This is a genomic window from Yoonia ponticola, assembly GCF_014199395.1.
In the GTDB taxonomy this organism is placed as follows: Bacteria; Pseudomonadota; Alphaproteobacteria; order Rhodobacterales; family Rhodobacteraceae; genus Yoonia; species Yoonia ponticola.
This window is the reverse complement of sequence record NZ_JACIJM010000002.1, coordinates 113,800-229,142: the sequence shown is the minus strand read 5'-3', so window position 1 is coordinate 229,142 and position 115,343 is coordinate 113,800. Positions and strand designations below refer to the sequence as shown.

Here is a 115,343-nt window from a genome sequence, read left to right as displayed (position 1 = left end):
GCCGTCGTTCAAGCCGCTTTCGACGTTGATTGTTTCGCGCAGGTGTTCGGGGACGTTGCTGCTTGTGACCACGGTCTGCCCCAGCGCCGCGTCGGTTGGCGTCAGGACCGCGGCGGTCAGGAGGGCCATCGCGATCCCGCTTTGCGGGTTCAAAAGATAGGCCACGATCATGCCAAGCCCGATGGTTAACGGCATCCCGATCAGTAACATGCGCAGCGGCACGCTAAAGTTCATCTTGAGCGTTTTGAACCGCACGTGGCTTGCGTCGGAAAACAGCACGAGGATCAGCGTGATCTCGGCAAGCAGGCGTTTACCTTCGTCAAGCACGGCGGGCTCTGCGATTGTTTCAATCGCGTCCGCGCTGAAATATCCGACGATCATGAAAATGATGGGTAAGGTTAAGACCGATTTCAGAATGACGTTTGTGAACAGCGAATAGAAGAACACGCAACCCAGAATGCCCAGAAGCAGTAGTTCTAAATATGCGCTGGGCTGGTCCATCAACGGCCTTTCTGAGCCAATTTTTATAGACCAGCTAGAGCGGGGTTCAGCGGGCTATGTCAATGACATTGGGTTTTAAGTGCCGCAGAATGTTTGGTAAATAGGTGCGTCTTTGGGGGCTGGGCCTTCGTAGTCATCGAGCCCTGCGCGTTTGGTGAATGGCGTCTGTAGCACGCCGAGCAGTTTGCTGAACGGGGCGAGATCACCAGCTTCAGCGGCTTGCAGTGCTTCTTCGACGCGGTGATTGCGCGGGATGTAGATTGGGTTGATTTTGTTCATCGCGGCGGCGCGTTCGGTTGGGTTTTGTAGCTCGCTTTGTAGGCGGTGCTGCCATGTGGCGAGCCAAGGCGCGATTTTCGCCGGATCAGTGAGTAGGGTCAGCAGTTTAGTATCATCGCCCGTTGCCGCATCGGCTAGCGCACGGAAGAATTGAGTGTAATCCACGCGCTGTTCCGTCATGATTTCCAGCAGATCGCTGAGCAACTCAGTGTCGCCTTCTTGGTTTGTCGAGAGGCCGATTTTCGCACGCATACCTGTGGTCCAAGCGTCGTTGTAGCGGTCGTTAAATCCGTTCAAGGCGTCGGTCGCCAAGCTGATGGCGTTATCGTCGTCCTTTGCGTCGATCAGTTGCAACAGTGTCTCGGCAAGCCGTGTGAGGTTCCAGAGCGCAATGTTGGGCTGGTTCCCAAATGCGTAGCGGCCGTTGCGGTCGATAGAGCTGAAAACCGTTGCAGGATCGTAGCTGTCCAAGAACGCGCAGGGGCCGTAGTCGATGGTTTCGCCCGATATTGTCATGTTGTCGGTATTCATCACGCCATGAATGAATCCGACGTGCATCCATTTTGCGATCAGGTCGGCTTGGCGGTTCACGACAGCGCCGAGAAAGCGCAGGTATCTGTCATCTGCGGATACCAAGTCGGGGTAGTGACGTGCGATGGCGTAATCGGCTAATTGACGGACTTTGTCCCAATCTTGGCGGGCGGCGAAGAACTGGAATGTGCCAACCCGCAGGTGGCTGGAAGCGATCCGTGCCAATACCGCGCCGGGTTTCAGGCCGTCGCGCATGACCTCTTCGCCAGTTGTCAGGGCGGCTAGCGCGCGTGTCGTCGGTACACGCAATGCGTGCATTGCTTCGCCCATCAAGTATTCACGTAAGACGGGGCCTAGCACCGCTTTTCCGTCGCCACCACGTGAAAATGGCGTGCGACCTGACCCTTTGAGTTGAAGGTCAAAACGGTTGCCGTCCTTGTCTAACAGCTCGCCCAAGAGCAGCGCCCGCCCATCGCCGAGTTGTTGTGAAAAGCCGCCAAATTGATGACCTGCGTAGGCTTGGGCCAGTGGATCGGCGCCTTCTGGCGCGACGCTGCCAGAGAAAATCGCGGCACCTTCTGGGGTATTCAATGCCTCGGGGTCAAGTCCAAGATCGCGGGTAAGAGATTGATTGAATTGTATGATCTTTGGGTCGGGGGCAACCGCGCCTTGCCAAGGGGTATAGAACCCCTCAAGCGTTTTGGCGTAGGTGTTGTCGAAGTCGAACTTGATCATGGTTGCCCCTGACTTGTTTTATTCTGCGGCTTCGCGGCGCGGCAAAACCCAATCTGGGCGTACAAAGTGACAGGTATATCCGTTCGGACGGGTCACAAGGTAGTCCTGATGTTCTGGCTCTGCTTCCCAGAAATCACCAACGGGTTCGACCTCTGTCACAACCTTGCCCGGCCACAACCTAGAGGCGTCTACGTCGGCGATTGTATTCAACGCCTCGTCGCGCTGGGCATCGTCCGTGTAGTAAATCGCGGACCGGTATGACGGGCCTCGGTCATTGCCTTGGCGCATCGGGGTTGATGGATCGTGGATTTGGAAAAAGAATTCCAACAAGGCGCGATAGCTGGTTTGGGCAGGATCAAATATGATTTCGATACCTTCCGCATGGTCGCCGTGGTCGCGATAGGTCGCGTTTTGAATGTCGCCGCCAGTATAACCGACACGCGTATCAACCACGCCGGGCAGTTTGCGGATCAAGTCCTGCATACCCCAAAAACAACCACCGGCGAGAACTGCACGTTCCGTCATTTAGATATCCTCCACTTGATCAATGTAGTCGCCATAGCCTGCGTCGGTCATTTCGTCACGGTGGATAAACCGCAAGCTGGCAGAGTTAATGCAGTAACGCAGGCCGCCGCGATCACGTGGACCGTCGTTAAAAACATGACCCAAATGGCTGTCGCCGTGCTTGGATCTGACTTCGGTGCGGATCATGCCGAAGCCTTCGTCGCTATGTTCGGTCACAAATTCGGTCACGATGGGTTTGGTAAAACTTGGCCAGCCGCAACCGGATTCGAATTTATCGGACGACGCGAACAGTGGCTCGCCCGATACGATATCAACGTAAATTCCCGGCTCTTTGTTGCCCGTCAGTTCACCAGTTCCGGCGCGTTCTGTGCCGTTTTGCTGTGTAACACGGAACTGTTCAGGCGTCAGTTTGTCGATCGCGTCTTGGTTTTTTACATATTTCATGTCGCAGTTCCTTTGATCAGGTCTTCGCGAGTACAGATAATGACGATGCTGCGCAATTTCCAACATAGAGTCACTCAAGTGTGATTGCAGCGACCAATTTAGATCGCGCAAAGTGGGGTAAAAACACCTCGGAAATGCCCTTGTTTGCTTGCTGATTGACTACTTTTCAGGGTACTCTGACAAGGAAATCCCTCTTTATTTGGAGTACCTTATGTCCGAGCAACGCCTTATCCGTTACGACACCGCTGATACACAAGCTGGCGGTCAAAAACGCCCCTTTGCAAAAGCCGTTCGTGCCGGTGATTATGTTCACATTTCCGGCCAAGTGCCGACTGTAAATGGTGAAGTCGTCGTTGGCGGCATCGCCGAGCAAACCGAACAAGTGATCGCGAACATCAAAGAAGTGCTGGCACTCGCAAGTTGCGGCATGGAAGACATCGTGAAGCTGAATTGTTGGCTGGATGATGCCCGCGACTTTTCTTCGTTCAACGCGGTTTTTGCGAAACATTTTGGTGCAAACCCACCTGCGCGTTCGACCGTTGAGTCCCGCTTGATGGTTGATGCGAAAGTGGAAATCGACGTGCTGGCGTGGAAGCCATTGTAACCCAAAAGGCGGGATGATCCGATGAAGGTTTTGATTTATCAAACGCAGGCAGCGGCGGCAGATTGTGTCGCTGGATTGCTCGCGGATCGTTTAGCCCATCAACCGGATGCGGTTCTGGGACTTGCGACCGGCGGCACGATGGAATCCGTTTATGATCGTCTGATCACCCGCTATAATGCCGGTGAAATGTCGATGGGCAAGGCGCAGTCGTTCAATCTGGATGAATATGTCGGGTTGAAACCGGATCATGCCTGTTCGTATTGGCATTATATGCGCGAAAAGCTGTTCAATCATGTGGATATGCGTCCCGATTTTGCATTTCTGCCGCACGGTGACGTCGCCGATGCAACGCAAGAGGCGGACCGTTACGAAGCCGCAATCGCGGCGGCGGGCGATATTGATTTGCAATTGTTGGGCTTGGGTGCAAATGGGCACATCGGATTTAATGAACCAACATCTAGTCTAACATCGCACACGCGGATCAAGACATTGACCCGCTCAACGCGCGAAGCGAATGCGCGGTATTTTGATGCTTTTGACGATGTGCCACGGCTTGCGATCACGATGGGAATTGGCACGATCATGCGGTCCGATGAAATCGTGTTGCTGGCCTATGGGGAAGGCAAAGCAGAGGTCGCAGCCAAAATGATCGAAGGTCCGATTTCCGCCGCGTGTCCCGCGTCGATCCTACAGATGCACCGAAAAGTCACGGTTGTTTTGGACGAAGCGGCGGCAAGCAGTCTGGCGTTACGCGCCTATTACGAAGAAGTTCACCCCGAAGTGCGCGACGCCGTGATTTGATCCAGCGCGACGCGTAGGGCGGCGACGCTGGCAGCGTCAGTCGCCCGCGCCCCTGCAGGAAGAAAACCGAATTCTGAAATCATCGGGTTTTCGGGGGCGGGTCGTGCGACAGAGCAAGACGCGTGGACTTCGGTTAGTGGAAAGCGGGCCGCCAATTCGGCGACGTTTTGCGCGTTGACCCCGCCGCCCGGCATGACGGTAACGTGGTGCGTCGCCATTTTCGCCAATCGATCTATTCCCGCAAGCGCAGTTTTTGCCCCGCCTGATGACAACACCCGTTTGATTCCAAGGTCACGACAAATTCGCAGTGCCCCATCAACATCGGGCGTCAGGTCGATTGCGCGGTGCAATGTGATGTCCAAACCATTGGCCGCTTTGACCATTTGCTCCAGTGCGTCGCGATCCAATTCGCCGTTTGGCAGTGACGCGCCGATGACGACACCAGCAAGTCCCGCGTAACGCATCGCCCGAATATCGCTGACCAATGCGATGCGTTCTTCACGGGTCCAAACGAAGTCGCCTGCGCGGGGGCGGATCATCGCCATTGTGGGTAGTGGGCAGGTGGACGCGAACTTCATCAAGCCCGCAGATGGCGTCAATCCACCGACACCAAGGGCAGAGCAAAGTTCGATCCGGTCGGCCCCACCTTTGGTCGCGGCAATGATCCCGGACGTGTCGTCAACGCAGACTTCGAGGGTAATCATACGCGGTCCCTTTCGAGGTAAGACAGAATCCCTGCACCGACGATGCCACCAATTCCTCCTAAAATCGATGCTGTTCCGTATCCGCCTAAAGTTGTGCCGAGCGCAAAGAACATCGCGCCGAGTGCTGCGCCCAAGAACATATTGACCGCGATCAGTGATGCGGACAGTCCTGGGCGGCCTTTGATGAGGTCCAGAAGGTAACTAATCGGCAGTGAAATCACGCCTGCCGCGGCGAAACCTGCGATGATGCTGACCGCGTAAACTTGCCACGGTGCCGTGGTCCACGAAAGCAGCACCAAGTACACGCAATACATTGCTGCCGTGATCATCAGTGCCGTCGTCATTTTGATTTTGCGAACGACCCACGCCCAGAAAAAGATAAATACAACTTCAAGCAGTGCCACCAATCCGACGATTAGTCCGATATCAGCTGACACGCCGTTGGCCCGACCTGTGACAATCAACGGCAAGACAGCACCGTTGACGGATAGGACTTGGGTGATCAATGCGATGCCCATAATCCTCATGATGGTGCCAGGTGCTAAAATCTTGGCGAGTTCCAGCATTGCGGGTGGACGGGTCACAACCACGCCCGCTTGCAGGGGTGGTTTGTCGGGTTGGATGCCAAACAGGATCATCAAAAAACAGCCCCCCGCAGCGATTGCCGCAAAGAGATAGGACAGGATCATGCTCTCTTGGGTTGCCAAAATCAGGCCGACAATACCAGGGACGATTACCCACGCCAGCGAAACCATCATGCGCATCAGTGAATTGGCGATGTTGGCTTCTTCTGGATCAAAGGTTTCAGTGTGTGCCCGCACATTGCCAAAGAGCATCGAGTTGGTGGCGTGAAACAAGGCCAACGGCGCAACCGTAGCCACGATAAACGTCAGCGGTGTCGGGTTTAGCCAAACGGCCCCATACCCGACGACGCCAAAAACCGACACGACGAGCAGTGGGGTGCGGTAGCTTTGGAAGCGGTCCGACAAAAAACCGCTCAGGATCGCGAGCATCACATTGGCAAGCGACGATACCAAAGCCACGGCCGCGTAGGTGTTGTCCGACAGGCCCAATTCGCGGATACCGATGACGGCCTGATAGGGTGCCGATGCCCCGCCTGCGAAACCGTAGAGAAAAATCGCGGCAGCCGAGGCGCGCACGACTTTATGGTCGCGTAATATGGAAAACCATGGGTTCATTGACTAGCTTTCGAACCGGATTGAGGGGCAGGGCGTTGGCGTGAAATCTGTGATGGTGTCAAAAGGAACGGTGCCTTTTGGGCGGTGCTTGTTGGCAAGGCGCGGAATGTCTTGGTTCACGACGCCTTGGGTCAGCGCCATCAGGTTCGGGTTCGCGATGGGTGCGAGTTCGGGCGAAAGATAGCCTGACTTGACGACCAAAAGTGCGACGGATTTCGGGTCCAGCCCGAGCAGCGTAAAGTCCGCGATGTCGTGGTACGGTCTGCGCCTTGCCGCAAGCACCACGGTTACGCCGCCGATTTTCACAACGGCTTGGCGCTCTGCTGGGGTGTTGCCCGCGTGAAGCGTGATGATTTGCGCGTCGGCTGTGACACTGCCGCCAGCAGGGTCGAGGGACGCGCCGATTTTTAGCGAGACGGTTGCGCCAACCTTCGCCGCAAAGCATGCATCAACCGCAGGTCTATCAGTGATGCCTGCGATCAGCGCGTCCTGCCAGTCACGCGCAATCAACGCGGCCAGCACATCGCCGCGATCCCCGACGCCGCCGCCTGTTGGATTATCACCACTATCGGCCAAAATCAGGGGGCGTGTCGTGGTGGTCGCTGCGATATCTAACATCTCGTCCAGCGGACCAGTGGTGGGACCAAAGCGGAATTGGTCGCGCACGTTCCAGAACGCGGTTGCAGTTGCGCGGCCAGCTATCTCGGCAGCGGCGAGGCTGGTGCCTGTGACAACGGCGCAGGCTGTCGCGCGTGGTTCATCCGCCCAGACGTAACCGATCATCAGATCGGTGCGCCAGACATCGGCGTTTTCATGGTTTGGTAGGGCGTCGTATAGCGACTTTCCAGGCTCGTCTTCGGTCGACGACCGTTCACCCGCTAAAAGAAGCGGCACCGGCACGCGCACCACGCCGGGGCGTTCGCCCGTTTTCATCGCGCGGATCAGCATGTCGTAAGATGCAGCCATTGTTTCCGTCACGTCGATATGTGGTGCGGTGCGGTAAGCTGCGAAAATATCGACCTGATCGACGATCTTTTGCGAGACATTGCCGTGCAAATCGTAGCTGACCGCAATCAACATGTCGGGGCCAACGGCTGCGCGCACGGCGGAAATCCAATCGCCTTCGGCATCGAACATCCCGTCCACGTGCATCGCGCCATGCATCGCGAGATAGACCGCATCAAATGGTTTCGCAGCCTCAAGCCGGTCCAGAAACTCGGCCTTAAAGGTTTGGTAAGTTTCAGCAGACAGCGGACCACCCGGAACGGCACGGGCGTGCAATAATGGGGCTACTGTCGCGTCGAAATCGTGCAGGAACCCAAAATAAGGATCGGCGGTCAATTCATCGTCGCGCATGACGCGGAAGTCGTCGATGTTCATCAAAACGGGGGAATAGGTCGAGCATTCGGTATGGATGCCGCCAACAGCGATGCGCATGGATTTTGGTCCTTTGGGGAGGTGTCAGAGTAGGGTGGGGCCGCGAACGGCCCCTCGTTTGATCAAAGTTCGGGATGCAGACGCACCTGACGGGCAAAGCGTTGCCAGTCTTTGTTTTCGGTCTGGGTCCATGCGGCTTCTGCCACGGCGCTGAGACGCGGGAAGACCAGATCGTTGAACCATTGCCGTGTGGTGAAGTGTTCGCACCAAATACAGGCCTGCACACCGCGCATTTGACCGCGCAATTCGGGCGGAAAGTCGCCTTCGGCCTCGTAGGTGTAGGATTGTTCTGGCGTCACCGGACCCGCCCAGCCTGCGCCATTTTCCAGCCAATCGTCGCTTTGCACCATGTCGAGGTAGTAGGCTTGACCCGGTGTCATCACGACGTCGTAGCCTTGTGACGCCAATTCGATCCCGACCTGCGGGTTTTCCCATGCCATCAGCAACGTGCCTTCGGGTGGGACACCGCCGCCATGTGCGATCTCGTTCCAGCCGACCATGATTTTACCGCGTGCGGTCAGGGTTTCTTTGATTTTACGCAAGAACCAGCTTTGTAGCTCGAACGTGCCTTTCAGCCCTTCTTTTTCCATCAAAGCGAGCGCCAAAGGTGACGTCATCCACGCGTTACTGGCCACTTCGTCGCCGCCGATGTGGATGTATTTCGATGGGAAAATTGTGGCGAGTTCGTCGAACACGGTTTCCAGCACGGTAAAGGTTTCGGGCACCGCTGGGTTCAGTGCGTTGTTGAAATAGCCCTGCACCGGATAGTAGCTGTTTGCGGGTTCATCAGGGTCCACAAGCTGCGGAAGTGCGGCTAGAACGCAGGCCGAATGACCGGGCATTTCGATTTCGGGCATGACTTCGATGCCAAGGTCGCCTGCGTGGGCAACAACGGCCCGCATCTGGTCTTGGGTGTAGAACCCGTGTTTTGTCTCTGATCCGTCGCCCAGTTGCGGCAACATTGCAGGCACATCCGCACCGCGTGTCGCCCCGGCTTGGGTAAGTTCTGGATAGGCGAGGATTTCAGCACGCCACCCTTCGTCATCGGTCAGGTGCCAGTGGAATTTGTTCAGTTTCTGCCACGCGAGCATATCGACCACGCGCAGAACCTCGTCGTGGGACCAGAAATGGCGCGACACATCGAGGTGGCAGCCGCGCCAATCATAGCGCGGGGCGTCGTCGATTGTGCCAGTGGCGGGGAATTTGTAATCCGGATCGGCGTAGGCGCCATGCAGGATTTGCGCCAAAGCGATCAGGCCGTAGCGGCGGCCTTCGGTAGCGCTGGACGTGACCGTGATCTGGTCTTCGAATGTGATGCGGTAGCCTTCGGTTGGCAGGCTCCCATCCTCTGCAAAGTTGACAGCGCGACCACCAAGGGCCGGTGTCAGCTGGAACACGGTCTGTGCAGTCGGGAAAAGCCGCGTGTGCAATGCGTCAATCGCCAACATTAACCGCTTGTCAGCAACGCTGACGTCGTCGGCTGCATACAGAATGACGGGTGCTGCACCTGCGGTCGCGTCGATCTGGTTTGGCCAAGGCAGTAATGCAAAAGGAAGCGTCAGCTTGCCTTCTGGCAGGCGTTCGCGGGGCCGCACAGGTGCTTCGCCCGCGTGCATCAGGTCGCCGACTTGGACTATGGTGTGCGTGCCATCGGCTAGCGTGATCCACGCGGTTTTGGCTGCGTCATTGCGGTGGAATGGCGACCGGTTGATGCCTGTCACCTCGAACGACCAGCTTTCACCAGGTGCGATTGGCGTGGCGTCGGCAGGTTCAAATTCGTGGAAGTTCGCGTAGCGGCGCAGAAAGGTCGCCCCGGTTAGGTCATAGGTCGGCATGATCCGCGTGATCGACGTCAGGGACAGTTTGAAGTCGGCCAGCGGTGCGTCGGACAGGTTGGTCAGCGTAAAGCTCCAAGTGCCTTCTGGCGCAGGCGTCGGTAGCCACGTGTTTTCGAGAAAGTAGGTCATCGGGAGGTCCTGTTGGGTGCGATCTTAGTAATCGTCGGATTGGCTAAAGGTACGGGCAAGGGCGGGGATGCCAGCGGTCAAACCGCAATCGACGGGCAAGCACACGCCTGTAATCGCAGCGGCCAAGGGCGAGGCGAGAAAACCCACGGCTTCAGCCACGTCATCGGGATTGACGATCCGGCCTAGGGCGTAATGCTCTGCCGCTTCTTCGAACACGTTGGGGTTGGCGACTGCGCGGTCTTCCCATGCTTGGGTGCGGACGGTGCCGGGGGCGACTGTGTTGGCGCGGATGCCGTATTTGCCATATTCTACCGCAATCAGTTTGGTCAGGTGGGTCATGCCGGCCTTGGCTGCGGAATAGGCAGGGTGCCCGAAAACACCCATACCGTTGACCGAGGCGATATTCACGATAGCGCCTTTGGACGCGATCAGTTGATCGGCAAGCGCCTGAAACACAAAATACGCGCCATCGAGGTTCAGCGACCGATCTAGCTGCCAGTTCTCAACCGAGGTGCTGTGCAAGCTGACGGCGCGGGACGCACCCGCGTTGTTCACAAGCGTCACGACGTCGCCCATCGCCGCTGTTGCCGTGGCCATGGCGGCACAACTGTCGGCGTCGGTGACGTCCAGTTTCATCGGCACAAACCCGTCGCCTAGTTTTTCAGCGGCACGTGTCGCGGCCTCTAGATCAAGGTCGGCAAGGACAATGATATCGTGGTCGTTTGACAGGCGGGCAGCAATTGCGCGGCCGATGTCGCCGGCGCTTCCGGTGATGATGGCAATGCGTGACGTCATTGTAGTCCTCGTTGGCGGCAAGTTGAACCTGACCGGCGCGGCCGCTGACGCACCGGATAGATATGTTTAATCGCCCAAGATTTGGCTATCGTCGCCGCCGTCTCGTTGCTTGACCAATTCTTCTTTGATGCCGCGCAAGATCCGCGTTGATTTGTTGCGGTCTTGATAGGCCACAAGGTTCGCGATGATGTCGACGACAGCCAGTGTGGCGTAACGTGTTGATGTTGCACGAAAAATGTTGCGGCCTTCGGGGAGTTCTATCGCAATGACGACATCCGCATTCGCAGCCAGCGGCGTGCCTGCCTGGGTCAACGCGATTGTGGGAACGCCACGTTCGCGCAGCAGCGCAAAGCAGTTCGTCAGTTCTATGTTACGGCCTGATATCGATGATCCGAACACGACTGTGCCGGGCTGGACTGCGGCGGACAGCATCAAGTTCATGCCGTGGTCGTTCGATGCAGAAATCCGCGATCCAAGCCGGAACAGGCGGTTCTGCAATTCGTTGACGATCATGGTAGAGTTGCCGCCGGACCCGAACGCATAGATCATTTCGGCCTTGGCCAGCAACGCCACTGCCGCATTCACAGCGTCGAGATCAAGCGAGCGGTGCATTTCGAAAAGCGCGTTTTGCGCTTTGGTGACGATATCTTCGGCGACTTGCTCCGGCGTTGTTGTCACGGATTCAGGTTTGAGATACCGCAAGCCGACATAAGCGCTTTTGGCCAGCTGCACTTTGAAGTCGGAGAATGACGCACAACCCAATCTGCGACAGAATCGCGTCACGGTGGGCGGTGAAACACCTGCGCGGGTGGCAATGTCGGTGATTGAGGCGCTTGTCGCGTAGTTCACGTCGGCCAGGACCGATTCCGCTAGTTTCTTTTCCATCGCGGACAAACGGCCGTCTTCATCGGCCAGTGCGACGATAAGATTTCCGGCAGAAGTGGTGCCCGCAGCAAATGAGCTATCTGAAGGATCAGTCATGTTACTCCTTGCCGCCGTGCGGTCCATTCACGATGGTCGTTATTCAGAGGGTTGCCGCAATCCGTGCGATTTTCATGCAAATCCCTGATTTTCGACGTTTCCGAAATTCATTTTCGTATTTCATCGCTATTGAGGCATAATCAACTGGATTTTTCCAGAGAAATTGTTGCATTGTAGAAATGAATTTCATGGGACCAGTAAAATGACGACTCAACGTGACCCTTTCCGCAACCCATTTCCCCAAACCGACGCCGATCGTAGCGCAATCTGGGAGATGCTGGTGCAGCGCGACATCGACGCATTTGTAACGGCCGATTGGTCCGCAGTGGCTGGCGACTTTATTGCCGAGAACTTTACCGGCGTGAGCGGTCATTTTCAGGATGACCCAAACAAGTACGATTTGGCCTACCCGACCTTGGAAGCGTATCGCGATGATTGGGTCAAACAGGCGCAGGACTTTGCAGTTGGGCGCGATGCTGGGGTGTACGAAGGCGATCCGCGCGATGGCATCTTTCACGCGACTCGACTGGAAGAGATTGAAATCACTGGCGACACGGCTTTGGTGCGCAAGAAGTTCGATGGGCATCTGGCGCGCACCGATGGTCCTGCTGAACGGATGAATTGGCAGACATTGTATTGGTGCCGAAGCCAAGAGGGCCGTTGGAAAATCGCAGGATTTGTTGGATACCTGCCGCATATCAAGGAATAATAATGACCGCGACAGATACAAAACGCATTTTTGTTGCGGCGATGGCGACGGAAACGAACACGTTTTCGCCTATCGTGATTGACCGTCTCGCGTTTGAAGCCTCTTTCTACGCCGCGCCGGGTGCGCATCCTGCAACGGCGACGTTGTGCACTGCGCCTATTCCTGTGGGCCGCAAAGTTTGCGCGGATAAAGGCTGGACCTTGATCGAGGGCAGCGCGTCTTGGGCCGACCCTGCGGGATTGGTGTCAGGGGCCGCGCATGTCGGGTTGCGCGATGAAATCCTGACGCAACTCAAGGCCGCGATGCCTGTGGATGCGGTGGTGTTGGGCTTGCATGGCGCAATGGTCGCGCAAGGCTGCATTGATCCCGAAGGCGACTTGCTCGCGCGGGTCCGCGATATTGTCGGGCCTGATGTTTTAGTCTGCGCCGAATTGGACCCGCACAGCCATCTGACCGCGAAACGTGTTGCTGCGGCTGATTTTTTTGTTGCGTTTAAAGAATTCCCTCATACCGATTTCGTTGATCGCGCCGTTGATCTGTGGGCGTTGGTTGTGGATACGCTTGAAGGGCGGATTAAGCCGGTCATGTCAACGTATGACTGTCGGATGATCGACGTGTTCCCAACCTCTCGTGAGCCAATGCGCAGCTTTGTAGATCGCATGTTCGCGTTGGAAAAAACGGACGCACAAGTGCTGTCAGTGTCTGCCATTCACGGGTTTATGGCAGGTGATGTGCCTGAGATGGGCACAAAGATGATTGTGATTACCGATGATGCGGCGGCCCATGGCGAGGCGATAGCCGAACGCTTGGGTCAGGAGTTATTCGCAAACCGTGGCAAGCACATGATGCCGTCGATGGATGAACACGCCGCAGTGCGTGCCGCGATGGATGCCACGGATGGGCCTGTTGTGTTGAGCGATATGTGGGACAATCCGGGTGGCGGTACTGCGGGCGACGCGACTGTCGTGTTGAAGGAATTGATCGCGCAAAAGGCGACTGGCGTTGCTGTTGGCACGATCTGGGACCCGATTGCGGTGCAATTGTGTATGGCTGCTGGCGAAGGCGCTGTGATGCCTTTGCGCTTTGGTGCGAAATCCGCGCCTCTGACGGGCGATCCGGTGGATGCGATGATCAAGGTCGTGACTCTTTCCGAGACCGCAGAGATGGTGTTCGGCGAAAGTGTCGTGCCATTCGGCCCTGCCGCACGGATTGCGTTACTCGATACTGATGGCAATGAGATTGGTATCGACGTGATCCTGAACACTGTCCGCGCCCAAAGCTATGATCCGTCGCTGTTCACCGCGATGGGCATTGATCCGTTGGCGCAGAAGATTTTGGTGATTAAATCTACCAATCATTTCTACGCTGCCTTTGCGCCAATTGCCTCTGAAATTCTGTATTGTTCGGCGGGAAAACCTTATCCGAATGATCCAGCGACCAACCCCTACCGTTTCGTGCGTCCCGACATTTGGCCGCGCGTCGAAAACCCGTTTATGCAGGATGACTGATATGGATTTTCCATGGCCCACCGTAGGCACGCCGCTGGCTGACGTGCTGACCCCGATGCCAGTCATCGACGAAAATCGTCTAGCGGCAAACATTGCTCGTGCGCAGGATTACCTGACGGCGCATGGCTTGCCGTTTCGGCCGCATATCAAAACCCACAAAATTCCTGCCGTGGCGCAACAGCAGATTGATGCGGGTGCGATTGGGATCAATTGCCAAAAAGTAACCGAAGCCGAGGTGTTCGCGGACGCAGGCTTTGACGATATCTTGATCACTTACAACGTGCTGGGTGCTGCCCGTGTGGCGCGGTTGAAGGCACTGAATGAGCGTGTCGCGACATTGCGTGTGGTTGCGGATAACCCAACGACAATTTCAGGATTGGCGCAGGCGTTCAGCGACGGCAAGCCGCTGGAGGTGCTGGTCGAATGTGACACAGGCGCTGGGCGCTGCGGCGTACAGACGCCCGAGGCTGCGGTTGCTTTGGCGCAGCTGATCAATGACGCGGACGGTCTGCGCTTTGCTGGCGTTTTGACTTATCCGGCTGTTGGTGGTGCTGCGGATGTCGAGGCGTTTTTGCAAACTACGATGGGTCTGCTTGCTGATTTAGGGATCGATTGTCCGGTGCGTTCAAACGGCGGTAGCCCCGACCTGTTCGCGGCGCATATGGTGCCAAGTGCTACGGAACACCGTGCTGGAACCTATGTCTATAACGACCGTTCGATGGTGCGGGCGGGCGAATGCACGGCGGATGATCTCGCGATGCATGTGCTTGCAACGGTGGTGTCGCGGCCAACGCCGACACGTGCGGTTCTCGATGCAGGGTCAAAGGCGCTGACGTCAGACCTGCTCGGGTTTGCGGATCACGGCGAAATCGTTGGGCTGCCGGGTGCGCGAATTGTATCGCTGTCAGAAGAGCACGCTGTCGTTGATCTGACCGCGTGCACCGCACCACTGCCAGAGGTCGGCACCCAAGTCCGCGTGATCCCGAACCATACCTGCGTGGTGACAAACTTGTTCGACCGCATGGTGTTTCATCGTGATGGCATTGTCACGCGGGTCATTCCGGTCGCCGCACGCGGTACGGTTTGGTAAGACGTTGGTATGACCCAAAGCACAGCCTTTCACGCGCATCGGATTTTTGATGGATCAACGTGGCACGATGATGCCGCGTTGATTGTCGCGGATGGGTTGGTGCTGGACATTGTCCATGCGCGTGATGCGCCCGATGCTGAACGGGTTGAGGGCGCGCTTGTGCCGGGCTTGGTCGATCTGCAGGTCAACGGCGGCGGTGGTGTGTTGTTCAACAATGACATCACGGCGACAGGTATTGAGACAATCTGCACTGCGCACGCCACGTTTGGAGCAACGGCGGTGATGGTGACGCTGATCACGGACACAGCTGACAATACCCATGCGGCGATCAATGCGGGACGAGACGCGCTAGGCGCGTCCGGTTTTCTGGGGTTGCATCTAGAAGGGCCGCATCTGGATCTTGCGCGAAAAGGCACGCATGATCTTGCGTTGATCCGCACGATGGATGCGTCTGACCTTGCTGCATTGACCGCAGCGGCAAGCGCATTTGATCACATGATCTGCACAATTGCGCCCGAGTCTGTGTCCTTGGATCAGGTCATGGCCCTTGCCGACGCTGGCGTGACCGTCAGTCTTGGCCATACGGGCTGCGACGCCGCGATGGCTGGCGAATATGCGAATGCTGGCGTCAGCATGGTCACACATTTGTTTAACGCGATGGGCCAGCTGCAGCATCGCGCGCCGAACCTCGTTGGTGCGGCATTGGATGATGGGCGTCTTTGGGCAGGGCTGATCGCTGACGGTTTTCATGTGTCGGACGCCGCGATGCGGATCGCACTACGTGGCAAAGCGGGTCCGGCGAGCGTATTTCTCGTCTCGGACGCGATGTCGACGATTGGCACTGATCTGACCGATTTCACCCTGAACGGGCGTCAAATTTATCGCGCGGACGGGCGGCTCACGCTTGCGGATGGGACGCTTGCGGGTGCTGATATCGCTCTGATCGACGCGGTGCGATATGTGCATCAGTCGCTTGGGTTGCCGTTGGAGGTTGCGTTAAATCTTGCGTCACTCGCGCCTGCACAAGCGATGGGCATTACAGATCGCGGCCATTTGCGGCCCGGTGCGCGTGCCGATTTCTTTAACCTGACGTCTGATGTGACGGCCGCAGGGACTTGGATCGCAGGGCAACGGATCGGGGCGAACGTATGATTTTGTGCTTCGATATCGGCGGGACGGCGATCAAAGTCGCTTGGGCCTATAGCGCCGAGCAAGTGATCCCCAAAGGGCGGATCACCACGCCAACCGACGACTTCGACAGCTTTGTGGCCGTGTTGCGCGGGGTGATTTCCGAGGCGGACGAAGTACCGCAAGCAGTCGCTTTTTCGATTGCGGGCGTGTTGGACCCTGACAGCGGTGTTGCGAAAGTCGCGAATATTCCATGCCTGACTGGACGACGCTTGCAGTCCGAACTTGAAACACTTTTGGGTCTGCCCGTGGTGCTTGCCAACGATGCGGACTGCTTTGCGTTGGCAGAAGCGACCGTTGGCGCTGGGCGCGGGCATGATGTGGTGTTTGGTTTGATCCTTGGCACTGGCGTGGGTGGCGGGATCGTCGTGCGCGGGCAGTTGATTAATAGTACTGGCGGATTCGCGGGCGAGCTTGGCCATGGCCCCATTGCGCAGCGGGTTTTCGACGACCCCGCCGTGACGCTGCCAGCATTCGCATGCGGCTGTGGGCAGGTTGGATGTTTGGACGCGATCTGTTCGGCGCGGGGGCTGGAGCGGCTGCACCGTCATTTGCATGGTGCGACTGTGGACAGTCAGGCGATTGTGGCTGGCTGGGACGCTGACGACGTGCAGGCAAGCAAAACGATTTCGGTGTGGTTGATGCTGCTGTCAGGGCCATTGGCGATGACGGAGAATATGCTCGGCGCGGGGATCATCGCTGTTGGCGGTGGCTTGTCGAATGCGCCAAAGTTGATTGCCGCGCTCGATTCGGCAGTGCGTGAAAAGTGTCTGCGCCAGATCAAACATCCGTTGGTCGTGCCTGCCCAGTGCCCGATTGAGCCAGGTCTGGTCGGGGCTGCGATTCTCGGGCTGCAACGATGTGAAACCGCTGCTGCCTAAGTAGTGTGTTCAAAGTGTAAAAGGTCGGTTTTTCGGCAGTGCGTGAAAAGAAATTACATAGTTGAAAGAAATCATAACAAATATGTGAATATTTCTTGACGTTTGATTGGTTTCCGTCACAAAATCAGAAAAGAAATTTCTTCACAGGGGTGCGACATGAAAGTTGCCATCATCGGTCTTGGGTTCCGGCTTGGGTATCTTGGGTATGTCTTTAGCCAGATGGATCCGGACTTTGAGATCGTTGGATACTTTGATCCAGAGCCAGCGGGCATGGCCACGTTGGACGAGCATGGCATCGGCGCTGGCACCTCTTTTGCATCACCTGAAGAGCTGGTTAAGGCGGGCGGTTACGACCTGCTGATGATTGGGTCGCCAAATCATCTGCATCTTGATCACATTCGTTTGGGGCTTGAGGCCGGGAACAAAGTGTTCTCGGAAAAGCCGATCGTTTCCACAATCGAACAAACCTACGAACTTGCTGCCTTGATGGGTAAATTCGGACCTGAAAATCTGATGGTCGGATTGGTGCTGCGCTATGCGCCGCTGTATCGCGACCTGATCACTGCGCGCGACGATGGCATGTTAGGTAACATCGTGTCCGTCGAGGCCGCCGAGCATATCTACCCGTATCATGGCGCATTCTTCATGCGCGATTGGCGGCGCTACGAGAAATGGTCCGGCAGCTTTATGCTAGAAAAATGCTGCCACGATCTGGACCTCTACAATGGTCTGATTGGTGCGCGTCCTGAACGTGTCGCCAGCTTTGGTGGGCGCAAGACGTTTATTCCTGAAAATGATCCGCGCAACGAAGGTATCAACGATCTGGATATCTATCACCGCAAGCCATCTGGTTGGAACGGGTCCGACAAGGTCTTTGACAGCGACGGCGACATCATCGACTATCAGGTAGCGATTATTGAATACGCAAATGGTGTCGGCATGAATTTTCATACCAACCTGAACGCCCCAGACCAATTCCGCCGCTTTGCTGTTTTCGGCACCAAAGGGCAGGCCGAAGGCGACTTTATCCGCGCGAATTTCAAAGTCACCGATGTGCTGACCGAAGAAACCAAAATCGACAAAGTTTATGCAGAAAGCAAACTATCGCAGCATTATGGCGCGGACGAAGAAATGGCGGCACAAGTGATCGCGCACACGATGCACGGCGGCCCGCTGCCCGTGTCGCCGCTAGATGCGCTAGAGGCAGGTATTCTTGCGCTGGTGATGGATGATGCACGCCGTAGCAAACAGGTCGTCGATATGCGTCCGATTTGGGACAAGTATGACAACGCATTCGTCACCAAGGATTTTGTGGCATGACCCAGAACCGCGCAGCATGGATATTTGCGTGGGCTCTTCTGACCCCAGCAATTTTGTATGTTTTGGTGATTGTAGCTTGGCCGCTGATCGAAACGTTCCGGCTGTCATTTACGGATGCATCTTTGCGCAAGACCACGAACTATGTGGGCTGGACGAACTATCTGAAAATCTTTGACAAAGACTTTCTCGAAATCATCATCCGCACGTTCACATGGACGTTCTTTTCGGTCCTGCTGAAGATGGTGATTGGCACGTTTGGCGCGGTTCTGTTGAATTGTGCTGTGCCGGGTCGGAACCTGTTCCGGCTGCTGACAATGCCACCGTGGATCGTGCCAATGGCTATCGGCATTTTCATGTGGGGCTGGATGTATAACGGCCAATTCGGGATGATTTCGGGTCTATTGCAATGGTTCGGACTGTCTGACGGGCCAGTTGCGTTTCTTGCTTATGGCAGTTCCGCCTATTGGGCGACGATTGTCACTGACGTTTGGATCGGTGTGCCGATGGTCACGATCTATTTCCTCGCCGCGATCCAGTCGATCCCACGCGATTTATACGAGGCAGCATGGACCGATGGGGCAAGCCGCTGGACACGGTTCCGTCGGATCACGGTGCCGCTCATGGCACCTGCGATTATCACCATGTCGATGCTGTCCCTGATCGCGACCTTCAACAGCTTTGATATCATCTGGATTTTGACCCAAGGTGGTCCGTCCGGCAGTACAACAACCATGATCATCGACACCTATTCGACCGCTATCGGATCGAAACGCTACGGCGAAGGCGCTGCACGCGCTGTGGTGATCTGCATCTTCTTGTCGTTGTTCTGCATCGCTTATTTCCGCATGACCCGCAAACTTGCGGGCGGCCAGAAAGCATAGGAGGGGACCATGGCACGTAAATTATTTCGCTCTCACGAGACCCGCGCAATGATCGACCGTTATAGCGTTGTCGAACTGATCGGCATCTATCTGGGCATCGCAGCGTTCCTGTTTTTCATGCTGGCACCATTCGTCGAAGGGTTCCTAGTCAGTCTCAAGCCGCTGGCGCAATTGTTCTCGACGCCCTATTCGTTCTGGCCTGAAAACGGATCATTCGAAGCGTACCGCACCATGTGGGTCAGCGTTCCGCGCTTTGGCCGCTATATTTTTAACTCGCTGTTCATCTCGGTTGTCTCAACGATCATTGTACTGATCTTGGTCGTGCCGGCCGCCTATGCCTTTGCCCGTTTCAAGTTCAAAGGTATGGCGATGGTCTTGGGCGGTTTCCTCGCCGTCTCAATGTTCTCGGGCGCGGTGCTGTTGATCCCGTTGTTCCGCTTGATGCGGACATTGGGTCTGTTGAACACGTATTACGCGATGATCGTGCCGGGTGCTGCGTTCTTGATCCCTTCGGCGATCTGGTTACTGCGGACCTACATGATGCGCATCCCGAACGAGTTGAACGAAGCGGCCTACATGGACGGCGCATCGCAGTTCTACACGTTCCGCCGCGTGATCCTGCCTATCGCACGGCCGGGTATCATCGTGGTCGCGATCATGACGTTCATCGGTGCCTACGCGCAGCAATTTATCTTTGCGCTGACGTTCAACTCTAAGACCGAATTTATGCCTCTACCGGTTGGCCTGTTTGCTTATTTTGGCAAGCAAGAGGTGATCTGGAACGAACTGATGGCGGCGAGTTTCGTCGGAATTGCACCGGCGATGGTCATCATCTTTTTCCTACAACGCTATCTCGTCGGTGGCCTGACCGCTGGCGCAGTAAAACAATAAGAAACGAATAAAAAACCTAACAACAACACGGAGACGACATATGACAACTCTTGTTCAAAATAGCCTGATCGGCCTGATGCTGGCTGGCACCACGGCGCTGCCTGCGATGGCACAGGATATCAGCTGGATTTATTGTGGCGATGCCATCGACCCTGTTCACGAACAATACATCGCAGAATGGGAAGCCGCGAACGACGGCTGGACCGTGACACCGGAAGTCGTAGGTTGGGCGCAGTGCCAAGACAAAGCCACAACACTTGCGGTTGCGGGTAGCCCCGTTGCGATGGCCTATGTCGGTTCGCGTACACTAAAAGAATTCGCGCTGAACGAATTGATCGTTCCCGTGCCAATGACCGACGAAGAAAAAGCGGGTTATTATCCGAATATCGTCGGCACCGTGACGATCGAAGACCAGCAGTGGGGCGTGCCAATCGCGTTCTCGACCAAAGCGTTCTACTGGAACAAAGACATCTTTGAAGCGGCTGGTCTCGACCCAGAAACGCCACCAACGACTTGGGCCGAAACAATTGATTTCGCGCGTCAGATCACTGAAAATACGGACGCTGCTGGCTACGGTCTGCCAGCCAAGACGTTTGACAACACCATGCACCAGTTCCTGCATTGGGTTTACACTAACAACGGTCAAATCATCGATGGTGAAGGCAACATCACGATGGATAGCCCAGAAGTACTGGCGGCGCTTCAAGCTTACAAAGACATCACGCCTTACTCTGTCGAAGGTGCGACTGCATATGAGCAGAATGAAATCCGTGCGATCTTCTTGGATGAATCCGTTGGCATGATCCAAACATCCGTTGGTGCGGCGTTTATGTTGCAAGACACCGACATCAACTGGGGTGTTGCTGATTTACCTGTTGGGCCTAGCTCAAAAGGTCCAGGTACGCTTTTGATCACCGATTCATTGGCGATTTTTGAAGGCTCTGGCGTTGAAGACAAAGCGATCGAATTCGCGAAGTTTATCACGTCTCCAGTTGTGCAAGAAGCCTACGAAGGCGGCGGTGCGGCAAGCCTGACACCACTGCGTCCCGGCCCAGCCGTTGATGCGATGGTCGAAGCCGGTCCATATTGGAAACCGTTCGTTGACGGGATCGAATTTGGCGGTCCAGAGCCACTGTTCACTGACTACAAAGGCTTCCAGAACGTCATGATCGAAATGGTCCAGTCTGTTGTCACAGGCGACGCTGAACCAGCAGACGCGCTGACAGAAGCAGCCGCTGACCTCGAAGACTACAAATAGAACCACCACTCACGTGACCCAGCCGTTGTGATTTAACGGCTGGGTCACATCTACCCAATGCGTCGGGTATTCCACCATTTCTAACCGTCAGGAGAACCCCGTTGGGCCAGCTATCCTTGAAAAATATCGTGAAGACCTTTGGCATCATTGAAGTCGTAAAGGGTGTTTCGCTGGACGTGCACGAAGGCGAGTTCATCGTTTTTGTGGGGCCGTCGGGTTGCGGGAAGTCAACTTTACTGCGGATGATCGCGGGACTAGAGCACACAACTGGTGGCGATATTGTCATTGACGGTAAACGTGTGAACGACCTTGCGCCCGTAAAACGTGGCATCGCGATGGTGTTCCAATCCTACGCGCTTTACCCGCATATGACGGTCTACGAGAATATCGCGTTCCCGCTCCGCGTCGAAAAAGCCTCTGAGGCTGTGATCCGCGAAAAGGTAGAAGCTGCCGCGGCGATCTTGCATCTTGATAAGCAGCTTCAGCAAAAACCGGGCAACCTGTCTGGTGGTCAGCGCCAGCGTGTCGCCATTGGCCGCGCGATTGTGCGCCAGCCCGAGATTTTCCTGTTCGACGAGCCTTTGTCGAACCTAGACGCTGCCCTGCGGGCCGACATGCGGATCGAACTCACGCGCCTGCACAAACAGCTTGGCGCGACGATGGTCTATGTGACACACGATCAGGTTGAAGCGATGACAATGGCCGACCGGATTGTTGTACTGAACGGCGGCTACATCGCGCAAGTCGGCGCACCACTTGCACTATACCACAAGCCGGAAAATACCTTTGTCGCGGGCTTCATCGGCAACCCGCGCATGAACTTCTTACCTGTTAGGGTGCAGTCCGTTTCTGACGACGCGATCACGGTTGATCTATATGGTCAGTCACTGAGCGTGGAGGTTGATGTTCCTGCTGCAAAGCGTGATGGGCTCATCGGCACCGACGTTTCACTGGGCATCCGCCCCGAGCACATCAGATTGGGCGCGGGAACAGCGACGATGTCGATCACGCCAGTCGTGGTCGAGCATTTGGGGCAGCAAACCATTGGCTATGCAGCAATTCCCGGTCGTGAAGAGCATTTCTGCGTGGTCCTGAACGGCACGCAAATGATTACAGCGGACCAAGCCGTAGATGTGTCTTTCGAAACCCGCGATTGCCACGTATTCGATGCGGAAGGCCAAGCATTTGAACGCACCGTTGATCTGTCGACTATGACGGTCCCAACTGTGGTTTAATTGAGCAGTAGTAGGCTGAAATTGGAACTGTTCTGCCGTGTAGGTAGAGCAGTTTTTTTCGTGTGGGACTTGCGATAACTGAAGCAGGTTTCTCGATCAAATCGTAGCGCAACCGGCACAAGCGCGCATCCCCCAAGGGGAAAGCTTATCAACGATTTTGAGAAAATGGTGCCCAGAAGATGATTGCTTTTGAAAACATTAGAAATTTCCGCTTTTTCACATAAGGTCCCAGTTTCTTTGAAGTAATTGCTCTCGGCCCTCGTTGCCAGAGCTTCAAAGAAACAGCCTTTTTGTGGGGCAACTTGTGGGGCACTTTCATGCTTACAAATTCAATCTCTGGCCTCGAACTGAGAGGCAGCACTTATTACCTTCGCGTGCGTGTGCCGAAGGCATATTCGGACGTAGAGCCAAAACGCGAAATCAACCGATCTCTCAAAACACGTGATCGTAAGGTGGCTGAAACGCAGTGTGTTTTGGCGAAGCAAGCACTTCGGCAGCATTGGGACGCATTGCGGGCAGGTCGCGATACTGGTCAGCGATCCATGTTCGAAGCCGCTACTGAGCTCCTCAAAGGGTGGGGAATGACTTTCCGGAGCACGGAAGAGCTTGCGAAGGGAACGGTTGATGAAATCTTGAATCGCCTCGACAAATTAACGGCGGACACAGTCAATACCGTAGCTGTTCCTGCACTACTCGGTGCGGTTGATCTGCCCGATTACCCGCTTGATGAGATGGCAAAGAGGATGCCCGTTTTACAAAAATCTGACATTCGAGCGAAAAACGATAGGCAAAAGCGTGAATGGTCCAGTAACTTCGCCAGAGCCGCTGTCGATTTTAAAAAGCAGATTGGAAAACGGACAGTCCTGAGCATCAGCGAACAAGATGCGACTGATTATGAAGACTACTGGATCGGCCGCCATCGATCAGGGGATGTGTCTGCGAACTATGCAAACAAGCAGATACGTTATGTCCGTCAGATGATCGAAGCGCATTACAACGACATCCGGCTGCCCCGTAGTAAGCGCAAGAACCCATTCTTTGGGATGAAAGTTACGAGTGCCGCATTTGACCCAGTCGATTACAACCGCCGCAAAATGCCGCTTCCGGAAACGTGGATAAGAGATACGTTAATTGGTCAGCGAGTTTTGGAAGGTCATCACCAAGAAGATTCTGACATTGCAATTATCTGCGCTGAAAGCGGGACGCGTGGTACGGAAGTCTATGACCTTCCTGAAGAGGATATTTTTCTGGAAAACGAGATCCCGCATTTCTTAATCCGAGTGATCACGGACGGTCCAAACAAACGTCAGATCAAAAACCTTTCGTCAACACGTCCCGTTGTGCTTATGGGGGCTTCTTTGGAAGCTATGAAGCGGAACAGTAGAGGTTTCATTCGGCATCGCGGCAAAGCAAACTATTCAAGCCAAGTGAATGCTTATCTGCGCGACAACGAGCTATTTCCAGAACTTCCAGCAGGGGTCAGTCGCAACTATACGATTAGCTGCACACGCCACTCATTTGAGGACCGGATGAAAGCTGCTGGTATGGATAATGAGGAGCGCGCCTATCTTATGGGGCACTCGATCGGCGCTATTCGGGGACGGCCGGTTTATGGCGGCGAGGTCGATTTGCGAATTCGCGCCCTGCTGCAAGAAATGGTTGCCTTCGCGACGCTCGGCTGGAAGCCGCGGCCGATCAAGGCGCTTCGAGTCGAAATAGACAACATCTTAAATGAAAAGGGCCATCGGACGGCATAATTTTTTGTCTCTCTGGCAGTTGTAGTGCACAGTTCGCTTTGGGGTATCCGACTTACCTGAGCAAAAAAATGTCTGGCCCAAAGAAGTAATTGGTCCCGCACGAATGTGTAGACCCTATAAGTTTTTACCTCTGATAAATTTGAAAGTTGGCAGACACGCTGTGCTTGTCATGCCGGGCTCTGGCTTAAATAATGGCGTGTTGTCCATTGTGGAACTTAGTCACGAAAGATCTGAGGGGCTCTAATCTGTCGTCAGATAAATCCACTTCAGTAAGAACTTTGTTGACAAACTTAGGACCATGCACGCCCATTTCCGGACAGAATTCTTCGACTTCTCCCACCGGGACCAAGTAAATTCCGATTTCTTCCAGTTTTTGAGCTAAAGTGGAGTAGTTCTGCCGGGCCTCGCCTCTCGGCAAACCGGAAGGCCCCACCTTTTTGACGAGGCTCCAAGCTGATCCTTGCTTCATGGCCTCAGTGATATCGCCCTTAGGAAGTTTTGTAGTTCCAGCATCATCAATGATTTGCTTGATGGAGGCCTTTATTTCTTGATTGCTCTTCACGGGCATTCCACTCGACACGGCAGCGTTGACTTGAGACCAGGGCCCAGAAAAGTCAGCCCAATTTCCACCAAAGGCTTCAATAGACCTTTTTAAATCGTTTTGATTTCGCAAAATGTCGATATCAAAGACTGCCTTTGTAGGTACACCTATTTTCCGTAAAATATTTGCAATAGTAGGAATAGCGTGCTTTCCGCCGGTTGGTATATAAGCAGTATCAAGCCAATGGCCAGATTGTGTTTCTGCCAAGTGGTCTGCAATAGCATTGAATAGGCGGCAGTCGCTGTGATCTTCACACAAAATTGCTTGCTCGTGAAACACTGCCTCAAGCGCATTTGAGTACCTAAGAACGGGTGTGTTCCAAAGCTCCTTTACGGTGTCAGGCGCAGCCTCTGCAACCAAGTTTTTCTTTCCTTCCCTCCTAATGCGGAGCATGCGGACATTGCCTTTTGTACCTTCAAGAAAGCCTCGCATGATATCGCTACTGTGAGTTGCAACGAACAGCTGTCCATTGACCTCAGAAGCCAAAGTTTCCCCCAGTCGCCGCATTTGGGGGGGGTGAAGAAATGCCTCAGGTTCGTCGATCAGCGTGATGTCAATGTCAGACGCAACCGCTTCAAACAGGATGCCGGCATAACTTTTCACGCCGTCCCCTTGCTCATGCAGTGGAGGATTACTTTTCACCGCCTCGACATAGCGGTCGCTGACGGGATGCCCAATGTCGCTGGTTGGCAGTTGACCGACGTGGATCGGAATGACACTGCCGCCTCGGTAGTTAATCATCAGGTCTTGCCCAAATGCCTGGCGGAAAAGCGAACTGATCCGCCTCATCAGCGATTCGCTATCATATAATAAATGCTGCGGGGTTGTGCGTTGATCAGTGTCCGAAATGCTTTTTTGTAAGCGACAGATAGCTAACCTATTGTTTGCGTCGATATTTTTGATGAATCCTAAAGCCAGGCCGTGTTGCAGGAATGGCTGCGCCCAAAGCGAAATATGATCAGCGTAAATGTTCCAGTTTTTGTAACGATAATGTTTCTCAACAATTTGTGCGTGCTCTTCAAGATAGCCTTTGAGTTCATCCGCTGTCCCGGTTTTTTCGAGTTCGAGTGACGTCAGGACTACTGGGCGAGCTTGTTCTCCTTCGTTCGTATACTTCACGATTTCTCGCAGCGTCTGGGATTTTCCGCTGTTGTTAGGGCCAACAATAATAACCTTTTCTTTGGCCGTGAACGAAAAATCTTGACCGCCAGAAAAAGAAATCTTTGCTATCGAAACACGTGGTTTTTGAGCCATCATGAAATACCCTGAGATATAAGGTTACCAATATAGTCCAACCCTTAACCTACGGGAACATAACTAACCATATGCTATGGTAATTGTTGCAAAGGATACGTTGAGGTATGTCCCAAAAACGGATTGCACCGCAGTGAATTTGTCGCGTCATAAAAGTCAATCGGACGGCATTGTTTTCGATCTATGTGGGAATGCGTCTTGCTCAGAATTTGTTTCTCGATGCGCGGTGCAAAGCAGCTTGGGCGGGAAGCAGAAGTGTGCTGCCATTTTCAAACAGTCTTACTAACTTTAACAAAGCGTCATCCTTTGTTCGGAGTGGCTCCACACGTTCAGTAGTGGTCCAATTTCCATTGCGTTCCAAGCGGAATTAGGTTGAAGTCAAAAGCGGTCAAAACAGGAGTGTGTAATCCAATGTCTCTCAAAACTGAAATCGAAGAAGCAAGGCAGTCTGTCAAGACTGACCGATTGCAGTTGTCCGTTGGTGAGATCATCTCAATGTACCAGAATGACGAGCTGAATATCCAACCTGAATTTCAGCGTTTATTCAGGTGGTCTGATGAGAAGAAAGCAAACCTCATCGAGTCAATCCTGATCGATATCCCTATACCATCCATTTTCACCTACGAGAATGAAGACGGAACCTGGGAGCTCATTGATGGCCTTCAGCGCATTTCGACAATTTTTGAATTCTTCGGCGTCCTAAAAGAACTCGATACGGAGGACTTACTTCCACCTTCCGCACTACAAAAAACAACATATTTGCCTTCACTTGAAAATGCAGTTTGGGAGAATTCAGACAAAATTGATGGCGTTCCGGTAGACATGCAAAAGGCATTAGAAAAACCACAGCAGTTAGCTATTAGGCGAGCGAGGCTTGATGTTCAGGTGTTGAAGCAACCAAGCGACGCAGAAACAAAATTTCACCTATTTCAAAGGTTAAACCGCGGGGGCGCCTATGCCAACGAACAAGAAGTCCGAACGTGTGCGATGGTGATGGTAGCACCTGATTTTGTTAAACGAATTAAAACACTTGCAACAAACGAGAAATTTGTTGGGATGGCATCAATAAAAGAAACGGCAGTTAAGCGACAGAAGGATGTGGAGTACATTGTCCGAACTTTAGTTCATACCTACCGTGATTACGACAACATCAGTGACGTCGAAGAGTTTTTAGATAGAGAAATCATTGAAATCTTAACAACGGAAAATGTTGACGATTTTGAAGAAAAGTTCATTTTTACAGTGAACATATTGCACGAAATTTTCGGTTCCAAAGCTCTTTTTCCAGATGCAGGAACAATAAATAGTCCCGGAATCAGGTTTTCGCTTCGTGCTCTTGAGGCTGTTTTCGTAGGCATCATGAGGAACACTAAAGATATCCAGTTGCTTGGGCACCCAGAAGAATTCGTAAAGAAACAGATTCTTGGTTTCTGGCAGCAGCCAGAAGCTGAGGCAATGTCTGCGTCGGGATTACGAGGTACCCAACGTTTGCAACGAACTATTCCTTTTGGTGACACATGGTTCAAGCCTTAAAGAGCGACATCCAGCGGATGCACGAAAATTATATAGAGCGGCTAAGTACTGACAGATTGTGGCGTGCACGCGAACTTTCAGATTTGCGCGTGATGCATAGCAAGGCTGAAACTTCGCGAGAAAAAGTGGTAACATCTCGTGCCATCGTTGTTCTGAGTTACGCCCATTGGGAAGGGTATTGCAGCAGTTGTGCTGGCACTCTGGTTGACTTTCTCGAAGCTAAAGAAGTTCCTTACAGTACGTTGCCGCCAGACATGTTACTGGGCGCGTTGGCCGCTGCTCTCGATAGTTATAGAGATACGGCGGATAATTTAGTTTCACGTCGCAAGCTCATAGCAATTTTCCAGGAAACATTAGGAAACCACATCAAAAATTTTGACCGGAGAGTTATCTTACCACGATCGAATTTGAACTTTGAAAGACTTCGGTTCATTCACGAGACCATTGGAGCTGACATTCAACCATTTCAAAGGTATAGGCTGAAAATAGATAAAGAGTTGGTCGCGTGGCGGCACCTTGTGGCTCATGGTGAAATGTTTACTTTGGAAAACTATTTGGCAGTGGCCCACACCAATTTATGTGAAGAACTCATGTTTTTGACTAAAGATACGTTCGAGACGGCTCTCTACACACATTAGTCAAAAAAATTGCTCGCGACGAATGGCCGGGTCGACGCAGTGGGGCGTTTTTTGATTGATTTCATATGTGCGAATTTGGCCGTTTCTGACTAAGGTAAAATCTCGGATTTCGGCTGTAATTCCGCAACTTGAACCGTTGGACGCGAAGCGGAATTGACTAAACTATACTACATATCAGGCCGCCGTTGGCAGTGCTTGGGCGAACTTCCGTATCTCGTTAAGTCGCTGATCCTGAGAAGAAAATGCGTTTAATTCTGCTTCAAGCCGATTGTAAATTGGAATGTAATTAGCTCCGTCATCACGTTCAGTGATTATTTTTGCTACAAGCGCAATCGCTTTCTCGATCTTTGTCTTTTGGGGGCCGCGCATTTTGTTCTCCGAGTTATCTTCGGAGTACATGGGATCGTCCTTTGGGTGACGGAAATAATTCCTTATGCATGCCGGATCGCGATCGGTGTGCTAATTAGGGTAGGAGCATTGGTCCTGCTCAATATCGCATGCACGTACCAGTGAATGCTGGTGATTCCGCTATCGGGCTGGATAGGATGTATGGCTTGCCGAGAAGAGTATAATGGTTTGCGCTAAATTTTTTCGCACAAACAAATTAGTCTCACCTCCGACATCGACCGATATCCTGACTACCGGCCCATTTGGGTCGGTAATACCCGGTAATACCATTACCGCGTATTACACCCCCACCGGAGACACGATATGTCGAAACACGAAAAAAACCTCAAATCCGCCCCCCCCAACCGACGACGAACTTGAAGGTCGCGTGGAAAAGGCAATTCTTGCTTACATGGCCGCGCACGATAACCAAATGCCAACCATCGCTGAACTCAACAGAACGATCGGCACATCGAACTCAAGGCTTTGCCCTGCTGCAAAGGTAGTGAAGACGCGCCTGGCAGCGGTACAGACGAAACTGGCATCGATGCCTGACATCCCAGAAGAGCTGTCCCTTTCGCACGAACAGGCCTTGAAAGCGATCTGGGCGAAAGCGCGTTCTTATCAAACCGCGGAAATCGAAGACCTCAAGCGCAGTCAGGCTGCTAAGGACGAGATGTATCGTAATGAGATCCGCGAAATGCAGGAAGTCATAGAGCTGGTAGAGGCAGCCGAACAGAAAGCGACGCAGACAGCCCAAGAGACCGCCGATGCACTGGATGCCTCGCAGAAGTCCCTTGCGGAAACGCAGGCCGCTCTTATTGCAGCCGAAGCACGACTTGCTGAGCAAGACAAGTTCGTCAAACTGTTGGCCGAGAAATTTTCTCCTGAAGCGGCTGACGAGAAAACGGAAGAAGCAAAACCATCTTCTCGTCGTACAAAGAAAACCGCCGCATCTACGACCAGGTTTGATGAGCCGGAAACCTTGGATCTGCCGGGTGTTCTCGATTCCGATGACGCGACCGGTTCCTCACAATGACTTATATTGGGCTTGGTGGCCGGCTGTCGTTCCGTGTGGCCAGCCTGAGGGCTGTCGCCTTAGAGGCGTCAGTCCCCGCGGAAACGCTGGCGCTGACGTTGAAGCTGACGCGGGCGAAGCTTAGCTGTGGGTAGCTCGTCAGTGTGCTGTTTCGCTCGCTCTGGGTCCGTTGCCGTCTCCGGTTTGTGAATTCCCGTCTCAAGATCAAAGCCTCGAAGTTTTGCTATTTCTTCGATGACATCCAATCCTTTGCCAACGCTTTTACGCAAGTTTGGCGCATCGTCGCTCAGCAAATATGCGTCACTTGTCGCATGCCAGGCATTACGCAGCTCAAGATTTGCAGTATTGTTCAACTTTTTATCCAGTACGTCTTTGGGTGTCTTTGCATCAAATGCCCAGGCGTCAGGAAATGATTGCGATGTAAGCTCAGTTGCTGTGGTCATGCCAGAAGCAATGGATGTGAGCACATCAGGCGCTCTTTGGCCTGCTTTGCGTTCGGCTTCGACTAAGACAGAGGCTTTTCGACGTTGCTCAGCCTCGACTTTCTCTATTTCTTTTTCTCTTTTTGTGATCTGCCAGACCTTCTTTGCGAAACCTATCAGCCAATCTCGGGCGGGTTTTGTCGCGTCTATTAAAAAATTTCGACGCTCTTCGTCCCTCGGCTTGTTTCCGCCCCATTTCAGACCCTCGCCTCTTTCGTCAATTGGTGCCGCATATGCGATTTCATCGGCCAGAATTGCCTCAGTGCCAATTTCCATCGATTTGATCCTCTGCCTTGAGGTTTCTTCGAGGGCTTCTGCGGCACGCTCTCGAGCGGTGGCCTTCACAACAAGGGTTTCTGCTGCATCCAGCTGCTTCTTCGCCAACTTCTCGTGTCGCGCGGCCTTTGTGCGATTATCGTCGGCTTCCGCAGCTAATGCTGCCGCGATTTCTCTGCCGCGGGACGGTGTAATATTGTGCCGCTTTACAACCGCCTCGCCCATCATTCTCTGACCACGCTCTTTTTCGGCGCGGCGTTCGCCTCGCGTAACATCGAGGCCAGCAGATTGCGCATATTCTGCAACGCGGTCCTGCAATAGTTCATAACTCTTGCGCTTAATTACGTCATCGTCGCAGTCGCCTTCAAAAAGTTTGTATACTTCTTCTTTACCGAACAAACGGTGCTGTCGATGGCTAAGCATGCGACGATCGGTTCTGCGTTCTCGATGCTCGGGCGCAATCACGAATGATAGATGTGGCGTCTTCTCATCCAGGTCGAGGCGCGCATAAAGCACCTCATTGCCAAATTCCGCTTCCAGATAACCGAGAGCAAACGAGCGAAACTGATCGACTTTATCTGGATCTTGCTCGCCATTTGAATCAAGAAACCATTCATGTGAGATTGAGAGGAAGCCTTCAGTGAATGGATGAACATTCTTTTGGTCCCAGGGGAAATTGATCAAATCTGCCAACGCATTGATGTCATCGCCGGCAGCCTCAACGGCAGCCTCATCGGCAGCCTCAACGGCAGCTTCCAGATCTTTAAGCTCTGACTTTCTGCGCCGTCTAATTAGTGACTGCCGCCGCAAATCAATATTGTCTCGTTGCATATTGACGATGTGGCTATCAACAATCTCGCGTAGGTTTTCGTGGCCGATCGGGAATTCGTTGAGGTAGGTGCGCGTGAGATCGACGTTATCGACATCCCCCAATCGTTTGCCGTGCGCTTCAACGCCGCCGATGCCGTGATAGGTGACGCGTTCATAACGCAAGACGATGAGGTGTTCTGGCTGTTTCATTGAAAGGAAATACGCCCCGAAATCGGAACTCCAAACGCGACCGAAGGGCGAGGTTTGAGGTGCTCTTGCGACGCGCTTCTACTGATGCGCTCAACTGTTTACTCACTATGAAGCTGAGCGCATCGACCTACGGCCGTTGCTCTCAGCTTCTTCGTTCGTCCAGGACGCTGTCCCGGAACCCTGTGCCGCCAGCAGGGCGCCTGTGCGGCGGGCAGCAAGGGGCATCGTTCGCCACTCCCCCTTGCATCCCACTGGCGTCTCCGACGGCTCAGGAGAGAAGTCGTTCCGCACTCTTCCCTCCGAGACCTCCCTACTGCTCGACGCTCCCCGCGCCAGCCAAAGAGAAGGCTAACGCCCTCTCCTCGACCTCTCCCGTCAACCGACCCATAGATGATTGAGGTGGTGGAAATGCAAAACGGCTGGAGGCCTACGCCAGTCTGTCGTGCAGCATCAGGCCCCTCTTGCGAGACCTGATGTCGCACCACATCGGGCGGAAATGATGAAAGGGAAAACGCGACGACCGGTGGAGTATCTCCGACTCCGGCGGCCTTGAAGACAGCTTAGATAAGAATATCGCAGCAACCTGCTGCTTGCTGTCGAACCAAGGAGACCATCATTATGAATGTACATCATATGAAAAAGCCGACGCAGCACGACATCTTGTCGGAGGCCGTTGAAGACGCGCGTGCTTTCTTCGACCGCGAGACGCCCGCCCTATGGGAGCTCTGCAACGCAATCGCTGACCTTGCCGCCCGCGAAGCTGTCGAGGAACTCACAGGGCTGTTCAATCAGAAACATCCAGTCGCTGAAACTATAGCGAGAGCAGTCAACACGATCATTCAAGCTTTAGTCGTCGTGCCATATGCCGTTGTCGAAATACTCGAGACAAAAGGCGGCCTGAACGGCGTTGTGGGTGCAGCCATCAATTATTACGGACCGAAGCTCACTGATATCAGCAATCGGCTGCTACGCGCCTCAAAAAGCGGCTAACACGAATCGCAAACTTGCTCCTCACGCGCACTCGCAGTGTGGGGCAGTTTGTGGGGCAAAAAATGCGAAAAACTAAAATTAACCTCAGGAAACCAACGTTTATTGGTCTTTTGGGGTTGACTTTGGTGCCCAGAAGAGGACTCGAACCTCCACGTCCATACAGACACCAGCACCTGAAGCTGGCGCGTCTACCATTCCGCCATCTGGGCACGGTTGGTAGCGGTGATCTAGTGACACGCGCGGTGCCTGTCAACGCGATTCGCATTGGTTTTTGTAGGAACTCTGCGCCGTTAGGCGCGAATGCTCGAAAAATCTGTTAAAACATGCGAAACCGAACTGGCTCTTTCGTCTTGTCTGTAGGGCCTGTCAGTCGTAAACACGCTTGAAATCAATGAAAGGCCAGCCTCATGTCCAAGCTCGTTACCATTTTCGGCGGTTCCGGTTTTGTCGGGCGCTATATTGCGCTGCGGTTGGCGAAAGAGGGCTGGCGTGTGCGCGTTGCTGTGCGCAACCCCGAAACGGCTGGCTTTGTGCGCCCTTACGGTGTTGTTGGTCAGGTTGAACCTGTGTTTTGTAACATCCGTGACGATGCGAGCGTCGCTGCTGTGACCCGTGGTGCCGATGCTGTTGTGAACTGCGTTGGTGTGCTGGCTGAAACTGGGAAAAACACATTCGAGGCTGTGCAGGTTGAAGGTGCTGAGCGTATCGCGCGTATCGCTGCTGGTATGGGCATTGACCGGATGGTGCATATCTCTGCCATTGGTGCTGATGCGGACGCTGAGAGCGAATATGCTAAGACCAAAGCGCAAGGTGAGGCAGGCGTGCTGGCTCATATCCCGAACGCTATGATCCTGCGTCCGTCGATCATTTTTGGTGCCGAGGACGGTTTCTTTAACCGCTTTGCGAGTATGTCGCGCTTTGGTCCGATCTTGCCTGTTGTGGGTGCCGATACGAAATTCCAGCCAGTGCATGTTGATGACGTCGCTGCTGCTGCGGTCAAAGGGATCGATGGCGATGCGTCTGGCGTGTTCGAGCTTGGCGGGCCTGACGTAAAGACCTTCCGCGAGATGATGCGGGACATGCTTGAAATCGTGCGTCGTCGTCGTTTGATCCTGAATGTGCCGTTCTTTGCTGCGCGGATCATGGCGACCTGCTTTGGTGTTGCCCAAGCGCTGACGCTCGGCATCGTGAAAGCGCCTGTGACGAAGGATCAGGTGATCAATCTTGCCATTGATAACGTTGTGTCCGCGGATGCCAAGGGCTTTGCCGATCTCGGTATTCACCCGACGACTATGGCGTCCGTACTGCCTGACTATCTGTGGCGGTTCCGCCCGTCTGGCCAGTACGACGCGATCAAAGAATCTGCGAAGAACCTGCGTACTTAAGTGTAAGCCACGCCCAATAGGATCAGCCCAAGCACAACGCGGTAGATCACGTAGGGCGTGTAGCTGACCGATTGCAACAGCTTCATCATCAATGACAGCGCGAGCAATGCCGCGATGCAGGATAGTATCGCGACAATAGCGATGTCGCCCATGACGTCGGGCGTTCCGATCACGTCGAGGCTTAGCAGGGCAGCCGATGCAATAATTGTCGGGATCGACATAAGCATGGCAAGCCGCGCCGCGTCGCTGCGTTTATACCCCAGTTGGCGTGCGCCTGTGATCGTGATGCCTGACCGCGACGTGCCGGGGATCAGGGCCAGACATTGCCATAGGCCCATGATCAGTGCGTGCTTTACGGTCCAATCTTCGGCGTCGTGTGTCTCTGCGCCTTTTTGGTCTGCCCAATACAACACAATCCCGAATATCAGCATCGTCCAGCCGATCACGGTGATCCCGCGCATGGCGTCGGCAAGGCCGGTGACTTTGAGGATGAGACCAAACAAGATTACCGGGATGGTGCCGACCAGCAAGCAAAGCGCGAGAAATGCGCCTTTCGTGTCGATTTTGCCGCGTAGCAATCGCAGTGTGCCGATTAACGCCAGTTTCACGTCTGCCCAGAAGTAGATGATGACGGCGACCAATGTGCCAACGTGGGCCGCGACGTCGATCACTTGGCCTTGGTCGTCTAGTCCGGTCAGCGATGGTAGAAGGATCAAGTGGCCCGATGAACTGACGGGCAGGAACTCTGTCACGCCTTGAATCAGGGCGACGAGGATAAGGGTGAACAGCGGCATGGGGGATCCTTGATTCGGTTGGCCGCACAATAGACCCCTTTATAATCTGGGAAAGAGTCGAATTAGGGATTAACCCGGACCTAAATCGGACGCTCGGGTGTGTATTTTTTTCCCCAAAGTGTGGAAAACTAATAAATAGGTCAGTACTGCTGACTTTTCATTCTCGGCGACCACGACTAAAAGGCAAGTCTAGCCCTTTGACAGGAGGATGCCATGGCCGGCCAAAAAATGCTAAAGTTCGTGAACGTCGAACGTGATATGCCAGAAAAACGCGCACCAAATCTGCGCAACACTGACTTTCAGGAAATTTATGCTGAATACGCGACCGCCAAGGCCGAAGAGCAGGCAAGCCGCTGTTCCCAATGTGGTGTGCCATATTGTCAGTCGCATTGCCCGCTGCACAATAACATCCCCGATTGGCTACGTCTGACCGCAGAAGGGCGCTTGCGAGAAGCCTACGAGATTTCCCAAGCTACCAACACATTCCCAGAGATTTGTGGTCGCATCTGCCCGCAGGACCGTCTGTGCGAAGGTAATTGTGTGATCGAACAATCCGGCCATGGCACTGTCACCATTGGCTCGGTTGAGAAATACATCACCGATACAGCGTTTGAAGAAGGCTGGGTGGCGCCGATCCGCCCACGCGTTGAACGTACCGAAAGCGTTGGCATTATTGGCGCAGGGCCTGGTGGTCTTGCTGCCGCAGACATGCTGCGTCGCGAAGGTGTGCAGGTCACTGTTTATGATCGTTACGATCGCGGTGGCGGTTTGCTAACTTACGGCATCCCCGGCTTTAAGCTGGAAAAAGACATCGTGATGAAACGCATGGACCAACTGACTGACGGCGGTGTTGAATTCGTTCTGAACTGCAACGTCGGCGAAGATATCTCGTTTGATGCGATCCGTGGCAAACACGATGCGGTCCTGATTGCGACTGGCGTCTATAAAACGCGCGACATGGTTGCCCCCGGTTCCGATGCTGACGGTATTGCAAACGCGATTGATTATCTGACGGCCAGCAATCGTAAATCCTTTGGCGATGTTGTCGAAGAATTTGAAAGCGGTGAATTGAACGCAGAAGGCAAGCGCGTTGTTGTCATCGGTGGTGGCGACACGGCGATGGATTGTGTCCGCACAGCGATCCGTCAGGGCGCAACATCTGTGAAATGCCTGTACCGCCGCGATAAAGCCAACATGCCGGGGTCGCAGCGCGAAGTGCAGAATGCCGAAGAGGAAGGCGTCGAATTTGTCTGGCTTTCCGCGCCGAACGGTTTTGAGGGCGAAGTCGTTTCAGGCGTTCAGGTCCAAAAGATGCGTCTTGGTGCACCCGATGCGACGGGCCGCCAAATGCCGGAACTGATCGAAGGTGCTGACTATGTCGAAGAGGCCGATCTTGTAATCAAGGCGCTTGGCTTCACACCAGAAGATCTGCCAGCGCTTTGGGGTGTTGAAGGTCTAGAAGTCACGCGCTGGGGCACGGTGAAAGCCGCGTTTGAGACGGGTCAGACCAGCCTTGATGGTGTGTTCGCCGCAGGTGACATCGTGCGCGGTGCGTCGCTTGTTGTTTGGGCTATTCGTGACGGGCGTGACGCCTCTGCTGCGATCTTGCAGTACCTGTCGCAAGCCACGTCAGTCGCAGCGGAGTAGCCTTATGAAGAAAACACTTAGTTTCCTTTTGATCACTGCGGCGGCGCCAATCAGCGCCCAAACCGCAGAGGTCTTTACGTTGCCAGCGGGCTGCGAAGCACGTCTGACAATCCAGACCGAAGCCTGTTCCGTTGACCACATCTTCACCTGCGAAGGCGACACCGAAGGCAATCAGCGCCGCATCAGCATTGGTGAAAATGGTGCCGTGACCTACGCGGGCGAAATCGACAACGAAACCCAGTGGATCGAAAGCTTTCACATCGGGTCCGGTCATGTTGAACGTCTAGAAGCCGATCCGCGTGATCGCGCGTCGTTCTCTGAACTGGTCGAGATGGGCATCGACACCTATGACTTCATCACTGAATCAGACGAAGTCGGCGAAACGCGCTATGTCGGTCAGGATTCACTGACCGGACAGCAAGTCATCATCGACGGTGTGACGCTGGACGTGACCCAATACAACATCACGGCCTACGACGGTGCGGGTGATGTAAAATGGGCGTCCGAAGGCAACGAATACATCAGCCAGCGGTTCCGGATGTTCCTGTCCGGTTCCAGCAAAGTCACGACAGAAAACGGCACCTTTGATAACGACGACAATCCGGTTGAGTTTATCTTTCCAGGTGAAACCGGTTTCTTGTCCGCCAACCCAAAATTCGGCTGCGGAGAGACACTATCGTCCGCGCCTTCTTTGATCCAACGTTTGGAGTCCCTCAATGACAAAATATGATGAAACTTGGGTCGCCGCTGAAGAAGCGAAGCGCCAATGGATGAACGACAACGGCATGTACCGCGAAGAAGAAGAGCATTCTTCGTGCGGCGTCGGCCTTGTTGTCGCAATTGACGGCGAAGCGTCGCGTGGCGTTGTGCAAAAGGGCATCGATGCGCTGAAAGCTATTTGGCACCGTGGCGCTGTTGATGCGGACGGCAAAACAGGTGACGGCGCGGGTATCCACGTCCAAATCCCCGTTGAGTTTTTCTATGATCAAGTGCGCCGGACGGGCCACGAGCCTGATCAAGACAAGCTGATTGCGGTTGGTCAGGCATTCTTGCCGCGTACCGATTTTGGTGCACAAGAACGCTGCCGGACGATTGTCGAAGCCGAAGTGCTACGCATGGGCCACTATATCTATGGTTGGCGTCATGTTCCGGTGAACGTGAAATGCTTGGGCGATAAGGCCAATGCGACACGTCCAGAGATCGAACAAATCCTGATCCGCAACGAAAAGGACATCGACGAAGAACAGTTCGAGCGCGAACTGTATATCATCCGTCGTCGTATCGAAAAAGCCGTGACTGCTGCTGGCGTTGTTGGTTTCTACTTCTGCTCGCTGTCATGCCGTTCGATTATCTACAAAGGCATGATGCTGGCCGAACAGGTCGCGGATTTCTATCCTGACCTTCTCGAAGAGCGCTTTGAATCGGCATTCGCGATCTACCACCAGCGTTATTCCACCAACACCTTCCCGCAGTGGCACCTTGCACAGCCGTTCCGCATGTTGGCGCACAACGGCGAGATCAACACGCTTAAAGGCAACGTCAACTGGATGCGGTCCCACGAGATCCGCATGGCGTCGTCAGCGTTTGGCGACAAAGCCGAAGATATCAAACCGATCATCCCGTCGGGTACGTCGGACTCTGCGGCGCTTGATTCCGTGTTCGAAGTTCTGGTGCGTGCGGGCCGTAACGCCCCAATGGCGAAAACAATGTTGGTTCCCGAAGCTTGGGCGCAGCAAGCCGTTGAAATTCCACAAGCTTGGCAAGACATGTACGGCTATTGCAACGCTGTGATCGAACCTTGGGATGGCCCTGCTGCCCTTGCAATGACGGATGGTCGCTGGGTCTGTGGTGGTCTTGACCGGAATGGTTTGCGTCCGCTGCGTTATGTTGTGACTGGTGACGGCCTGCTGATTGCGGGCTCTGAGGTCGGCATGGTGACGGTTGACGAAGCGACTGTTGTTGAAAAAGGTGCACTTGGTCCGGGGCAAATGATCGCCGTGGATATGCAGACCGGCAAATTGTTCCACGACACCGAGCTGAAGAACAAACTGGCCGCTGCACAGCCGTTCAACGAATGGGTCGAACGGGTGGCAAACTTGTCCGAAACCATGCGTGATCTGCCTGAGACAACTGTTTTCTCGGGCGCTGAATTGCGCAAACGTCAGGTTGCTGCTGGATATTCCATCGAAGAGCTGGAAAACGTGTTGGCTCCGATGGCCGAAGACGGCAAGGAGATGATCGCGTCTATGGGCGACGACACACCGTCTGCGGTTCTGTCAAAGCAGTACCGTCCGTTGTCGCATTTCTTCCGTCAAAACTTCTCGCAAGTCACAAACCCGCCGATCGATTCACTGCGCGAAAGCCGCGTGATGTCGCTGAAAACGCGCTTTGGGAACCTGAAGAACGTGTTGGACGAGGATAGCAGCCAGACTGAAATCCTGATGCTGGAAAGCCCGTTTGTCGCGAACGCCGAGTTCGATCAGATGGTAAAGCAGTTCGACGGTAGCGTTGCGTTCATCGACTGTACGTTTGAAACGGGTCGCGACGCATTGCGCGCTGGCCTGCAGCGTATCCGGTCGGAGGCCGAAGATGCCGTGCGCTCCGGTGCTGGCCACCTTGTTCTGACCGATCAACACCAGTCCGAAGACCGCATTCCGATCCCGATGATCCTTGCGACGTCTGCGGTGCATTCTGGTCTGACGAAGAACGGTCTGCGGACCTTCTGTTCGATCAACGTGCGTTCTGCTGAATGTATCGACCCGCATTACTTTGCGGTTCTGATCGGTTGCGGTGCGACCACTGTAAACGCCTATTTGGCGCAGGATTCCATCGCTGACCGTATCGAGCGCGGCTTGATCGACGGCCCATTGATCGAAGCGACACGCCGTTACCGAGACGCGGTCAACGCTGGCTTGCTGAAAATCATGTCCAAGATGGGGATTTCGGTTCTGTCATCCTATCGTGGTGGTCTGAACTTCGAAGCTGTTGGTCTGGGACGTGCGATGTGCGCAGAATACTTCCCCGGTATGCAGTCACGGATTTCCGGCATCGGCACCATTGGTATTCAAGCCAAAGTCGAAGAGGTTCATGCAAAAGGTTGGAAAGCAGCCACCGATGTGTTGCCAATCGGTGGCTTCTACAAGTCCCGCCGCTCTGGCGAGAAACACGCATGGGAAGCGCAGACCATGCACATGTTGCAGGCCGCTTGTAACAAAGCGTCTTACGCGATGTGGCAGCAATTCAGCAAATCCATGCAGTCGAACCCGCCGATCCATTTGCGCGACTTGCTGGCGATCAAATCAATGGGCGACGCGATCCCGATTGAAGAAGTCGAAAGCATCACGTCGATCCGCAAACGCTTTGTGACACCGGGCATGTCTTTGGGGGCGTTGTCGCCTGAGGCACATAAAACCTTGAACGTCGCGATGAACCGGATTGGGGCAAAGTCCGACTCTGGTGAGGGCGGCGAAGATCCGGCGCATTTCCATCCGGAACCAAACGGCGACAACCCGTCTGCGAAGATCAAACAGGTGGCGTCTGGTCGCTTTGGTGTGACAGCCGAGTATCTGAATCAGTGTGAAGAGTTGGAAATCAAGGTCGCCCAAGGTGCGAAACCGGGTGAAGGTGGTCAGCTGCCGGGGATGAAAGTCACCGATCTGATCGCACGTTTGCGTCACTCGACCAAAGGTGTGACGCTGATTTCGCCTCCGCCGCACCACGATATCTACTCTATCGAAGACCTCGCGCAGCTGATCTACGATCTCAAACAGATCAACCCGCGTTGTAAGGTGACTGTGAAGCTCGTGGCGTCCTCTGGTGTCGGCACAATTGCGGCTGGTGTGGCCAAGGCCAAGGCCGACGTGATCCTGATTTCAGGTCACAACGGCGGTACTGGTGCATCTCCTGCAACGTCCATCAAATACGCGGGTCTGCCGTGGGAAATGGGTCTGACCGAAGCGCATCAAGTCCTTGCCATGAACAACCTGCGCGAGCGGGTGACATTGCGGACAGATGGTGGTCTGCGGACTGGTCGTGATATTGTCATGGCTGCAATGATGGGTGCCGAAGAATACGGCATCGGCACCGCCGCGTTGATCGCAATGGGCTGCATCATGGTCCGTCAGTGTCAGTCGAACACATGCCCCGTTGGTGTATGTACGCAAGACGAAGCGCTGCGCGATAAGTTCACTGGCAACGCCGATAAGGTCGTAAACCTGATCACGTTCTACGCGACCGAAGTCCGCGAAATCCTCGCGTCCATCGGTGCCCGTTCCCTTGATGAGGTGATCGGTCGTGCTGATCTGCTGACCCAAGTGTCGCGTGGTTCTGCGCACCTTGATGACCTTGATTTGAACCCGCTTCTGATCACTGTCGATGGGGCTGGTGAGATCAAATATGATCGCAACAAACCACGGACGCCGGTACCTGATACGCTTGACCTGCAAATCGTAAAGGATGCCGCGCGCTTCCTGAACGACGGCGAAAAAATGCAGCTTGATTATGCCGTGCAGAATACGTTGCGGTCCATCGGGACACGCACATCCAGCCATATCGTCAAACAATTCGGGATGCGCAATAACCTACAACCTGATCACCTGACGGTCAAATTGCGTGGCTCTGCTGGGCAGTCGCTGGGTGCATTTGGCGCGCCGGGTCTAAAGCTCGAGGTTTCGGGCGACGCGAACGATTACGTCGGCAAGGGCCTGTCCGGTGCGACAATCGTTGTACGTCCGCCGATGGCGTCACCGTTAGTTGCGGCTGACAATACCATCATCGGTAACACTGTGCTTTACGGTGCGACTGCTGGCTTCTTGTTCGCGGCTGGTCGGGCTGGTGAACGGTTCGCTGTGCGGAACTCTGGTGCGCATGTTGTCATCGAGGGCTGCGGCACCAACGGTTGTGAATACATGACTGGCGGCGTGGCTGTGATCCTTGGGTCAATTGGGGCCAACTTTGGGGCAGGGATGACAGGCGGAATGGCCTACATCTACGACCCAGATGGCGTTGCTGGCGACCTGATCAACACGGAAACGCTTGTAACTTGTCAGGTGACAATGCCCGCTTGGGAGGATCAATTGCTTGGCCTGATCAAGCGGCATTTGGAAGAAACTGATAGCCGCAAAGCAGCGGATATCTTGCAGAATTGGGATCTTGAACGCGCCAATTTTGTGCAGATTTGCCCAAAAGAGATGCTCGTGCACCTCAAGCATCCGCTGACAGCCGAAGAGCAGGCGATCCCAGCAGAATAACATCGCCTGTCGATTTTATTGAAAAGCCCAGCAACCAGGTTGCTGGGCTTTTTTCGTTTGGCGGCGCTAAATTCAATCCAGCTTAACGGTTTGTTCCAACCTTCTGTGTAATTGAAGATGAGATTTCGATTTTCCTGCACTGTTTTGGGTAACGTATGGCCACGACCTTTAGTGATCAGTTCTTCATAATTGATACGATCTACTCCCCGCCGTTTGGTACGGCGCTTGTGCCTGTCATCTATGAACTGGTCGACGAGAACGACGATGGTTTCATCGACTTCGCTGGGGCAGACCGTATCGATGGCAACGATGTTCTTTATACGTATCAAACCGACAGCGTGACAATAAACGTGCCGGGTGAGGGGGATATCACCTACTTTGGCGCAACATTTCTTTTGTCTAACGGTGTGGTAATGTTTAGCCCGACAGATGGCCAAGCACTGCAAGCTGGCACGTTTGTCAGCTCAACGGGCGTATCGTTATTTACATCGTCGGTCGAAATCGCGGACCTGAGTCCACCTTGTTTTGTGAGTGGCACGTTACTTGATACCCCAACAGGGCAACGCCCCGTCGAACACCTTAAGGTCGGTGACATTGTGATGACGGCGGATCGCGGTGCGCAGCCCGTTCGCTGGACAGGGATGCGAACCATCGCAGGTATGGACAGTTTTACGCCGATCCGGTTCGCACCGGGGGCAATGGGAAATTCGCGAGAATTGTTGGTCTCGCCGCAGCACAGAATGCTTGTGCAAGGGTGGCAGGCCGAAATGTATTTTGGCGAAAGTGAAGTTCTGGTGGCCGCAAAGCATCTGGTCAATGGCGATACGATTCATGTGCAACCGATGCGTCACGTGACTTATTGCCATATATTATTTGACCAACATGAAATCGTCTATTCCGAAGGAATCGCAAGCGAAAGTTTTTGTCCCGGTCCTACCATTTTAGCGGGGGATGCCACGCTTTATGATGAAATCACAAACTTGTTCCCCGAGTTGGATCGTGCCAACGGTGATCCGTGGGTGACAGCGCGGTGCGTCTTAACGAGCGGCGAAGGCCGGATGCTGCGAATATGATGCGCACATCTTGACCAAATGCAGTTGTGTATGACTTAAGAGACTATGGCCAAATCAACCCGCAAGTCCAAAGCAAAGCCGCGCCCAGCGAAAAAACCGATGGCGGGGACGTCGCTGATCCAGACCTTGCGTCGTTGGATGTGGCGTGCTGTCTTTGGGGTGATTGCCGTGATCGTGGCCGCGACACTGTTTTATGCAATCGTGAATCCGCCAACGACACCATATATGTTTAGCGAAGGACGCCGGACCGGACCGGTCAAATATGAATTCGTAGGATTAGAAAATATCGCCCCCGTAATGGCGAGATCTGTGGTTGCGGCAGAAGACGCGAATTTTTGCCTACACTGGGGGCTGGACGTGAACGCAATCCGCGACAGGATCGAACGCGGCGGCAGCGGCGGGGCATCTACGATTTCGCAGCAGGTCGTGAAAAACGTGTTTTTGTGGCATGGGCGGTCTTGGGTACGTAAAGCGACAGAGGCGTTATGGACTCCGCTAACAGAATTGCTCTGGAGTAAACGCCGCGTCTTGGAGCTATACCTCAATATTGCTGAATTTGATGAAGGTGTGTTTGGCGTGCAGGCGGCATCGCGGCATTACTTCGGCGTTAACGCTGACGAATTGTCAGCCGTACAAGCGGCCCGCCTTGCCGCAATCTTACCGTCGCCCAAAACGCGATCCGCTTCAAACCCGACAAATGAGACGCGCCGTCGCGCCGCGTCGATCCTTGACGGGGCGGCGACCATTCGCGTTGACGGAAGAGCCGCTTGTTTTAGCGGCGAATAGACTGGCCCATTGAAACGGACAGCAGCTTGCGGCATTGAAGACGGACATTGTCGTTTGAGGAACCCAGATGAATCGCCTGTACCATTACCCCCTGTCACCCTTTTCCCGCAAAGTGCGTCTGAGCCTTGCCGAGAAAAAGATTGAGGTGGAGTTGGTGGAAGAACGCTATTGGGAGCAAGATAGCGATTTCTTACGCCGCAATCCTGCAGGCAAAGTACCGATTCTGAAGCTGGGCAACCGGACAATGGCCGATAGCGCTGCGATTTGCGAATATCTGGAAGAGGCGCATCCGACGCCCGCGTTGTTGCCCAAAGGCGCAGAAGCGCGTTACGAAGTCCGGCGGATTGTGGCGTGGTTCGACGACAAGTTTTATAAAGAAGTAACGTCGATGCTGGTTGGTGAACGCGTGTTCCGCAAGGTGATGGGCACGGGATATCCCGACAGCGCAAACGTGAAAGCAGGGTCCAAGGCGATCCGCTATCACTTGGACTACATGACGCATTTGTTGGATCAACGCCGCTGGTTGGCGGGTAATGAAATGTCACTGGCTGATTTTGCGGCTGCAGCGCAATTGTCGTGCTTGGACTATATCTCGGACGTCGATTGGAACCGGTCCGAGATCGTCAAAGACTGGTATGCCAAAATCAAATCCCGTCCAGCGTTTCGCACATTGCTTGCCGATCAGGTTCCAGGATTTCCGCAGCCACGTCACTACGCGGATCTTGATTTCTAAACGCGGGACGAATTTTCGCGAAAATTCGGACTTGGGGGCCAGCCCCCAAACCCCCGGGATATAAAGAGAGCCAAAGAAACATGAGCTTGCGTGATGATCTAGTAGCGTTTGCGCAAGAGGCGGGCTTTGCGAAAGTGGGGATTTGCAGGCCCGATGCTGTGCCTGAAACTGCTGATCGTTTGGCCGCATTTGTTGATGCAGGAATGCACGGGCAGATGGCATGGATGGCAGAGCGCATGCATTGGCGGGGGAACGCGGCGGCGTTGTGGCCGGAGGCGAAGTCGGTGATCATGTTGGCGGAACCCTATACGCCGGACCATGATCCTTTGGCGGTGTTGGACCAGCCGGATCGCGCCGCAATTTCGGTTTATGCCCAAGGGCGTGATTATCATGACGTTTTGAAAAAGCGTCTGAAAAAAGTTGGCCGCTGGTTGATTGAGCAGTCGCCCGAGGCTGAGATTAAGGTGTTCGTGGATACTGCGCCTGTGATGGAAAAGCCGCTTGCGCAGGCTGCGGGGCTGGGCTGGCAGGGCAAGCACACCAATCTACTAGGGCGCGATTTGGGGTCGTGGTTTTTTCTGGGTGCGATTTTTACGACTGTTGCGTTTGATGTTGATGAACCAGAGGCGAGCCATTGCGGGTCCTGCACCGCTTGCCTTGATATTTGTCCGACCAAGGCGTTTCCTGCGCCCTATCGTTTGGATGCACGGCGCTGCATTTCTTATCTGACGATTGAGCATAAAGGTCCCGTTGACCTTGATTTGCGGGTAATGATGGGCAATCGCATTTATGGGTGCGATGATTGTTTGGCGATCTGTCCGTGGAACAAATTCGCACAAGAGGGACGTGACGCAAAATATAACTCTCGCGCTGATCTGCTTTCCCCGCCGTTGGCAGAGCTGGCGGGTTTGGATGATACCGCATTTCGGGCGCGATTTTCAGGCTCGCCGATAAAGCGGATCGGGCGGGATCGCTTTGTCCGCAATGTGTTGTATGCGATTGGCAATTCGGGCGATTCCGCGTTGGCTGATGTTGCACGTGGATTGTTGGGGGACCCTGATCCTGCGGTGGCCGATGCCGCGATCTGGGCTGTTGATCGCTTGTCGACGCAAACTTGATTTGGCATTTAGCCGTTGCGCCTTAGATTGTGTGTCGAAAGCTATTTAAGGAATACTGCCGTGCTGCGCCTAACTGCCCTTTTATGCGTTTTGCCGACATTTGCGTTTGCTCAAGTTGAACAGGGGACGTCACACGCAGAGTTTACACCTAACTTTCCAGAGCAGACCCGTGCTGCGGCTCTGAACGAAACATCTGTCGGCGTGAATGACTTTGCGACGGGATTGGTGAACCCTTGGGGGATTGCCGCGCTGCCCGACGGCCGATTTGTGGTCACAGAAAGGCCCGGTCGGATGCGGGTGATTAGCACCGATGGCCACTTGTCTGCCCCGTCGGAAGGTCTGCCGGATGTATGGGATCAAGGGCAGGGCGGGTTGTTGGACGTTGCGGCGTCGCCGAATTTTGCGACGGATCAAGTCTTGTTTTGGACCTATGCAAAACCTGTGGATGGTGGCGCTGTGACTGCTGCCGCGCGTGGCGTCTTGGGCGACGATGGCGCGTTAACTGATGTGCAGGACATTTTTGTGCAATCGCACCCATCGCGCGCGGGCCAGCATTTCGGCAGTCGTATTATTCCAATGGCGGACGGCACCGTTTGGATCACGACAGGTGATCGCGGGGCGGGCGATGATGGGACATTGGCCCAAGATATCACCTCGACCCATGGCAAGGTCGTTCGCATCATGGATACGGGCGGTGTGCCTGCGTCAAATCCGTTTGTGAACCAATTGGGCGAAGATGCGGTTTGGTCTTATGGTCATCGAAATATGCAGGGCGCTGCGGTTGGACCTGACGGCGCGCTTTACACGATTGAACACGGGCCGCGTGGTGGTGACGAGCTGAACAAACACATCGCTGGCGGTAATTATGGCTGGCCGCTGGTGTCCTACGGGATCAACTATCGCGGCAGCGATGTGGGTGATGGTGTCGCCGTTTTGGATGGCACCGAACAGCCGATTTACTATTGGGATCCAGTGATCGCACCCGGCGGTATGTCGTTTTACAATGGGCCGTTCGCCGATTGGCAGGATGATCTGTTGATTGCGTCGCTCAATCCCGGCGCGCTCGTGCGGCTGAAAATGGAAAACGGGCTGGTCATCGGTGAAGAACGGTTACTGACTGATGTAGGCCGCGTTCGCGATGTTGAAATCACCCAAGACGGGCGCATTTTTGTGCTGATTGACGATCAAGACGGTGCCGTTCTCGAAGTGTTCATCGACGAATGACGATCAAACTGCGCCTTGCTCGTATTGCCACCGCGATTGAACGCCGCGTTGATCCGATTGTGCAGCGCAAGCGGGTCGCATCGGTGCTTGAGCCCTACATTGGATACGCCACGCCAGAGCACCTCGTCGTGCGGGGGCGCGTCCTAGGGCGTGTCAGAAAAGGGACCGTGCGGGCCGAGCAAAACAGATGGACAAACTTGCGTCAGATGCTGAGCTTGTTCCTGACGAATGAAGTCTCGGATATAACCGTACATTGTGATGAGTATTCAGCGATCAGCGACGACGAAGGGTATTTTACGATCCTTGTCCCGCGCGACGAACGTGTGGGTTGGGTCGAAATGATCATTCACACGGGCCAGGTCACAGCGATCTGTCCGGTGTTCGTGCCGTTCGCAGGCGCGTCACTTGGCGTGATTTCTGACATTGACGACACGATGATGGAAACGGGAGCTTATTCGCTTTGGCGCAATTTGTGGACATCACTAACTGGCAACGCACTGACACGAAATGTCTTTCCTGATGCAGTGGTGTTGATGGAAAAGTTGTTCGAGAACGGGCGCAATCCGATCTTTTTTGTCAGTTCCTCCCCATGGAATTTGCATGGTTTTTTGGATCAGATATTTGAACGCACTGGATTGCCTCGCGCGCCAAAGTTCTTGCGCGACTACGGTATTTCCGAGACTCAATTCATCACGGGCACCCATGGCGACCACAAAGGACGCGCGATTGACGTTATTCTCACGGCAAATCCTGCGCTGCCGTTCATCTTGATCGGCGACACTGGCCAGCATGATGCACAGGTTTACAGCGATGCTATTCAACGTCACCCCGAGCGCATTCGTCATGTGATCCTGCGTGCGCCGGGTCGTGGTGCTGACGCCGAAGACATGCGTTATGTCGATGCGATCAGGCATCTCGGCGTGCCGGTTACCGTCGATGCGGATTACACGACGGCAATTGCGGCCTTGCGCTAAAATCTCGCGCGCATAATGTGCCCGAGAAAGGGGCCACCAATGCAGCCTGTCCACGGTATTATTCTCAAAATCATTTCGGTCTGTCTGTTCGTCGTCATGGCGGCCTTGATCAAGGCCACGGCAGATATTGTGCCGCCGGGCCAAGCCGTGTTTTTCCGGTCGTTTTTCGCACTGCCGATCATTTTTGTTTGGCTGGCAATGCGGCATGAGCTGCGCAATGGCTGGAAGACGGTTAACCCTTTGGGCCATTTCTGGCGCGGGTTGATTGGGACCGGCGCGATGGGGCTGGGTTTTACCGGACTTGGACTGCTGCCGTTGCCTGAAGTCACTGCGATTGGTTATGCCGCACCGCTTTTGGTTGTTGTCTTCGCCGCGATGTTCCTTGATGAAAAGGTCGGGATTTTCCGGCTATCGACGGTTGGCCTCGGCATGGTTGGTGTTTTGATCGTATTGTCACCGCGCCTGTCCACCGCGCTCGGCGTATCCGAAACCTTAGGTGCGTTGGTGGTGTTCATGGGTGCCGTTCTAGCGGCCTTGGCCCAAGTTTTCGTCCGTAAGTTGGTCGCGACCGAAGGAACGTCTGCAATCGTGTTCTGGTTCACGGTCACATCTAGCATTTTGTCTTTGTTCACCATTCCTTGGGGCTGGGTCTGGCCCGGTTGGTCCGCTGCGGCTCTGCTCGTTTTTGCGGGATTTGTTGGCGGTATGGGGCAGATGTTCCTGACATCAAGCTACCGCTATGCGGATGCGTCGCTGGTCGCACCATTCGACTACACGTCGATGATATTGGCGCTGGGCATCGGTTATTTTGTATTTGGCGAAGTGCCGACTGCGACCATGCTCGTTGGTGCGGCAATCGTGATTTTTGCGGGGGTACTGATCATCTGGCGTGAGCGGGCGTTGGGCCTGCAACGGGCGCAGCAACGCAAAGCGATGGGATCGATTGGCGGCAAGTAACCCGTGCCGTCGTGGCGTTGAGATTGGGGCGCCATGACGACGCCCCAAAGTCTTATGAACGGACCAGTTTTTCGTAGTCTGCTGCGATGTCTTGCGTCAATGCGCCAACTTCAAAGTTGTAGTCGCCAATGGAGCCAACGGGGGTGACTTCGGCTGCGGTGCCAGTCAGCCAGCACTGCTCGAAACCTTCGAGTTCAGCCGGTTTGATGATCCGCTCGTGAACTGTGATGCCTTTTTCGCGCAACATGCCGATGACGGTTTGACGGGTGATACCGTTCAAGAACGCAGAAGCGTCGGGCGTGTGGACTTCGCCGTCTTTGACAAAGAAGATGTTCGCGCCGGTCGCTTCGGCCACGTCGCCTTTATAGTCGAACATCATCGCGTCCGAGCAGCCTTTGGCCTCTGCCGCGTGCTTGGACATTGTGGCGATCATGTACAGGCCGGCAGCTTTGGCTTGGGATGGAGCGGTTTCAGGCGATGGGCGTTTCCACTTGGCGATATCGAGTTTCGCACCTTTGGTTTTCGCGTCACCGTAGTAGTTGCCCCATTCCCAAACGGCCACAGCAAGGTGAACCGGATTGGCCGCCGCAGCAACGCCCATATCAGTGCCGGACCCGCGCCATGCGACTGGGCGCACATAAGCGTCTTTCAAGCCATTCGCTTCGAGAGTTGCCATTTTGGCAGCTTCGATTTCGTCCACGGTGTACGGGATTTCGAAATCGATCAGTTTCGCAGAGTTGATCAACCGTTCCGAATGTTCGCGGGATTTAAAGATCGTACCGGAATAGCACCGCTCGCCTTCAAACACAGACGAGGCGTAGTGCATGGCGTGGGTCAGAATATGGACGTTGGCATCACGCCATTCCACGAGCTTTCCGTCCATCCAGATCTTGCCGTCGCGATCATCATATGCACCTGCCATATCGGCCTCCTGTTTGCATTTGTTGCGTGCTTAGGTCCGAAATGGACGTAAAGTTGCGCAATTTCTCAAAATCGCTACCAGTTGATTCTTGGAATGTCAACAAAGCTGACGTATTCTAAACCTGTGAAAAGAGGGATGTCATGGCGCAAAGCGGTCAATCAACCACGGGGCAAAGTCTGCTCTTTCTTACTGACGAGCAGTTGCGCAAGGGCACCGAGGCGATGTTTTTTGCTTACCGTGGTTTCACCGCTGATCCGGATCGCATACTGTCAGAGCGTGGCTATGGTCGTGCACACCACCGCGCGATCCATTTTATTCATGGTAGCCCTGGTACGACAGTTAACAATTTGCTTGGTATTCTCGGCGTCACAAAACAATCGCTTAATCGTGTGTTGCGGACGCTAGTAGAAGACGGTTTGGTGCTGAACACAGTTGGGACAAAAGATAAGCGGGAACGTCATTTGTATTTGACGGAAACGGGTACGACATTGGAACGTGCCTTATCTGACGCCCAACGGGACCGGATGCGCGCGGCATATCGTGCGGCGGGTCCAGCGGCAGTTGCGGGCTTTCGGCAAGTGTTGGAAGCAATGATGGATGAAGAAATGCGCCACCACTATGATGCGCTGAAGGACAAAGCCGAATGATAGCTGACGACGCGCACCTGCTGATTGTTGATGACGATGAACGTATTCGGGGGCTTTTACAGAAATTTTTAATGCGCAGCGGCTTTTTGGTCAGCAGTGCAAAGGACGCAGCGCATGCGCGACGTATCCTAGGTGGGTTAGAGTTCGACTTGATCGTGCTGGACGTGATGATGCCAGGCGAAGACGGCCTGTCGCTGTGCCGTGACTTGCGCACAAAGATGACAACGCCAATCCTGTTGCTGACCGCCAAAGGCGAGACGGACGACCGGATCACAGGCTTAGAAGCTGGGGCTGACGATTATCTGGCCAAACCGTTTGAGCCGAAAGAACTGCTGTTGCGCATCAACGCGATTTTGCGCCGCGTGCCTGTCGCTGAACCCGTCGTCGCAGCGCCCAAAGTGCTCACGCTTGGCCCTGTCCGTTACGATATTGAGCGCGGCGAAATGTGGCGCGGCACCGAATTGGTTCGGCTGACCTCGACCGAAAGCCAGCTGATGCGCATTTTCTCAAACGCTGCGGGTGAAGCCATCACGCGGGCGACATTGGTCGAGGAATTGAGCAGGTCTGGCGGACAAACCCAAGAGCGGGCAGTCGACGTTCAGATCACGCGTCTGCGGCGCAAGATCGAAGAAGATCCCAAACAGCCGCGCTATCTGCAAACTGTACGCGGGGCGGGGTACATGCTCGCGCCTGACCAAGTCTGACCTCAAGGGCGACGTGAGGGAAGGACACATATGGTAACGGCATTAATTACCCACGACGATTGTTTGGACCATGTGACGCCACCCGGACATCCTGAACAGGTCGCGCGCTTGGACGCTGTATTGGGCGCGTTGAAAGAGATGGACCTGCACCGGACCTCCGCGCCAATGGCGGCTGAAGACGACGTCTTACGGGCGCATCCAAAGTCACATGTGACCGCGATGAAGGCCGCAGCTCCGACCGAAGGTTGGAAGGCGCTGGACGAAGACACCTATATGTCCGTCGGCACATTGGCCGCTGCGTATCGTGCGGCTGGCAGTGTGGTAAAGGCGGTGGATATGGTTCTGGCTGGCGAGGTCGGGAATGCATTCGCAGCCATACGCCCGCCCGGCCACCATGCTGAACGCGAGACCGCTATGGGGTTTTGCTTCTTCGGAAATGTGGTGATCGGTGCGAAACACGCCTTGGATCATCACGGCTTAAAGCGCGTCGCGATTGTCGATTTTGACGTTCACCACGGGAATGGCACGCAGGATCTGGTCGAAGACGACGGGCGCATTTTGTTCTGCTCTAGCCACCAATCGCCGCTTTTCCCTGACACGGGCTCGTCGCAGGATACGGGTGTCGGCAATGTGCTGAACGTTCCCTTGCGTGCGGGAACCGGATCGCTTGCGTTCCGCGAAGTTTGGGATCGGGTGGTGTTACCGCGTGTCGATGCCTTTGCCCCAGAGTTGATCCTGATTTCTGCGGGCTTCGATGCCCACAGGGCGGACCCGATGGCTGACCTGATGCTTGATACTGACGATTTTAGATGGGTGACGCGGCGGATTTGTGACCTTGCGGATTTGCATTGTAATGGTCGCGTGGTATCCGCGCTTGAAGGTGGTTACGATCTGGAAGCCCTAGGCGCCAGTGTCGCGGCCCATGTCGGTGTTTTAGAGGAAGCAAGCAGATGACAGATGCAGTCGACCAGATGAGTTTTGAAGACGCAATGAAAGAGCTGGAAACCGTTGTTGGCCAGCTTGAACGCGGTGATGTGGCGCTGGATCAGTCGATCGCGCTGTATGAACGCGGTGCTGCATTGAAAGCCCGTTGCGAGGCCAAGCTGAAAGAGGCCGAAGAAAAGGTCGCGAAAATCACGCTGGGTGAAGGCGGTCAGCCAAATGGGACTGCCCCGCTGGATGCTTAAAGACGCACTTTCCGACGCTTCCCGTATTGTCGAGCTGGCGATCAAGACGGCGCTTCGGCCTGATGGGACAGCTATACCTGATGCGATGATGTACGCCGTGAAAGGCGGGAAAACCTTGCGTGGGTTTCTTGTGCTTGAAGGCGCAAAACTGCATCACGTCGATCCAAATGTCGCGGCGCCCATCGCGGGCGCAATCGAGGCGATCCATGCGTATTCACTGGTGCATGATGATTTGCCCTGCATGGACGATGACGCGCTGCGCCGTGGCCAGCCAACCGTCCACCGTAAATGGGACGAAGCGACAGCTGTTTTAGCTGGCGATGCGCTGCAGGCATTGGGGTTTGAGTTAATCATGTACGCGGATGTGCCGGACCGACAGAAAATTGTGTTGCTGCATATGCTTACCCTTGATGCAGGCGCGCGCGGCATGGTCGGTGGCCAAGCGATGGATATCGCTGCGGAAACCGCAGGCACGCAACTGACATTAGAGCAGATCGAGGCGCTGCAGGCCAAAAAAACAGGCGCATTGATCGAATGGGCCGCGGCCGCTGGCCCGCGTATGACCGTTGATGCTGATGAAATGCCGATGCGTGTCTATGGCCGTGCGCTGGGCCGTGCGTTTCAAATCGCTGACGACATTCTAGACGTGGAAGGTGATGCTGCCACTGTTGGCAAGGCCGTGCGCAAGGATGCAAGTGCTGGCAAAGCCACGTTTGTCTCGTTACTGGGTCTTGATGCGGCAAAACGCCGGGCGGAAACGCTGGTCGAAGCGGCCTGTGATGCGCTATCACCTTATGGAAACGACGCAGAAACGCTGCGGGATGCCGCCCGTTACGTGATCACCCGCGATAAGTAGGAGCCTGTCATGGCTGACCGTCCAAGCACCCCGATTCTTGATCAAGTAACCGTTCCTGCGGATATGAAAACGCTGTCTGATGCCCAATTGCGCCAGCTTGCCGACGATGTACGCGAAGAGACAATTTCTGCGGTTTCGGTCACAGGCGGCCACTTGGGCGCGGGGCTAGGCGTCGTGGAATTAACGGTTGCGTTGCATGCTGTTTTTGATGCGCCGAAGGACAAAATTATCTGGGACGTGTCCCATCAATGTTACCCGCATAAAATTCTGACAGGTCGCCGCGACCGCATTCGGACCTTGCGGATGGAAGGTGGTTTATCCGGTTTCACAAAGCGGTCGGAAAGCGAATATGACTGCTTTGGTGCCGCGCATTCCAGCACGTCAATTTCAGCCGCGCTGGGCTTTTCCGTTGCGCGTGATTTAGGCGGCGAAGGCGGCGATGCGATTGCCGTGATCGGCGACGGATCAATGTCCGCTGGCATGGCCTACGAGGCGATGAATAACGCAGGCCACCTGAAAAAACGCCTAATCGTGATCCTGAACGACAACGAAATGTCGATTGCACCGCCTGTGGGCGCGATGTCGTCCTACTTGTCGCAACTCTACGCAGGCGAGCCGTTTCAGGAACTAAAGGCCGCCGCAAAAGGCGCTGTTTCCTTCCTGCCCGAACCGTTTCGGGAAGGCGCGAAGCGTGCCAAGGATATGGTCAAACACATGACCGTTGGCGGCACTTTGTTCGAGCAACTCGGGTTCTCCTACATCGGCCCGATTGATGGGCACGACATGGATCAGTTGCTCGCCGTACTGCGAACCGTCAAAGACCGCGCCACGGGTCCGGTGCTGATTCACGCGATTACGAAAAAAGGTAAAGGTTTTGCGCCCGCCGAGGCGGCGCGTGACAAGGGCCATGCGACGGGAAAATTCAATGTCGTCACGGGCGAACAGAAAAAAGCACCGTCCAACGCGCCGTCTTACACCTCAGTTTTTGCCGAAAGCTTGCTGAAACACGCAGCGACAGACTCTAAAATCTGTGCCGTCACCGCAGCGATGCCGGATGGCACGGGGCTGAACAAATTCATGGAACGTTATGCAAGCCGTTGTTTTGACGTGGGTATTGCTGAACAGCACGCGGTAACATTCGCTGCTGGCCTCGCCGCTGGCGGAATGCGCCCTTTTTGTGCGCTCTATTCAACGTTCCTGCAACGCGGTTACGATCAGGTTGTGCATGATGTTGCGATCCAGCGTTTGCCTGTGCGCTTTGCGATTGATCGGGCGGGTCTTGTCGGTGCTGACGGCGCGACTCACGCGGGGGCGTTTGATGTGGCGTTCCTTGCCAATCTTCCCGGATTTGTCGTGATGGCAGCCGCCGACGAGGCCGAATTGGTGCGTATGGTCGCCACGGCGGCAGCGCACGACGACGGCCCCATCGCGTTCCGTTTCCCGCGTGGTGAAGGCGTTGGCGTTGAAATGCCCGCTAACCCCGAAGTGTTAGAAATCGGTAAAGGCCGGATGATCCGCGAAGGGTCTAAAGTTGCGATCCTGTCGTTTGGCACGCGCTTGCAAGAAGTCGAAGCAGCGTGCGAGGCGCTTGCCGCAAAAGGCATCACGCCAACTGTTGCTGACGCACGTTTCGCAAAGCCACTTGACCGCGACATGATCCTGAAACTGGCCGCAGATCACGACGCGCTGATCACCGTCGAAGAAGGCGCGATTGGCGGATTTGGCTCGCATGTCGCGCAACTACTGGCGGACGAAGGCGTGTTCGATCACGGTCTGAAATACCGCTCCATGGTGCTACCCGACATCTTTATCGATCAAGCGGGACCGCGTGAAATGTATGACGTCGCAGGCCTGAACGCATCGGACATCGAGGCCAAAGTGCTAGAGGTCATGGGCGTCGCGACGATTGAAAAGCGGGGTTAGCCTCTGTAACAGCATTCAAGCCACCGAGAATGAAACGATGACATGATGCGTAAACGGCAAGTTTTCAGATGGATCGTGTTCTTGCTGGCCGCATTCTATTGCCTGCGCACTCTGTTCTTCGGTGATTTTGCAGCCTTTGGTGGCCCGTTCCGTTACCTAACAATCTGGGCGCTATTCTGTTCGTTTTTCGCAGCCAGTCGTATGATGGCGCTAGAGGAAAATCGCAGCGCCAAACGGTGGGACGGCTTCGTGTGTATGACCGCCGTGCTCAACGCAATGGTCGTGTTTCTGTACTGGCGTCTGTACTTCGTCGACCCAACATCCGTGACCAGCGACGGGCAGTTGGGAAAGGCCTATTTAGAGCTGTACATGCACGGGCTTGGCCCCGCGTTGCAAATCATCGACACATTGTTTGTACATCGCAGCTACCGCAAGTTGCGCGTCTCGCTGATGTGGTTGTTCGGTGTCATCGGGGCCTATGTCGCGTGGGCCGAATTGGTGGTAGGGCCGATGAATGCAAGCCCTACAGGGACCGTCACGAGCGGTCTACCTTATCCGTTTCTTAATAATCTCGACCTATCAGGCCGCGCTGTTTTTTACGGATCTAACTTCGTCATCGCGGTGATTTTGCTGCTCGTTTTTGCAGGTATCGCTTGGGTTATTCGCCGGACGTTTCCGCAGCAAACAACGCATTAAGTCCGCTCCGATAGTCTGGATACAGCAGGTCAACGCCCAGTTCAGACTTGATCCGATCATTGCTGACCTTTTTGCTCTCGGCATAAAAACTACGCGCCATCGGCGTCATGTCAGCCGTCGCAAAATCTTCGGCTTCGGGGATCGGCATCCCGAGCAATTCTGCGGCGTAGGCGATCACGTCTTCAGGCGGCGCGGGATCATTGTCGCATACATTGTAGATCGCACCCGCATTAGGTTGCTGGATCGACGCATCTAAAACACGTGCAATATCAGCGACATGCGTGCGGCTAAACACTTGTCCCTGTTTGATAATGCGCCGCGCGGTGCCATTGCGGACCTTCGCAAAGGGGCCACGACCGGGGCCGTAAATACCCGCGAGCCTGAAAATATGTAGCGGAAGGCCATCAATCGCGGACCACGCAGCCTCTGCTTTCATGCGGGCAATACCGCGTTTTGTGGCAGGGGTAAGGGGCGTGTTTTCATCCACCCAACCGCCTTGGTGATCGCCATAAACGCCCGTCGTGGACAAATAGCCGACCCATGCAAATTGCCCTGCACGTTTCGCGATCTCATCTCGCAATTCAGCCAGCACCGGATCGCCAACGGCGTCGGGCGCTGTGGATATTAACAAATGGGTCGCGGCATCAAGCGCGGGCCGCATGTCGGCACCGGGCCAAATATGCGCTTCAATGCCTGCATTCTCGAAAGCCGCGGTGCGATCTTCTGACCGCGTTGTACCAATCACACGCCAATCGCGTGGCAGCAAAAGTCGCCCCAACGCCTGCGCCGAATAGCCGTGTCCAAACGAGAGTAAAGTCTGTGTCATGGGCCTGTGGTGATACAGACCTGCCAGAGAGGCAAGCCTGCATTATCCATGTTTCGTGGTTAAAGCGGCCTAGCGACCCTTCCAAACGGGATCGCGTTTTTCGGTAAACGCCTTTGCACCTTCAAGCTGGTCGTCGCTGGAATACAGCACATCAACGCTGGCCAATTGGCGTTTTGTGATGCGGTTCATGGTGTCTTGGAACTTTGAATCTTCGGCATCGCGCACGACTTCTTTGATCGCCGCGTAGACCAGCGGCGGCCCAGATTCGATCAGCCGCGCCATGTCCCACGCCTGTGTCATGAGGTCGGCGGCAGGGTAAACATGGTTAACCAGCCCCCAGCCAACAGCCTCTGACGTGTCGAACCAACGTCCGGTTAACAGTAGTTCCATCGCGATGTGGTAGGGGATGCGTTTAGGTAGTTTGATCGACGCAGCGTCAGCCACCGTGCCGGACCGGATTTCTGGCAAGGCGAACGTCGCATGATCTGCCGCGAGAATGATGTCCGCTGACAACGCGAGCTCTAAACCGCCACCGCAGCAAATCCCATTCACCGCAGCAATCACCGGTTTGTTCAGGTCGCGCAATTCTTGCAAACCGCCGAAGCCCCCGATGCCATAATCGCCGTCGACCGCATCGCCGTCGCTCGCAGCCTTTAAATCCCAACCGGGGCAAAAGAATTTCTCACCGGCGCCTGTAATGATCGCCACGCGCAATTCGGGATCATCGCGAAAATCGGCGAACACCTCTCCCATAATCCGCGATGTTGCCAGATCGATGGCATTGGCCTTTGGACGGTCAAGTGTGACTTCTAAAATTCCGCCTTCGCGGCGTGTTTTGATCGGATTGGACATGGTTTACTCCGGATAGGTTTGGCGCCACAGGGCGTCGGCGACGATGGCCTCGGTCTGCGTGCAAATCAGGGGGTTGATTTCGATTTCGACAAAGCCGTCGGTTTGGGTCGCGACGCAGGCTTGCAGTGCGAGAACTTGGTTAATGATCGCGGTGCGATCTGCGCTCGGTTTGCCGCGATAGCCGTCAATCAGGGGTGCGATCCGCAAACGGCTGATGGCATCGTTGATCTGCTCTGACGTCACAGGCAGCATCAAATGTTGCGTGTCTTGCCACAGCTCTGCCAATGTTCCGCCAGCGCCAATCGTTAACATAATGCCGTGCGCGGGGTCATTTGTCATGGCGACGATCAGTTCGACAATACAGCCTTGCGCCATCTCTTCTACAAAGTTGAAACCGCCGCTAGAGGGCAGTGTTTTCAACGCCGCATGTACCTCTTCGGGTGAGTTTAAGTTCAAGACCACTGCATTTTGCTCTGTTTTGTGAGCAATGCGGTCTGCTTTGGCGACAACAGGAAACGTCAGATCATTGATCGCATCCGGATCACTTTCCACCACGTTTCGCGGCACATTCAATCCGTGACTGCGCAACATTTCCTTGGCCGCACGTTCACCATGATCAATGAATTGCGTGCAAACGCCACCTGTCATCAATCCCTTACCAGGTGTCTGGCGGACAAGTGCGGCGGCGGCGGCCATCGCCTCGGCAAGCCCCTGCATCGGTGCGACGCCATTGGTTAATAGATGCGCAGCCGTTGCGGCTGACATCGTTTCGGGCAATGACGACACAACGGCGACATTGCCGCCAACGGCCTTTGTGCCAATAGCGGCATCAATCGCGCAATCCCAGTCCTTGGGGTCGGCGCGGGTGGCGTCCGGAATATCAACGATCGTCATGGTTAACGCGATGTCAGGCGTGACCATCGCGGACCAAGCAGCGGTCATCGCAGCTGTGTCGCGCCAAACGTAAGTGTGGTAGTCAAGCGGATTGGCGAGCGCCACTTTCGGTCCCAAAACATCGCGCAATGTCGTCTGCTGACCGTCCGTTAGTGGCGGAAATGTCAGGCCGTGTACTTCGCCCAAATCAGCGGCGAGCGACGCCTCACCGCCCGAACAACTGATCGACGCGATATTCCGGTTGGGTAATCGCCCGCAGACGTGACCCAGTTTCAGCGCTTCCAGCAACTCCGGCAGCGTGTTCACGCGGCCAATACCGAGAAACGCCAATAATGCTTCGGCGCTCGTGTCTTCGCCAGCCAGCGACGCGGTGTGTGACTGGGTCGCGGCGCGCGCGGCTTCGGATCGCCCTGCTTTGATCGCAACGATGGGAATGTCGCGTGCGTGGGCTTTTTGCGCAACGGCTTCCCAACCTTTCAGATCGCTAAACCCCTCGATATGTACACCAATCGCAGTGATGCGTGAATCATCCAAGAGGTGATCGATGACCGCTGCCTGCGAAATTTGCGCCATATTCCCGCAAGTAATCATCATTGCAATCGGCAGGTTTCGCGCCTGAAACGTCAGGTTGATCGCAATATTTGACGATTGGGTCAGGATCGCGACGCCACGATCAACGCACGTCAAACCGTGTTGATCAGGCCAGACAATCGCCCCGTCAAGTGCGTTGATAAAACCGTAGCAATTGGGCCCGAGGAACGGCATATCACCAGCGGCCCGTAACAATCTGGCTTGGGCGTCGGTGGCCAAACCGTCTTCGGCTTGTGCTTCGGCAAAGCCAGAGGCAAAGCAAATCGCGCCGCCCGCATCTGCCCGTGATAATCGTTCGACCGCGCCAATTGTCGCGTCGCGGTTAATGCCAACATAAGCGACATCAGGCGCTGCGGGTAACGCGGGGATACCGCGAAATACGGGCAGCCCAGCGATTTCATCCTTGGACGGATGTATCGGCCAGATCGCGCCAGAAAATCCGAACTTTTCGGCCTGCTGGATGACGGCCTCGCCCCAAAATCCGCCGCCAATGACGGCCATGGATGATGGGTTGAACAGCCGCTTTAACGCGCCCGTCATGCGCCCAACGCTCGCAGTAAATCACGGCTGATAATGTGGCGTTGGATTTCTGATGTGCCGTCCCAGATGCGTTCGACACGGGCATCACGCCAGAACCGTTCCAATGGATAATCGTCCATCAGACCCATACCGCCATGAATTTGGATCGCAGCATCGGTGACGCGCGACAACATTTCAGACGCATACAGTTTCGCCGATGCAATCTCGCGGTTCGCAGGCAATCCTTTGTCCAATCGATCAGCACTGGCAAGCGTCAGAAGATCAGCCGCGTCAATCTCGGTAATCATATCAGCAAGTTGAAAGCTAACGCCTTGGAATTTACCGATCTTCTGGCCAAATTGCTCGCGCTCAGCCGCGTAATTCAAGGCATAGTCAAACACCCGACGTGCACGACCCACGGACATCGTAGCAACCGTAATCCGCGTTGCATAAAGCCACGTGTTCATCACATCAAAGCCGCCATCAACCTCGCCCAAAACCTGCGCACCAGGCAAACGGCAGTCGTCAAATTCAAGGATCATGTTCTTGTAACCACGGTGCGACACCGATTTGTATCCGTCGCGAATGGTAAAACCGGGCGTGCCGCGATCAACCAGAAACGCGGTTATCCGTTTCTTGGGGCCGCGTGGGGTTTCATCTTCGCCGGTGGCTATAAACACGATGATGAAATCCGCATGGTCCGCGCCGGAGATAAAGTGTTTGCTCCCGTTCACCACCCAATCGCCACCATCACGCACGGCAGAACATTTCATCCCACGCACGTCGGACCCAGCGCCTGGTTCAGTCATCGCCAGCGCATCCATCTTTTCGCCGCGAACTGCAGGCATCAGATATTTTTCAACCTGTTCACCTTCGCAAGCCATGAGGATATTCTGCGGTCGTCCAAAGAAATGGTTCAATGCCATCGATCCGCGCCCAAGTTCGCGTTCAACAATCGCAAATTCGAGGTGGTTCAATCCGGCACACCCCACGCTTTCGGGGAAATTACAAGCGTAAAAGCCCAGATCAATCGTCTTGCGTTTGATCTCGTGCGCGATCTCTGCGGGGACTTCGCCGGTGCGTTCTACCAGTTCTTCGTGCGGATAGATCTCTTTTTCAACAAAGCTGCGGACGCTGTCCGCGATCATTTGATGTTCGTCTGTGGTGCCATAAACTGTCATGGGGATGCCTTAAAGCTAGAGGTCGGAAGGGTGGCAGGCCCTTTCACCCCCGCGACGACATGCGGCGCGTGCTTTTCCACTGTTTTTTATCGTACACAATGGGGCTAGCTGGCATACGGCGACCCTTCGTCATCCAAAATGGCTTTTAACTCGGCCAAGTGACGCTGATCTTGCTCAGGATAGGCTTCCAATTCAAGCGCAGTTTTTTCGGCGATGTCATCGGGCAGCACGCGCAACGGCTGGCCCGTTTGTAGCGCGCGGATGTACGTCTCGCAGGACCGTTCAAAGTAGAACATCCGGTTGAACGTATCCGCGACCGTGTCTCCGATCACCAGCACACCATGGTTACCCATAATCATGACCTTCTTTTTCGGATCGCTGAATTGCGCGGCACATCGTTCGCCTTCGTCTTCAAACGCCAGCCCGCCGTATCCGTCGTCAATCACGTAGCGATTGAAGAACGTGCAGCAGTTTTGGTCAATCGGGGGCAGGCGGCTGTCCTGCAACGATGCAAGTACGGTCGCAAAAGTTGAATGCACGTGCATCGCGCAACGGGCATGCGGTACATGGCGATGAATACCGCCGTGCAAACCCCATGCTGTGGCATCAGGTGCGTCAGGGCCATTCAGCGTGTCGGGATCATTTGCATCAACGACAATCATATCGGACGCTTTGACGCGTGAAAAATGCACTTGATTCGGGTTCATCAGGAACCGCGTGCCGTCGTCATTGATCGCGAGCGAAAAGTGGTTCGCGACGCCTTCGTGCATATTCAGCCTCGCGGTCCAGCGGAACGCCGCCGCCATATCAACCCGTTCTTGCCAGTGATCCATTGTATTACGCATGTCATTCTCCTTGCCGCTAGGCTGTCAGGGTAATCGTCCATTATCAAGTCCGTTTGGTTTCATTATTTGGACAAAAATGGCGGTGGGGTGGGTGTGCAGTGTCACATAGTGAGACTGGCGGAACCTATTGCAAAATAAAGCGGTTTTGACCGTGCATAGCCCCCGTTTGACGTTTGAGATTCGGCTCAACTGCCCCTAACCTGTCCCGAACGATCCACGTGCCAAGCCGCCTGTCAAAGGCGCGGCAACGACGTAAAAAGAAAGAGCCACTGATGAAAACTAAAATCTGCCTCATCGGCATCGGCAAAATCGCCGTTGACCAACATGTCCCTGCAATTAGCGGCAGCGATGATTGGACCCTTGCAGCGACAGTCAGTCGGGTTGGAACAGTGGATGGCGTGCCGTCTTACACAGACTTTGACCAAATGCTGGCCGATCACCCCGACATCCCCGTGATTTCCTTGTGCCTGCCAACTGTGCCGCGTTTCGAATATGCAGCAAAAGCAATGGCCGCAGGCCGTCACGTGATGCTCGAAAAACCACCGGGTGCTACGATTTCTGAAGTTCACATGCTGCAAGCCATGGCGAAAGACCACGGTGTGTCTCTGTTTGCGACATGGCACAGTCGGGCGGCAGTTGCAGTGCAACCGGCCAAGACGTGGCTGGCGGACAAGTCGATCAAAAAGGCGCACATCACTTGGAAAGAAGACGTGCGCAAATGGCACCCCAACCAAGATTGGGTGTTCGAGCCAGGCGGCATGGGTGTCTTCGATCCGGGCATCAACGCACTGTCGATTATCACCGAGATTCTACCGTTCGAGATGCGCCTCCAGAGCGCGATTTTAGAGTTTCCGACCAATCGTGACACCCCAATTGCCGCTAAAATGCAGTGGGCAGACAATATCAGCGGTGAATTTGACTGGCGCCAAGAGGGGTCAGAAAGCTGGGACATCACCTTAGAAACCGACGGCGGTTTAGCCGAACTCAAAGAGGGCGGCGCACGGTTTTTCATCGACGGTGTTGAGCAACCTGTTGATGGTCTTGACGAATATCCCGCGCTTTATAAGCATATGAAAACGCTAGTGGATTCCAACACCTCTGACATCGATGTGCGGCCCCTCATCCAAGTCGCAGACGCGCTGACACTGGGCAAACGCATCAGCACCGACGCCTTCGCATTCTAGGCGGCCCACTCCTTCATTTCGCCAGAACAACTCCCGCCGGAGGCATCCACTTTTGCCTCCGGCGCAGGCCTCTGTTTTCATTCCGCCTAAAATTTACCATTTGATAAAAAAATTTTCTGTGCCAAGCTCAACTCAAATCAGGATAGACAGAGAGTTGCCCATGGCCACCCCATTGACTCCCGGTATCGCAGTAGGTCGTTTGCCCGCTGACGAGATCGCAGAAAACTTCAAGGACTTGCATGCGCCTTATGCGCCGCACGAGGCTGCCGTCGCGGCGGATCGCTGCTATTTCTGCTATGATGCGCCCTGCGTCACGGCATGTCCGACCTCAATCGACATTCCGCTGTTCATTCGGCAGATCTCGACCGGAACGCCAGATTCCGCAGCCGAAACGATTTTTGATCAAAACATCCTCGGCGGCATGTGCGCCCGTGTGTGTCCGACCGAAGATCTGTGTGAACAAGCCTGTGTACGCGAAACCGCCGAAGGCAAACCTGTCGAAATCGGCAGGCTTCAGCGGTATGCAACCGACACGGCGATGGCTAAGAACAGCCACCCGTTTGAACGTGCCGCACCTACCGGAAAACGGGTCGCGGTTCTGGGCGCGGGGCCTGCGGGTCTTGCTTGTGCGCACCGTCTTGCGATGTTGGGTCACGACGTCAGTCTACTGGATGCCAAAGGCAAAGCAGGCGGGCTGAACGAATTCGGGATCGCCGCCTATAAATCCACCGACGACTTCGCCGCGAAAGAAGTCGCATGGCTGATGGGTATCGGCGGGATTACTTTCCATCATGGGCAAATTCTTGGTGAAAGCTTTCAACTTGATGAACTGGTCGCCAACCATGACGCGGTCTTCATGGGCGTCGGACTGGGCGGTGTGAATGCGCTCGGTGTGCCGGGTGATGATCAGGAATGTGTTTTTGATGCGGTCCGCTTCATCGCGCATCTGCGTCAGGCTAGCGATCTTACCGAGCTGCCCGTTGGCCGTAATGTCGTTGTGATCGGCGGCGGGATGACGGCCGTTGATGCGGCTGTGCAGTCCAAATTATTGGGCGCGTTGAATGTCACAATCGCCTACCGTCGCGGACGCGATGCGATGGGTGCCAGCACATACGAACAAGACCTTGCCGCATCCAAAGGCGTGAATCTGATGTTCAACGTCCAGCCAAAAGCCTTGCACGCTGACGATGAAAACTACGTTGAATTTATCGAACTTGAATACACTCACGACGACGGCACGGGCCTGAAAGGCACCGGCGAAACCGTGAAGCTGGAAGCAGATCAAGTATTCCGCGCCATTGGTCAGACACTGACCACGGACGGTGGCCTTGCACTGGACGGCCGTAAAATCGCTGTCTCTGAGACAGGAAAAACCAGCAATGCCAAAGTTTGGGCTGGTGGCGATTGTGCCGCTGGCGGCGACGATTTGACCGTGACCGCTGTGGCTGAAGGCCGTGATGCGGCGATGGATATTCACGCAACCCTCATGGGAGGTGCTTCGTAATGGCTGATCTCACAACAGATTTTTTAGGTATCAAAACCCCAAACCCGTTCTGGCTGGCTTCGGCACCACCGACTGACAAAGAATATAACGTCCGCCGCGCCTTCGAGGCCGGCTGGGGTGGCGTGGTTTGGAAAACGCTTGGGTCCGAAGGGCCGCCAGTCGTGAACGTCAACGGCCCACGCTACGGCGCGATTTATGGCGCAGATCGGCGCTTGCTAGGTCTGAACAATATCGAATTGATCACAGACCGAGACCTGTTCATGAACCTCGAAGAAATCAAACGCGTCAAAGCGGACTACCCAGATCGCGCGATTATCGCGTCGATCATGGTGCCTTGCGAAGAAGAGGCGTGGAAAGCGATCCTGCCATTGGTCGAAGATTGCGGCGCCGACGGGATCGAACTGAACTTTGGTTGCCCGCACGGCATGGCCGAACGCGGCATGGGCAGTGCCGTCGGACAGGTGCCAGAATATATCGAAATGGTGACGCGCTGGTGCAAGCAGTACTACAGCAAACCTGTCATCGTAAAACTGACGCCCAACATTACCGACATTCGCCTGCCGGCAGCGGCAGCGAAACGCGGCGGTGCAGATGCGGTTAGCTTGATCAATACGATCAACTCGATCACGTCTGTGAACCTCGATTCCATGGCCCCTGAGCCAACCATCGATGGCAAAGGCACGCACGGCGGCTACTGCGGTCCTGCGGTGAAACCAATCGCGATGTCGATGGTTTCCGAAATCGCGCGTAACCCTGAAACGCAAGGCCTGCCAATGTCCGGCATCGGTGGCGTGACCACGTGGCGCGACGCGGCTGAATATATGGCGCTGGGCTGTGGCAATGTTCAAGTTTGTACAGCTGTGATGACGTATGGCTTTAAGATCGTTGAAGAAATGATCAGCGGCTTGTCGCAGTGGATGGACGAAAAAGGCCACACGAACACGTCAGATTTTGTCGGCATGGCGGTGCCGAATGTCACCGATTGGCAGTATTTAAATCTGAATTACGTTGCCAAAGCCGTGATCAGCCAAGACGATTGTATCAAGTGCGGACGCTGCTATGCGGCTTGCGAAGATACATCTCACCAAGCGATTGCAATGTCCGAAGATCGGACATTCAGCGTCATTAACGAAGAATGCGTTGCGTGTAATCTCTGTGTCGATGTCTGTCCGGTGGAAAATTGCATCACGATGGAAGTAATGAAGCCCGGCGAAGTTGATCCGCGCACTGGTAAAGTGGTGTCGGGCGACTATGCAAACTGGACGACGCATCCTAACAATCCAGGCGCAGTTGCGGCTGAATAATCCAAAGGCGTCACACGTCAGATCAAGACGGTCAGTTTATTGTCTGCAAAAATGACAATAAACTGGCCGACACCTCTCATCCGGTAAAATGATCGCTAAGGCGTCAGCAGCCGACGGAACACATCATTTAAGTGTGTTTCAGCCGTATCAAACGGATCGGTGTCGCCTAAAATCGCCCGAACCTGCACATCGAAATCCGCGTAGTGTTGCGTCAATGACCAGATCGAGAATATCAGGTGAACAGGATCAACGGGTTTGATCTTACCTTCAGCAATCCAGCGTTTGATAACCGTCGCTTTGGCTTCGACCAACGCACGCAATTCACCAGCAAGAACATCTTTGATGCGTGGCGCGCCCTGCAGAATCTCATTCGCAAACAGCCTGCTTTCGCGTGGAAAATCGCGGCTCATGGTTAGTTTGCGATTGGCGTAGCCCAGGATTTCCTCAACCGGATCACCGGCATCGTTCATTTGATGCAATGGCTCTAACCAGTTTTCCAACAACCGCGCCAACAGCGCCGTGTAGATCGCGTCCTTGGATGGAAAATAATACAGTAAATTTGGCTTCGACAGGCCAGCCGCGTCCGCGACTTGGTCTAATGTCGATCCGCGAAAGCCGAACTGGGAAAATACTTCTAACCCTGCCGTCATAATCGCGGCTTGGTTTTTCTGTTGGATACGGGTGGCTGACTTGGGCATGGGTTACACTTTGCACAAAAAGGAAGCGATGGAATCTATTTTTACGCCCGAAGGCTACTTTCTTCGTCAATTGTCGCTGCAGCCAGCAGAAAGCTTGACTGGTTTCCCGCCTCTGTTAGCGTGTCTTTGACCAGATGGTCAAATAAGCAAGCAGCAACGGGGGTCGCTATGCCAGCACCGGGTGAAAATCTCAAAGTGAACGGATCTCGTTTGTGGGACACGTTGATGGAAATGGCTAAGATCGGCCCCGGTATCGCGGGCGGCAATAACCGCCAGACCGTGACGGACGAAGACAGCGAAGGTCGGCACCTGTTCCAAGATTGGTGTACCGCTGCCGGATGCACGATGGGCGTTGATACCATGGGCAACATGTTCGCGCGTCGCGAAGGTACAGATCCCGACGCGCTGCCGGTCTATGTCGGTTCGCACCTTGATACCCAACCCACTGGCGGCAAATACGACGGCGTTCTGGGGGTGCTGAGCGGTCTAGAAGTCATTCGCACGATGAACGACCTCGACATTAAAACAAGGCACCCCATCGTTGTGACCAATTGGACCAACGAAGAAGGGACGCGCTTTGCCCCTGCGATGCTCGCGTCCGGTGTTTTTGCAGGCATTCATACCCAAGATTGGGCCTATGAACGCGAAGATGCGAAAGGCAAAAAGTTCGGTGACGAACTGGCGCGGATCGGTTGGAAGGGTGATGAACCCGTCGGCGAACGCAAAATGCATGCATTCTTTGAGCTGCACATCGAACAAGGGCCGATCCTAGAGGCCGAAAATAAACAAATCGGCGTCGTCACGCATGGTCAAGGCCTGTCTTGGACCGAAATCACAATCACCGGTAAGGACGCGCACACCGGATCGACCCCGATGCCAATGCGCAAAAATGCGGGCCTCGCGATGGCGCGGGTTCTCGAAAAGGTCGAAGAAATCGCGCTGTCTCATGCGCCTCATGCGGTGGGTGCTGCGGGCCATATCGACGTCTACCCGAACTCGCGCAACGTGATTCCGGGCAAAGTTGTCTTTACCGTCGACTTCCGGTCGCCCGATCTAAGCGTCATCAAAGACATGGAAACGCGGCTCAAAACCGAAGCACAGGCCATCGTCGACGCTATGGGCATGACAATTGATTTCAAAAAAGTAGGGGGTTTCGACCCCGTAACCTTCGATGAAACCTGCGTCACGGCCGTGCGGAATGCAGCGGAACGGTTGGGCTATTCCCATATGGATTTGATTTCCGGCGCGGGTCACGACGCTTGCTGGATCAACCGCATGTACCCGACCGCGATGGTGATGTGCCCGTGCGTTGACGGTTTGTCCCACAACGAGGCCGAGGAAATCAGCCAAGAATGGGCGGCAGCAGGTACGGACGTGTTATTTCACGCCGTTGTCGAAACCGCAGAGATTGTAAGCTGATATTGATGACACATTGGTCTGGGGCTGGTCACTTGCAAGTAAACTGTGGCACCTTTCACCACAGTGACCCACGTTGATGATCAAGAATAAGTGAGAAAATAATGAAACGTCTGATCCCGCTACTTGTACTGCCGCTGATTGCGGCCTGTGCTGATCTGACCCCCGGCCCTGTTGATGAAAACGGCGTGCCTATTCCGCCACCACCGCCGCCGCTTCCTGCGCAAGTCCAAGCAGCTATGCCTGATGGTATGCCGCGCGATTTCGTCTTTGAGGCAGCGAACGGGTGTTGGGCTGTTGGTATCGAAGCTGGCGAGCCGCGCACGGGTCGTCCGCTGCGTGATGCTGCTGGTAATTGGGTGTGCAGCGATGGGGTGATCGCACCTGATCAAATCGCGGCAAATGCGCCGCCACTTGATCCTGCGCTCTAGATGAATCCGGTGGTAATCATAACCGCCATGGGGACGTTGGCCGCGTGCCAGCGTCCGCTTCCTCCGCAGGGATTTATCCAGACGGACGGGATTGTGCCGTTGACGGTTGAACAATCCTTGCCGGACAATGTGCCAGCCTTCAACGTGCTTCAGCGCGATGGCTGCTACTATTACCCATCCCACGGTCAGCTCGTTTTGATCGAAACGACAGCGGCACCCGATGCGGCTGTCCAATGTAACGCTTAATTTCAGAAAGTGACGCCCATGTTTTCCATCACATACAAAACACTTGCTGCTCTGTCCTTCGTGTCTCTGGCCTCTGCTTGCGCAAGCCCGATTGTAATTTCACTGCCAGAACGGCCCGTAGAGCCGGGTCCGGTTCTGGCCGCGACACAACCATTCCCAGCCGAAGTTTCCGCAGCCCTGCCCGAAGGCATCCCTGCATCCGCCGTGAAAATCCAAGACGGCTGCTACTTCTACCGCTTTGGCGACGATATCCGGCCTGTGTCCTTCGACGGCACAAATCCGATCTGTCCCGAAGCCTAATACCGAACCGCAGGAGAAACCCAATGACGACCAAAGTGATCAAAAACGGCACCATTGTCACAGCAGACCTGACCTACAAGGCTGATGTGCTGATTGAGAACGGCACGATCATCGAAATTGGGGCGAACCTGACGGGCGACGAACAACTTGATGCCACCGGCTGTTACATCATGCCCGGTGGCATCGACCCCCATACGCATCTTGAGATGCCGTTTATGGGGACTTATTCAACGGATGACTTCGAATCCGGCACGCGTGCGGCCCTTGCTGGCGGCACCACGATGGTTGTCGATTTCGCACTGCCGTCACCGGGCCAAGGCCTGCATGACGCGTTGCAAATGTGGGACAACAAATCGACCCGCGCGAATTGTGACTATTCGTTCCATATGGCCGTGACATGGTGGGGCGAACAGGTCTTTAACGAAATGGAATCGGTCATCAAAGACCGCGGCATCAACACGTTCAAACACTTCCTCGCGTACAAAGGCGCGTTGATGGTGAATGACGACGAATTATACGCATCCTTCAACCGCCTCGCTGACCTCGGCGGCATCGCGATGGTTCACGCCGAAAACGGCGATGTCGTCGCGGAACTCTCCGCGAAACTGCTCGCCGAAGGCAACACCGGACCAGAGGCACACGCCTATTCTCGCCCAACCCAAGTCGAAGGCGAAGCAACCAACCGCGCGATCATGATCGCTGACATGGCGGGCGTGCCTCTGTACGTCGTGCATACGTCCTGCGAAGAAGCGCACGAGGCAATCCGCCGCGCGAAAATGCAAGGCAAACGGGTCTGGGGCGAACCGCTGATCCAGCACCTCACGCTCGACGAATCCGAGTATTTCAACAAAGATTGGGACCACGCCGCCCGCCGCGTCATGTCCCCGCCTTTCCGGAATAAACAGCACCAAGACAGCCTTTGGGCGGGTCTGCAGGCCGGAACATTGTCCGTCGTGGCAACCGACCATTGTGCATTCTCGACCGAACAAAAACGCTACGGCGTTGGCGACTTCACAAAAATCCCGAACGGCACCGGCGGGCTTGAGGATCGGATGCCGATGCTCTGGACGCATGGCGTCAACACTGGCCGTTTGACGATGAACGAATTTGTGGCCGTCACATCCACGAACATCGCTAAAATCTTAAACTGCTACCCGAAAAAAGGCGCGGTCCTTGTCGGGGCGGACGCCGATCTCGTGGTCTGGGATCCTGAAAAAACCAAAACAATCACAGCCAGCAGCCAGCAATCCGCGATTGATTACAATGTCTTCGAGGGCAAAGAAGTCAAAGGCCTACCGCGCTTCACCCTCACACGCGGCCATGTCGCAGTCCACGATGGCGAAATCCGGACCCAAGAAGGTTCCGGCAAATTCGTGAAACGCGAAGGCAACACACCCGTGAACCGTGCATTGTCGTCATGGAAAGAACTGACAGCACCACGGCCTGTGCAGCGGTCTGGCATTCCGGCGACTGGGGTTTAATCAGATCTATGGTGCGCCTTTTGATATCAATCGTTATTGGATACTGCATCGCGGTCCTGCCAATTGCGATCGTTATCGCGGGCGCATTTTTATGGCCGGAGGCTCAGCGTTTAGGGGAAGAACCTGATTTGAGCATACTAGAAGTGGCCCAATCGACGATGACTTTTGCGGTTTTCGCTTATTTGGTTGGCTTTCTGTCAAGCCTACCGGTCTTTTTGCTGTCCCGTCTCTTCGCGGGCCTAATGAATTGGGTAACATACTTTGCGGCTGGTCTTGCGGGTGGGGTGACCGCTGCCTGCGCGCTCGCTGAAGACTTGTATACAGAGAATTTTTCTCTGATCGACGTACCGTTGGCAGGCGGCGTCGTTTCGATCTACGCCCAATTTGTAGCAGTCGGCATATTTAGTGGCGTTCTTTATCTATTTGTCGAACGGTCATTGTCAGGCGGTGGACGCCATATTCCAGCAGGGGAAGCTATCCTATGAAGTTTAGCCTCATATTACCGCTTTGCGTTTTACCGACTTTCAGCATTGCCCAAGTCTACGGCGACGAGGCAGGCTGCGCTTGGCTCGCGGGTGATCCGGTCCAGACCGACAGCCTCTACCTCTACGACCAAAACACGATCCAACGGGTCGAAAGCACCTGTCCCGTCACAGGTGCATTGCAGGTCGGCTCCGGTGCTACGGTGGTGACAGTCGAATGCACTGGCGAAGGTGAGACGTGGGAAGATTACTACATGATCATGACCACAGAGGACGAGAACACGCTGCTGATCCACCCCGAAGCCTACCCTGAATTTGAAACCGAAATCACAGTGTGTGAGGCGCCATGACGACGCCACCAATCCCCATTGGCCGCACGATTTTCGAGGCGGGTATCATCACGCAGCAAAGCGCGATTGCTGGCAAAAACCGCTTTGATGTGGAACGCTGCATGGGGTTCAACGCAGGGCAACTGTCGATGGGATATACCGTGGCGCACCTGCAATCCGCGCCCAAATACGACGACTGGACCTTCCGCCGTTACACGCAAATGGCGGGGCATGCGGCGGACTGGGACCCCGACGAAATGGGCCCCGACACACGCACAGCCGAAGAAGCATTGCTCGCCAATGGCTACACCGTCGATACGATGAAAAACGAAGTCATGATGTTGGAATTTCACACATCAGGACCGCGCCGATTGATTAAAATTATCCCCGTGGCGAACTCGAATGGCTGGCCGCAATACCCCGAAGGCGCGCCTGCGCCACAATGGATTTTGCACCATCCGCTTGCCATGACCGTCGCGGCTTTTGTTGGACCGCAAGATACTTATACGACCTGAATTAGAAAGATACCGCATGCCCACAGTCGCAGAATTGGCCGCAAAACAACTCACCCCCGGATCACGGGCGGCTGCGGCGTCGGGGGCGACTGTGATCACGGCGCGAAACCTTGATCTGACATTTCAAACAAACGACGGGCCGATCCACGCGCTCAAAAACGTCGATCTGGACATCGGAAAAGGCGAATTCGTCAGCTTCATCGGGCCATCAGGCTGCGGAAAAACGACGTTCCTGCGTTGCATCGCGGGGTTAGAAACACCAACGGCAGGCGATATCTCGGTCAACGGAATGACACCGGACGAGGCGCGCCGTGCGCGGGCCTACGGTTATGTTTTCCAAGCGGCGGGTCTGTACCCATGGCGGACGATTGGCGGAAATATCCGACTACCGTTAGAGATCATGGGCTTCGACAAAGCCGAACAGGCGAAACGGATCGAACGTGTACTTGATCTGGTGGACCTCAACGGGTTCGACCGCAAATTCCCTTGGCAGCTTTCTGGGGGCATGCAGCAACGTGCGTCGATCGCGCGAGCGCTGGCCTTTGATGCGGATATCCTACTGATGGACGAACCCTTTGGGGCGCTGGACGAAATCGTCCGCGACCACCTGAACGAACAACTGCTCAAGCTTTGGGCACGTACCGAAAAGACTATTGGCTTTGTAACACATTCGATCCCAGAGGCCGTTTACCTTTCGACCAAAATCGTCGTGATGTCCCCGCGTCCGGGACGCATCTCGGATGTGATCGACAGCCCATTGCCACGCGAAAGACCGCTCGAAATTCGTGATAGCCCTGAATTCATCGAGATTGCCCATCGGGTGCGTGACGGTTTGCGGGCGGGGCATTCTGATGATGTGTAGGATTGAGTTGTTTTGGCGAAATGAAGCTGGGGGTGGCGCATGAAATCGATCCTTCCGGTTTTAACAGTTATCAGTGCGATCTTGCTGTTTTGGGTGGTCTGCGTGCCGCCGATGAACATGCATTTGGTCGCCGATCAGGCACAGCGCGACGACTTGGTTGTGACACCTGATACACCTGCGGCACGTCAGGAATTTTCAGGTGCTGGTTTGGCTTTGCGCAACGCGCATTTGATCCCGCTAACTTATACGTTTGTGCGGCCACGGCTACCGTCGCCGCATCAAGTCGCGGGCGAGATGTATCGGACGATCATTGGCCAGAAAATCACGTCAAAGCGCAGTCTTGTGTACCACGGTTGGGTGACGCTCGCGCCGACATTGCTCGGGTTCTTGATCGGGACGAGCCTTGGTATTCTGCTGGCTGTGGGCATTGTTTACAGCCGCGTGATGGATAAATCAGTGATGCCATGGGCAATCGTCAGCCAGACTATACCCATTCTTGCGCTTGCTCCGATGATTATCGTCGTGCTCGGCTCGATGGGTATCCAAGGGTTGTTTCCGAAATCGATTATTGCCGCCTATCTGTCATTCTTTCCGGTGGTTGTGGGCATGGTGAAGGGGCTGCGTAGTCCTGATGCCATGCAGCTTGATCTATTGCGGACCTATAATGCGTCGAAATCACAAGGGTTCTGGGCGCTGCGTTTGCCAGCATCAGCGCCCTATTTGTTCGCGTCGTTGAAGATCGGCATTTCCGCATCTCTCGTCGGGACGATCGTGGCCGAACTGCCCACAGGGGCCAAAGCAGGGTTTGGCGCACGCATGTTGGTCGGCGATCAATACGGGCAACCGCTTGTGTCGTGGGCCGCATTATTTGCAGCGGCGTTGACGGCAGCGGCTTTGGTCGGATTATTTAGCGTGATCGAGCGCATCACCTTAAAGCGCATGGGGATGGCCGCGACATGATTATTCTCTACGCAATAGCGATCTGGGCCGCTGGTTGGTGGCTGAATGTGAAGCTGGCAAAGGGCGCACAGTCTGACCACCCAATCGTGAAAATCTTGATCCCGGCGATCTTTGGTATCACCGTGATCCTGGTTTGGGAGCTGCTGGTGCGTGGCTTTGACGTCAATCCGGTGATCTTGCCTGCGCCATCGTCCATCGGTGCGCGGCTGTTGGTTGAAGGGCCGCGTTTGTGGGCGGACTTCCATCAAACAATTATTAAAGGTGCCATGACGGGATATGTCATTGGCGGGATTGCTGCATTTGGTGTGGCCGTGCTTGCGGATCGGTCTGATTTCCTGACGCGTGGCATTCTACCTGTGGGTGGGTTTATGGCAGCACTACCCATCGTGGGCACCGCGCCGATCTTTGTGAAATGGCTGGGCAGCGATTGGGAATCGAAGGCTGCTGTCGTGGCCGTGATGGTGTTTTTCCCGATCCTCGTAAACACGGTAGCGGGGCTCAAGGACACAAGTGCGATGCAACGCGACCTGATGCGGACCTACGGCGCGGGCTATTGGCCGACGCTTTTCAAATTACGCCTGCCTGCCGCGATGCCGTTCATTTTCAACGGGCTTAAAATCGCGACCACTTTGGCACTGATCGGGGCAATTGTTGCTGAATTTTTCGGCTCTCCCACGGTTGGCATGGGCTTTCGGATATCAACCAGCTTTGGACAGCTTGCGCTGGACATGGTCTGGGCAGAGATTGTGGTCGCAGCCCTCGCGGGAAGCGCGTTTTACGGCGCGATGACATTAATCGAAAAACGGATGACATTCTGGCACCCGTCACAGCGATAAAAAACGACGATAAATAACGACGCCAAAATGGCGCGCATATTTGAACAAGGAGAGAGATATGAAAAAGGTAATGATGACCGCTGCAATCACGGCAGCACTGGGCGGCACAACCGCCATGGCAGACGAAGCCAACGAAGTGACGTTGCAATTGCAATGGGTCACACAAGCGCAATTCGCGGGTTATTACGTGGCGCTAGACAAAGGGTTTTACGAGGCCGAGGGTCTTGATGTGACCGTCTTGGCTGGTGGCCCCGACATTGCACCACCGCAGGTTTTGGCGGGCGGCGGCGCTGACGCGATGCTGAACTGGATGCCATCCGCATTGGCCGCCCGTGAAAAAGGTTTGCCAGTTGTAAACATCGCGCAGCCTTACAAAACATCGGGCCTGATGCTGACCTGCTGGAAAGACACTGGCATCACATCCGTTGAAGATTTCAAAGGCAGAACCATCGGCGTTTGGTTCTTTGGCAACGAATATCCGTTCCTGTCATGGATGTCGCAAGAAGGCATCTCGACCGACGGTGGTGAAGACGGCGTGACGGTTCTGAAACAAGGTTTCAACGTCGATCCGCTGTTGAACCGCGAGGCGGATTGCATCTCGACGATGACCTACAACGAATACGGTCAGGTGCTGGATGCGGGCGTAAACCCTGAGGAATTGATCACGTTCAAATACGAAGAGCAGGGCGTTGCCACGCTAGAAGACGGCATCTACGTGCTGGAAGATAACCTTGATGATCCAGTGTTCGTCGACAAAATGGTGCGCTTTGTGCGGGCATCCATGGAGGGCTGGAAATACGCTGAAGCCAATCCAGAAGAAGCGGCAAACATCGTTTTGGATAACGACGAAACTGGTGCGCAAAACGAGGCCGCGCAGGTGCGGATGATGACCGAAGTTGGCAAGCTAACAGCCGGATCGAACGGTGCGTTGGACGTTGCAGACTACGAGCGGACAGTGGCGACACTGTTGGCTGGCGGTTCTGATCCTGTGATTTCGATGGAACCAGAGGGTGCATGGACACATGCCATCACGGATGCTGCATTGAACTAAACCGTTAATCGTTGCGATGATGCGCCTCGGCCTTCGGGCCGGGGCGTTTTTTGTTGGGACGGATGCCTCCGGCGGGGATTTAAAGAAAGTCAAAGAAGCGAGGCCGCGCATTTCTACTGGCAAGCGGTGTGGGTTTAGTCATATCGACAAGCAAAGGAGAGATCACATGGCATATCTTTTGGGCGTTGATACCGGCGGCACATATACTGATGCGGTGATCTTGGACGAGGCGACGGATCAGATCGTGGCCTCTGCAAAATCGCTGACAACGCGCCCGGATCTATCGCAAGGTGTTGGTGCTGCGATGGATACTGTTTTGTCGGGCGTCGATCCGGCGGATGTGGCGCTGGTTTCGCTATCAACGACCTTGGCGACAAATGCACTGGTCGAAGGTCAAGGCGGGCGCGTTGCATTGATCTTGATCGGGTTCGAGGCGGCGGAATTGGAACGCGCTGGCCTTAAGGATGCGTTGCGCGGTGATCCTGTTGTGTTCCTGCAAGGTGGGCATTCTCATGCTGGTGCCGAGCTGCAAGCGCTTGATTTAACAGCATTAAAGGCCGCGATGCCAACTGGGGTCACTGGCTATGCGGTTGCAGGTAGTTTCGCGACGCGCAATCCGGCCCATGAAATCGAAGTGCGCGATCATATTCGCGCTGTGACGGACCTGCCCGTAACATGTTCACATGAATTATCTTCGGCGTTAGGTGGCCCAAAACGCGCTTTGACCGCGCTGTTGAACGCGCGTCTCATCGGGATGATTGATGCGCTGATCACCGCGTGTGAAACGCATATGGCGGATAAAGGGATCAACGCGCGGCTGATGGTTGTACGCGGTGACGGGGCGTTGGTGTCCGCCGCTGTTGCCCGCGAAAAACCGATTGAAACGATTCTTAGTGGGCCTGCCGCGTCAATTGCTGGTGCAGCATGGTTAACAGGCGAGCAGAACGCGCTGGTCAGCGACATTGGTGGTACGACGACGGATGTTTGCCTTTTGCGCGACGGTCGCCCGCAGATTGATCCGCAGGGTGCGCGTGTCGGCCCCTATCGCACGATGGTCGAAGCGGTGGCAATGCGAACGACCGGACTTGGCGGCGATAGCGAAGTGCATGTTATTGAAGGGTTAAAGGCCGGGCTGCGCCTCGGGCCGCGACGCTTGATGCCGATTGCATTGGCCGCGCACCATTACCCCGACGTCGTGCATCTGGCATTGGACCAAGCGTTGGGCCTGCCGTCCCCCGCAATTGACGGCGGTCAGATCGTGATCCCGCTTTGGTCTGCATTCCCGCAGGGGCTCGACCCACGAGAAACCGGTGTCGCCGAGCGATTGCAAGACGGTCCTGTGCGCTACGGTCAGGCGGTCACGACGCGGATGGAGGGCCCTGCGCTAGGCCGATTAGTCACGCGTGGGCTGGCAATGCTCGCAGGCGTCACGCCATCCGATGCGGCGCATGTTTTAGGTAAGGCTGACACATGGGATACGGACGCCGCTGAAAAGGCGTTAACCCTGTTTGCCCGAAAACGCAGCGGCAGCGGCGACCGCCTTGCGCCTGACGCAAAGCACCTTGCGCAAATGATTATCGACCAACTCACGGCACAGACCGTGGATTGTCTGCTTGATGCGGCCTTTGCCGAAGACGGTCGCGACTGGGATGTGGAGCGGACAGCGCTTAGCAATCATCCGTTAACCAAAGCGGGTCTAGATCAACATCGTGGCGTGATTGAAACGTCTCTCAAGCTGGGCGTTCCAGTCATCGGGCTGGGCGCGTCGGCGGCATCGTACTATGGCGCGGTTGGTAAGCGATTGAATACGCGTATGGTGTTGCCAGAATATGCGGGTGTCGCAAACGCAATTGGCGCGGTCGTCGGGCAGGTCGCGATGCACGAAGTCGGTCAAGTCACCAGCAACGGTCCAGGCCATTTCGCAGCATTGGGCACCGGATACACCGACAAAAACACAGCCCTCGCCGCGCTTGAAACACAGCTTTCGCAAACTGCCAGCACCAAAGCCCGCGCCGCTGGTGTCGAAGATATCCGCCTGACAATCGACCGTAACATCAAAGAGGTCACTATCGAAAATCAACCCATGTTTATCGAGGCCACAATCAAGGTCACAGCCCACGGGCGGCCTCGAATTGCGGTTACGTAGTCTCACAATATCGTCACCGCCGTTGCGCGAACTGAGGCGATAGGTCAAAACAATACAATGTTTGACAGTCGCCTTCGCACCTATATCGATCCACCTCTGAACGCCTCGGGCCGGACCCTTGCGCGGCGCGGTGTCACGGCCAATGCCACGACATTGGTTGGGCTTGTGATCGGTATCATCGCGGCGCTGATGATTGCATTCGGGTGTCCGATGTTGGCGTTGATCCCGCTTTTGCTAAGCCGCCTTGCGGATGGACTGGACGGCGCTGTCGCACGGGCAACGCAGAAAACAGACTTCGGCGGATACCTTGATATTGCAGCAGATTTTCTGTTCTACGGCATGATACCGCTGGCATTTGTAGTCATGAACCCGGATTCGAACGGGATCGCCGGTGCGTTCTTGCTGACGTCGTTTTACTTCAACGGCACCTCGTTCCTTGGGTTTGCGATCTTGGCCGAAAAGCATAATATCGAAACCAGCAGTCAGGGCGAAAAGTCGATTTATTACTCTAATGGCATTCTCGAAGGTGCCGAAACCATCGCATTCTTTGTGCTGCTTTGCCTTGCGCCAGCATGGTTTGCACCGATGGCCTATGCCTTTGGGCTTGCTTGTTTTGCAACGGGTGCACTGCGTGTTTACGGTGCATATCGAACTTTTGCGCCAAAAATGAACCAATTAGGCGAGTAAAGTTGAAATACTTGCATGCTTCCAATCTTAGTCGTCGCCGATAATTAACCCCAAATGATCGGCCAAATAGATACGCAACCACGGCGTATATAGGTCGGGGTGCCTTTCAACATCGACGGCAAGTTCATCAACATCAATCCAGCGGGTTGCCATCACCTCTTCAGCGTTCGGCGAAACTGTCATATTCGGCGCCGCTTCCGCTACAAAAACCGCAACAACCTCGTGCTCTATCAATCCACCGCCGACATCTGCCCGATATTCAATCGTATCGCGGTAAACCGGTGAAACCCCAACGATCCCTAACTCTTCTTTTAATCGTCGCTGCGCACAAACAGCGTCATCTTCATCCCATTCAGGATGCGTGCAGCAGGTGTTCGCCCAAAGCCCGGGCGTATGATATTTCCCTATCGCCCGTTGCTGGATCAGCACCTGACGCCCATCCATCACAAAGACGCTGACCGCCTTATGTTTCAATCCACGCACATGGGCATCCAGCTTTTCGACTGGAGTCAGTGTGCCATTTACCCAAGCAGGAATCATGATCGTCATGCGCGCACCATCGACAGTACTTCATAAGGGGTTGCCAAGGTCTTAACTTTCAACGTCATTCGGGATCTTTCCCGACATTTGGCAATATAGCACGCGAACGTCAACGCCACTGCCAGCGTAAATATCAACCAACGCGCGAGGGTCCTTGAAGGTCCAGTGGTTTCTGGACACATTGAGGTGTCACTGTGTTAGGTATTTGTATGTCCATCCCCCCGTCGTCTATGGCGATTTTCTTTCATTCCGATGCCATTGAAGGTGACGGAAAAGACCTTGTTGGGCGCAGATCGTCGGGGCAATCATTCCTGTGCGGTTATCTTAATCACACAGCAGGTGACAACGTTAACGTCCTGAGCCAAAGCAAACAGGACATCGAAACATTCAGGACGACGGCCAGTCATCTAGGCTGCGACAGGCCCATCGACGGCATCGCTTTGCGTAGCGTCGATGATTTCACGCGGTTCGGCAGCATCTTTTTTCCCGGTCCTGGCTATCTTGATGCGGCATGGCGGCGGCACCATTTTGACCCGACCGCCTGCTCGCTTGTCGGGATCACGCATACGGTGTCGACGCGACGCGTGATAGAAGGTCTGCTGAACCTAATGCTGGAACCGGTAGAGCCTTGGGACGCGATCATCTGCACATCGAACGCGGTGAAATCCGTTGTGAAAACGCAGATGGATCAACAGGTTGGCTACATCAAAGATCGGTTCGGCGCATCCCGCGTGCCAACCCCGCAATTGCCCGTTATCCCCCTTGGGATTAACGCGGATGATTTTACCCATAATGCTGCGGTGCGGGATGCGTTGCGGGCGAAATACGAGGCAGATGACGACACGATTGTCGTGATGTCGATGGGGCGGTTGACCGTTGCCGAAAAAGCAAACCCCGTCCCGTTATTCATCGCACTCGAAGAAATCGCACAGGCGACCGGAAAGAACATTCATTTCTGGATGGTCGGATGGGCCAGTCGCGACGAGGAACGTGATGTCCACACGGCAGGCGCAAAGGCGTTTTGCCCATCCGTGACCGTGCACATTATTGACGGGCGTGATGCGGATGTACGCCGTGATATCTGGTCAGGGGCGGATATTTTCACGCTTCCTGTTGATAACATTCAGGAAACATTTGGCCTCGTTCCGGTCGAAGCCATGGCTGCAGGTTTGCCCGTCGTGATGCCCGACTGGGACGGCTTGCGCGATACCGTGGTCCATGGCGAAACCGGATTTCTGATCCCGACGATGATGGCAGGTTCCAGTCACATTGGCCGCGATTTTGCGCGGCGACACGCCAACGGCATGGATGGATACCTGCAATATCTGATGATGATCGAGCAGCAAACCGTGATCGACATGCGGGCTTATATCGCGGCTTTGACTGACCTCGTCACAAACGCTGACCTGCGTAAACGCATGGGAGATGCCGGTGCACGCCACGTGCGAAACAACTTTGATTGGCAGGCAGTTATTCCGCAGTATCAACAGCTTGCGGATGAATTGGCGGCGATGCGTCAGAATGCAAGTCCGACAACGCCTCGCATGACAGGGCACGCGGTTAATCCAATCGAAATCGACCCGTTTCATCTGTACCGCGCTTATCCAACGCAATCGGCCCCGTCGCAAATGATCGTGTCGCATCGCAAAGACCTCACTGCAGACGGGCTAAAGACGCTCGATGCGGTGAACGGGCGCGACCTATATAAACGTCGCTTGTTACCGGACGCGAAAACCTTGCAAGTCGCCGAAACTGTAGCGAAACTTAACCAAACAGACGCGGCGCAGATCGCGGAAATACTCGGCTTTTCGCGCGCGGCGACGATCGGGACACTTTTATTCTTGGCGAAATACGATTTCATTACCATTCACGGGTTAGAACAAAGTAACGCCTAGTTTCCGCCTTACGCACGTTCTAAGTCGTATATTGGCATTTGAGAGCAGTAAAAAGGACAGCATATGCAGTTGTCAGTGAGTTTTGAAAATACCCGTGGATCTGATGCAAAGTCTGGTCCCGTTCAGGTCGGCTGGTTTTTAACGACCCAAAAAGGCGGCATCATTTACGATGCCCCGATGCGCGTGCGGTCAGCTGACATGAATAAAAAACACGCTAAATCCGCGTCCCGTTGCCCTGCTGTGATCAATCTCGAAAGCCGCTATTTCGCTGTTAAATGCCCGTTTGATATCAACATCGGCTTTGCACGCGACAAAGACGGCAAGCCCGTGCTGCGCAATCTTGCTGGCGAAACAAGCGCGATCAGGGCCAACAAGTTGGGCCAGAAACTGCACATCACCAGCGAGGCTGAATGGCGCTATCCCAATGTGCCATCGATCCAGCTGGAACTGCCTTACGTCTTTATCGCGGACGAACCGGTCTACATGTCGCAGGTCGCGCCCTTCATGCACTACGCCAAGGACCCGCTACCGGGCACGATCTTTGGCGGACGCTTCCCGATCAACGTCTGGCCGCGCCCGCTGATGTGGGCTTTTGAATGGCATGACATCACCAAGCCGATCAAAATCAGCCGCGGCGATCCATTGTTTTACGCAACCTTCGAAACACTGCCGCAAGACCGCAGCGTCGTCATGTCAGAGGTCGAAGTCACCAAAGATTTGACCGATTACATGGACCTGATTTCCGGCGCAGTGAACTACGTTAACCAGACGTTTTCCTTGTTCGAAGCGGCAGAGGCGCGGCGGCCCGAAACGCTTGTAAAGCCAATCAATCGTAAATCGGGCGGCTGATCCGCGATGGCTATCCCAAGGGTGACACAAGAACAGGCGGTGCTGCGCCGCGCTGCGCACAAGGCGCACGTCGATAACGCACCGGAGGCATTGCAGGCCTATGCGACCTATCTGGCGCAGGTTCCGAACGATGCTGCGATCTGGTCAAACTTGGGCGCATTGCACCGCAAGCAAGGACGTTATTTACAGGCGTTACGGGCGCAAGAACGGGCGCAACGCATCGCGCCCGATGATGTTGGGCTACGGAACAATTATGCGAATATCCTCAGTGACTTGGGGCATTACAAAGCCTCGATTGCGGCACGGCGATGGATACTCGAACACAACCCCGATGATGTGACGCAAAAGTCGATGATTGCACGCTGTTTGCGCGGGCAGGGGCATTATCTCGGGGCGATAGAATACCTCGAAACGGTCATTCCAGATCATCCCGAAGATACAGAATTGCAGATGCAGCTCGCCTTCGCTCAGCTGGGTGCAGGGCAGTATAATCAGGCGTTTCAGACGTACCGCGTGCGGTGGGATACCGAAGAATTAAAACGCCACGATCAACCGTTCCCTGAATGGGACGGGCAATCGCTTGCGGGCAAAACCATCCTTGTTCTGCCAGAGCAAGGGTTCGGCGACGCGATCCTGTTCATGCGCTTTTTACCAGCTCTCAAGGCTTTGGGGGCAACCGTTTGGGTGCTGACAGAAAAACCGGTTTACCCGTTGTTTTCAAAGTTAGAAGGCGCCGATTGGGTTGGCACAAGTCTGGGCAAAGACGCACCTGTCGATTGCTGGATCAACATGATGGACATGGCCGCGATCCACTTTGCGCAGACCGACAAAATCCCAGCGCCGACGAAACTGCAAATCCCTGCCATTGCACACGACCGTGCCGCCGCGATCGTTGCTCCTTATCAAGACGCCTTCAAGGTCGGCGTCATTTGGTCCGGCTCTGTCACTTACAAGGGCAACGGGTTCCGGTCCTTTTCGCACACGGACTTCCTACCGCTGGCGGATATCGCAGGTGTGCAGCTGTTTTCGCTCTACAAAGGTCCGGCATTGGCGGCGTATGAAGCTGACGGTAGCGATGCTTTCATCATCAATGCAGCCGCGTCTGAGCGAAATTTTGGCGATAACGCCGCAATGATGGAACAAATGGACCTCGTCATTAGTTCGGATACGGCAACGGCGCATCTGGCGGGCAGCCTCGGTGTGCCAACTTGGACGATCCTGCACTGGGACCCGTTTTGGGTCTGGCGACACGCTGGTGACACGACTGATTGGTATCCGAATATGCGCCTTTTCCGGCAAACTAGCGCCCTCGCGTGGACCGATGTACTAACAGAGGTCGGCACCGCCCTGCGTGCAAAAATTGGAGACCGAGCATGACCGAGATTCTTGTACCCATCGCCGCGGGCGAACTGATCGACAAATTGACCATTCTTCAGATCAAAAGCGAACGGATCAAGGACGCGACGAAACTGGCAAATGTCCGGCATGAGCTAGAGGTGCTGCAAGGCGTCGCGGATGCCGCGTTGCCGCAATCGCAATCTCTGCACCAGCTTCAGACGAAACTATATAGTATTAACGCTGACCTCTGGGTCATCGAAGACGACATTCGTGCATTTGAAGGACGCGGCGACTTTGGCGTCGGTTTTGTGGCGTTGGCGCGTGCGGTCTACGTGACCAACGACGAACGCGCCGCGATCAAGAAAGAGATTAACCTTCTGTTAGGCTCTGCTATCGTCGAAGAGAAATCCTATTACTCATCATCGGAAACGGCATGATCTCTCAAAGGCGCTTGGACGAAATACGTCGTGAACTGACGAAAGCACAATCTGAAATTGGCCAAGCATTAAAGGGCGAGAAAAGCCGCAAACGCGCTGATCTTAACCGTAAAGTCCACGAAATCCGGCAAATGTTATCACCCCGCTACGCATTCATGTCGCAAGCAGGCCAAGATGTCGTCGTCGACCGTATTCTCAAACAAAAGACGGGCGGGACGTTCATCGACGTCGGCGGTTACGACGGCGTGACCGGCTCAAACACGATCTTTTTCGAGAAATGGCGCGGCTGGACGGGCGTTCTGGTTGAACCCGTCGCTGCGAATCTGACGCGCGCCAAAGCAGCCCGTAGTTGTCCTTGTCTCGGCTATGCGGTGGCAGATCAGGAAGGAACGGCCGACTTTATCACCGTTACCGAAGGTTTTACTCAAATGAGCGGTTTATCGAATAGTTATGATGACGCCATGCTCAAACGTGTCCGCGAGAACCCGCGCCACAAAGAGACCACAATCAAAGTCCCTACAAAGCCGCTCGCGGCGATCCTTAACGAGGCGAAAATCCAGCATCCCGACTTCATTTCTCTCGATATCGAAGGGGGCGAATTGGCCGCGTTACAAGGCTTTCCCTTCGCAGATCATCGCGTCGGGGTCTGGTCGATCGAGAACAACATCGGGAACCGCGATATTCTCGATCTGATGCACGAACACAATTACGACTTAATCGACTTCTGCGGTCCTGACGAAATTTATGCGCTCCGCAAGAGCCAATAAATCTCATAAAAGTCAGTATTTAAGACCCTCTTTACGTCCATCCCTCTACTTGGCTTCACGCCACTCAAAGGATGGACAACATGAGCGCAGCTGCTGGCAATACTCGGCCAATCATTATCAAGAAGAAAAAAGTCATCCAAGGTGGCGGTCATCATGGTGGCGCGTGGAAGGTCGCCTATGCGGACTTCGTAACCGCGATGATGGCATTTTTCATGTTGATGTGGTTGCTCAATGCGTCAACCGATCAGCAAAAGGCGGGGCTCGCCGACTACTTTGCGCCAACGGTCACGATCAACCGTTCGTCTGGCGGCGGCGAAGGCATGTTTGGCGGCGACAGCACCAGCGCGGAATCGCGCCTATCGCAAGACGGTGAAGGCGCGAGTATGCGGCACTCTGGCGAGCAGATAAATTCCGCCGAAGACCCGAACGAGGCCCAAGCTGGCGGCGAAGAAGAATCACGTGTCAAAGCGCTCGAAAACCTCGAAGAAATCCTGATCGGGCGCGGTGGCGAAAGCGCGATCGCTGAAAAAGCACTGCGGCATATCGTGACCCGGCAGACGGACGAAGGGCTCGTAATCGAATTCTATGACCTGCCGGATGCGTCCCTGTTCGAACCCGGAACCGACGTCCCGATGCCCGTCGCTTATGACATCGCGGAAATCTTGGCAGACATTATCCCCATCGTCGATAATCCGCTCGCCATTCAAGGTCATGTTCGCACGCAACCCATTGTTGTCAGGGAAAACTCTGTGTGGGCGTTGTCCACCTCACGTGCTGCAAAAATGCGCGAACTACTTGAGGCTGATGGGTACGATCCGCAGAAAATCATGCGGACAACTGGCGAGGCCGACCGCGATCCCGTCACCGAAGACACTACTGACGTGCGCAACAATCGGATCGAAGTCATCGTGCTGCGAAGCGATATCTAAAATTGGCGATGTTAGGGGGGCGTTAAGAGGAAACAGATATGGCTGTGGAAAGCAGTCATTCCTGAAGCAGAAAGGCCCCGATATGACGATCTCCTCTTCCCTCAACGCAGGTGTTGCCGGTTTAGCCGCCAACGCCAACAGACTTGCGACGATCTCAGACAACATCGCGAACTCGTCAACATACGGGTACAAACGTGCAGTGACCGATTTTCAGTCACTGGTGATCGACAATAGCAGCAGTAAATACACCGCTGGCGGGGTCAGTACGACAACCACGCGGTTGATTGACGAAAGCGGGCCGCTTGTCGGAACATCAAACTCAACCGACTTAGCCGTGCGTGGCCGCGGGATGTTGCCTGTGACAACTTCAGCATCTATCGGCGTTGGCAATGGAAATAACCCTCTCCTTTTGACGACAACCGGATCATTTAGACCTGACGAAGACGGCTATTTACGCACGCCAGCAGGGCTGGTCTTGCTTGGATGGCCCGCGAACGCGGATGGCACTATCCCAGCGAACCCGCGTGATTCTGTTGTCGGCCTTGAACCGATCAAGATCAACACGAACCAATTCGCCGGTCAGCCGACGACCAAAATCGACCTTGGCGTGAACCTACCTGCAACGTCGACCGAAGCAGGGTCATTGACCGGCGATGAGACGTTATCGATTGAATATTTTGATAACCTTGGAAAATCTGCCGACCTGCGCATGACGTTTACGCCGGTGGTCCCTGCAACCGGTTCGGCTAACGAATGGCAATTGCAGGTTTTTGACTCGGCATCTGGCGGTGCGCTTGTTGGCGATTACCAACTTGTGTTTGATCCTTCGCGGGCAGGCGGCGGCAAGCTTCTTAGTGTTGCGGATAACTTCGGTGTCGGCCTGCCGACCGATTATGATCCCGCCACGGGATCAATGACACTAACGGTAGACGGTGGGCCGCTTGAACTGGCAATCGGGACGCTTGGTAGTGCGACTGGCTTGACGCAGTTGGGGGAAAGCTTCGCACCAACGTCGATTTCCAAGAATGGCTCAGCGGTTGGCAGCCTGACCGAAATTAATGTGGACGAAAACGGCTTTGTGCGAGCGTCCTTTGACAGCGGAATCAATGTCGTATTGTATCAAGTGCCACTTGTAGACGTCTCAAACGTGAATGGCCTCGAAGCGCTTGATCAGCAAAGCTACCGCGTTTCAACGGATAGCGGTTCATTTTTCCTTTGGGATGCAGGCGACGGTCCAACGGGCGACATCGTGAGTTTTGCACGTGAGGAATCTGCCACTGATGTTGCCAACGAACTGACAAGTTTGATCCAAACGCAACGCGCATATTCATCCAACGCGAAGGTCATCCAGACCGTGGACGAGATGCTGCAAGAAACCACAAACATCAAACGCTAACCCTTATCTGAAAGGTAGAAGACATGGCTATTTCAAGTGCATTCAACATCGCATCGGGTGGTTTGACCGCAACGGCACGCATGGCAGAAGTCGTGTCTTCAAACCTGTCCAACGTTATGACAGATGGCTACGGAGTCCGAGAGATCAATCTTTCGTCGGGCCTTCTTGGCGGGGTCAAAATAGATGGAATTTCGCGCATCGTCGACCAAAGCACCTTGCGCGAACGCAGAAACGCCGAGGCCGATGTCGGCGCGCAGCAGCGCGGCGCGACGGCTTTATCTCAACTGGAACAAGCGTTCGGAACTGTCGGCGACGAGAGTGGCGTCGTCGGCAGGCTCGCAGCCTTGGAACAATCGTTGATCAGTGCAAGTAGCAATCCGTCGTCTGAGCAGCGCCTCGAAACTGTACTGTCGCGACTTCAAGACGTGGCGACTGCAATGCGTTCAGACGCTGACGCGATCCAATCACAACGGCTTATGGCTGATCAGGCCATTGCGTCAGACGTCGACACGTTGAACACGACACTCCAGCAAATCGAAAAGCTGAATGCGGACGTTTTGCGTCTGGTGGGGGCGGGTAACGACCCATCGTCAGCCATTGACGCACGTCAAAATGCGATCGACAAACTGACCTCAATCGTAGCCCTAACTGAAATCGACCGCGGCAATGGGCAGGTCGCTCTCTACACGAAAAACGGGATCGCCTTGATCGATGGATCGCCCGCAACCTTCGGCTTTGCTCCTGTCGGAACCATTGTCGCTGACATGATATTGGCGTCCGGTGGCCTATCAGGGGTCACATTGAACGGTGCTCCACTTGATCTAGGGGATGGCTACGGGCGCATGAAGGGCGGCTCACTCGAAGCGGCTTTTGTCCTGCGCGATGAGACTCTTGTCGAGCTTCAAACGAACCTCGATGAAATTGCAGCGGACCTCATGCAGCGATTTGAATCGTCCACGACGGACCCAACGCTCACCGCAGGCGACCCAGGCCTGTTCACGGATCGTGGGGCCGCATTCGATCCGCTGAACATTACGGGCCTCTCATCGCGCCTGACTGTGCAGGCGTCTGTCGCCCCAAGTCAGGGCGGCGCATTGTCGCGACTGCGCGATGGCGTGAACGCAATAACTACAGGTCCAGTTGGCGAGACCGCGCAAATTGAGCGATGGCTGAATGCCCTGAACGATCCCGTCGCTCTGCCAAGTGGCGGCACCGCAAAAAGCGGAATCGGTCACGCGAGTGAGCAAATAAATATTATCGGTCGCTTGCGGTTAGATGCAGAAGAAAGGCTTGGCTTTGAAACCGCACGGTTCGATAGCTTGAAATCAGCAGAACTTGCTGGCGGCGTCGACAGTGATCAAGAACTGCAGCGTCTGTTGCAAATCGAACAATCCTACGCAGCAAATGCACGCGTCTTACAAACACTCGATGCGATGATGTCGCGCCTGTTGGAGATTTGAATATGAATTTCTCTTCTCTCGGCGACAGCGTACGGCAGTTTCAACTGAACCGCCAAAACGTTGCATTAAAAACAACACTTAATACGCTTGTGACAGAATTAAGCAGCGGCGAAAAAACCGATAAGGTCAAAGCAACTGGCGGCGATACAGCGCGCTTTAGCTTTATTGATAACCGCCTGAAAATTCTAGAATCGCTGTCCTTTGTGGCGAAAGAAACGCAACTCACGCTTTCAACCATGCAAACAGCATTAACTAATTTCGATGCACAACGGGGCGCACTGGCTGAACAGCTCATACCGATCAACGCCGAAAGTCCCGATTTTCAAGTGCAACAGGCTGGAGATGACGCTCGCGCGAGGCTGGACGGCCTAATCAGCACACTCAACACGCGACTGGGTGATGAAAGCCTGTTTTCTGGCACTGCTGTCGACCAGACGCCCGTCATTTCAGCGGACGCTATGTTGGCTGATATTGCTGCACAAATCGGGGGGGCCACTGACAAAGCGACAATAATTGCAACTGTCGAAACTTGGTTCGAGGACCCTGCAGGCGGCTACGCGATGCTAGGATATACTGGCGACACTGGCGACCACGCTGAACGCCGCTTGGATGCGGGGATAAAAATTTCGCTTGATGCGCGTGCCGATGATCCTGGCATTCGCGCCGTTTTAAAGGGGGCAGTCGTCGCGGCGCTTTCGCAAAACTTGACTGGATTAGACAAGGGTACACAGACCGATTTACTCTTCGAAGGCGGCATCATGCTACAAGCAGCGGCGACTGACGTGACGCAGATTCAGGCACGGGTCGGCACCGCCGAAAGCGAAACAGAGCGGTTCGCGGTTTCACAAAGCGCTGAGGCTTCAGCGTTAAGCATGGCTCGGAACCTGATAATTCAAGCGGATCCGTTTGAAACTGCTTCAGAACTTCAAGCCGTGCAATTGCAGCTCGAAACTCATTACACTTTGACAGCCCGACTTTCTCAACTGAGTCTTGTGGGGTATTTGCGTTGAATACAATAAAACAGCTTTTAGCTTGCGTTTTATGTTGCCTCATTCCAGCTGTAGTCTTCGCAACACCTATTCGGTTGAAGGATCTCGTGGAATTTGATGGCGTGAGGTCAAACGACCTTTTGGGCTACGGTTTAGTTGTCGGACTAAATGCTACCGGCGACGGATTGCGAAATGCACCATTTACCGAGGATATTATGACAAATATTCTCGAACGTTTAGGCGTGAATGTCACTGGCGAAGAGTTTCGCCCCAAGAATGTCGCAGCCGTTCTGGTAACCGCGAGTCTGCCACCTTTTGCGCGCGCGGGTAGTCCCATGGACGTGACCGTTTCCGCAATCGGCGATGCGACCAGCCTGCTGGGCGGGACATTGATTATGACGCCGCTCAATGCCGCCGACGGTGAGATTTATGCCGTAGCACAAGGAACGATCATCGCGGGTGGGGTAACGGCTGAAGGTCAAGGTGCTCGGGTCACTCAGGGGGTTCCAACTGCCGGTGTCGTGCCTTCGGGGGCGATAATTGAACGCGAAGTTGACTTTGATTTTGCGGGGTTAACGTCCCTTCGACTTGCGCTTCGCACACCGGATTTTACGACTGCGGCGCGGATCGAGCAGGCCATAAACGCGACGTTCGGTCGATCTGTTGCTTTGATGCTTGATGCGGGGACCGTTCAAATTGATATCGTCGGTACACAGGCGCGATCACCGGCACATGCCTTGGGTCAAATTGAAAACGTTTTGGTCGAACCAGAGCGCAGGGCTCGGGTCGTCGTGGACCAACGCTCGGGTACCATCGTGATGGGGGATGACGTTCGCATCAGCCGCGTGGCGGTCAGTCAAGGCGGATTGACCCTGCGCATTGAAGAGGCCCCTTTGATATCCCAACCAAACCCGTTTTCACCGGGTGAGACTGTTGTCGTGCCCAGAACAAACGCTGGGATCGAAGAGGAGCCGGGAATTGGGCTCGCGGAAATTCGCGAAGGCACGTCGCTAAGTGAAGTCGTCGCTGGCTTAAACGCACTTGGCGTTGCGCCACGTGATATGATCGATATTTTGAAAAGCATTAAAGCAAGTGGTGCGCTTCACGCCGAATTCATTGTTCGTTAACGCTGTGGGCGACGCTTCACGACGCGTTCGAAAACAATAGGGGCGATGGCGATCACGATCGTAATACGAAACAAGTGCATGACCGAGACGTAGGTTACGTCTTGGTTCATAGCTAACGTAAGAAGTGTCATTTCAGTTAACCCGCCAGGTGAGTACGCAAGAAAGGCTTGGCTCATACCCATGCCGGTCGTCCAAACGATCATTTCCGCAAAGACAATAGAGATCAATAGCATGCTGGTCGCAGAAACCACCGCGAGGGCTAAATCTTTTGCGACGGCGACGGGAGAAACGCCAACAAATCGTGATCCGATGACAGTACCAATGACGAGTTGTGCTACGATAATAAATACGGTGGGCGGTGCAATTGACACCCAGCCGATCAAATGCGCTGCGGCGCTGAGTAGCATCGGACCGAAAATTGGTGCAGCTGGAAAGTTCAATAATTGGCCCAGCCATGCCCCGACGATCATACAAAAACCAAATATTGCGTAGTCTAAGTAAGTTAACTCACTAATGCCAATCCAGCCAGCTGAACCGATGCTCGTGACCCCCAATGCAAGCCAGTAGAACAATACGACGAAAAAAATGACAATAAGAACGCGCGCTGCATGTGCCAATGCAATGCGTTTTTCATCACCGCCCGCAGCAGCACCCATCATGAGCATTTCGTTCAATCCACCGGGCATCGCGGAATAGAACGCAGTTACAGCGTCGTATTTACCGATGCGGCTGTAGACGAGAAAGGAAATACCAGTAGCTGCAACGAGAAAGATCGGAAGCAGGATCAGGGTCAGGACCCAGTCACCAAGTTGCGAAAATAACGCAACCGTAACCGAAGACCCCAACATGACACCGATAACGGGCATCACCAGCGGTCTCAACTTGTCCGGTCCTCTGACGGGAACACCGAGCAGCGCCGCGATGGTATTCCCGATCATCGGACCAAGCATCCAAGGCAGCGGCAACCCAGAAAGCTGGCCGAGCCCCCCGAAAACCAAACCGATTGTTAACGCAAGCACCACATATTTTTGTTCGGCCCACTGCATCGCGTTTTACAAACTACCCATATGTTTCTCGCCGCGCGCACGTGCCAAAGCGACCTGTTTTTGACGTTCCCGAAAGCGTATTTTGTCGTCTTCCGTTTTTTCATCCACACATTGGTGGCACGAAACACCTTCTTCAAACTCGGGGCGGTCACGATCTTCGGGCAGAATAGGACGTCGGCATGCGTAGCACAGCAGATGCGGACCCTCTGCGAGGCCATGACCAACGCTAACCCGCGCATCAAAAACAAAACACTCGCCATCCCAAGTGCTTTCTTCTTCTGGGACCTCTTCGAGATACTTTAAAATACCGCCTTTCAGGTGGTAAACGTCTTCAACGCCTTGGCCGATTAAATAGTTTGTCGACTTTTCGCAGCGAATGCCTCCGGTGCAAAACATCGCTATGCGTTTGTTATGAAACCTATCTTTGTTCGCTTCCCACCATGCGGGGAACTCACCAAAGCTTTTGGTCTCAGGGTCAATCGCGCCTTCGAACGTCCCAATACCCACTTCGTAATCGTTGCGGGTGTCGATCACGGCCACATCGGGTGACGTAATTAATGCGTTCCATTCGGCGGCATCAACATAATGACCAGTGCCCGCCAGCGGATCGACGTCAGGTTGGCCCATCGTCACGATCTCGCGTTTCAAGCGCACTTTCATGCGGTTGAAGGGCGGCGTGTCAGACAGGCTTTCCTTGTGTTCCAAATCCGAACAGCCCGGAAGCGCGCGCAAATGCGCAAGTACGGCGTCGATGCCGTTCCGGCTACCAGCAATTGTACCGTTCACACCCTCATGGGCAAGCAGCAAAGTCCCGCCAATCCCGTGATGACGGCACAATTCCAAAAGCGGTTCGCGCAATGCAGCAGGGTCAGCAAAGCGGGTGAAGTGATAAAGAGCAGCGACAATATACATGTCTTTGAATTACGCCTGTCATGCGAAATGGGCAAGCCCAGCCAATCGAAACCGCCAAATTCGTGAGGATGGTTAACGCCGTTTAGCGCCGCTGATCTGCGGCATGCGCGGCCATGGCAAGGCCACTTGCCACTGCTGTGAAGGCTTCGGAATCCACCAGTTTTGCATTCGGGAACAAGTTCCGCATTTCATCGCGAACGACATGCATCAAGCTAGAGCCACCAACAAAAACCACAGTGCCGATTTTGTCTGTCTCAATCCCCGCCCGATCAATCGTCTCTTTCGCGCATTGTCGGATAGTTGCGCCGTGATCGGACAGCGTGTCTTGCAGCATCGTCGGCGAAATGGGCGCACGTAGCTTTGGCTCCAACACCGAGAGATCAATCGCGGCGTCTGGCGCATCGGGTTTGTTTACCATGATCTTGCCACGCTCAACCGCAAAGGCGATGTCATGCCCCAACTCAAGATCAAGCGTGTCATACAGACGGTTAAAAAGCGCTTTATCGATACCTTGTTTCGAAAAAATAGTGGCCATCTTGCGGGTTTCAGCATTGTATTGAAACGGAATTTTCTCCCAACTCGCCAGATCATTAAAGATCGCATTGGGCGCGAGATAAGTGCCAGCCCCCATGTCATTGCGAATTTCAGCACCACGACCCAGCAACGGCATGACCCGTGCGAGGCTGATCGATTTATCAAAATCAGTACCGCCAAGGCGAACGCCATGTGATGCAATAATCTGCGTCGCAGCACCATCGCGGGTAAAGACCGAAAAATCCGAGGTGCCGCCGCCGATATCAACAATCAAACCGAGGCCCGTCATCGTGCCAGTCGCGAGCGCTGCGGCCTCAGGCTCAAACAAGAACTCGACGCTGTCGAAGCCGGCGATGCCATAAGCCTCGCGTAGATCGACCAATGCCTGTTCGTTTCGCGCGGGGTCCGAAGAGTGGAACAGCACCGGACGGCCAGACACGGCATGTTTTAACGTCAGACCCGTAGCAGCTTCGGCGCGTTCGCGGATTGTTTGCAAAAAACGCGCGACGACTTCGATTAAGGTTAACGTTTCATAGGCAACTTGCCGCCTTTCGCGCATCAATGGCGTGCCTAAAACCGACTTGAGCGCACGCATGAAACGCCCCTCGCGACCTTCGATCAACGCGGCATTCGCGGCGGATCCATAGGTCGTGACCTTGCGTTGCGTGTCGAAAAATACGGACGTGGGCAGCGTGGTTTTTCCGGCTTCGACTTCGATCAGATAGGGCCGATCGCCCGCCATAACGCCCGCAGCGGTGTTAGATGTTCCGAAATCAATGCCTAGCGTTTGCGGAAACATCACGTTCTCCAAATGTAAAAACGCGGCGATAGTTTAAACTGACCAGCCTGCCAAGCCCTGTCCCCACGTTAGAGTAAAATTCATCGGCAACAGTCGGCTGATGTGGGTGACTTCCGCCGAGAGATGGGGCAAATTCGCCGTGATTAACAAAGGATTCACCATGCAAGCCCTCATCGTAATCGACGTCCAAAATGACTTTTGCCCGGGTGGTGCCCTTGCCGTCACCGAAGGCGATTTGATCGTGCCGGGGATCAACGCGCTGATGACGGGTTTCGACGCGGTAATTCTAACGCAAGACTGGCACCCCGCCGGACATTCGTCGTTTGCATCGACGCACGACGCAGCACCCATGAGCATGATGGAAATGCCCTACGGCCCCCAAGTGTTGTGGCCTGACCATTGCATCCAAGGCACATCTGGTGCCGCCTTTCACAGTGACCTGAACACCGACGCGGCCGATATGATCATTCGCAAGGGGTATAACCCCGCGATCGACAGCTACTCTGCGTTCTTCGAAAACGATCACAAAACGCCGACAGGCCTGCATGGATATCTCCAAACGCGCGGCATCACCGACCTTGTGATGGTGGGTCTTGCCACAGATTTTTGTGTGAATTTTTCAGCGATTGACGCAGCGCAGCTCGGGTACAGGGTGGCCGTGAACACCACCCTCTGCCGTGCAATTGATTTTGACGGGTCGCTCGACGCGGCTAAGGCAGAGATGAAAAAAGCCGGTGTCACTCTGATGTGACTTGCCTTTGCGCCCCTGACTTGCGGTAGACTGAACCAACCGCACAGCCTGCCGGAGCACCCAAATGCGCGATCAGATCATTGCGAAATCCGCTGTCCCCACATGAACCGACGCGCGTTTGTTGGGGCGGGAGCCATTGTTGTAATCGCTGCAGGATTTGCCGTCGTCGGCGGCAAAAACACCTTCTATTCCGCCCTGACAGAAAGCTTCTCAGGCGGAATTCTGACCGCAACCGAAGCCCATGCAATGGCGGCTTCTGGCAAAATTACCCTGATCGATATACGCCGAGCAGACGAATGGGCCGCGACAGGTACTGGTGAGGGCGCGCACCGGATTGATCTGCGTGCCGATGACTTTTCAAAGCGCGTTCAACAGGCTGCAGATGGTGATCTGACCGCGCCCATCGCCTTGATTTGCGCACGCGGTGTGCGGTCTGCGCGCGTCGCTAATCAATTGATAACATACGGCTTCACCAACATTATCGACGTCCCCGAAGGGATGTTAGGCTCTGCCGCAGGGCCGGGCTGGATCGCGAGAGGACTACCACTTGTCAAAGATACCTAAAATCATCGCCACGCTCTGTGCGACACTCATCGGAACGGCTGCACAGGCCGGATGCGGACCCGATCCAGAGCCCTGCGAGGTCCCGCTTGGCACCTATCACATTGCACTACCCGACGGGGCGGACGGGGATATTCCGGCCTTAATGTTCCTGCATGGGGCAGGCGGTTCGGGCAACGGATCGACCCGTTCGGGCAGCATGGCAGACAACGCAAATGCACGCGGATACGCCGTCATCGGGCCGAACGGATTGGAACGCGAAAATGGCCGCTCGGGAACCAGTTGGTCGTTCCACCCTGACCGCCCGCAGCAACGCGACGAAATGGCGTTTTTCCGACAAATCGCCGATGACGTCGCCGCCCGTTTTGGCATCGACCGTGACAACATTATTCTTGGTGGGTTCTCGATTGGCGGATCAACCGCCAGCTACATCGCGTGCCAGGACCCCACAGCATTCGCGGCATATGCACCCGTCGGTGGCAGCTTTTGGCGACCGCACCCGACCGACTGCGCAGGTCCGGTTCGGCTGTTGCACACGCACGGCTGGAAAGACAAAACCGTCCCTCTCGAAGGGCGCCCATTAGGCGGCGGATCGATCCTGCAAGGCGATGTCTGGCACGCAATGGGCCTGTGGCGGGCCGAAAACGGATGCGACGGATTGCGGGCCGATAGCTTTGACACATCAGGTGATTTCTGGGTCCGGACATGGGAGGAATGCGATGCCGGAACCGCGCTTGAATTCGTCCTGCACCCCGGCGGACACGGAATCCCGCAGGGGTGGTCAACTTACATGTTTGACTGGTTTGAAGCGCTACCAGATTAACCTTACTGCGCGGCAATGCCCTTGTCGGGGGTTGCCAGCACAGCCGCAAACCGCTCGCGTTCAGCCATTGCCATGCGAATAATCCGAGGCGCGTTCAGGTGTTCAGGCGTGCCCATTTGACGGCCCGACCAGCCTTTTGCGCCTAGGTTCACACCGCTCAGCGCAGACAGCGGAACCGCACCGATCAAGCTAATCGCAATCGGCATGAGCCAAAAACTAACTAGACCTTGGGTCATGCCAGCGATGATCGTTGCACCCATCAGCGTCTCGACGGCATGAAACTTCAGCATCACGCCAAAGCTATAGCGCCCACCGCGACGCTGTTGCGGCGTCCAGGTTTCCTGATAGCCGACGACCGTGCGGATCACGGCAATCGTCTGCTGAACCATCATGATCGGCGCATACAGAATCGACAGCAAAATCTCGGCGATCAACGATCCAACGAACTGAAACGCGCCGCCCATATCGCGCATATTCAGACCGGAACGGCTCGCGGCGGCGGCGCTCATTAACTTTGGCGCAAGCAACATCCCGTACATAAACGCAAGGATCGCCAGTGAATTTCCAGCCGTCATGGCAGGCCAGTTAACTTGCGGATCGTAGCCGGAAAAATAGCGAATTGCGTTGGTTTGATCGCCGTCGCCGACCAAGGCCCAAACCAGCAGCAACGCAAACCACGCAGGCGACATCAAATAGCCCATTGCACCGCTGATCAGATGGAAACGCGACACGGCATGAAACCCGCGTGAGCCAATCAAACCAAGGTGTTGCAGGTTGCCCTGACACCAACGCCGGTCCCGTAAAACATAGTCGATCAGGGTCGCTGGGACCTCTTCGTAAGACCCGCCAATGCGCGGCAAAAACCGAACAGACCAGCCCGCACGGCGCAGCAAACCCGCCTCGATAAAGTCATGCGACAGGATCAATCGCCCGTTGCCTTTGCGGTTCATCACCTTCGGCAACCCAGCGCAGGACGCAAAAGCGGCAGAGCGAATAATCGCGTTATGTCCCCAATAATTGCCCTCTCGGTCGGTCCATTTCGCCAGACCTTCGGCCAAAGCGGCACCGTAAACGCGGTTTGAAAACTGCTGAACCCGACCAAAAAGCGATTGCGCACCAAACAGCGTTGGAAACGATTGAATTAACCCTGCTGAAGGGTCGCACGCCAGCGCATCCGTCAGGCCAATGATCGCTTCACCCGCCATCAAGCTATCGGCGTCCAACACCAGCATCGCCTCATAAGCGCCGCCCCAGTTTTCAACCCAGTCAGCAAGATTGCCAACCTTGCGGTCCACATTTTCGACGCGCCGACGGTAATAAACATCGCTGCCAAGGTTCAATTGCGAACGCAGCGCCGCAAAGGCGCGTTCTTCTTGGACTGCGATATCCGCATCGCGCGTGTCAGAAAGGATAAATAAATCAAAGCTATGGACGTGCTTTTGCTCGTCCAACGCCTGCAACATCGCAGCGGCGTTGCCGAATACGTCTGCTGTGTCTTCGTTATAGACTGGCACGAGCAACGCGACTTTCATCGGCGTAACGGGGCCATCATGGGCGACACGCGGACGCGCCCAAAGCAAGTTCGCGACACCCAAGAATGATGTGCTCACCGATAAGGCAATCCAGAAAAAGGTAAACGCGATCAAGGCGATCACGATCCCCTCAAACGCGGAAAAGCCGTCCATAGCGAACCAGTCGCTAAAAGCTGCGATCAACGCGGCAGTTGCTGCAATCGCGGGCAAAAACGTCGCCGCACGCCACCAAACGGTGCGTGATCCGGCGGGCGTTGAAATAGGCGCGGTTGCATCAAAATAGGGCTGATCCAACTGCTGGATCGGCATTGCGCGTGATGCCGTTGTTGGCATCCACCCGGCTTGATTTTGGCGGTCTAGATCGTCCATCTGTAAAGCCATACCTCAGTGATTGCGGTGCCGTTCAAGTGTAATTGCGCCCGCATTTCAACAGCTTGCGCATCCCCCGGCAGCAGTGAAAACGCAAGCCTCACCCCTCCGGTTCCGTGATTGCGTTGCAGAACACCGGGCGACACGTCACCCGTGTTCGTGCGGATTGTCAGTGTCACATCGTCCAGATTGTCGGGCAGATCAGGGTGATCCGTAAAATCAATCGCGAAGACGGTTTTAACCTGATCGAACCCTTTTCCGATCCGTGTATTCGTCACACGAGCAACGTCCGGCAGGCCAACAGGCTCGCCGCCCCAGCGCATCGCATAGCTGAAATGATGCTCGGACCCGACGGTTAACGGCTCGGCAGGACGCCAATAGGCGACGATATTGTCGTAGATTTCCAGATCAGCAGGGATCTCGATCAGTTCCACCACACCATTACCCCAGCCCTTTTTCGGGGTAATCCACAGCGACGGACGGTTCTCGTAATGCGCTTCCAAATCGGCATAATCGTCAGCAGTGCGATTCCGTTGCATCAGCCCGAAACCTTGGGGGTTCTCGTCGGTAAACGATGAAATCTGCACACGGGTCGGGTTGGCAAGCGGCCGCCAGATCGTTTCGCCGTTACCGTTTACGATCAACAACCCTTCGCTATCATGAACAGCAGGGCGGAAATCGTCGAAACGGTTACGGTTCGTCTCATCAAACAAGAACATCGACGTCAGCGGTGCGACGCCAACATGCGTCAGATCAACACGCGGGAACAGCGTCGTTTCGACGTCCATCACAGTCGGTTCGCCCTTTGCGCCCGCACGAATGCGGAACGTATATGCACCAGTCGTCGACGGGCTATCCAGCAGCGCGTGAACGACGAATTGGGTATCGCCAGCCTCTGCGGCTTCGACCCAAAACTTGGTGAAGTCTGGGAATTCTTCGCCGTCAGGATCAGCCGTCCGCAACGCCAAACCACGCGCAGACAAGCCATAATTCTGACCATTCCCAATCGCACGGAAGTAGGACGCGCCTTGAAACACGGTAAATTCTTCAAAGATTTCGGCGGTCGTCATCGACGTGCGCAGGCGGAAACCCGAATACCCCATCGTCTCGCCGGTTGGCAAATCAGGGAATTCATCAGTCGTTTCAAACAGATCAATGTTGAATGGCAACGTCTTGGATTTCTGGTCCTGAACGATGTTCACCTCAGCAGGGCGCGGCACAAACAATCCAGCGCTAAACAGGTCCATCTTCAGCGGGCGGTCTTCACCAACCCAGACAGCTTTGCGCGGATCAAACCAAATATGCGAAAATTCGTCATAGGTCAGGTCCAGCCATTCCTGCGGAATTTGCGGCACAGGCGCATAAGCTGATTTGGCAAGCTCCCGCGCCATTTCCGTCACCATTTCAGGGGCAAACGGTTTCCAAAGTGGTTCAATCGTAGCCTGGGAATAGGCGGGGCCAGCAACAGCAGCGGCGGACATACTGATTAAAAGGGCGCGACGTGAAATCATCCTGTAGCAGACTTTCTCCAAGGTTGGCTTTTGAACCAAGCGGCCGTGTAGGCAATAAAAACAAGAAACGCCCAGCCGAGAATATTCCCGGCAGCGACGAAAACGTGAGACTTAAGAGGCGTGACGTCGTCGGCCACGGCCCCTGTCTCAGTTAGAACAAATCCTACGAAAATCGATAGCATCATCGCGACAATGAAGACGGCAAGCGATTGTTGGCCGACTTTGGTTAATAAAGCGACGATAATTTTGCCAAAACGCGCCGATGCGGTCCGACCTGTGATGATCAACCGACGTCCACCATCGCCCGCAATGGCGTAAGCCAGATAGGCGAGGGCAAGAAAATGCGTGTAACGGGCGATGCCAAGATCGGTCTTCGTAATCAAATTCGGATTCGCACGACGCCAATCAGCAGCCCAGTCAAAACCCCATTCGCGGATCGCGACGTTGGACAACATCATCATGCCCAGCACGACGATAGACGCCAATACGACCAAGAGAGTGTTAACAGGCGGACGCGGCAACCAGCCACGCACCAGCGCAAAACCAGTGAAAAACACCAACTGCCACGCAAAAGGGTTAAAGAACCACGGGCGGTCGCTGGTCAAAGACGCAGGCAACGATACCGCGATCCGCTCGGTCCCGAGCGCGATCATAATGCCCGTCTGTGCGATAAACCAAAGCGCTATGCAGAACGCGAAAACCAGCCCGACATGAACCGATGCAAGCCCCATCACCAGAGGCATCATCAGCAGGATCATGATATACATCGGCAGAATGTCGAAATAATTCGGCACATAGGTCATGGTTAACAGACCAAACAGATGGTCCTTGGTCTCGTTGAAAAACTGGCTCAGGTTCAGACTGTTCACATAGTTCTTTTCAAACCCGAAACTATCCAGCGCGATCAACATAAACGACAGCGCAAAGAACAGACAAATATGGGCCCAATAGACCTGCCAGCAGCGAAACAGCACACGGGCGGTCCCTAACAACCAGCCGCGGCGATCAAAACTACCGCCAAAGGCAATCGCCGACGCCATTCCAGAACAGAACACAAAGATTTCTGTCGCGTCGGAAAAACCAAAGCGACCGGGAATCCAGCCGCCCCAGAAATTGCCGGGCGTGTGCGACGTAAAGATAACGAGCATCGCAATGCCACGATAAAAATCTAGCCTTGGGTCGCGTACGCGCGGCATGTCTGGGTGTGTGGCTGTGGCCATCAATATCCGTCCTTGGTTCCGGTTTTACTCAGCCGGAAAACGGGCAGCGACACCAGCGGCGGCGCGGCCCTCAGAGATCAGCGACCGACGGGCAGCAGCATAACCATCTTCATGGCCATTGCGGCGGATCGAGCGGGCGGCAAGGATATCTTCGGCTTCGTCCAAGTAGCCAGCACGGATGCCACTGTCGATAGTTAATCGTTCAAAAACATCACGCTGCGCGTGTGATCCGCCCGCATCTTGGATGGTTTTCCGCCCACGTGCCAGATTGACGAATGCTTTGCCAAATTCCGCCTCGCCAAACGCCTCTAATCCGGTGGCAATTGCCATGCCGGGGGATGCCATCGCACGCTGCATGTCTGTTTTTCCGCTAGACGCATCGCGGTGTAAACGGCCCAGAAGTTTCGTGATTTCCGCGTCGCGATTGTCGCCAACCAGCGCTAACATGTAGTGAAGATCAGCAAAGATCAGACAGCCGTCTTCAGTCCGGTTCGCGGACAGATCAGCCAGTTCTTCCCAACGATCACCGACGTTGACGCCATCCAGTTCGAGCCGAGACAAAAGCGACGTAGCATTTGAAATATCACGATAATCATCGGTTTTGTCTTGGCGAATTTCGCGGTCATACAGGTCCAAAACAACATCATGCTGACCCAAATCAAGGTGCATCAACGCCTTGTGCCACCACACGTGATAACGGAAATTGTTGCAATGCGCCCACGCGCTTTCGCGTCCGGTTAACCACTTAATTCCGCCCGTCGCATCGGCTGTCATATCATGAACATGGGCGACTGCATGCAAGCCCCACGCGTCATCCGGCGCGATCAGCATACCTTCGCGGCCAACAGTTTTCGCGCGCGAATAATCGCCAGTTTCTTCCAACGCAAAAGCATAACAACCCATCAAATAGCCACGTCCGGGGTGGTCTGGGCCATAGGCTGGCATCACGTTTTCCAGCATCTGGCGCATCCCACGATTGTCCCCAAGGACAAAGCGAGTCGCGTGATCCAGCTTAACCGCTAGAATATCGTCAGGTGCAGCGGCGATGTTCGCCTCAAAGTGCGCAATCGCGGCTTTGGGTTGCCCATCAATCCAGCAGGCAAGCGCGTCGATAAAATGCTGTTCGCGGGCGCTAATTGGGTTTGCCTGCGCAGCGGCACGGGCCGTGGTTAACGCTTCACGCGCCGTTTCCATCAATTCACTACGGCCCAACAACGTGTAAAACATGCCTTTGACGGCATGACCAAGCGCGAAATCAGGCGACGCGGTTAACGCCTCACTCAAATGTCCGGGTGTCGCCGCACCATGCGCCAGAAACGCCATCTGTGTTTTATTCCACGCCTCTAGCGCAGGGCCGGTTGCGATTGTCGTCGTTTGGCCAAATATGTCCTGCGTCATGCGTCGTCCGTTCTTTAAAAAGCTATATCGCGGACATCGCCGCGCATTCGTTGGCACTGACATACAGGCACTATGGCCAGAATTAATCTCACAGACCCGTGAATAACGGACCTGTTATCAGTATTGCAGAGGTAAGGTGCTGTTTATTCAGCGTTTCGGCTTGATTTCGCCTAAAACATGATCTGTGTCCTGACCAAAGCGCGGCGGCGCACGTCGATAGGTTACAGGCGTTTTCGAGAGCTTCAGGGGATTCCCGATGACCCGCACGTCGCCTGACTTTGCGTCATTTGTGGGAATCGTCGCGATCATATCACGGGCTTTGACCTGCGCGCTGCCGAACACTTGATCCAGCGTCTGCACCGGACCGACCGGCACTTTGCGGGCCTCTAGTCCGGCGATCACATCATCCATCGGACGCGCCGCGATCAGTGGTACAATCATCGCCAGCAGTGCGTCGCGATTTGCCAGCCTCGCAGGGTTCGTCGCATAAAGCGGATCATCCGCCAAATGCGGCACGTCCAGAAACGCGCAGAACCTACGGAACTGCCCGTCGTTGCCGACAGCAACAATCACATGCCCGTCACTGGTCGCAAACACCTGATAAGGCACAATATTCGGATGCCCATTCCCGCGCCGTTTCGGAAGTTCACCATTTGTAAGGTGGTTCACACCCTCATTAATCAGCCACGCAATCTGGCTATCGACCAACGCGACATCAATATGCTGCCCTTCACCCGTTTTATCTCGGTGCCGCAGCGCCGCCAAAATCCCGATCGTCGCGTACATCCCGCACATCACGTCGGCAACACCCACGCCAACTTTCATCGGTTCACCATCCGGTTCACCCGTCAACGACATGATCCCGCCAAAGCCTTGGGCCATCAGATCGTAACCCGGTTTGCTCGCATTCGGACCCGTTTGCCCAAATCCAGAGATCGAACAATACACAAGCGCCGGATCAGCAGCCAACAACGTGTCCGCGTCCAACCCGTATTTCGCCAGCCCACCGGGCTTGAAATTCTCGATCACCACATCGCACTCGGCAGCCAAGGCACGGATCGTGTCCTGCCCTTCCACCGTCGCAATATCGACAGCAACCGACAGTTTGTTCCGGTTCGCGCACATGAAATACGCGCTTAAATCAGTCGGTTCACCATCCACGCCCTCAACAAACGGCGGCCCCCAACTGCGCGTGTCATCACCGCCCGTTGCAGGGTTTTCGATCTTGATGACCTCGGCCCCCAGATCACCCAGCAGTTGTGTACACGTAGGCCCCGCCAAAATCCGGCTCAGGTCAAGAATACGCAGCCCATCCAACGCGCCAGCCATCAGATACGCCCATCATATGCGTGTTTGTCGATCACCGCCGCGATCAACGTAAAATTATCCGCCGTTTGCGCCGCCTCAAGCGCCTCACGCAATTCTTCGCGAGTCGTCACAGTCGCCCCGTAACCGCCAAACGCACGACCAATGGCGGCATAGTCATGCCCCCTGAAATCAACGCCGTTATTGTCCAGCTTACGCTGCCGTTGTTTCAAATCAATTAACGCCAGCGATTGATCCACAAACACCACGAAAATCGTGTTCTGACCGTTCTCTGCTGCCGTCGATAAATCACCAGCAACCATCAATAATCCCGCGTCTCCGGAAAAGCTGACGACCGTCCGGTCAGGGGCCGCCATTTTCGCGCCAATCGCGAGCGGCACAGCGCATCCCATCGTGCATAATCCCGTCGATTGTAGCAGCGTGCGCGGGTCCGAACATTCCCACATTTGCGACAGTAAAATCCGATGCGCGCCGCTATCCACCGTCGCAATCGTATCAACTGGCAGCGCATCGCGGCACTCTGCAATCACAGCGGCTGGCCCCCATTCATCATCGCGCGGAAACGCAGTGGCAAGGGCCGTTTTCACCGTCTCCGGCTCGCCATCCGGCCAGGTCGCACAGGGCGGAATCCCTTCGGACAATGCCGCCAACGTAGCCCCAGTATCAGCAATAAAATTTACCGTTCCTTGGTGCATGAAATGGTGGTTTGGCGTGGCGGTAATGTCGATCACATTTGTCACCATCGGGTCCCAGACGTCCTGCCAGCCGGGACGCATTTCAATCGGATCGTAACCGACGCAAATGATCAAATCAGCCTCGTCCAGCAGCGGCAAAAGATGCTTATCGGCCAACGGCGACAGCCCCGCACCACCGAGGCACAGCGGGTGATCTTCGGGCATCACGCCCTTCGCTTTATAGGTCGTGATCACCGGAACCCCGTGAATTTCAGCAAAGGCGCGCACCGTCTCGGCAGAGCGGTCCTTGATCACATCCAAACCCACAATCATCACCGGACGCACAGCCTCGGACAGCCAATCGCGGGCCGTCAACAAATCACTGCCAACAGGGGCCACATCGCTGGCCACGGCACGCCGCAACGGCGCAGGCACGGCAGGCGCATCAGCGACAGAAATCGGCACATCAATATGCACAGGGCCGGACCGGCCCTCGGTCGCGATCCCAATCGCCTTTTCCGCGATGATACCAGCCGCCTGCGCATCCAGCGTAAACGTAGCCTTTGTGATCGGTTCAAACACCTTGCGATGATCCAGAACCTGGTGCGTGTAACTCTGGGCTTCAGCCGCATCGACGCAGCCGGTCAGCACGATCAGCGGCACGCGATCCTGCTCGGCATTGGCGACCACATTCACGCCGTTCATTGCACCGGGTCCAACAGTCGCGACCAAAATCGCGGGCGCACCGTCAACGTGATGCACGCCCTCGGCCATAAACCCCGCCGCGTTCTCATGACGGGCCAGATGAAACGCAATTCCAGCCGTCTCAAGCGCATCGATCAAGGTTAACACCTCGCCGCCCGGCATCCCGAACGCATGACGACACCCCGCTTCATACAAGCGACGGGCAAGCACATCAGCGGCACGCAATGTTTCGGTCATGAGAAATCCTTGATCTGTTTGTCGTATTTTAGCGGGTGGCAGGCGCATCTGCATCCTCTAATTTAGACGTCCGGTAAACTCACTTTTGCGACAGGACGCGCGCGGCCGACCACCCAAATTGATCCAGCGCCCGACGCGATAATGATCACAAGCCCGAGCAGCGCGATGGCATCCGGCCACTCGCCAAAGAACAAAAAGCCGAAGATGGTCGCGACAATGATCTGACTGTAGATCAGCGGGGCAATCACCGACGCTTCTGCGGCGCGGTTCGCAAGAACGAGCAGCAGGTTGCCGACAGCGGACCCCAACGCGCTCACCACGATCAACCCCAGCAACTGCGGCGTGACCGCTGGCACAGGCGCAATCGCGAGCGGGGCTAGCACGACAGACCCGATCACCAATTGCGAGAACAGCAAAAAGCGGGGGCGATATGATCCAGCGAGCCACCGCGTCGCGACCAAATAGCTACCGTGGAACATCCCCGCGAGCAGGGCAAAGCCTAACCCCGGCGTCATCCCAAATCCCGGTTTCACAACCAGCAACACGCCGCCAAAACTAACCAGCAACAGCACGGTGCGCGGCAGCGTCACGCGCTCTTTCAACACCAAACCGGACAATGCGTAAGATATAATTGGGCCGACAAAAAAGCCGCCAAAAACTGTGGCCAACTGCTCGGTCTTTAACGCAGTCAAAATTGACGCAATCCCGCCCGCAATCAAACAAGCGCGGAAAATCAACGCGGGCTTCAGCAGCAACCGCAACTCGCCTTTTTCCAATCCGCACAGCGGCGCCAACACCACAGCGGCCAGCGCAAACCGCGCCCAGGCCACGGAAAATTGGGAAAATCCGGCAGCGGTCAACATCCGCCCCGCAACATCGCCGCCCACGATCAAAACCATCGCACCCACAACCATAGCAACGACGCGCAACTGAAATGATCCGGCCATATGTTTCCCCTGAATTCCGGCGAACTCTCTGCCTTGCCCTCGCGATGGTCAACCGCCTCTTAGGCTTCTTTGGCTCTCTTTATATCCTGGGGGTTTGGGGGCTAGCCCCCAAGGCATCACCTCGCTAATGTTCATCAACGCCTAATCGGAGCTCCACAATGTTCGACCGCATCCTAGCCATGTTCCACCAAGAAGCCTCAGTCACCAAACTGCCCGAGGCAGACGCACAACACGCCATGGGTGCCTTGCTCGTGCGGGCGGCCAAAATCGACAAAGCCTACCTCTTTGAGGAAATTGAACAAATCGACGACGTCTTGGCGCACCTCTATGCACTGAATCCAGTCCAAGCAGCCAAAATGCGGGCCGAATGCGAAAAGCTGGAAGAGGCAATGCCCGACACCGACGCCCTCTCCACAATCCTGCACGACGCAATCGGTATCGCAGAACGCGAAGCCACAGTCGCAGCCCTCTGGGCCGTCGTTTTTGCAGACGGGGTCGAAGCTGAAGCCGAAGATGCCCTACTGCACCAAGTCGCCGAAATCCTCGGGGTCTCGCCAGAGGTCAGCAAACGCCTGCACGACGAAGCAATGGCAGCACACACGCCCGGCTAACGACCGCAATGCGGTTCAACCTTGCAGTCACGCCTAACCCTTGTTCTAACCCCCTGTAAATCAAAGGGAACGCGCAAATGGTCGATATCGCCACACGAGTCTGGAACCACAAATGGAAGATCGACCCCATCGTGCGGTCGCTCATCGACACGGATTTCTATAAACTCCTGATGTGTCAGTCGATCTTTCGGAACCACCCGAACACCGATGTCACCTTTTCGCTCATTAACCGCAGCAAAAACATCCGCCTCGCGGACCTCGTGGACGAAGGCGAATTGCGCGAACAACTCGACAACATCCGCTCGCTGTCCCTGTCACGCGGTGAATCCACATGGCTGCGCGGCAACACCTTCTACGGCAAACGGCAAATGTTCCGCCCCGACTTCATGGAATGGTTCGAAAACCACAAACTCCCGCCTTATCACCTCGAAAAACGGGACGGCCAATACGAACTCACCTTCGAGGGCAAATGGCACGAAGTCATGCTCTGGGAAATTCCAGCCCTCGCCACCCTTATGGAGCTACGCGGACGGGCTGTCCTTAAAGACATGGGGCGCTTCGAACTCCAAGTCCTCTACGCCCAAGCCATGACCAAAGTCTGGTCCAAAGTCGAAAAACTCCGCGACGTGCCAGGCCTCAAACTGGCCGACTTCGGGACACGGCGGCGGCACTCCTACCTCTGGCAAGACTGGTGCGTGCAGGCGCTCAAAGAGGGGTTGGGCGATAACTTCACAGGCACATCCAACTGCCGCATCGCCATGCACCGCGAGATCGAGGCGATTGGAACCAACGCCCACGAACTGCCCATGGTCTACGCGGCCTTGGCAGACGACGACGCGAAACTGCTGCAATCACCCTACGACGTGCTGGCGGATTGGCAGGAAGAACACTCCGGCAACCTGCGGGTGATCCTGCCCGACACCTACGGAACCCAAGGCTTCCTCGACGGCGCACCCGATTGGCTGGCGGGCTGGACTGGGATGCGGATCGACAGCGGCGATCCGGCAACTGGGGCAGAACGGGCCATCGACTGGTGGACAGCCCGCGGCGAAGACCCCACGAAAAAGCTGGTCATCTTCTCGGACGGGCTAGACGTCGACAAAATCGCCACCCTCCAAGCGCAGTTCGCAGGAAGGGTGCGGGTGTCCTTCGGCTGGGGAACCATGCTGACCAACGATTTTAAGGGCCTAGCGGCAGACGACGCCCTCGCACCATTTTCCTTGGTCTGCAAAGCCATCTCAGCCAACGGCAACCCGACAGTCAAACTGAGCGACAACCCCAACAAAGCCATGGGGCCTGTTGAGGAAATAGCACGGTATAAGCGTGTGTTTGGGGTCGGAGAGCAAGAGAAAGTTGAGGTTGTGGTTTAGATACCTTATCAACTCAGGGGTGTCATATTGATGAGTTTAAATAATGCCTCGCAAAACGATTATTTTCGGTAACGGCCTTGGCCGTGCATTGGACAATGATTTTTTCCAGTTACCCGCAGCGATGAAAACTGTGTGGGAAACGAACGATTTAATCTCTAACGATCAACGTCGGCTTATTGCGTCTGCTATTGAGGGCGTTGAAGTGGGCGACGGCCCGACGAATGAAGAAGAGCTTTTTGGTACACAATTAGCGCTAATGGCTTTTCGAGTTCTTCAATTTGCAGTTAAAGACGATGAGTTGGAACATTGGCTGACCAAAGATGCCATAAGTTATCCTGAGGCTTTGCAGCGCTATACCTACATGGTTGCCAAGTACTTTCATGGCTTTGATTTAACGGAGTGCGACAATGAAAATTGGGAGCCATTCATTGACGCGCTGGTAGGATTCATTTTTGATTCAAAATCGCATGTGGCGACATTGAATTATGATACATTATTGTATGCTCCCTTTAACGAAGAAAGAGAAATAGGCGGTAAGACAATACAGCTCTGTAGTGGTTTCAGTGGGACACTTCGTGACGGCTATACCGCTAATACCGGTTTTTCTGACTCTAATATGCAGCGGAAACATTGGAACCAAGCATCTGCAGCGTTCTATATGCATTTGCACGGATCACCTTTGTTTGTAGATGCTGGGGACGGCACGCCAAAGAAAATAAATAGATCTCAATTGGCCTATGAGGATGGATCACAACGTAGTCATATCGTGCTGACTAACGGGAAAATGAAGCCAAGTGTCATCCAAGCTTCGAAAGTTCTACAGATGTACTGGGATCATTTGCCTGTAGCGATCGGAGAGTCCGAAGAAATAGTCATCTTTGGGTATTCGGGTTGTGATGATCACCTTAACAAACTCATTAAAAATAACAGGTCGGATAAAACCATAAAGGTTGTTCAACGGACAAATGGTGATCCCGCGCAGCAAAAGAAAGATTGGAAAAATCGGTTAGGCGGTGAAGTTAATTTAGTTACTTTCGATAACATTCTTGAGTTTCGTGATTGGTGAAACGCTAATTAGCTTTCACTCATCCCCAACCTTCCCCCGCAACTTCTTCACAGCCCCGCGTACCTTCTTCCCCTCAAGCCGCCGCTTGACCGACCCATAAGTCGGCTTTGTCCCGATCCGGCGTTTGGGCACATGCAGCGCCTGCACGATCATCTCCGCCAGACGGTCCCGCGCAATCTCGCGGTTCCGCGCCTGTGACCGCGTGTCCTGCACAAACAGCACCACCGCCCCGTCCTTCGTCCATTTCTGGCCTGCGACCCGCCGCAGCCGCCGCTTCACGGCCTCGGTCAAATTCGGTGACCGCGCGGCCTCGAACCGCAGCTCCACCGCCGTCGACACTTTATTCACGTTCTGCCCACCCGGACCAGAGGCCCGCGCAAACTGCTCGGTCAATTCCCAATCCTCTAGCGTGATCTGATCGTTAATCTTCATCGGTTCTTTCAGCATGTCCCAAGATTATATCTCGAAAACACCCGCTCCATTTCATCAATTCACCGCAACCCGCGGCTCAGCCACGGCGCGTCATCTTCATTTCGCCTTAACAACTCAAAATACCCAAAGCTGACACAGCAGTGCACGCCTTGTGTACGGGTTGTGCACGCAAGTCACACCCCTGATTTTGAACAGGTTAACAACATCTGCCCCCACCGTCACGCCACCCCGCCGAACACGATATTGCGCCGCAATCTCGGGGGTCTAAATCGGCCCAAAGCCCATAGAAAAAGGGCCGCCCCGGCGATGGGGTGGCCCTTATCTGAATAGCGGAGGGGGGTCGGTTAGGTCGCCCACCCTGTGGTCTTCTTAACTAGGGGCTGCCCTAGATGAGACCCCCACAAGTTGTCCCGACTGCCTTCTCCAATACTTCATGATGCACTGGATCACCTCCTTTCAAAATGTTTCGCCTATACAATGGAAGGTGGCACACCTGATCTGAAAATCAAGATAATTTTTTGTGACAGGACCGTTTAACGCGGCTGAGACGCAAATCGCCCAACAATAATGCGAAACGGCACCAACGCCAGCAATGCAATCACCAGCTTCACCATCCAGTCAGCAACGGCCAAAGAAACCCACAAAGGAACGGCTGGGCCTGCGGTCAGAAACGGAACAGCATCCTGCGCCCAAACGACTTCATCCGTCGCGGCAGCCGATAACCCGTTGAAAGGCGCAGAGAACGCGATGGTGAAAAAGATCACCGTATCCACTGTTGAGCTGACCAAGGTCGACCCAAGCGGCGCCTTCCACCATGATCCGTCACGCAGTCGGTTGAACACGGCGACGTCCAGCAGTTGGGCGACACCGAACGCAACGGCGGACCCGATGGCAACACGCAACGCAACTGCGCTATAAGGGCCGTATTCGCTGTCGAAAACAATTTGCGTGCCGATCATTGAACATACAATGCCAGTCAAAAGCCCTGCGAACACAACCTTGCGTGCCGTCGGGGCCCCGTAAAGACGGTTCATCACGTCGGTGACAAGGAACGCGAGCGGATAGGTGAATGCCCCCCACGTTAACAATCCGTCAAGGATCAGAAATTGCACAAGGATATTAGAGGCAACTACAATAGCAGCCATGGCGATTACGCCGGGAAGAATACGTGTCATGTCTTTGGTTTCCGTTTTGACAAGGGTGCGGCACTTGGTCCTTGAATCGTTCAAGGACGCGCCCATTTAGGCCCCTGCCTTGCGCTGGTCAACCGTCGATGCGGTACTCGGCAATCTCGTTGGTCAAAATACTACGAAAGTTATTGTCTGCAATCAGCGTCATAATCTGCTGGCCTTCGGCGTTGCGCCAAACCGAAATGCCTTCCAAATTGCCATGCACGCCAAAGCCGGTTTTCAGGATCGTGTCAGCCGTCGCTGCTTCCAGATCTAGCCGCCGCACACGGGTATTGAACCCGATTCCGGTGAAGTCGCGTTCCAGTACATAAAGCAGACCATCAGGCCCGAAATCCGCACCAACCACCAGATAGGCACCGCTGCGTGGGATGGCGTAAGGCTGGTCCCATTTGCCATCGGCAAAGCGGTAAACCGGAAACGGCTGATCATAGCGACCGGACCGTTCAGGAATGGTAAACAGCGCGCCGGAGGCATCAATCGCAAGCGCCTCTAAACCGCTGTTGCCTTGCAGCGCGGTAAAGTCATTCGGGATCGGCAGCGTGTCTTCGACCGCATCAACCGTAGCGAATTTGCCAACGCGGTGATCGCCTTCAAACGACACATAGATCGTGCCGTCAGGCGCTATGGCAAGACCTTCTGAATCGTTGCCGACATTGGCATTGTCACGCTCGGCATTGTGTAGCGGTATTGGTGTCCCTGCAGCGATGCCTGTGATTTTACCCGCCGCATTCCGGCGCAACTCTCCGGTCAAAAACGTACCCCGATCGCTCAGCGCGGTGAACGACATACCATCGTCGGCGATATGGATAGCTGAAAGCCCGCCAATCTGGCCGCTGTGCGTGGGGATAATAGCGCGCCCTAAAAGGGCGGACTCGGAAAACCCGAGACCGCCCATCAAGAGAATGGCCGCTGAAAAGAAGACTTTTAGCATTTATTCCGCGTTCAAAACACTCAGGCATTGGCCAGGAAGGCTCGCCATTGTCAGGGGGCCACGTGCAGGTGGCGTTGGCGCATTTGGATCGCGCGGCTGTGGGGGCGGCGGGTTCAGGATATCGTTCACCCAACGTTGCGCATCCGCACAGCCGTCACCTGCGGGTGGCGGTGCTTGATCTTCGCAGGAATTATCGCCAGCAGGGCAATTCAGGCGCACGTGGAAATGATAGTGATGCCCGTACCAAGGCCGGATTTTGTTCAACCAGCTACGGTCGCCCGTCGCCGAATTACACATCGCAACTTTGGCACCCGGAAAGACGAAAATGCGGGCAACACGCGGATCAGACGCGGCTGCTTTCAACAACGCCTCGTGCTGTGGCGTCCAACTGCTGTTGGTATATGCACCGCTGGCCCTGCGCATTGAGATCGACGAAATGTTTTCGCGTTCTTGCGTGGACAGGTTCAACCGATCCGGCGGTAGCATCCAGATATCTGCATCAAGCCCCACTTGGTGGCTCGCATGGCCCGTCAACATTGGCCCGCCGCGCGGCTGGCTCATATCGCCTAGGTATAGCCCTTCCCAACCGGGTAGGGTGGCGGCAAAACGACTTAGATCTTGGACGTAATCAACCAGTTCGGGCTGGCCCCAATTCCGGTTCCGGCTCAGGCGCATGGCTTGCCATGTCGGACCTGTTTCGGCCAGTTGCACAGCGCCCGCTTGGCACCCCTTGGAATAGGCACCAATCGCTTCGGGCCGTTGTGCTGATCCACGCGGGATATGGCCGAACAAATCTTTCGCCACACGGGTATCACCCGCGTTCTGCGTCGATATCGCCGCTTGGCTGACCGATGGGGAATCCTCGGATTGGCAGGCTGCCAATACGGTTAATAAAGTGACTATGCCTATGAAGCGGACCATTCTGCGCGATCTCCGTCTTTGTTGACCCATGATAACAGTAAGAGGCCAAGAAGAAAGAGGAAGATGACCGGCAGGAACCCAAGTTGCACATTGTCTGTCAGCGCGGTGAAAATACCGATCAACGCGGGGGCCATAAAGGCGGTCGCCTTGCCAGAAAGGGCAAAGAGACCAAAGGCTTCGGTCGGGCGTTCAGGGTTCGTGTGACGCACCATCATCGACCGCGATGCGGCGTAAATCGCACCGCCAGCGCCACCAATCACGGACCCGCAGGTAAAGAAAATAATGTCAGGAACCATCGAATCTGCGGCAAGCGCGATACCGAACACCTGCGTGCGTGACATGCCAACGATGAACGAACTGACAATGGTCAGCGCAATGATGCAGAAAATGATAACCGGTTTCGGCCCTAGTTTCGCGTCAAACCGCCCACCAACATAGGTGAAAACGGCAGCGGTAATCACGCTGATGATGCCGAAAACACCTAGCCAGATCGTACCCCAACCCAGCACCAGCGTCGCATAGACGCCGCCAAATGCGTAAAGAGCGTTCAGCGCGTCGCGGTAGAACATCGACCCCAGCAGGAACGACGCGGTGCTTTTGCGCTGCGCCACGTTCCGCAGTGTGGTTTTCAAATCGCCCCAGACTTTGGACATCTTTGGAACGGCGCCGGCGTCCTTGGGATCGTCGCGCACCCACAAGAAAAAAGGGATCATAAAGACGGCAAACCAGATCGCCATGAACGGGCCGACAGCACGGGTGCCTTCACGGGTACTTGGGTCCAGCCCGAACAGCGGGTCCAACCCGATCAGCGTTTTGCCAGTCGTCGCGTCCTCGGCAAGGAACAGCAGCATGAAGATCAGGGCGACCAATCCGCCCCAATACCCAACCGACGCGCCCGTGCCGGAAATCCGGCCAACGTCATCGGGTGTGCCCATCGACGGCAGGTATGCGTTCACAAAGTTCAGCGCGGATTCCGCGGCGATAAAGCCCACGTAAAACAGGATCAGGAACAGCATCAGGCTGCTGCTATCGGGCGTCAAATACCACAGCGACCACGCACCGATAACGTAGAGCGCGGAAAATCCAATGATCCACGGCATCTTGCGGCCGGTATTATCGGCAAATGCGCCCAGAAACGGTGCAGTGAACGCAATCACAAGGCCAGCAATCGTTTGGCCGAAGGCCCATGTGCTTTGCGCAGATGCGCCAGCGGCGACCTCGTCCAGACCTTCGCCCATGAAATATTGCGCAGCAACAGCCGCAAAGTATGGTCCGAAAATGAAGGTCAGGCCGAGTGTATAGTAAGGCTGCGAGGCCCAATCAAAGCTCATCCATCCCAAGATGCGCTTACGTGGTGATATCGTCATGGTTGTCCCCTGTGAGTGTCGCGATAAGACACAGAAGGGGGCAAGTTTGGCAAGTGACGTGTTTACGACGCGGTGTCGGGTGTGACCTCTGGTGGCCAAGGGCGTGTTTGATCCGCATCAATCCAGTTTTGCGCCCATTCCGGCAGGACAGGGCGGTCGCCTTCGTAGCCAATATGATCGAACAACTGACGTGGACGAACGATGCCGTTTTTGTCAGTCACAGCAGAGCGGTACAGCGCCTGCACAGCACATTCGTTGTCGATCCAGATCGACTGTTCGAGGTAGAAAAACTTGTCGTCCCAGCCCACAGCACGGCTCATGGTTCTGAACTTTACAAATGGACGGATACGCTTGCGATACCGAACGCTGACACCCGCCATCGTCAGGCCCCATTTGCGTTCTTTCAGGGCAGTCAGCAGGCCGACGCGCTTGGCCAGAACCGTGCGCCCCAGATCAAGGATCGTCAGAATGCGCCCGTTGTTCATTTCGATGAACACATCGATGTCTTGCGGCCAGCAGCGGTGGTGCGACACATGAACGCCCAAGATCGGCAGTTCGGGCGCATTGCGGGCGATGGCCATATCTTTGATGAGTCGGACGAAAGGATACATTTCAAAAACCCCTTAGAAAGCTATGCCTGTCCTCTGCCTTGTTGACGTAGACGTCAACTTTAACGCTACGGAAAGCAAAGGGCTTGCAGTGACGGGCCAGAGAACTTACCTGACCGATGCACACAACAGAGGCGATCCTATGCAGTCCATTTTTGAAATTCTTCTGATGCTGATTGGTGTCGCCCGTTTTATGATCTTTGCGCATTTCATCATGAGCTGGCTGATCAGCTTTGATGTGCTGAACGTGCGGCAGCCGATTGTTGGGCAAATCTGGTACACGCTGCAACGGATTTTAGAACCGCTTTACGCGCCGATCCGCCGCTTTATGCCAAACTTGGGCGGCATCGACTTGTCGCCGATTGTGGCCCTGCTGGCGCTCGAAGCATTGCGTATCGTGCTGATTAACAACGCAAGCGTGTTCTTCTAAACGAACCGTCGATTTTTCAGGCCAAGCCCGAAGATTTCGCATCAGAAACCGCACATGGCGTAAATGTGCGGGGTGATGTCGTGCTTGACCTGTCCTTATCCCATCGGAAATGGTGTAAATTGCTCTGACAACAGGGAGACACACCATGTCCGCGATCACATTTACCCTTGATGGCCAGTCTGTCACCGCGCAACCCGGCGAAACAATCTGGGAAGTCGCGCATGGCCGTGGTCTTGTGATCCCGCATCTGTGTCATAAACCTCAAATCGGCTACCGCTCTGACGGGAATTGCCGTGCCTGTATGGTCGCAATTGATGGTGAACGTACTTTGGCGGCGTCCTGTATCCGCGAACCGTCCGACGGCATGGTCGTCACCACCGATCAGCCACGCGAAGTGCAAGCGCGCAAAATGGTCATGGAAATGCTCGTCGCGGATCAGCCGGAGCAAGCCGTCGCGCACGATAAATCCTCGCACCTGTGGGACATGGCTGCGCAACAGGGCGTGTCAGAAAGTCGGTTCCCGACGATGGACGCGGACCACATACCGTTGCTAGACGACAGCCACGTTGCGATGTCAGTGAACCTAGACGCCTGTATTCAATGTGGTTTGTGCGTGCGGGCCTGCCGTGAAGTGCAGGTGAACGACGTCATCGGCATGGCGGGTCGAGGACACAATGCTTACCCCGTTTTCGACATGGCTGACCCTATGGGCGCATCATCCTGCGTGGCCTGCGGCGAATGCGTGCAGGCCTGCCCAACCGGCGCTTTGCTACCCGCGACAGTCACAGACGAAAACCAGATCGGCGACACCGCCGACTATGACCGCGAGGTCAAAAGCGTCTGCCCGTTCTGCGGCGTCGGCTGTCAGGTTTCCTTGAAAATCAAAGACGACAAAGTCAAATTCGTCGAAGGCATCAACGGTCCCGCAAACGAAGGGCGGTTGTGCGTCAAAGGGCGCTTTGGCTTCGACTATATCCACCACGACCACCGCCTCACCAAGCCCCTGATCCGCCGCGATGACGCACCCGCCAAGGGCCTGAACGTCGATCCGGGCAACTGGGGCGACGTGTTCCGCGAGGCGACATGGGACGAGGCGCTGGATTTTGCGGCGAAAGGCATGAATGACCTCGGCGGGACCAAAGTTGCTGGCTTTGGATCAGCCAAATGCACCAACGAAGAAGCATACCTATTCCAGAAAATGATCCGCCAAGGCTTTGGCCATAACAACGTCGATCACTGCACGCGCCTCTGTCACGCCTCATCTGTCGCGGCATTGATGGAAAACGTAGGCTCTGGCGCGGTAACTGCCACCTTTAACGAGATCGAAAACGCGGACGTGGCGATTGTGATCGGTGCAAATCCCATCGAAAATCACCCTGTCGCTGCGACCTATTTCAAACAGTTCGCCAAACGCGGCGGCAAGCTGATTGTGATGGACCCACGCGGTCAGGCGCTGAAACGTTTTTCGACACACATGCTGCAATTCAGACCCGGTGCGGACGTGTCCATGCTGAACGCGATCATGCACGTGATTGTTGAAGAAAAGCTTTACGATCAGCAGTATATCGAAGCTTACACCGAAAACTGGGAAGCGGAAAAAGCACATCTGCGCGACTTTAGCCCCGAGAAAATGGAAGGCATCTGCGGCATTCCAGCCGAAGAACTGCGCGCAGTTGCACGTACCTTTGCCGGTGCCAAAGCCGGCATGATTTTCTGGGGCATGGGCGTGTCGCAACACATTCACGGCACCGATAATTCGCGCTGTCTGATCAGCCTTGCGCTGATGACGGGCCAAGTCGGGCGTCCGGGCGCTGGGCTTCACCCGCTGCGGGGGCAAAATAACGTGCAAGGCGCGTCCGATGCGGGGCTGATCCCGATGTTCCTGCCTG

The 115,343-nt window shown here is 55.0% G+C and carries 108 protein-coding genes and 1 tRNA gene (2 of these 109 only partly in view); 70 read left to right on the top strand and 39 right to left on the bottom strand.

Annotation, left to right across the window (positions count from 1 at the left end; all coding sequences use genetic code 11):
- The 4 genes from FHS72_RS03960 to msrB form a co-directional block, all read right to left on the bottom strand.
- Nucleotides 1-501 carry the 5' end (the start) of a cation:proton antiporter gene (locus tag FHS72_RS03960; RefSeq protein ID WP_183525907.1) on the bottom strand. 714 nt of this gene lie to the left of the window's left edge, so the window shows 501 of its 1,215 coding nt (coding positions 1-501); its start codon is at nt 499-501; the stop codon falls past the left edge of the window.
- A 75-nt stretch (nt 502-576) separates the two neighbouring features.
- Nucleotides 577-2,043, bottom strand: a complete 1,467-nt coding sequence (locus FHS72_RS03955; RefSeq protein ID WP_183526538.1) for a protein adenylyltransferase SelO family protein — start codon at nt 2,041-2,043, stop codon at nt 577-579.
- A gap of 21 nt (nt 2,044-2,064) precedes the next feature.
- A complete protein-coding gene (msrA, locus tag FHS72_RS03950; protein WP_183525903.1) occupies nt 2,065-2,571 on the bottom strand; it encodes a peptide-methionine (S)-S-oxide reductase MsrA in 507 nt (168 codons plus the stop codon).
- Nucleotides 2,572-3,015 (bottom strand): peptide-methionine (R)-S-oxide reductase MsrB, encoded by a 444-nt coding sequence (gene msrB / locus FHS72_RS03945; protein WP_183525901.1) that lies wholly within the window; start codon nt 3,013-3,015, stop codon nt 2,572-2,574.
- Nucleotides 3,016-3,226: 211 nt separating this feature from the next.
- Here msrB and FHS72_RS03940 point away from each other — a divergent pair, with 211 nt between their 5' ends.
- Both FHS72_RS03940 and nagB read left to right on the top strand, forming a co-directional pair.
- Complete coding sequence (locus tag FHS72_RS03940) at nt 3,227-3,619, top strand: RidA family protein (protein ID WP_183525898.1); 393 nt, start codon at nt 3,227-3,229, stop codon at nt 3,617-3,619.
- Nucleotides 3,620-3,640: 21 nt separating this feature from the next.
- A complete protein-coding gene (gene nagB, locus FHS72_RS03935) occupies nt 3,641-4,420 on the top strand; it encodes a glucosamine-6-phosphate deaminase (RefSeq protein ID WP_183525895.1) in 780 nt (259 codons plus the stop codon).
- Here the strand turns inward: nagB and FHS72_RS03930 are convergent.
- The 6 genes from FHS72_RS03930 to FHS72_RS03905 all read right to left on the bottom strand — a co-directional run bounded on the left by FHS72_RS03930 (nt 4,390) and on the right by FHS72_RS03905 (nt 11,503).
- On the bottom strand, nt 4,390-5,124 hold the full coding sequence (locus FHS72_RS03930) for a copper homeostasis protein CutC (protein WP_183525892.1): 735 nt from the start codon (nt 5,122-5,124) through the stop codon (nt 4,390-4,392). The genes nagB and FHS72_RS03930 overlap by 31 nt on opposite strands.
- Nucleotides 5,121-6,323 carry an MFS transporter gene (locus FHS72_RS03925; protein ID WP_183525889.1) on the bottom strand — a complete coding sequence of 401 codons (1,203 nt, stop codon included), beginning with the start codon at nt 6,321-6,323 and terminating at the stop codon, nt 5,121-5,123. Before FHS72_RS03925 ends, FHS72_RS03930 begins: the two co-directional genes overlap by 4 nt.
- Before the next feature lie 3 nt (nt 6,324-6,326).
- Complete coding sequence (locus FHS72_RS03920; protein ID WP_183525886.1) at nt 6,327-7,760, bottom strand: M81 family metallopeptidase; 1,434 nt, start codon at nt 7,758-7,760, stop codon at nt 6,327-6,329.
- 62 nt (nt 7,761-7,822) lie between these two features.
- Nucleotides 7,823-9,727 (bottom strand): family 20 glycosylhydrolase, encoded by a 1,905-nt coding sequence (locus tag FHS72_RS03915; protein WP_183525884.1) that lies wholly within the window; start codon nt 9,725-9,727, stop codon nt 7,823-7,825.
- A 24-nt stretch (nt 9,728-9,751) separates the two neighbouring features.
- Nucleotides 9,752-10,522, bottom strand: a complete 771-nt coding sequence (locus FHS72_RS03910; protein ID WP_183525881.1) for an SDR family oxidoreductase — start codon at nt 10,520-10,522, stop codon at nt 9,752-9,754.
- 66 nt (nt 10,523-10,588) lie between these two features.
- A complete protein-coding gene (locus FHS72_RS03905) occupies nt 10,589-11,503 on the bottom strand; it encodes a MurR/RpiR family transcriptional regulator (RefSeq protein ID WP_183525878.1) in 915 nt (304 codons plus the stop codon).
- 202 nt (nt 11,504-11,705) lie between these two features.
- Here FHS72_RS03905 and FHS72_RS03900 point away from each other — a divergent pair, with 202 nt between their 5' ends.
- The 11 genes from FHS72_RS03900 to FHS72_RS03850 all read left to right on the top strand — a co-directional run bounded on the left by FHS72_RS03900 (nt 11,706) and on the right by FHS72_RS03850 (nt 24,221).
- Nucleotides 11,706-12,212, top strand: coding sequence for a hypothetical protein (locus tag FHS72_RS03900; protein WP_183525876.1), 507 nt, complete (start codon nt 11,706-11,708; stop codon nt 12,210-12,212).
- A gap of 2 nt (nt 12,213-12,214) precedes the next feature.
- Complete coding sequence (locus tag FHS72_RS03895; RefSeq protein WP_183525873.1) at nt 12,215-13,720, top strand: M81 family metallopeptidase; 1,506 nt, start codon at nt 12,215-12,217, stop codon at nt 13,718-13,720.
- A gap of 1 nt (nt 13,721) precedes the next feature.
- On the top strand, nt 13,722-14,810 hold the full coding sequence (locus FHS72_RS03890) for a D-TA family PLP-dependent enzyme (RefSeq protein ID WP_183525870.1): 1,089 nt from the start codon (nt 13,722-13,724) through the stop codon (nt 14,808-14,810).
- A 9-nt stretch (nt 14,811-14,819) separates the two neighbouring features.
- On the top strand, nt 14,820-15,962 hold the full coding sequence (gene nagA / locus FHS72_RS03885; protein WP_183525867.1) for an N-acetylglucosamine-6-phosphate deacetylase: 1,143 nt from the start codon (nt 14,820-14,822) through the stop codon (nt 15,960-15,962).
- Nucleotides 15,959-16,879 (top strand): ROK family protein, encoded by a 921-nt coding sequence (locus FHS72_RS03880; protein WP_183525864.1) that lies wholly within the window; start codon nt 15,959-15,961, stop codon nt 16,877-16,879. Before nagA ends, FHS72_RS03880 begins: the two co-directional genes overlap by 4 nt.
- Nucleotides 16,880-17,035: 156 nt before the next feature.
- On the top strand, nt 17,036-18,199 hold the full coding sequence (locus tag FHS72_RS03875) for a Gfo/Idh/MocA family protein (protein ID WP_183525861.1): 1,164 nt from the start codon (nt 17,036-17,038) through the stop codon (nt 18,197-18,199).
- On the top strand, nt 18,196-19,080 hold the full coding sequence (locus FHS72_RS03870) for a carbohydrate ABC transporter permease (protein WP_183525858.1): 885 nt from the start codon (nt 18,196-18,198) through the stop codon (nt 19,078-19,080). The genes FHS72_RS03875 and FHS72_RS03870 overlap by 4 nt, the downstream gene beginning before the upstream one ends.
- A gap of 9 nt (nt 19,081-19,089) precedes the next feature.
- The gene (locus tag FHS72_RS03865; RefSeq protein WP_183525855.1) at nt 19,090-19,971 is read left to right on the top strand and encodes a carbohydrate ABC transporter permease; all 882 of its coding nucleotides are present in this window, start codon (nt 19,090-19,092) and stop codon (nt 19,969-19,971) included.
- A gap of 40 nt (nt 19,972-20,011) precedes the next feature.
- Nucleotides 20,012-21,229, top strand: coding sequence for an extracellular solute-binding protein (locus FHS72_RS03860; protein WP_183525852.1), 1,218 nt, complete (start codon nt 20,012-20,014; stop codon nt 21,227-21,229).
- A 101-nt stretch (nt 21,230-21,330) separates the two neighbouring features.
- On the top strand, nt 21,331-22,464 hold the full coding sequence (locus FHS72_RS03855) for an ABC transporter ATP-binding protein (protein WP_183525848.1): 1,134 nt from the start codon (nt 21,331-21,333) through the stop codon (nt 22,462-22,464).
- Between the two features lie 317 nt (nt 22,465-22,781).
- The gene (locus tag FHS72_RS03850) at nt 22,782-24,221 is read left to right on the top strand and encodes a DUF6538 domain-containing protein (RefSeq protein WP_183525846.1); all 1,440 of its coding nucleotides are present in this window, start codon (nt 22,782-22,784) and stop codon (nt 24,219-24,221) included.
- Between the two features lie 184 nt (nt 24,222-24,405).
- Here FHS72_RS03850 and FHS72_RS03845 read toward each other — a convergent pair whose 3' ends face one another.
- The gene (locus FHS72_RS03845) at nt 24,406-26,079 is read right to left on the bottom strand and encodes an ATP-dependent nuclease (RefSeq protein WP_183525843.1); all 1,674 of its coding nucleotides are present in this window, start codon (nt 26,077-26,079) and stop codon (nt 24,406-24,408) included.
- A gap of 408 nt (nt 26,080-26,487) precedes the next feature.
- Between FHS72_RS03845 and FHS72_RS03840 the strand changes: the two genes are divergently transcribed.
- Nucleotides 26,488-27,609 carry a DUF262 domain-containing protein gene (locus tag FHS72_RS03840; RefSeq protein WP_183525840.1) on the top strand — a complete coding sequence of 374 codons (1,122 nt, stop codon included), beginning with the start codon at nt 26,488-26,490 and terminating at the stop codon, nt 27,607-27,609.
- A complete protein-coding gene (locus FHS72_RS03835; RefSeq protein WP_183525837.1) occupies nt 27,594-28,247 on the top strand; it encodes an MAE_28990/MAE_18760 family HEPN-like nuclease in 654 nt (217 codons plus the stop codon). The genes FHS72_RS03840 and FHS72_RS03835 overlap by 16 nt, the downstream gene beginning before the upstream one ends.
- 174 nt (nt 28,248-28,421) lie before the next feature.
- Here the strand turns inward: FHS72_RS03835 and FHS72_RS03830 are convergent, their stop codons facing one another.
- Nucleotides 28,422-28,646, bottom strand: a complete 225-nt coding sequence (locus tag FHS72_RS03830; RefSeq protein ID WP_183525834.1) for a hypothetical protein — start codon at nt 28,644-28,646, stop codon at nt 28,422-28,424.
- Nucleotides 28,647-29,022: 376 nt separating this feature from the next.
- Here FHS72_RS03830 and FHS72_RS03825 point away from each other — a divergent pair, with 376 nt between their 5' ends.
- Entirely contained in the window at nt 29,023-29,673 is a 651-nt protein-coding gene (locus FHS72_RS03825; RefSeq protein ID WP_183525831.1) for a hypothetical protein, read from the top strand.
- A gap of 68 nt (nt 29,674-29,741) precedes the next feature.
- On the opposite strand, the gene FHS72_RS03820 is transcribed toward FHS72_RS03825, so the two are convergent.
- Nucleotides 29,742-31,451, bottom strand: a complete 1,710-nt coding sequence (locus FHS72_RS03820) for a plasmid recombination protein (protein ID WP_183525828.1) — start codon at nt 31,449-31,451, stop codon at nt 29,742-29,744.
- 618 nt (nt 31,452-32,069) lie between these two features.
- On the opposite strand from FHS72_RS03820, the gene FHS72_RS03815 reads away from it, so the two are divergent.
- Nucleotides 32,070-32,441 (top strand): hypothetical protein, encoded by a 372-nt coding sequence (locus tag FHS72_RS03815; RefSeq protein WP_183525825.1) that lies wholly within the window; start codon nt 32,070-32,072, stop codon nt 32,439-32,441.
- 123 nt (nt 32,442-32,564) lie between these two features.
- Here FHS72_RS03815 and FHS72_RS03810 read toward each other — a convergent pair.
- Nucleotides 32,565-32,650 (bottom strand) — tRNA-Leu (locus FHS72_RS03810).
- A gap of 198 nt (nt 32,651-32,848) precedes the next feature.
- Here FHS72_RS03810 and FHS72_RS03805 point away from each other — a divergent pair.
- The gene (locus FHS72_RS03805) at nt 32,849-33,826 is read left to right on the top strand and encodes a complex I NDUFA9 subunit family protein (protein WP_183525822.1); all 978 of its coding nucleotides are present in this window, start codon (nt 32,849-32,851) and stop codon (nt 33,824-33,826) included.
- Here the strand turns inward: FHS72_RS03805 and FHS72_RS03800 are convergent.
- Nucleotides 33,823-34,620, bottom strand: coding sequence for an undecaprenyl-diphosphate phosphatase (locus FHS72_RS03800; protein ID WP_183525819.1), 798 nt, complete (start codon nt 34,618-34,620; stop codon nt 33,823-33,825). The two genes, FHS72_RS03805 and FHS72_RS03800, sit on opposite strands and share 4 nt — an antisense overlap.
- Nucleotides 34,621-34,833: 213 nt before the next feature.
- On the opposite strand from FHS72_RS03800, the gene FHS72_RS03795 reads away from it, so the two are divergent.
- From FHS72_RS03795 to FHS72_RS03750, 10 genes are all read left to right on the top strand, one after another.
- Nucleotides 34,834-36,267 (top strand): NAD(P)-dependent oxidoreductase, encoded by a 1,434-nt coding sequence (locus FHS72_RS03795; protein ID WP_183525817.1) that lies wholly within the window; start codon nt 34,834-34,836, stop codon nt 36,265-36,267.
- Nucleotides 36,268-36,271: 4 nt separating this feature from the next.
- Nucleotides 36,272-36,997, top strand: coding sequence for a hypothetical protein (locus FHS72_RS03790; RefSeq protein ID WP_183525814.1), 726 nt, complete (start codon nt 36,272-36,274; stop codon nt 36,995-36,997).
- Nucleotides 36,984-41,516, top strand: coding sequence for a glutamate synthase large subunit (gene gltB, locus FHS72_RS03785; RefSeq protein WP_183525811.1), 4,533 nt, complete (start codon nt 36,984-36,986; stop codon nt 41,514-41,516). The genes FHS72_RS03790 and gltB overlap by 14 nt, the downstream gene beginning before the upstream one ends.
- 155 nt (nt 41,517-41,671) lie before the next feature.
- Nucleotides 41,672-42,589 (top strand): Hint domain-containing protein, encoded by a 918-nt coding sequence (locus FHS72_RS03780; RefSeq protein WP_183525808.1) that lies wholly within the window; start codon nt 41,672-41,674, stop codon nt 42,587-42,589.
- 45 nt (nt 42,590-42,634) lie between these two features.
- Nucleotides 42,635-43,375: a monofunctional biosynthetic peptidoglycan transglycosylase gene (mtgA, locus tag FHS72_RS03775; RefSeq protein ID WP_183525806.1), complete on the top strand. Its 741-nt coding sequence runs from the start codon at nt 42,635-42,637 to the stop codon at nt 43,373-43,375.
- A 67-nt stretch (nt 43,376-43,442) separates the two neighbouring features.
- Nucleotides 43,443-44,108, top strand: a complete 666-nt coding sequence (fzlA, locus tag FHS72_RS03770; protein ID WP_183525803.1) for an FtsZ-binding protein FzlA — start codon at nt 43,443-43,445, stop codon at nt 44,106-44,108.
- A gap of 80 nt (nt 44,109-44,188) precedes the next feature.
- Nucleotides 44,189-45,226, top strand: coding sequence for a tRNA epoxyqueuosine(34) reductase QueG (gene queG, locus FHS72_RS03765; RefSeq protein ID WP_183525800.1), 1,038 nt, complete (start codon nt 44,189-44,191; stop codon nt 45,224-45,226).
- Between the two features lie 60 nt (nt 45,227-45,286).
- Nucleotides 45,287-46,450, top strand: a complete 1,164-nt coding sequence (locus FHS72_RS03760) for a PQQ-dependent sugar dehydrogenase (protein WP_183525797.1) — start codon at nt 45,287-45,289, stop codon at nt 46,448-46,450.
- Complete coding sequence (locus FHS72_RS03755) at nt 46,447-47,424, top strand: phosphatase domain-containing protein (RefSeq protein WP_183525794.1); 978 nt, start codon at nt 46,447-46,449, stop codon at nt 47,422-47,424. The genes FHS72_RS03760 and FHS72_RS03755 overlap by 4 nt, the downstream gene beginning before the upstream one ends.
- Before the next feature lie 39 nt (nt 47,425-47,463).
- Nucleotides 47,464-48,381 (top strand): DMT family transporter, encoded by a 918-nt coding sequence (locus FHS72_RS03750; protein WP_183525793.1) that lies wholly within the window; start codon nt 47,464-47,466, stop codon nt 48,379-48,381.
- Nucleotides 48,382-48,433: 52 nt separating this feature from the next.
- Here the strand turns inward: FHS72_RS03750 and FHS72_RS03745 are convergent, their stop codons facing one another.
- The gene (locus FHS72_RS03745) at nt 48,434-49,303 is read right to left on the bottom strand and encodes a branched-chain amino acid aminotransferase (RefSeq protein WP_183525790.1); all 870 of its coding nucleotides are present in this window, start codon (nt 49,301-49,303) and stop codon (nt 48,434-48,436) included.
- Between the two features lie 140 nt (nt 49,304-49,443).
- Between FHS72_RS03745 and FHS72_RS03740 the strand changes: the two genes are divergently transcribed.
- The 7 genes from FHS72_RS03740 to FHS72_RS03710 are packed head-to-tail and all read left to right on the top strand — an operon-like array spanning nt 49,444 to nt 55,316.
- A complete protein-coding gene (locus tag FHS72_RS03740; RefSeq protein WP_183525787.1) occupies nt 49,444-49,950 on the top strand; it encodes a MarR family winged helix-turn-helix transcriptional regulator in 507 nt (168 codons plus the stop codon).
- The gene (locus tag FHS72_RS03735; RefSeq protein ID WP_183525784.1) at nt 49,947-50,654 is read left to right on the top strand and encodes a response regulator; all 708 of its coding nucleotides are present in this window, start codon (nt 49,947-49,949) and stop codon (nt 50,652-50,654) included. Before FHS72_RS03740 ends, FHS72_RS03735 begins: the two co-directional genes overlap by 4 nt.
- Before the next feature lie 30 nt (nt 50,655-50,684).
- Nucleotides 50,685-51,608, top strand: coding sequence for a histone deacetylase family protein (locus FHS72_RS03730; protein WP_183525782.1), 924 nt, complete (start codon nt 50,685-50,687; stop codon nt 51,606-51,608).
- Complete coding sequence (locus FHS72_RS03725) at nt 51,605-51,841, top strand: exodeoxyribonuclease VII small subunit (protein WP_183525779.1); 237 nt, start codon at nt 51,605-51,607, stop codon at nt 51,839-51,841. Before FHS72_RS03730 ends, FHS72_RS03725 begins: the two co-directional genes overlap by 4 nt.
- Nucleotides 51,816-52,697, top strand: a complete 882-nt coding sequence (locus tag FHS72_RS03720) for a polyprenyl synthetase family protein (RefSeq protein WP_246414465.1) — start codon at nt 51,816-51,818, stop codon at nt 52,695-52,697. The genes FHS72_RS03725 and FHS72_RS03720 overlap by 26 nt, the downstream gene beginning before the upstream one ends.
- Before the next feature lie 9 nt (nt 52,698-52,706).
- A complete protein-coding gene (dxs, locus tag FHS72_RS03715; protein WP_183525776.1) occupies nt 52,707-54,620 on the top strand; it encodes a 1-deoxy-D-xylulose-5-phosphate synthase in 1,914 nt (637 codons plus the stop codon).
- Between the two features lie 42 nt (nt 54,621-54,662).
- Entirely contained in the window at nt 54,663-55,316 is a 654-nt protein-coding gene (locus FHS72_RS03710) for an androgen-induced gene 1 family protein (RefSeq protein WP_246414462.1), read from the top strand.
- Here the strand turns inward: FHS72_RS03710 and FHS72_RS03705 are convergent.
- The 5 genes from FHS72_RS03705 to FHS72_RS03685 form a co-directional block, all read right to left on the bottom strand.
- The gene (locus tag FHS72_RS03705) at nt 55,279-56,142 is read right to left on the bottom strand and encodes an SDR family oxidoreductase (protein ID WP_183525774.1); all 864 of its coding nucleotides are present in this window, start codon (nt 56,140-56,142) and stop codon (nt 55,279-55,281) included. The genes FHS72_RS03710 and FHS72_RS03705 overlap by 38 nt on opposite strands.
- A 69-nt stretch (nt 56,143-56,211) precedes the next feature.
- Nucleotides 56,212-56,994 (bottom strand): carnitinyl-CoA dehydratase, encoded by a 783-nt coding sequence (locus tag FHS72_RS03700; RefSeq protein ID WP_183525771.1) that lies wholly within the window; start codon nt 56,992-56,994, stop codon nt 56,212-56,214.
- A gap of 3 nt (nt 56,995-56,997) precedes the next feature.
- Nucleotides 56,998-59,019 (bottom strand): acetate--CoA ligase family protein, encoded by a 2,022-nt coding sequence (locus FHS72_RS03695; RefSeq protein WP_183525768.1) that lies wholly within the window; start codon nt 59,017-59,019, stop codon nt 56,998-57,000.
- Nucleotides 59,016-60,179 (bottom strand): acyl-CoA dehydrogenase family protein, encoded by a 1,164-nt coding sequence (locus tag FHS72_RS03690; protein ID WP_183525765.1) that lies wholly within the window; start codon nt 60,177-60,179, stop codon nt 59,016-59,018. Before FHS72_RS03690 ends, FHS72_RS03695 begins: the two co-directional genes overlap by 4 nt.
- 104 nt (nt 60,180-60,283) lie before the next feature.
- Nucleotides 60,284-61,024, bottom strand: a complete 741-nt coding sequence (locus FHS72_RS03685; protein WP_246414461.1) for a class II aldolase and adducin N-terminal domain-containing protein — start codon at nt 61,022-61,024, stop codon at nt 60,284-60,286.
- A gap of 272 nt (nt 61,025-61,296) precedes the next feature.
- On the opposite strand from FHS72_RS03685, the gene FHS72_RS03680 reads away from it, so the two are divergent.
- The 3 genes from FHS72_RS03680 to preA all read left to right on the top strand — a co-directional run bounded on the left by FHS72_RS03680 (nt 61,297) and on the right by preA (nt 65,016).
- On the top strand, nt 61,297-62,208 hold the full coding sequence (locus FHS72_RS03680) for a Gfo/Idh/MocA family protein (RefSeq protein WP_183525762.1): 912 nt from the start codon (nt 61,297-61,299) through the stop codon (nt 62,206-62,208).
- 160 nt (nt 62,209-62,368) lie between these two features.
- Nucleotides 62,369-63,712: an NAD(P)-dependent oxidoreductase gene (locus tag FHS72_RS03675; RefSeq protein ID WP_183525759.1), complete on the top strand. Its 1,344-nt coding sequence runs from the start codon at nt 62,369-62,371 to the stop codon at nt 63,710-63,712.
- Complete coding sequence (gene preA / locus FHS72_RS03670) at nt 63,712-65,016, top strand: NAD-dependent dihydropyrimidine dehydrogenase subunit PreA (RefSeq protein WP_183525756.1); 1,305 nt, start codon at nt 63,712-63,714, stop codon at nt 65,014-65,016. Before FHS72_RS03675 ends, preA begins: the two co-directional genes overlap by 1 nt.
- Before the next feature lie 95 nt (nt 65,017-65,111).
- Here the strand turns inward: preA and FHS72_RS03665 are convergent, their stop codons facing one another.
- On the bottom strand, nt 65,112-65,714 hold the full coding sequence (locus FHS72_RS03665) for a TetR family transcriptional regulator C-terminal domain-containing protein (RefSeq protein WP_183525753.1): 603 nt from the start codon (nt 65,712-65,714) through the stop codon (nt 65,112-65,114).
- Between the two features lie 168 nt (nt 65,715-65,882).
- Between FHS72_RS03665 and FHS72_RS03660 the strand changes: the two genes are divergently transcribed.
- The 14 genes from FHS72_RS03660 (at nt 65,883) to FHS72_RS03595 (ending at nt 77,456) form a co-directional block, all read left to right on the top strand.
- Nucleotides 65,883-67,133, top strand: coding sequence for a Zn-dependent hydrolase (locus tag FHS72_RS03660; protein ID WP_183525750.1), 1,251 nt, complete (start codon nt 65,883-65,885; stop codon nt 67,131-67,133).
- Between the two features lie 101 nt (nt 67,134-67,234).
- On the top strand, nt 67,235-67,561 hold the full coding sequence (locus tag FHS72_RS03655; RefSeq protein ID WP_183525747.1) for a hypothetical protein: 327 nt from the start codon (nt 67,235-67,237) through the stop codon (nt 67,559-67,561).
- Nucleotides 67,562-67,570: 9 nt separating this feature from the next.
- A complete protein-coding gene (locus tag FHS72_RS03650; RefSeq protein ID WP_183525745.1) occupies nt 67,571-67,807 on the top strand; it encodes a hypothetical protein in 237 nt (78 codons plus the stop codon).
- Nucleotides 67,808-67,825: 18 nt separating this feature from the next.
- Nucleotides 67,826-68,107 carry a hypothetical protein gene (locus FHS72_RS03645; protein WP_183525742.1) on the top strand — a complete coding sequence of 94 codons (282 nt, stop codon included), beginning with the start codon at nt 67,826-67,828 and terminating at the stop codon, nt 68,105-68,107.
- Between the two features lie 23 nt (nt 68,108-68,130).
- Nucleotides 68,131-69,588: a dihydropyrimidinase gene (gene hydA, locus FHS72_RS03640; RefSeq protein WP_183525739.1), complete on the top strand. Its 1,458-nt coding sequence runs from the start codon at nt 68,131-68,133 to the stop codon at nt 69,586-69,588.
- 8 nt (nt 69,589-69,596) lie between these two features.
- Nucleotides 69,597-70,073: a hypothetical protein gene (locus FHS72_RS03635; protein WP_183525737.1), complete on the top strand. Its 477-nt coding sequence runs from the start codon at nt 69,597-69,599 to the stop codon at nt 70,071-70,073.
- On the top strand, nt 70,070-70,420 hold the full coding sequence (locus FHS72_RS03630; RefSeq protein WP_183525734.1) for a hypothetical protein: 351 nt from the start codon (nt 70,070-70,072) through the stop codon (nt 70,418-70,420). Before FHS72_RS03635 ends, FHS72_RS03630 begins: the two co-directional genes overlap by 4 nt.
- Nucleotides 70,417-70,914 (top strand): hypothetical protein, encoded by a 498-nt coding sequence (locus FHS72_RS03625; protein WP_183525731.1) that lies wholly within the window; start codon nt 70,417-70,419, stop codon nt 70,912-70,914. Before FHS72_RS03630 ends, FHS72_RS03625 begins: the two co-directional genes overlap by 4 nt.
- 16 nt (nt 70,915-70,930) lie before the next feature.
- Nucleotides 70,931-71,776 (top strand): ABC transporter ATP-binding protein, encoded by an 846-nt coding sequence (locus FHS72_RS03620; protein WP_246414460.1) that lies wholly within the window; start codon nt 70,931-70,933, stop codon nt 71,774-71,776.
- Between the two features lie 39 nt (nt 71,777-71,815).
- Complete coding sequence (locus tag FHS72_RS03615) at nt 71,816-72,736, top strand: ABC transporter permease (protein ID WP_183525727.1); 921 nt, start codon at nt 71,816-71,818, stop codon at nt 72,734-72,736.
- Nucleotides 72,733-73,572 (top strand): ABC transporter permease, encoded by an 840-nt coding sequence (locus FHS72_RS03610; RefSeq protein ID WP_183525724.1) that lies wholly within the window; start codon nt 72,733-72,735, stop codon nt 73,570-73,572. The genes FHS72_RS03615 and FHS72_RS03610 overlap by 4 nt, the downstream gene beginning before the upstream one ends.
- A gap of 58 nt (nt 73,573-73,630) precedes the next feature.
- Nucleotides 73,631-74,623 carry an ABC transporter substrate-binding protein gene (locus FHS72_RS03605; protein ID WP_183525721.1) on the top strand — a complete coding sequence of 331 codons (993 nt, stop codon included), beginning with the start codon at nt 73,631-73,633 and terminating at the stop codon, nt 74,621-74,623.
- A 166-nt stretch (nt 74,624-74,789) separates the two neighbouring features.
- Nucleotides 74,790-76,769 carry a hydantoinase/oxoprolinase N-terminal domain-containing protein gene (locus tag FHS72_RS03600; protein WP_183525718.1) on the top strand — a complete coding sequence of 660 codons (1,980 nt, stop codon included), beginning with the start codon at nt 74,790-74,792 and terminating at the stop codon, nt 76,767-76,769.
- 57 nt (nt 76,770-76,826) lie between these two features.
- Nucleotides 76,827-77,456, top strand: coding sequence for a CDP-alcohol phosphatidyltransferase family protein (locus FHS72_RS03595; protein WP_183525715.1), 630 nt, complete (start codon nt 76,827-76,829; stop codon nt 77,454-77,456).
- 27 nt (nt 77,457-77,483) lie between these two features.
- Here the strand turns inward: FHS72_RS03595 and idi are convergent, their stop codons facing one another.
- Nucleotides 77,484-78,005 carry an isopentenyl-diphosphate delta-isomerase gene (idi, locus tag FHS72_RS03590; protein WP_183525712.1) on the bottom strand — a complete coding sequence of 174 codons (522 nt, stop codon included), beginning with the start codon at nt 78,003-78,005 and terminating at the stop codon, nt 77,484-77,486.
- Between the two features lie 200 nt (nt 78,006-78,205).
- Here idi and FHS72_RS03585 point away from each other — a divergent pair, with 200 nt between their 5' ends.
- The 10 genes from FHS72_RS03585 to FHS72_RS03540 all read left to right on the top strand — a co-directional run bounded on the left by FHS72_RS03585 (nt 78,206) and on the right by FHS72_RS03540 (nt 89,183).
- The gene (locus FHS72_RS03585) at nt 78,206-79,891 is read left to right on the top strand and encodes a glycosyltransferase family 4 protein (RefSeq protein WP_183525709.1); all 1,686 of its coding nucleotides are present in this window, start codon (nt 78,206-78,208) and stop codon (nt 79,889-79,891) included.
- A gap of 63 nt (nt 79,892-79,954) precedes the next feature.
- Complete coding sequence (locus FHS72_RS03580) at nt 79,955-80,740, top strand: hypothetical protein (RefSeq protein ID WP_183525706.1); 786 nt, start codon at nt 79,955-79,957, stop codon at nt 80,738-80,740.
- Between the two features lie 6 nt (nt 80,741-80,746).
- The gene (locus FHS72_RS03575; protein WP_183525703.1) at nt 80,747-82,117 is read left to right on the top strand and encodes a tetratricopeptide repeat protein; all 1,371 of its coding nucleotides are present in this window, start codon (nt 80,747-80,749) and stop codon (nt 82,115-82,117) included.
- Complete coding sequence (locus FHS72_RS03570) at nt 82,114-82,515, top strand: DUF6165 family protein (RefSeq protein WP_183525700.1); 402 nt, start codon at nt 82,114-82,116, stop codon at nt 82,513-82,515. Before FHS72_RS03575 ends, FHS72_RS03570 begins: the two co-directional genes overlap by 4 nt.
- The gene (locus FHS72_RS03565) at nt 82,512-83,282 is read left to right on the top strand and encodes an FkbM family methyltransferase (RefSeq protein WP_183525697.1); all 771 of its coding nucleotides are present in this window, start codon (nt 82,512-82,514) and stop codon (nt 83,280-83,282) included. Before FHS72_RS03570 ends, FHS72_RS03565 begins: the two co-directional genes overlap by 4 nt.
- Nucleotides 83,283-83,362: 80 nt before the next feature.
- The gene (locus FHS72_RS03560; protein WP_183525694.1) at nt 83,363-84,211 is read left to right on the top strand and encodes a flagellar motor protein MotB; all 849 of its coding nucleotides are present in this window, start codon (nt 83,363-83,365) and stop codon (nt 84,209-84,211) included.
- An 82-nt stretch (nt 84,212-84,293) separates the two neighbouring features.
- Nucleotides 84,294-85,607 (top strand): flagellar hook protein FlgE, encoded by a 1,314-nt coding sequence (locus FHS72_RS03555; protein ID WP_183525692.1) that lies wholly within the window; start codon nt 84,294-84,296, stop codon nt 85,605-85,607.
- Nucleotides 85,608-85,630: 23 nt separating this feature from the next.
- The gene (flgK, locus tag FHS72_RS03550; RefSeq protein WP_183525688.1) at nt 85,631-87,067 is read left to right on the top strand and encodes a flagellar hook-associated protein FlgK; all 1,437 of its coding nucleotides are present in this window, start codon (nt 85,631-85,633) and stop codon (nt 87,065-87,067) included.
- A gap of 2 nt (nt 87,068-87,069) precedes the next feature.
- Complete coding sequence (locus tag FHS72_RS03545) at nt 87,070-88,077, top strand: flagellin (RefSeq protein WP_183525686.1); 1,008 nt, start codon at nt 87,070-87,072, stop codon at nt 88,075-88,077.
- A gap of 5 nt (nt 88,078-88,082) precedes the next feature.
- A complete protein-coding gene (locus FHS72_RS03540; RefSeq protein ID WP_183526523.1) occupies nt 88,083-89,183 on the top strand; it encodes a flagellar basal body P-ring protein FlgI in 1,101 nt (366 codons plus the stop codon).
- Here the strand turns inward: FHS72_RS03540 and FHS72_RS03535 are convergent.
- The 3 genes from FHS72_RS03535 to FHS72_RS03525 all read right to left on the bottom strand — a co-directional run bounded on the left by FHS72_RS03535 (nt 89,180) and on the right by FHS72_RS03525 (nt 92,474).
- Nucleotides 89,180-90,229 (bottom strand): AbrB family transcriptional regulator, encoded by a 1,050-nt coding sequence (locus tag FHS72_RS03535; protein WP_183525683.1) that lies wholly within the window; start codon nt 90,227-90,229, stop codon nt 89,180-89,182. The genes FHS72_RS03540 and FHS72_RS03535 overlap by 4 nt on opposite strands.
- A gap of 6 nt (nt 90,230-90,235) precedes the next feature.
- The gene (gene trhO / locus FHS72_RS03530) at nt 90,236-91,141 is read right to left on the bottom strand and encodes an oxygen-dependent tRNA uridine(34) hydroxylase TrhO (protein ID WP_183525680.1); all 906 of its coding nucleotides are present in this window, start codon (nt 91,139-91,141) and stop codon (nt 90,236-90,238) included.
- A gap of 82 nt (nt 91,142-91,223) precedes the next feature.
- Nucleotides 91,224-92,474 carry an Hsp70 family protein gene (locus FHS72_RS03525; RefSeq protein WP_183525678.1) on the bottom strand — a complete coding sequence of 417 codons (1,251 nt, stop codon included), beginning with the start codon at nt 92,472-92,474 and terminating at the stop codon, nt 91,224-91,226.
- A 160-nt stretch (nt 92,475-92,634) separates the two neighbouring features.
- On the opposite strand from FHS72_RS03525, the gene pncA reads away from it, so the two are divergent.
- The 3 genes from pncA to FHS72_RS03510 all read left to right on the top strand — a co-directional run bounded on the left by pncA (nt 92,635) and on the right by FHS72_RS03510 (nt 94,609).
- A complete protein-coding gene (gene pncA, locus FHS72_RS03520) occupies nt 92,635-93,225 on the top strand; it encodes a bifunctional nicotinamidase/pyrazinamidase (protein ID WP_183525675.1) in 591 nt (196 codons plus the stop codon).
- 102 nt (nt 93,226-93,327) lie between these two features.
- A complete protein-coding gene (locus FHS72_RS03515) occupies nt 93,328-93,789 on the top strand; it encodes a rhodanese-like domain-containing protein (protein WP_183525672.1) in 462 nt (153 codons plus the stop codon).
- Nucleotides 93,773-94,609: a CE1 family esterase gene (locus FHS72_RS03510; protein WP_221235339.1), complete on the top strand. Its 837-nt coding sequence runs from the start codon at nt 93,773-93,775 to the stop codon at nt 94,607-94,609. The genes FHS72_RS03515 and FHS72_RS03510 overlap by 17 nt, the downstream gene beginning before the upstream one ends.
- 2 nt (nt 94,610-94,611) lie before the next feature.
- Here the strand turns inward: FHS72_RS03510 and mdoH are convergent, their stop codons facing one another.
- From mdoH to FHS72_RS03475, 7 genes are all read right to left on the bottom strand, one after another.
- The gene (mdoH, locus tag FHS72_RS03505) at nt 94,612-96,510 is read right to left on the bottom strand and encodes a glucans biosynthesis glucosyltransferase MdoH (protein ID WP_183525669.1); all 1,899 of its coding nucleotides are present in this window, start codon (nt 96,508-96,510) and stop codon (nt 94,612-94,614) included.
- Entirely contained in the window at nt 96,498-98,021 is a 1,524-nt protein-coding gene (locus tag FHS72_RS03500) for an OpgD/OpgG family glucan biosynthesis protein (protein WP_183525666.1), read from the bottom strand. The genes mdoH and FHS72_RS03500 overlap by 13 nt, the downstream gene beginning before the upstream one ends.
- Complete coding sequence (locus FHS72_RS03495) at nt 98,018-99,241, bottom strand: OpgC family protein (RefSeq protein ID WP_183525664.1); 1,224 nt, start codon at nt 99,239-99,241, stop codon at nt 98,018-98,020. The genes FHS72_RS03500 and FHS72_RS03495 overlap by 4 nt, the downstream gene beginning before the upstream one ends.
- 24 nt (nt 99,242-99,265) lie before the next feature.
- Complete coding sequence (locus FHS72_RS03490) at nt 99,266-100,639, bottom strand: tetratricopeptide repeat protein (RefSeq protein ID WP_183525662.1); 1,374 nt, start codon at nt 100,637-100,639, stop codon at nt 99,266-99,268.
- Between the two features lie 147 nt (nt 100,640-100,786).
- Nucleotides 100,787-101,968 (bottom strand): CaiB/BaiF CoA transferase family protein, encoded by a 1,182-nt coding sequence (locus FHS72_RS03485; protein ID WP_183525659.1) that lies wholly within the window; start codon nt 101,966-101,968, stop codon nt 100,787-100,789.
- Nucleotides 101,968-103,581 carry a thiamine pyrophosphate-binding protein gene (locus tag FHS72_RS03480; RefSeq protein ID WP_183525656.1) on the bottom strand — a complete coding sequence of 538 codons (1,614 nt, stop codon included), beginning with the start codon at nt 103,579-103,581 and terminating at the stop codon, nt 101,968-101,970. Before FHS72_RS03480 ends, FHS72_RS03485 begins: the two co-directional genes overlap by 1 nt.
- A 62-nt stretch (nt 103,582-103,643) precedes the next feature.
- A complete protein-coding gene (locus tag FHS72_RS03475) occupies nt 103,644-104,528 on the bottom strand; it encodes a DMT family transporter (protein ID WP_246414459.1) in 885 nt (294 codons plus the stop codon).
- Between the two features lie 158 nt (nt 104,529-104,686).
- Between FHS72_RS03475 and FHS72_RS03470 the strand changes: the two genes are divergently transcribed.
- From FHS72_RS03470 to FHS72_RS03460, 3 genes are all read left to right on the top strand, one after another.
- Entirely contained in the window at nt 104,687-105,139 is a 453-nt protein-coding gene (locus tag FHS72_RS03470; protein WP_183525653.1) for a tellurite resistance TerB family protein, read from the top strand.
- A 77-nt stretch (nt 105,140-105,216) separates the two neighbouring features.
- Entirely contained in the window at nt 105,217-106,509 is a 1,293-nt protein-coding gene (gene pncB, locus FHS72_RS03465) for a nicotinate phosphoribosyltransferase (RefSeq protein WP_183525650.1), read from the top strand.
- A 43-nt stretch (nt 106,510-106,552) separates the two neighbouring features.
- The gene (locus FHS72_RS03460; RefSeq protein WP_183525647.1) at nt 106,553-107,575 is read left to right on the top strand and encodes a hypothetical protein; all 1,023 of its coding nucleotides are present in this window, start codon (nt 106,553-106,555) and stop codon (nt 107,573-107,575) included.
- A gap of 15 nt (nt 107,576-107,590) precedes the next feature.
- Here FHS72_RS03460 and arfB read toward each other — a convergent pair whose 3' ends face one another.
- From arfB to FHS72_RS03430, 6 genes are all read right to left on the bottom strand, one after another.
- The gene (gene arfB / locus FHS72_RS03455) at nt 107,591-108,007 is read right to left on the bottom strand and encodes an alternative ribosome rescue aminoacyl-tRNA hydrolase ArfB (RefSeq protein ID WP_183526514.1); all 417 of its coding nucleotides are present in this window, start codon (nt 108,005-108,007) and stop codon (nt 107,591-107,593) included.
- A 533-nt stretch (nt 108,008-108,540) separates the two neighbouring features.
- Nucleotides 108,541-109,182, bottom strand: coding sequence for a queuosine precursor transporter (locus tag FHS72_RS03450; RefSeq protein ID WP_183525644.1), 642 nt, complete (start codon nt 109,180-109,182; stop codon nt 108,541-108,543).
- 88 nt (nt 109,183-109,270) lie between these two features.
- Nucleotides 109,271-110,128 carry an esterase-like activity of phytase family protein gene (locus FHS72_RS03445; RefSeq protein WP_183525641.1) on the bottom strand — a complete coding sequence of 286 codons (858 nt, stop codon included), beginning with the start codon at nt 110,126-110,128 and terminating at the stop codon, nt 109,271-109,273.
- Nucleotides 110,129-111,049 carry a penicillin-insensitive murein endopeptidase gene (gene mepA, locus FHS72_RS03440; protein WP_183525638.1) on the bottom strand — a complete coding sequence of 307 codons (921 nt, stop codon included), beginning with the start codon at nt 111,047-111,049 and terminating at the stop codon, nt 110,129-110,131.
- Nucleotides 111,034-112,416: an MFS transporter gene (locus FHS72_RS03435; protein ID WP_183525635.1), complete on the bottom strand. Its 1,383-nt coding sequence runs from the start codon at nt 112,414-112,416 to the stop codon at nt 111,034-111,036. Before FHS72_RS03435 ends, mepA begins: the two co-directional genes overlap by 16 nt.
- Before the next feature lie 62 nt (nt 112,417-112,478).
- A complete protein-coding gene (locus tag FHS72_RS03430) occupies nt 112,479-113,027 on the bottom strand; it encodes an acyl-CoA thioesterase (RefSeq protein ID WP_183525632.1) in 549 nt (182 codons plus the stop codon).
- Between the two features lie 139 nt (nt 113,028-113,166).
- Between FHS72_RS03430 and FHS72_RS03425 the strand changes: the two genes are divergently transcribed.
- Together FHS72_RS03425 and fdhF are read left to right on the top strand one after the other, a co-directional pair.
- Nucleotides 113,167-113,454 (top strand): YggT family protein, encoded by a 288-nt coding sequence (locus tag FHS72_RS03425; RefSeq protein ID WP_183525629.1) that lies wholly within the window; start codon nt 113,167-113,169, stop codon nt 113,452-113,454.
- 145 nt (nt 113,455-113,599) lie between these two features.
- A protein-coding gene (fdhF, locus tag FHS72_RS03420; RefSeq protein WP_183525626.1) for a formate dehydrogenase subunit alpha crosses the window boundary here: on the top strand, nt 113,600-115,343 show its 5' portion. It continues 1,022 nt past the right edge of the window; only the first 1,744 of its 2,766 coding nucleotides appear in the window; it begins with the start codon at nt 113,600-113,602; its stop codon lies off the right edge, out of view.

Bases quoted from the DNA above. Each gene is read 5' to 3' on its own strand.
- msrA (WP_183525903.1), bottom strand. From the start codon at position 2,571: ATGACGGAACGTGCAGTTCTCGCCGGTGGTTGTTTTTGGGGTATGCAG.
- msrB (WP_183525901.1), bottom strand. From the start codon at position 3,015: ATGAAATATGTAAAAAACCAAGACGCGATCGACAAACTGACGCCTGAA.
- FHS72_RS03940 (WP_183525898.1), top strand. From the start codon at position 3,227: ATGTCCGAGCAACGCCTTATCCGTTACGACACCGCTGATACACAAGCT.
- nagB (WP_183525895.1), top strand. From the start codon at position 3,641: ATGAAGGTTTTGATTTATCAAACGCAGGCAGCGGCGGCAGATTGTGTC.
- FHS72_RS03930 (WP_183525892.1), bottom strand. From the start codon at position 5,124: ATGATTACCCTCGAAGTCTGCGTTGACGACACGTCCGGGATCATTGCC.
- FHS72_RS03925 (WP_183525889.1), bottom strand. From the start codon at position 6,323: ATGAACCCATGGTTTTCCATATTACGCGACCATAAAGTCGTGCGCGCC.
- FHS72_RS03920 (WP_183525886.1), bottom strand. From the start codon at position 7,760: ATGCGCATCGCTGTTGGCGGCATCCATACCGAATGCTCGACCTATTCC.
- FHS72_RS03915 (WP_183525884.1), bottom strand. From the start codon at position 9,727: ATGACCTACTTTCTCGAAAACACGTGGCTACCGACGCCTGCGCCAGAA.
- FHS72_RS03910 (WP_183525881.1), bottom strand. From the start codon at position 10,522: ATGACGTCACGCATTGCCATCATCACCGGAAGCGCCGGCGACATCGGC.
- FHS72_RS03905 (WP_183525878.1), bottom strand. From the start codon at position 11,503: ATGACTGATCCTTCAGATAGCTCATTTGCTGCGGGCACCACTTCTGCC.
- FHS72_RS03900 (WP_183525876.1), top strand. From the start codon at position 11,706: ATGACGACTCAACGTGACCCTTTCCGCAACCCATTTCCCCAAACCGAC.
- FHS72_RS03895 (WP_183525873.1), top strand. From the start codon at position 12,215: ATGACCGCGACAGATACAAAACGCATTTTTGTTGCGGCGATGGCGACG.
- FHS72_RS03890 (WP_183525870.1), top strand. From the start codon at position 13,722: ATGGATTTTCCATGGCCCACCGTAGGCACGCCGCTGGCTGACGTGCTG.
- nagA (WP_183525867.1), top strand. From the start codon at position 14,820: ATGACCCAAAGCACAGCCTTTCACGCGCATCGGATTTTTGATGGATCA.
- FHS72_RS03880 (WP_183525864.1), top strand. From the start codon at position 15,959: ATGATTTTGTGCTTCGATATCGGCGGGACGGCGATCAAAGTCGCTTGG.
- FHS72_RS03875 (WP_183525861.1), top strand. From the start codon at position 17,036: ATGAAAGTTGCCATCATCGGTCTTGGGTTCCGGCTTGGGTATCTTGGG.
- FHS72_RS03870 (WP_183525858.1), top strand. From the start codon at position 18,196: ATGACCCAGAACCGCGCAGCATGGATATTTGCGTGGGCTCTTCTGACC.
- FHS72_RS03865 (WP_183525855.1), top strand. From the start codon at position 19,090: ATGGCACGTAAATTATTTCGCTCTCACGAGACCCGCGCAATGATCGAC.
- FHS72_RS03860 (WP_183525852.1), top strand. From the start codon at position 20,012: ATGACAACTCTTGTTCAAAATAGCCTGATCGGCCTGATGCTGGCTGGC.
- FHS72_RS03850 (WP_183525846.1), top strand. From the start codon at position 22,782: ATGCTTACAAATTCAATCTCTGGCCTCGAACTGAGAGGCAGCACTTAT.
- FHS72_RS03845 (WP_183525843.1), bottom strand. From the start codon at position 26,079: ATGATGGCTCAAAAACCACGTGTTTCGATAGCAAAGATTTCTTTTTCT.
- FHS72_RS03840 (WP_183525840.1), top strand. From the start codon at position 26,488: ATGTCTCTCAAAACTGAAATCGAAGAAGCAAGGCAGTCTGTCAAGACT.
- FHS72_RS03835 (WP_183525837.1), top strand. From the start codon at position 27,594: ATGGTTCAAGCCTTAAAGAGCGACATCCAGCGGATGCACGAAAATTAT.
- FHS72_RS03830 (WP_183525834.1), bottom strand. From the start codon at position 28,646: ATGTACTCCGAAGATAACTCGGAGAACAAAATGCGCGGCCCCCAAAAG.
- FHS72_RS03820 (WP_183525828.1), bottom strand. From the start codon at position 31,451: ATGAAACAGCCAGAACACCTCATCGTCTTGCGTTATGAACGCGTCACC.
- FHS72_RS03815 (WP_183525825.1), top strand. From the start codon at position 32,070: ATGAATGTACATCATATGAAAAAGCCGACGCAGCACGACATCTTGTCG.
- FHS72_RS03805 (WP_183525822.1), top strand. From the start codon at position 32,849: ATGTCCAAGCTCGTTACCATTTTCGGCGGTTCCGGTTTTGTCGGGCGC.
- FHS72_RS03800 (WP_183525819.1), bottom strand. From the start codon at position 34,620: ATGCCGCTGTTCACCCTTATCCTCGTCGCCCTGATTCAAGGCGTGACA.
- FHS72_RS03795 (WP_183525817.1), top strand. From the start codon at position 34,834: ATGGCCGGCCAAAAAATGCTAAAGTTCGTGAACGTCGAACGTGATATG.
- FHS72_RS03790 (WP_183525814.1), top strand. From the start codon at position 36,272: ATGAAGAAAACACTTAGTTTCCTTTTGATCACTGCGGCGGCGCCAATC.
- gltB (WP_183525811.1), top strand. From the start codon at position 36,984: ATGACAAAATATGATGAAACTTGGGTCGCCGCTGAAGAAGCGAAGCGC.
- FHS72_RS03780 (WP_183525808.1), top strand. From the start codon at position 41,672: ATGGCCACGACCTTTAGTGATCAGTTCTTCATAATTGATACGATCTAC.
- mtgA (WP_183525806.1), top strand. From the start codon at position 42,635: ATGGCCAAATCAACCCGCAAGTCCAAAGCAAAGCCGCGCCCAGCGAAA.
- fzlA (WP_183525803.1), top strand. From the start codon at position 43,443: ATGAATCGCCTGTACCATTACCCCCTGTCACCCTTTTCCCGCAAAGTG.
- queG (WP_183525800.1), top strand. From the start codon at position 44,189: ATGAGCTTGCGTGATGATCTAGTAGCGTTTGCGCAAGAGGCGGGCTTT.
- FHS72_RS03755 (WP_183525794.1), top strand. From the start codon at position 46,447: ATGACGATCAAACTGCGCCTTGCTCGTATTGCCACCGCGATTGAACGC.
- FHS72_RS03750 (WP_183525793.1), top strand. From the start codon at position 47,464: ATGCAGCCTGTCCACGGTATTATTCTCAAAATCATTTCGGTCTGTCTG.
- FHS72_RS03745 (WP_183525790.1), bottom strand. From the start codon at position 49,303: ATGGCAGGTGCATATGATGATCGCGACGGCAAGATCTGGATGGACGGA.
- FHS72_RS03740 (WP_183525787.1), top strand. From the start codon at position 49,444: ATGGCGCAAAGCGGTCAATCAACCACGGGGCAAAGTCTGCTCTTTCTT.
- FHS72_RS03735 (WP_183525784.1), top strand. From the start codon at position 49,947: ATGATAGCTGACGACGCGCACCTGCTGATTGTTGATGACGATGAACGT.
- FHS72_RS03730 (WP_183525782.1), top strand. From the start codon at position 50,685: ATGGTAACGGCATTAATTACCCACGACGATTGTTTGGACCATGTGACG.
- FHS72_RS03725 (WP_183525779.1), top strand. From the start codon at position 51,605: ATGACAGATGCAGTCGACCAGATGAGTTTTGAAGACGCAATGAAAGAG.
- FHS72_RS03720 (WP_246414465.1), top strand. From the start codon at position 51,816: ATGGGACTGCCCCGCTGGATGCTTAAAGACGCACTTTCCGACGCTTCC.
- dxs (WP_183525776.1), top strand. From the start codon at position 52,707: ATGGCTGACCGTCCAAGCACCCCGATTCTTGATCAAGTAACCGTTCCT.
- FHS72_RS03710 (WP_246414462.1), top strand. From the start codon at position 54,663: ATGATGCGTAAACGGCAAGTTTTCAGATGGATCGTGTTCTTGCTGGCC.
- FHS72_RS03705 (WP_183525774.1), bottom strand. From the start codon at position 56,142: ATGACACAGACTTTACTCTCGTTTGGACACGGCTATTCGGCGCAGGCG.
- FHS72_RS03700 (WP_183525771.1), bottom strand. From the start codon at position 56,994: ATGTCCAATCCGATCAAAACACGCCGCGAAGGCGGAATTTTAGAAGTC.
- FHS72_RS03695 (WP_183525768.1), bottom strand. From the start codon at position 59,019: ATGACGGGCGCGTTAAAGCGGCTGTTCAACCCATCATCCATGGCCGTC.
- FHS72_RS03690 (WP_183525765.1), bottom strand. From the start codon at position 60,179: ATGACAGTTTATGGCACCACAGACGAACATCAAATGATCGCGGACAGC.
- FHS72_RS03685 (WP_246414461.1), bottom strand. From the start codon at position 61,024: ATGCGTAATACAATGGATCACTGGCAAGAACGGGTTGATATGGCGGCG.
- FHS72_RS03680 (WP_183525762.1), top strand. From the start codon at position 61,297: ATGAAAACTAAAATCTGCCTCATCGGCATCGGCAAAATCGCCGTTGAC.
- FHS72_RS03675 (WP_183525759.1), top strand. From the start codon at position 62,369: ATGGCCACCCCATTGACTCCCGGTATCGCAGTAGGTCGTTTGCCCGCT.
- preA (WP_183525756.1), top strand. From the start codon at position 63,712: ATGGCTGATCTCACAACAGATTTTTTAGGTATCAAAACCCCAAACCCG.
- FHS72_RS03665 (WP_183525753.1), bottom strand. From the start codon at position 65,714: ATGCCCAAGTCAGCCACCCGTATCCAACAGAAAAACCAAGCCGCGATT.
- FHS72_RS03660 (WP_183525750.1), top strand. From the start codon at position 65,883: ATGCCAGCACCGGGTGAAAATCTCAAAGTGAACGGATCTCGTTTGTGG.
- FHS72_RS03655 (WP_183525747.1), top strand. From the start codon at position 67,235: ATGAAACGTCTGATCCCGCTACTTGTACTGCCGCTGATTGCGGCCTGT.
- FHS72_RS03645 (WP_183525742.1), top strand. From the start codon at position 67,826: ATGTTTTCCATCACATACAAAACACTTGCTGCTCTGTCCTTCGTGTCT.
- hydA (WP_183525739.1), top strand. From the start codon at position 68,131: ATGACGACCAAAGTGATCAAAAACGGCACCATTGTCACAGCAGACCTG.
- FHS72_RS03635 (WP_183525737.1), top strand. From the start codon at position 69,597: ATGGTGCGCCTTTTGATATCAATCGTTATTGGATACTGCATCGCGGTC.
- FHS72_RS03630 (WP_183525734.1), top strand. From the start codon at position 70,070: ATGAAGTTTAGCCTCATATTACCGCTTTGCGTTTTACCGACTTTCAGC.
- FHS72_RS03625 (WP_183525731.1), top strand. From the start codon at position 70,417: ATGACGACGCCACCAATCCCCATTGGCCGCACGATTTTCGAGGCGGGT.
- FHS72_RS03620 (WP_246414460.1), top strand. From the start codon at position 70,931: ATGCCCACAGTCGCAGAATTGGCCGCAAAACAACTCACCCCCGGATCA.
- FHS72_RS03615 (WP_183525727.1), top strand. From the start codon at position 71,816: ATGAAATCGATCCTTCCGGTTTTAACAGTTATCAGTGCGATCTTGCTG.
- FHS72_RS03610 (WP_183525724.1), top strand. From the start codon at position 72,733: ATGATTATTCTCTACGCAATAGCGATCTGGGCCGCTGGTTGGTGGCTG.
- FHS72_RS03605 (WP_183525721.1), top strand. From the start codon at position 73,631: ATGAAAAAGGTAATGATGACCGCTGCAATCACGGCAGCACTGGGCGGC.
- FHS72_RS03600 (WP_183525718.1), top strand. From the start codon at position 74,790: ATGGCATATCTTTTGGGCGTTGATACCGGCGGCACATATACTGATGCG.
- FHS72_RS03595 (WP_183525715.1), top strand. From the start codon at position 76,827: ATGTTTGACAGTCGCCTTCGCACCTATATCGATCCACCTCTGAACGCC.
- idi (WP_183525712.1), bottom strand. From the start codon at position 78,005: ATGACGATCATGATTCCTGCTTGGGTAAATGGCACACTGACTCCAGTC.
- FHS72_RS03585 (WP_183525709.1), top strand. From the start codon at position 78,206: ATGTCCATCCCCCCGTCGTCTATGGCGATTTTCTTTCATTCCGATGCC.
- FHS72_RS03580 (WP_183525706.1), top strand. From the start codon at position 79,955: ATGCAGTTGTCAGTGAGTTTTGAAAATACCCGTGGATCTGATGCAAAG.
- FHS72_RS03575 (WP_183525703.1), top strand. From the start codon at position 80,747: ATGGCTATCCCAAGGGTGACACAAGAACAGGCGGTGCTGCGCCGCGCT.
- FHS72_RS03570 (WP_183525700.1), top strand. From the start codon at position 82,114: ATGACCGAGATTCTTGTACCCATCGCCGCGGGCGAACTGATCGACAAA.
- FHS72_RS03565 (WP_183525697.1), top strand. From the start codon at position 82,512: ATGATCTCTCAAAGGCGCTTGGACGAAATACGTCGTGAACTGACGAAA.
- FHS72_RS03560 (WP_183525694.1), top strand. From the start codon at position 83,363: ATGAGCGCAGCTGCTGGCAATACTCGGCCAATCATTATCAAGAAGAAA.
- FHS72_RS03555 (WP_183525692.1), top strand. From the start codon at position 84,294: ATGACGATCTCCTCTTCCCTCAACGCAGGTGTTGCCGGTTTAGCCGCC.
- flgK (WP_183525688.1), top strand. From the start codon at position 85,631: ATGGCTATTTCAAGTGCATTCAACATCGCATCGGGTGGTTTGACCGCA.
- FHS72_RS03545 (WP_183525686.1), top strand. From the start codon at position 87,070: ATGAATTTCTCTTCTCTCGGCGACAGCGTACGGCAGTTTCAACTGAAC.
- FHS72_RS03535 (WP_183525683.1), bottom strand. From the start codon at position 90,229: ATGCAGTGGGCCGAACAAAAATATGTGGTGCTTGCGTTAACAATCGGT.
- trhO (WP_183525680.1), bottom strand. From the start codon at position 91,141: ATGTATATTGTCGCTGCTCTTTATCACTTCACCCGCTTTGCTGACCCT.
- FHS72_RS03525 (WP_183525678.1), bottom strand. From the start codon at position 92,474: ATGTTTCCGCAAACGCTAGGCATTGATTTCGGAACATCTAACACCGCT.
- pncA (WP_183525675.1), top strand. From the start codon at position 92,635: ATGCAAGCCCTCATCGTAATCGACGTCCAAAATGACTTTTGCCCGGGT.
- FHS72_RS03515 (WP_183525672.1), top strand. From the start codon at position 93,328: ATGAACCGACGCGCGTTTGTTGGGGCGGGAGCCATTGTTGTAATCGCT.
- mdoH (WP_183525669.1), bottom strand. From the start codon at position 96,510: ATGGACGATCTAGACCGCCAAAATCAAGCCGGGTGGATGCCAACAACG.
- FHS72_RS03500 (WP_183525666.1), bottom strand. From the start codon at position 98,021: ATGATTTCACGTCGCGCCCTTTTAATCAGTATGTCCGCCGCTGCTGTT.
- FHS72_RS03495 (WP_183525664.1), bottom strand. From the start codon at position 99,241: ATGGCCACAGCCACACACCCAGACATGCCGCGCGTACGCGACCCAAGG.
- FHS72_RS03490 (WP_183525662.1), bottom strand. From the start codon at position 100,639: ATGACGCAGGACATATTTGGCCAAACGACGACAATCGCAACCGGCCCT.
- FHS72_RS03485 (WP_183525659.1), bottom strand. From the start codon at position 101,968: ATGGCTGGCGCGTTGGATGGGCTGCGTATTCTTGACCTGAGCCGGATT.
- FHS72_RS03480 (WP_183525656.1), bottom strand. From the start codon at position 103,581: ATGACCGAAACATTGCGTGCCGCTGATGTGCTTGCCCGTCGCTTGTAT.
- FHS72_RS03475 (WP_246414459.1), bottom strand. From the start codon at position 104,528: ATGGCCGGATCATTTCAGTTGCGCGTCGTTGCTATGGTTGTGGGTGCG.
- FHS72_RS03470 (WP_183525653.1), top strand. From the start codon at position 104,687: ATGTTCGACCGCATCCTAGCCATGTTCCACCAAGAAGCCTCAGTCACC.
- pncB (WP_183525650.1), top strand. From the start codon at position 105,217: ATGGTCGATATCGCCACACGAGTCTGGAACCACAAATGGAAGATCGAC.
- FHS72_RS03460 (WP_183525647.1), top strand. From the start codon at position 106,553: ATGCCTCGCAAAACGATTATTTTCGGTAACGGCCTTGGCCGTGCATTG.
- arfB (WP_183526514.1), bottom strand. From the start codon at position 108,007: ATGAAGATTAACGATCAGATCACGCTAGAGGATTGGGAATTGACCGAG.
- FHS72_RS03450 (WP_183525644.1), bottom strand. From the start codon at position 109,182: ATGACACGTATTCTTCCCGGCGTAATCGCCATGGCTGCTATTGTAGTT.
- FHS72_RS03445 (WP_183525641.1), bottom strand. From the start codon at position 110,128: ATGCTAAAAGTCTTCTTTTCAGCGGCCATTCTCTTGATGGGCGGTCTC.
- mepA (WP_183525638.1), bottom strand. From the start codon at position 111,049: ATGGTCCGCTTCATAGGCATAGTCACTTTATTAACCGTATTGGCAGCC.
- FHS72_RS03435 (WP_183525635.1), bottom strand. From the start codon at position 112,416: ATGACGATATCACCACGTAAGCGCATCTTGGGATGGATGAGCTTTGAT.
- FHS72_RS03430 (WP_183525632.1), bottom strand. From the start codon at position 113,027: ATGTATCCTTTCGTCCGACTCATCAAAGATATGGCCATCGCCCGCAAT.
- FHS72_RS03425 (WP_183525629.1), top strand. From the start codon at position 113,167: ATGCAGTCCATTTTTGAAATTCTTCTGATGCTGATTGGTGTCGCCCGT.